The organism is Streptomyces sp. SGAir0957, from assembly GCF_043523415.1.
This window is the reverse complement of record NZ_CP027293.1, coordinates 1,601,022-1,716,364: the sequence shown is the minus strand read 5'-3', so window position 1 is coordinate 1,716,364 and position 115,343 is coordinate 1,601,022. Positions and strand designations below refer to the sequence as shown.

Annotated in this window: 92 protein-coding genes, 1 tRNA gene, 2 pseudogenes and 1 riboswitch (2 of these 96 cut by a window edge); of the genes and pseudogenes, 65 read left to right on the top strand and 30 right to left on the bottom strand. The window is 70.2% G+C overall.

The window, feature by feature from the left end; translation table 11 throughout:
• Positions 1-1,458 carry the 3' portion of an ABC-F family ATP-binding cassette domain-containing protein gene (locus C1N81_RS12870; RefSeq protein ID WP_394428931.1) on the top strand. 180 nt of this gene lie to the left of the window's left edge, so 1,458 of the gene's 1,638 nt are visible here — the last part of the coding sequence; its start codon lies off the left edge, out of view; its stop codon occupies positions 1,456-1,458.
• Between the two features lie 99 nt (positions 1,459-1,557).
• On the opposite strand, the gene C1N81_RS12865 is transcribed toward C1N81_RS12870, so the two are convergent.
• Entirely contained in the window at positions 1,558-3,912 is a 2,355-nt protein-coding gene (locus C1N81_RS12865) for a Tex family protein (RefSeq protein WP_394428930.1), read from the bottom strand.
• 169 nt (positions 3,913-4,081) lie between these two features.
• A complete protein-coding gene (locus tag C1N81_RS12860) occupies positions 4,082-4,951 on the bottom strand; it encodes an SCO6745 family protein (RefSeq protein WP_394428929.1) in 870 nt (289 codons plus the stop codon).
• A 107-nt stretch (positions 4,952-5,058) separates the two neighbouring features.
• On the opposite strand from C1N81_RS12860, the gene C1N81_RS12855 reads away from it, so the two are divergent.
• Together C1N81_RS12855 and C1N81_RS12850 are read left to right on the top strand one after the other, a co-directional pair.
• Complete coding sequence (locus C1N81_RS12855; protein ID WP_394428928.1) at positions 5,059-6,060, top strand: GlxA family transcriptional regulator; 1,002 nt, start codon at positions 5,059-5,061, stop codon at positions 6,058-6,060.
• Between the two features lie 29 nt (positions 6,061-6,089).
• On the top strand, positions 6,090-6,725 hold the full coding sequence (locus tag C1N81_RS12850) for a DJ-1/PfpI family protein (protein ID WP_394428927.1): 636 nt from the start codon (positions 6,090-6,092) through the stop codon (positions 6,723-6,725).
• On the opposite strand, the gene C1N81_RS12845 is transcribed toward C1N81_RS12850, so the two are convergent.
• Positions 6,712-7,503: an enoyl-CoA hydratase/isomerase family protein gene (locus C1N81_RS12845; protein ID WP_394428926.1), complete on the bottom strand. Its 792-nt coding sequence runs from the start codon at positions 7,501-7,503 to the stop codon at positions 6,712-6,714. The genes C1N81_RS12850 and C1N81_RS12845 overlap by 14 nt on opposite strands.
• A gap of 209 nt (positions 7,504-7,712) precedes the next feature.
• Between C1N81_RS12845 and C1N81_RS12840 the strand changes: the two genes are divergently transcribed.
• A complete protein-coding gene (locus C1N81_RS12840; protein ID WP_394428925.1) occupies positions 7,713-8,258 on the top strand; it encodes an ATP-binding protein in 546 nt (181 codons plus the stop codon).
• Between the two features lie 3 nt (positions 8,259-8,261).
• On the opposite strand, the gene idi is transcribed toward C1N81_RS12840, so the two are convergent.
• The 3 genes from idi to galE form a co-directional block, all read right to left on the bottom strand.
• A complete protein-coding gene (gene idi / locus C1N81_RS12835) occupies positions 8,262-8,855 on the bottom strand; it encodes an isopentenyl-diphosphate Delta-isomerase (RefSeq protein ID WP_394428924.1) in 594 nt (197 codons plus the stop codon).
• A 177-nt stretch (positions 8,856-9,032) separates the two neighbouring features.
• On the bottom strand, positions 9,033-9,968 hold the full coding sequence (locus C1N81_RS12830) for a cation diffusion facilitator family transporter (RefSeq protein WP_394428923.1): 936 nt from the start codon (positions 9,966-9,968) through the stop codon (positions 9,033-9,035).
• Between the two features lie 190 nt (positions 9,969-10,158).
• Positions 10,159-11,151 carry a UDP-glucose 4-epimerase GalE gene (gene galE / locus C1N81_RS12825; protein WP_394428922.1) on the bottom strand — a complete coding sequence of 331 codons (993 nt, stop codon included), beginning with the start codon at positions 11,149-11,151 and terminating at the stop codon, positions 10,159-10,161.
• A 258-nt stretch (positions 11,152-11,409) separates the two neighbouring features.
• On the opposite strand from galE, the gene C1N81_RS12820 reads away from it, so the two are divergent.
• From C1N81_RS12820 to C1N81_RS12725, 20 genes are all read left to right on the top strand, one after another.
• A complete protein-coding gene (locus C1N81_RS12820; RefSeq protein ID WP_394437908.1) occupies positions 11,410-13,182 on the top strand; it encodes a DUF5941 domain-containing protein in 1,773 nt (590 codons plus the stop codon).
• Positions 13,179-13,931 carry a phosphocholine cytidylyltransferase family protein gene (locus C1N81_RS12815; RefSeq protein WP_394428921.1) on the top strand — a complete coding sequence of 251 codons (753 nt, stop codon included), beginning with the start codon at positions 13,179-13,181 and terminating at the stop codon, positions 13,929-13,931. Before C1N81_RS12820 ends, C1N81_RS12815 begins: the two co-directional genes overlap by 4 nt.
• Positions 13,919-14,986, top strand: a complete 1,068-nt coding sequence (locus tag C1N81_RS12810; protein ID WP_394428920.1) for an iron-containing alcohol dehydrogenase family protein — start codon at positions 13,919-13,921, stop codon at positions 14,984-14,986. Before C1N81_RS12815 ends, C1N81_RS12810 begins: the two co-directional genes overlap by 13 nt.
• Entirely contained in the window at positions 14,964-15,743 is a 780-nt protein-coding gene (locus C1N81_RS12805; protein ID WP_394428919.1) for a CDP-alcohol phosphatidyltransferase family protein, read from the top strand. The genes C1N81_RS12810 and C1N81_RS12805 overlap by 23 nt, the downstream gene beginning before the upstream one ends.
• Before the next feature lie 53 nt (positions 15,744-15,796).
• Positions 15,797-16,642 carry a glycosyltransferase family 2 protein gene (locus C1N81_RS12800; protein WP_394437906.1) on the top strand — a complete coding sequence of 282 codons (846 nt, stop codon included), beginning with the start codon at positions 15,797-15,799 and terminating at the stop codon, positions 16,640-16,642.
• Between the two features lie 93 nt (positions 16,643-16,735).
• Positions 16,736-17,671, top strand: a complete 936-nt coding sequence (locus C1N81_RS12795) for an ABC transporter permease (RefSeq protein WP_394428918.1) — start codon at positions 16,736-16,738, stop codon at positions 17,669-17,671.
• Positions 17,664-18,449: an ABC transporter ATP-binding protein gene (locus C1N81_RS12790; RefSeq protein ID WP_394428917.1), complete on the top strand. Its 786-nt coding sequence runs from the start codon at positions 17,664-17,666 to the stop codon at positions 18,447-18,449. The genes C1N81_RS12795 and C1N81_RS12790 overlap by 8 nt, the downstream gene beginning before the upstream one ends.
• 362 nt (positions 18,450-18,811) lie before the next feature.
• Entirely contained in the window at positions 18,812-19,723 is a 912-nt protein-coding gene (gene hpnC / locus C1N81_RS12785) for a squalene synthase HpnC (RefSeq protein ID WP_394428916.1), read from the top strand.
• A complete protein-coding gene (gene hpnD / locus C1N81_RS12780) occupies positions 19,720-20,670 on the top strand; it encodes a presqualene diphosphate synthase HpnD (protein ID WP_394428915.1) in 951 nt (316 codons plus the stop codon). Before hpnC ends, hpnD begins: the two co-directional genes overlap by 4 nt.
• Positions 20,670-20,840 carry a DUF6380 family protein gene (locus tag C1N81_RS12775; RefSeq protein ID WP_394428914.1) on the top strand — a complete coding sequence of 57 codons (171 nt, stop codon included), beginning with the start codon at positions 20,670-20,672 and terminating at the stop codon, positions 20,838-20,840. Before hpnD ends, C1N81_RS12775 begins: the two co-directional genes overlap by 1 nt.
• Positions 20,837-22,270, top strand: coding sequence for a hydroxysqualene dehydroxylase HpnE (gene hpnE / locus C1N81_RS12770; RefSeq protein ID WP_394428913.1), 1,434 nt, complete (start codon positions 20,837-20,839; stop codon positions 22,268-22,270). Before C1N81_RS12775 ends, hpnE begins: the two co-directional genes overlap by 4 nt.
• Before the next feature lie 77 nt (positions 22,271-22,347).
• Complete coding sequence (locus C1N81_RS12765) at positions 22,348-23,406, top strand: polyprenyl synthetase family protein (protein ID WP_394437903.1); 1,059 nt, start codon at positions 22,348-22,350, stop codon at positions 23,404-23,406.
• Positions 23,407-23,508: 102 nt separating this feature from the next.
• The gene (gene shc, locus C1N81_RS12760) at positions 23,509-25,521 is read left to right on the top strand and encodes a squalene--hopene cyclase (protein ID WP_394428912.1); all 2,013 of its coding nucleotides are present in this window, start codon (positions 23,509-23,511) and stop codon (positions 25,519-25,521) included.
• Positions 25,518-26,168 (top strand): phosphorylase family protein, encoded by a 651-nt coding sequence (locus tag C1N81_RS12755; RefSeq protein WP_394428911.1) that lies wholly within the window; start codon positions 25,518-25,520, stop codon positions 26,166-26,168. Before shc ends, C1N81_RS12755 begins: the two co-directional genes overlap by 4 nt.
• A gap of 5 nt (positions 26,169-26,173) precedes the next feature.
• Positions 26,174-27,196 (top strand): adenosyl-hopene transferase HpnH, encoded by a 1,023-nt coding sequence (gene hpnH / locus C1N81_RS12750; RefSeq protein WP_394428910.1) that lies wholly within the window; start codon positions 26,174-26,176, stop codon positions 27,194-27,196.
• Positions 27,197-27,203: 7 nt separating this feature from the next.
• Positions 27,204-28,370, top strand: coding sequence for a flavodoxin-dependent (E)-4-hydroxy-3-methylbut-2-enyl-diphosphate synthase (ispG, locus tag C1N81_RS12745; protein WP_394428909.1), 1,167 nt, complete (start codon positions 27,204-27,206; stop codon positions 28,368-28,370).
• A gap of 34 nt (positions 28,371-28,404) precedes the next feature.
• Complete coding sequence (dxs, locus tag C1N81_RS12740) at positions 28,405-30,318, top strand: 1-deoxy-D-xylulose-5-phosphate synthase (RefSeq protein WP_394428908.1); 1,914 nt, start codon at positions 28,405-28,407, stop codon at positions 30,316-30,318.
• Positions 30,315-31,700, top strand: coding sequence for an aspartate aminotransferase family protein (locus C1N81_RS12735; protein ID WP_394428907.1), 1,386 nt, complete (start codon positions 30,315-30,317; stop codon positions 31,698-31,700). The genes dxs and C1N81_RS12735 overlap by 4 nt, the downstream gene beginning before the upstream one ends.
• A gap of 78 nt (positions 31,701-31,778) precedes the next feature.
• Complete coding sequence (locus tag C1N81_RS12730; RefSeq protein WP_394428906.1) at positions 31,779-32,405, top strand: helix-turn-helix domain-containing protein; 627 nt, start codon at positions 31,779-31,781, stop codon at positions 32,403-32,405.
• A gap of 1 nt (position 32,406) precedes the next feature.
• Positions 32,407-32,538, top strand: a complete 132-nt coding sequence (locus C1N81_RS12725; protein ID WP_394428905.1) for a DUF6126 family protein — start codon at positions 32,407-32,409, stop codon at positions 32,536-32,538.
• Positions 32,539-32,568: 30 nt separating this feature from the next.
• Here the strand turns inward: C1N81_RS12725 and C1N81_RS12720 are convergent, their stop codons facing one another.
• Positions 32,569-33,366 (bottom strand): tyrosine-protein phosphatase, encoded by a 798-nt coding sequence (locus C1N81_RS12720; RefSeq protein WP_394428904.1) that lies wholly within the window; start codon positions 33,364-33,366, stop codon positions 32,569-32,571.
• 301 nt (positions 33,367-33,667) lie between these two features.
• A riboswitch (cyclic di-AMP (ydaO/yuaA leader) is annotated at positions 33,668-33,870 on the top strand.
• Between the two features lie 4 nt (positions 33,871-33,874).
• Between C1N81_RS12720 and C1N81_RS12715 the strand changes: the two genes are divergently transcribed.
• From C1N81_RS12715 to C1N81_RS12635, 17 genes are all read left to right on the top strand, one after another.
• On the top strand, positions 33,875-34,630 hold the full coding sequence (locus C1N81_RS12715; RefSeq protein WP_394428903.1) for a M23 family metallopeptidase: 756 nt from the start codon (positions 33,875-33,877) through the stop codon (positions 34,628-34,630).
• A gap of 177 nt (positions 34,631-34,807) precedes the next feature.
• The gene (locus C1N81_RS12710; protein ID WP_394437901.1) at positions 34,808-35,626 is read left to right on the top strand and encodes an SGNH/GDSL hydrolase family protein; all 819 of its coding nucleotides are present in this window, start codon (positions 34,808-34,810) and stop codon (positions 35,624-35,626) included.
• A gap of 55 nt (positions 35,627-35,681) precedes the next feature.
• Positions 35,682-36,866, top strand: a complete 1,185-nt coding sequence (locus tag C1N81_RS12705) for an MBL fold metallo-hydrolase (RefSeq protein ID WP_394428902.1) — start codon at positions 35,682-35,684, stop codon at positions 36,864-36,866.
• A gap of 256 nt (positions 36,867-37,122) precedes the next feature.
• The gene (locus tag C1N81_RS12700; protein ID WP_394428901.1) at positions 37,123-39,000 is read left to right on the top strand and encodes an ATP-binding protein; all 1,878 of its coding nucleotides are present in this window, start codon (positions 37,123-37,125) and stop codon (positions 38,998-39,000) included.
• Between the two features lie 87 nt (positions 39,001-39,087).
• Positions 39,088-39,522, top strand: coding sequence for a roadblock/LC7 domain-containing protein (locus C1N81_RS12695; protein ID WP_394428900.1), 435 nt, complete (start codon positions 39,088-39,090; stop codon positions 39,520-39,522).
• A gap of 2 nt (positions 39,523-39,524) precedes the next feature.
• Entirely contained in the window at positions 39,525-39,896 is a 372-nt protein-coding gene (locus C1N81_RS12690; RefSeq protein WP_394428899.1) for a DUF742 domain-containing protein, read from the top strand.
• Complete coding sequence (locus tag C1N81_RS12685) at positions 39,874-40,461, top strand: GTP-binding protein (RefSeq protein ID WP_394428898.1); 588 nt, start codon at positions 39,874-39,876, stop codon at positions 40,459-40,461. Before C1N81_RS12690 ends, C1N81_RS12685 begins: the two co-directional genes overlap by 23 nt.
• A gap of 25 nt (positions 40,462-40,486) precedes the next feature.
• Complete coding sequence (locus C1N81_RS12680; RefSeq protein WP_394428897.1) at positions 40,487-41,074, top strand: GAF domain-containing protein; 588 nt, start codon at positions 40,487-40,489, stop codon at positions 41,072-41,074.
• A gap of 216 nt (positions 41,075-41,290) precedes the next feature.
• Positions 41,291-42,319, top strand: coding sequence for an L-threonine 3-dehydrogenase (gene tdh / locus C1N81_RS12675; protein WP_394428896.1), 1,029 nt, complete (start codon positions 41,291-41,293; stop codon positions 42,317-42,319).
• 44 nt (positions 42,320-42,363) lie between these two features.
• Positions 42,364-43,560: a glycine C-acetyltransferase gene (locus C1N81_RS12670; RefSeq protein ID WP_394428895.1), complete on the top strand. Its 1,197-nt coding sequence runs from the start codon at positions 42,364-42,366 to the stop codon at positions 43,558-43,560.
• 80 nt (positions 43,561-43,640) lie between these two features.
• Positions 43,641-44,552, top strand: coding sequence for a LysR family transcriptional regulator (locus tag C1N81_RS12665; RefSeq protein ID WP_394428894.1), 912 nt, complete (start codon positions 43,641-43,643; stop codon positions 44,550-44,552).
• 128 nt (positions 44,553-44,680) lie between these two features.
• Positions 44,681-45,301, top strand: coding sequence for a helix-turn-helix domain-containing protein (locus C1N81_RS12660; RefSeq protein ID WP_394428893.1), 621 nt, complete (start codon positions 44,681-44,683; stop codon positions 45,299-45,301).
• Complete coding sequence (locus tag C1N81_RS12655) at positions 45,298-46,035, top strand: GNAT family N-acetyltransferase (RefSeq protein WP_394428892.1); 738 nt, start codon at positions 45,298-45,300, stop codon at positions 46,033-46,035. Before C1N81_RS12660 ends, C1N81_RS12655 begins: the two co-directional genes overlap by 4 nt.
• Positions 46,036-46,184: 149 nt before the next feature.
• The gene (locus C1N81_RS12650; protein ID WP_394428891.1) at positions 46,185-47,135 is read left to right on the top strand and encodes an alpha/beta fold hydrolase; all 951 of its coding nucleotides are present in this window, start codon (positions 46,185-46,187) and stop codon (positions 47,133-47,135) included.
• Between the two features lie 115 nt (positions 47,136-47,250).
• Positions 47,251-47,610 carry an MmcQ/YjbR family DNA-binding protein gene (locus C1N81_RS12645; RefSeq protein ID WP_394428890.1) on the top strand — a complete coding sequence of 120 codons (360 nt, stop codon included), beginning with the start codon at positions 47,251-47,253 and terminating at the stop codon, positions 47,608-47,610.
• Between the two features lie 284 nt (positions 47,611-47,894).
• A complete protein-coding gene (locus C1N81_RS12640) occupies positions 47,895-49,157 on the top strand; it encodes an MFS transporter (RefSeq protein WP_394428889.1) in 1,263 nt (420 codons plus the stop codon).
• 116 nt (positions 49,158-49,273) lie between these two features.
• A tRNA-Pro gene (locus C1N81_RS12635) sits at positions 49,274-49,347 on the top strand.
• 317 nt (positions 49,348-49,664) lie between these two features.
• On the opposite strand, the gene C1N81_RS12630 is transcribed toward C1N81_RS12635, so the two are convergent.
• Complete coding sequence (locus C1N81_RS12630; protein WP_394428888.1) at positions 49,665-50,126, bottom strand: integrase core domain-containing protein; 462 nt, start codon at positions 50,124-50,126, stop codon at positions 49,665-49,667.
• A gap of 34 nt (positions 50,127-50,160) precedes the next feature.
• Here C1N81_RS12630 and C1N81_RS12625 point away from each other — a divergent pair, with 34 nt between their 5' ends.
• Complete coding sequence (locus tag C1N81_RS12625; RefSeq protein WP_394428887.1) at positions 50,161-50,286, top strand: hypothetical protein; 126 nt, start codon at positions 50,161-50,163, stop codon at positions 50,284-50,286.
• A 453-nt stretch (positions 50,287-50,739) separates the two neighbouring features.
• On the opposite strand, the gene C1N81_RS12620 is transcribed toward C1N81_RS12625, so the two are convergent.
• From C1N81_RS12620 to C1N81_RS12600, 5 genes are all read right to left on the bottom strand, one after another.
• Positions 50,740-51,321 (bottom strand): SUKH-4 family immunity protein, encoded by a 582-nt coding sequence (locus C1N81_RS12620; protein WP_394428886.1) that lies wholly within the window; start codon positions 51,319-51,321, stop codon positions 50,740-50,742.
• 9 nt (positions 51,322-51,330) lie between these two features.
• Entirely contained in the window at positions 51,331-53,031 is a 1,701-nt protein-coding gene (locus C1N81_RS12615) for a nucleic acid/nucleotide deaminase domain-containing protein (protein ID WP_394428885.1), read from the bottom strand.
• A gap of 127 nt (positions 53,032-53,158) precedes the next feature.
• Positions 53,159-54,775 (bottom strand): hypothetical protein, encoded by a 1,617-nt coding sequence (locus C1N81_RS12610; protein ID WP_394428884.1) that lies wholly within the window; start codon positions 54,773-54,775, stop codon positions 53,159-53,161.
• Positions 54,776-54,840: 65 nt separating this feature from the next.
• Entirely contained in the window at positions 54,841-55,719 is an 879-nt protein-coding gene (locus C1N81_RS12605) for a nucleic acid/nucleotide deaminase domain-containing protein (RefSeq protein ID WP_394428883.1), read from the bottom strand.
• Between the two features lie 95 nt (positions 55,720-55,814).
• Complete coding sequence (locus C1N81_RS12600; protein ID WP_394428882.1) at positions 55,815-57,800, bottom strand: N-6 DNA methylase; 1,986 nt, start codon at positions 57,798-57,800, stop codon at positions 55,815-55,817.
• 139 nt (positions 57,801-57,939) lie between these two features.
• Between C1N81_RS12600 and C1N81_RS12595 the strand changes: the two genes are divergently transcribed.
• From C1N81_RS12595 to C1N81_RS12580, 4 genes are all read left to right on the top strand, one after another.
• Positions 57,940-58,881: a serine/threonine-protein kinase gene (locus C1N81_RS12595; RefSeq protein WP_394428881.1), complete on the top strand. Its 942-nt coding sequence runs from the start codon at positions 57,940-57,942 to the stop codon at positions 58,879-58,881.
• Positions 58,882-58,981: 100 nt separating this feature from the next.
• Entirely contained in the window at positions 58,982-60,265 is a 1,284-nt protein-coding gene (locus C1N81_RS12590; protein WP_394428880.1) for a serine/threonine-protein kinase, read from the top strand.
• Between the two features lie 146 nt (positions 60,266-60,411).
• Positions 60,412-63,648: a DISARM system SNF2-like helicase DrmD gene (drmD, locus tag C1N81_RS12585; RefSeq protein ID WP_394428879.1), complete on the top strand. Its 3,237-nt coding sequence runs from the start codon at positions 60,412-60,414 to the stop codon at positions 63,646-63,648.
• On the top strand, positions 63,645-67,976 hold the full coding sequence (locus tag C1N81_RS12580) for an Eco57I restriction-modification methylase domain-containing protein (RefSeq protein WP_394428878.1): 4,332 nt from the start codon (positions 63,645-63,647) through the stop codon (positions 67,974-67,976). The genes drmD and C1N81_RS12580 overlap by 4 nt, the downstream gene beginning before the upstream one ends.
• 85 nt (positions 67,977-68,061) lie before the next feature.
• Here C1N81_RS12580 and C1N81_RS12575 read toward each other — a convergent pair whose 3' ends face one another.
• Together C1N81_RS12575 and C1N81_RS12570 are read right to left on the bottom strand one after the other, a co-directional pair.
• Positions 68,062-68,268 carry a DUF397 domain-containing protein gene (locus C1N81_RS12575; RefSeq protein WP_394428877.1) on the bottom strand — a complete coding sequence of 69 codons (207 nt, stop codon included), beginning with the start codon at positions 68,266-68,268 and terminating at the stop codon, positions 68,062-68,064.
• Positions 68,265-69,131 (bottom strand): helix-turn-helix domain-containing protein, encoded by an 867-nt coding sequence (locus C1N81_RS12570; protein ID WP_394428876.1) that lies wholly within the window; start codon positions 69,129-69,131, stop codon positions 68,265-68,267. Before C1N81_RS12570 ends, C1N81_RS12575 begins: the two co-directional genes overlap by 4 nt.
• Before the next feature lie 221 nt (positions 69,132-69,352).
• Here C1N81_RS12570 and C1N81_RS12565 point away from each other — a divergent pair, with 221 nt between their 5' ends.
• Positions 69,353-69,820 carry an ATP-binding protein gene (locus C1N81_RS12565; protein ID WP_394428875.1) on the top strand — a complete coding sequence of 156 codons (468 nt, stop codon included), beginning with the start codon at positions 69,353-69,355 and terminating at the stop codon, positions 69,818-69,820.
• A 97-nt stretch (positions 69,821-69,917) separates the two neighbouring features.
• Here the strand turns inward: C1N81_RS12565 and C1N81_RS12560 are convergent, their stop codons facing one another.
• Positions 69,918-70,286 (bottom strand): hypothetical protein, encoded by a 369-nt coding sequence (locus tag C1N81_RS12560; protein WP_394428874.1) that lies wholly within the window; start codon positions 70,284-70,286, stop codon positions 69,918-69,920.
• A gap of 177 nt (positions 70,287-70,463) precedes the next feature.
• On the opposite strand from C1N81_RS12560, the gene C1N81_RS12555 reads away from it, so the two are divergent.
• Complete coding sequence (locus tag C1N81_RS12555; RefSeq protein WP_394428873.1) at positions 70,464-72,140, top strand: competence protein CoiA family protein; 1,677 nt, start codon at positions 70,464-70,466, stop codon at positions 72,138-72,140.
• Between the two features lie 165 nt (positions 72,141-72,305).
• Positions 72,306-72,698, top strand: a complete 393-nt coding sequence (locus C1N81_RS12550) for a hypothetical protein (RefSeq protein ID WP_394428872.1) — start codon at positions 72,306-72,308, stop codon at positions 72,696-72,698.
• 4 nt (positions 72,699-72,702) lie between these two features.
• Here C1N81_RS12550 and C1N81_RS12545 read toward each other — a convergent pair whose 3' ends face one another.
• Positions 72,703-73,941, bottom strand: coding sequence for an IS256 family transposase (locus C1N81_RS12545; RefSeq protein ID WP_394428871.1), 1,239 nt, complete (start codon positions 73,939-73,941; stop codon positions 72,703-72,705).
• A gap of 49 nt (positions 73,942-73,990) precedes the next feature.
• Between C1N81_RS12545 and C1N81_RS12540 the strand changes: the two genes are divergently transcribed.
• Positions 73,991-74,833, top strand: coding sequence for a hypothetical protein (locus C1N81_RS12540; protein WP_394428870.1), 843 nt, complete (start codon positions 73,991-73,993; stop codon positions 74,831-74,833).
• 83 nt (positions 74,834-74,916) lie between these two features.
• Here the strand turns inward: C1N81_RS12540 and C1N81_RS12535 are convergent, their stop codons facing one another.
• Positions 74,917-76,230: a hypothetical protein gene (locus C1N81_RS12535; RefSeq protein ID WP_394428869.1), complete on the bottom strand. Its 1,314-nt coding sequence runs from the start codon at positions 76,228-76,230 to the stop codon at positions 74,917-74,919.
• Positions 76,231-76,583: 353 nt separating this feature from the next.
• Here C1N81_RS12535 and C1N81_RS12530 point away from each other — a divergent pair, with 353 nt between their 5' ends.
• From C1N81_RS12530 to C1N81_RS12520, 3 genes are all read left to right on the top strand, one after another.
• Positions 76,584-77,288 (top strand): hypothetical protein, encoded by a 705-nt coding sequence (locus tag C1N81_RS12530; RefSeq protein ID WP_394428868.1) that lies wholly within the window; start codon positions 76,584-76,586, stop codon positions 77,286-77,288.
• Between the two features lie 157 nt (positions 77,289-77,445).
• Positions 77,446-78,213, top strand: coding sequence for a DUF3761 domain-containing protein (locus C1N81_RS12525; RefSeq protein WP_394428867.1), 768 nt, complete (start codon positions 77,446-77,448; stop codon positions 78,211-78,213).
• 120 nt (positions 78,214-78,333) lie between these two features.
• Positions 78,334-78,663 (top strand): deoxyxylulose-5-phosphate synthase, encoded by a 330-nt coding sequence (locus tag C1N81_RS12520; RefSeq protein ID WP_394428866.1) that lies wholly within the window; start codon positions 78,334-78,336, stop codon positions 78,661-78,663.
• Between the two features lie 82 nt (positions 78,664-78,745).
• Here the strand turns inward: C1N81_RS12520 and C1N81_RS12515 are convergent, their stop codons facing one another.
• Positions 78,746-81,292, bottom strand: a complete 2,547-nt coding sequence (locus C1N81_RS12515; RefSeq protein WP_394428865.1) for a GmrSD restriction endonuclease domain-containing protein — start codon at positions 81,290-81,292, stop codon at positions 78,746-78,748.
• A gap of 528 nt (positions 81,293-81,820) precedes the next feature.
• On the opposite strand from C1N81_RS12515, the gene C1N81_RS12510 reads away from it, so the two are divergent.
• The gene (locus tag C1N81_RS12510; protein WP_394437899.1) at positions 81,821-87,652 is read left to right on the top strand and encodes an AAA domain-containing protein; all 5,832 of its coding nucleotides are present in this window, start codon (positions 81,821-81,823) and stop codon (positions 87,650-87,652) included.
• A gap of 90 nt (positions 87,653-87,742) precedes the next feature.
• Here C1N81_RS12510 and C1N81_RS12505 read toward each other — a convergent pair whose 3' ends face one another.
• A complete protein-coding gene (locus tag C1N81_RS12505) occupies positions 87,743-89,914 on the bottom strand; it encodes a UvrD-helicase domain-containing protein (RefSeq protein ID WP_394428864.1) in 2,172 nt (723 codons plus the stop codon).
• Positions 89,915-90,101: 187 nt separating this feature from the next.
• Between C1N81_RS12505 and drmA the strand changes: the two genes are divergently transcribed.
• From drmA to C1N81_RS12480, 5 genes are all read left to right on the top strand, one after another.
• Entirely contained in the window at positions 90,102-93,938 is a 3,837-nt protein-coding gene (gene drmA / locus C1N81_RS12500; protein ID WP_394428863.1) for a DISARM system helicase DrmA, read from the top strand.
• Positions 93,935-95,827 carry a DrmB family protein gene (drmB, locus tag C1N81_RS12495; RefSeq protein WP_394428862.1) on the top strand — a complete coding sequence of 631 codons (1,893 nt, stop codon included), beginning with the start codon at positions 93,935-93,937 and terminating at the stop codon, positions 95,825-95,827. Before drmA ends, drmB begins: the two co-directional genes overlap by 4 nt.
• Positions 95,824-96,588, top strand: a complete 765-nt coding sequence (gene drmC, locus C1N81_RS12490) for a DISARM system phospholipase D-like protein DrmC (RefSeq protein ID WP_394428861.1) — start codon at positions 95,824-95,826, stop codon at positions 96,586-96,588. Before drmB ends, drmC begins: the two co-directional genes overlap by 4 nt.
• Before the next feature lie 276 nt (positions 96,589-96,864).
• Positions 96,865-98,430 (top strand): TIGR02677 family protein, encoded by a 1,566-nt coding sequence (locus tag C1N81_RS12485; RefSeq protein WP_394428860.1) that lies wholly within the window; start codon positions 96,865-96,867, stop codon positions 98,428-98,430.
• Positions 98,427-99,047: a DUF2398 family protein gene (locus C1N81_RS12480; protein WP_394428859.1), complete on the top strand. Its 621-nt coding sequence runs from the start codon at positions 98,427-98,429 to the stop codon at positions 99,045-99,047. The genes C1N81_RS12485 and C1N81_RS12480 overlap by 4 nt, the downstream gene beginning before the upstream one ends.
• Here the strand turns inward: C1N81_RS12480 and C1N81_RS12475 are convergent.
• The 3 genes and pseudogenes from C1N81_RS12475 to C1N81_RS12465 all read right to left on the bottom strand — a co-directional run.
• A pseudogene (locus tag C1N81_RS12475) lies at positions 98,983-99,116 on the bottom strand (TetR family transcriptional regulator); the annotation flags it as partial. The gene C1N81_RS12480 and the pseudogene C1N81_RS12475 overlap by 65 nt on opposite strands.
• A gap of 90 nt (positions 99,117-99,206) precedes the next feature.
• Positions 99,207-99,398: a hypothetical protein gene (locus C1N81_RS12470; protein WP_394428858.1), complete on the bottom strand. Its 192-nt coding sequence runs from the start codon at positions 99,396-99,398 to the stop codon at positions 99,207-99,209.
• Positions 99,399-99,447: 49 nt separating this feature from the next.
• Complete coding sequence (locus C1N81_RS12465; RefSeq protein ID WP_394428857.1) at positions 99,448-102,531, bottom strand: AfsR/SARP family transcriptional regulator; 3,084 nt, start codon at positions 102,529-102,531, stop codon at positions 99,448-99,450.
• A gap of 409 nt (positions 102,532-102,940) precedes the next feature.
• Here C1N81_RS12465 and C1N81_RS12460 point away from each other — a divergent pair, with 409 nt between their 5' ends.
• Positions 102,941-104,854, top strand: coding sequence for an ATP-binding protein (locus C1N81_RS12460; protein WP_394428856.1), 1,914 nt, complete (start codon positions 102,941-102,943; stop codon positions 104,852-104,854).
• On the opposite strand, the gene C1N81_RS12455 is transcribed toward C1N81_RS12460, so the two are convergent.
• Both C1N81_RS12455 and C1N81_RS12450 read right to left on the bottom strand, forming a co-directional pair.
• Positions 104,844-105,320, bottom strand: coding sequence for a hypothetical protein (locus tag C1N81_RS12455; RefSeq protein WP_394428855.1), 477 nt, complete (start codon positions 105,318-105,320; stop codon positions 104,844-104,846). The two genes, C1N81_RS12460 and C1N81_RS12455, sit on opposite strands and share 11 nt — an antisense overlap.
• Positions 105,317-106,540, bottom strand: coding sequence for a hypothetical protein (locus C1N81_RS12450; RefSeq protein WP_394428854.1), 1,224 nt, complete (start codon positions 106,538-106,540; stop codon positions 105,317-105,319). Before C1N81_RS12450 ends, C1N81_RS12455 begins: the two co-directional genes overlap by 4 nt.
• 250 nt (positions 106,541-106,790) lie before the next feature.
• Between C1N81_RS12450 and C1N81_RS12445 the strand changes: the two genes are divergently transcribed.
• Entirely contained in the window at positions 106,791-107,825 is a 1,035-nt protein-coding gene (locus C1N81_RS12445) for a beta family protein (RefSeq protein ID WP_394428853.1), read from the top strand.
• 82 nt (positions 107,826-107,907) lie between these two features.
• On the opposite strand, the pseudogene C1N81_RS12440 reads toward C1N81_RS12445, so the two are convergent.
• Positions 107,908-108,084, bottom strand: a pseudogene (locus tag C1N81_RS12440) (sigma factor); the annotation flags it as partial.
• A gap of 140 nt (positions 108,085-108,224) precedes the next feature.
• On the opposite strand from C1N81_RS12440, the gene C1N81_RS12435 reads away from it, so the two are divergent.
• The 3 genes from C1N81_RS12435 (at position 108,225) to C1N81_RS12425 (ending at position 109,303) form a co-directional block, all read left to right on the top strand.
• Complete coding sequence (locus C1N81_RS12435; RefSeq protein ID WP_394428852.1) at positions 108,225-108,485, top strand: hypothetical protein; 261 nt, start codon at positions 108,225-108,227, stop codon at positions 108,483-108,485.
• Positions 108,416-108,742, top strand: a complete 327-nt coding sequence (locus C1N81_RS12430; protein WP_394428851.1) for an SDR family oxidoreductase — start codon at positions 108,416-108,418, stop codon at positions 108,740-108,742. The genes C1N81_RS12435 and C1N81_RS12430 overlap by 70 nt, the downstream gene beginning before the upstream one ends.
• Before the next feature lie 111 nt (positions 108,743-108,853).
• A complete protein-coding gene (locus C1N81_RS12425) occupies positions 108,854-109,303 on the top strand; it encodes a hypothetical protein (protein WP_394428850.1) in 450 nt (149 codons plus the stop codon).
• A gap of 767 nt (positions 109,304-110,070) precedes the next feature.
• Here C1N81_RS12425 and C1N81_RS12420 read toward each other — a convergent pair.
• Positions 110,071-110,214 (bottom strand): restriction endonuclease fold toxin, encoded by a 144-nt coding sequence (locus C1N81_RS12420; RefSeq protein ID WP_394437897.1) that lies wholly within the window; start codon positions 110,212-110,214, stop codon positions 110,071-110,073.
• 91 nt (positions 110,215-110,305) lie between these two features.
• Between C1N81_RS12420 and C1N81_RS12415 the strand changes: the two genes are divergently transcribed.
• Positions 110,306-110,701 (top strand): Imm7 family immunity protein, encoded by a 396-nt coding sequence (locus C1N81_RS12415; protein ID WP_394428849.1) that lies wholly within the window; start codon positions 110,306-110,308, stop codon positions 110,699-110,701.
• 731 nt (positions 110,702-111,432) lie between these two features.
• Here the strand turns inward: C1N81_RS12415 and C1N81_RS12410 are convergent.
• The 3 genes from C1N81_RS12410 to C1N81_RS12400 form a co-directional block, all read right to left on the bottom strand.
• Positions 111,433-113,295: an ABC transporter ATP-binding protein gene (locus C1N81_RS12410; protein ID WP_394428848.1), complete on the bottom strand. Its 1,863-nt coding sequence runs from the start codon at positions 113,293-113,295 to the stop codon at positions 111,433-111,435.
• Positions 113,296-113,879: 584 nt separating this feature from the next.
• Positions 113,880-114,359, bottom strand: coding sequence for an NUDIX domain-containing protein (locus C1N81_RS12405; RefSeq protein ID WP_394428847.1), 480 nt, complete (start codon positions 114,357-114,359; stop codon positions 113,880-113,882).
• A gap of 263 nt (positions 114,360-114,622) precedes the next feature.
• Positions 114,623-115,343: the final stretch of a caspase, EACC1-associated type gene (locus C1N81_RS12400; RefSeq protein WP_394428846.1), read on the bottom strand. The gene runs 3,710 nt beyond the window's last position; only the last 721 of its 4,431 coding nucleotides appear in the window; its start codon lies beyond the right edge, outside the window — the gene reads right to left on this strand; the stop codon is at positions 114,623-114,625.

Sequence of the window (115,343 nt, the reverse complement as noted above, 5' to 3'; positions counted from 1 at the left end):
CTGCGCCTGTCCCCGCCGACCGCGACCGTCGGCCACCTGCCGCAGGAGCCGGAGCGCAGGCCAGGCGAGACCGTCCGGCAGTTCCTCGCCCGGCGCACCGGCGTCGACGAGGCCCAGCGCACCATGGACGAGGCCACCCAGGCCCTCGTCGCCGAGGCCCCCGGCGCCGACGACGCGTACGCCACCAGCCTGGAGCGCTGGCTGAACCTCGGCGGCGCCGACCTCGACGAGCGCGCCGAGGAGGTCGCCGGGCAGCTCGGCCTGACCGTGGGCCTCGACCAGCCGATGACGTCGCTCTCCGGCGGCCAGGCGGCCCGCGCGGGCCTCGCCTCCCTCCTCCTCTCCCGCTACGACGTCTTCCTCCTGGACGAGCCGACCAACGACCTCGACCTCGCGGGCCTGGAGCGCCTGGAGACGTTCGTGCGCGGCCTGCGCGCGGGCACCGTCGTCGTCAGCCACGACCGCGAGTTCCTCACCCGTACCGTCACCAAGGTCCTGGAGCTCGACCTCGCCCAGCAGCAGATCAACCTCTACGGCGGCGGCTACGACGCCTACCTGGAGGAGCGCGACGTCGCCCGGCGCCACGCCCGCGAGGAGTTCGAGGAGTACGCCGACAAGCGCTCCGCGCTCGAAGGCCGCGCCCAGATGCAGCGCTCCTGGATGGACAAGGGCGTCAAGAACGCGCGGCGCAAGGCGACCGACAACGACAAGATCGGCCGCAAGTTCCGCAGCGAGGCGAGCGAGAAACAGGCCGCCAAGGCGCGGCAGACGCAGCGCATGATCGAGCGCCTCGACGTGGTCGACGAGCCCCGCAAGGAGTGGGAGCTGCGTATGGAGATCGCGGCGGCCCCGCGCTCCGGATCGGTCGTCGCCTCGCTCAGGGACGCCGAACTGCGGCGCGGCGACTTCCACTTCGGCCCGGTGACGCTCCAGGTCGACTGGGCCGACCGCATCGCGATCACCGGCGTCAACGGCTCGGGCAAGTCGACCCTGCTCGGCGCCCTCCTCGGCCGCATCCCGCTCGACTCGGGGCACGCGACGCTCGGCTCCGGCGTCGTGGTCGGCGAGGTCGACCAGGCCCGCGCCCTGTTCCACGGCCCGGAGTCGCTCCTGGACGCGTTCTGCGCGGCCGTCCCCGAGACGGAACCGGCCGAGGTCCGCACGCTGCTCGCCAAGTTCGGCCTGAAGGCGGACCACGTCCTGCGCCCGGCCGCGACCCTCTCACCCGGCGAACGCACCCGCGCGGCCCTCGCCCTCCTCCAGGGCAAGGGCGTCAACCTCCTGGTCCTGGACGAGCCGACCAACCACCTCGACCTGCCCGCCATCGAGCAGCTGGAGTCCGCCCTGGACTCGTACAAGGGCACGCTGCTCCTGGTGACGCACGACCGCAGAATGCTCAACGCGGTTCACACGACGAGGCGCATCGAGGTCGACGCAGGAAAAGTGACGACTCTCTAGTCGACGCGGGAAGGTTCCAGCCCCCCAGGGGCGCGGGGAACTGCGCGACCAGCCACGAACCGGCGCACAGTTCCCCACTTCCCGTCACTACGACGGCGCTCAGGCCAGGCCGGCCTTGCGCAGCGCATCCAACATCGCCGAGTTGGCGGGTGCGGGAGCGGGCCGCCCCTTGCCCCCACCCTGACCGCCGGAGGCACCCCGGTTCTGCCGGGACTTCTGCTGCGGCGGCCGCTGCCGCGCCCCGCGCTCACCCCGCTCCGCGCCGGACACCTTCTCATCGTCCAGACGCAGCGTCAGCGAGATCCGCTTGCGCGGCACGTCGACGTCCAGCACCTTCACCTTGACGATGTCCCCGGGCTTCACGACGTCGCGCGGGTCCTTCACGAACGTACGGGACAGGGCCGACACGTGCGCGAGCCCGTCCTGGTGGACGCCGATGTCGATGAACGCCCCGAACGCGGCGACGTTCGTCACGACACCCTCCAGGATCATCCCGGACTCCAGGTCGCCGATCTTCTCGACGCCCTCCTTGAAGGTGGCCGTCTTGAAGGCGGGCCGCGGGTCGCGCCCCGGCTTCTCCAGCTCCTTCAGGATGTCCGTCACGGTCGGAAGCCCGAACGTGTCGTCCACGTAGTCCGCCGGCCTGAGCGAGCGCAGCGTCCCCGCGTCGCCGATCAGCGACCCGACCTGGCCGCCCGTCGACTTCGCCATGCGCCGCACCAGCGGGTACGCCTCCGGGTGCACGGCCGAGGAGTCCAGCGGGTCGTCGCCCCCGCGGATGCGCAGGAAGCCCGCGCACTGCTCGTACGCCTTCGGGCCGAGCCGGGCGACGTCCTTGAGGCCCTTGCGGTTGGAGAACGGGCCGTTGGCGTCGCGGTGCGCCACGATGTTCTCCGCGAGGCCCGCGCCGATGCCGGACACGCGCGCGAGCAGCGGGGCGGAGGCGGTGTTGACGTCCACCCCGACCCCGTTCACACAGTCCTCGACCACCGCGTCCAGGGAGCGCGAGAGCTTCACCTCGGACAGGTCGTGCTGGTACTGGCCGACGCCGATCGACTTGGGGTCGATCTTCACCAGCTCGGCGAGCGGGTCCTGGAGGCGCCGGGCGATGGAGACGGCGCCGCGCAGCGACACGTCCATGTCGGGCAGCTCCTGCGACGCGAACGCCGACGCCGAGTACACCGAGGCGCCGGCCTCGCTCACCATCACCTTGGTGAGCTGCAACTCCGGGTGCTTGGTGATGAGTTCACCGGCGAGCTTGTCGGTCTCGCGGGACGCCGTGCCGTTGCCGATCGCGATCAGGTCGACCGCGTGCTCCTTGGAGAGCCGCGCGAGCTTGGCGATCGCCTCGTCCCAGCGGTTGGCCGGGACGTGCGGGTGGATGACGTCGGTCGCCACGACCTTGCCCGTCGCGTCGACGACGGCGACCTTCACGCCCGTACGGAAACCGGGATCGAGGCCCAGCGTCGCACGCGTGCCCGCGGGGGCGGCGAGCAGCAGGTCGCGCAGGTTCGCCGCGAAGACCTTGACGGCCTCGTCCTCGGCGGCCGTCCGCAGGCGCAGGCGCAGGTCGATGCCGAGGTGCACCAGGATGCGGGTGCGCCAGGCCCAGCGGACCGTGTCCGCGAGCCACTTGTCGGCGGGGCGCCCCTGATTCCGGATGCCGAACCGGCCGGCGATGATCGGCTCGTAGGAGGACGGGCCCTCCTCGACGGGCCCCTCGGGCTCCAGGACGAGTTCGAGCACGTCCTCCTTCTCGCCGCGCAGCATCGCGAGGACGCGGTGCGAGGGCAGCTCCTTGAAGGGTTCGGCGAAGTCGAAGTAGTCGGCGAACTTGGCGCCCGCCTCCTCCTTGCCGGACTTCACCTTCGCGGCGAGGCGCCCGCGCGTCCACATGCGCTCGCGCAGCTCGCCGATGAGGTCGGCGTCCTCGGAGAACCGCTCGGTGAGGATCGCGCGGGCGCCGTCGAGCGCGGCCTGCGGATCGGCGACGCCCTTGTCGGCGTCGACGAACGCCGCGGCGGCGGCGAGGGGCTCCACCGACGGGTCGTCGAACAGCCCGTCCGCCAGCGGTTCGAGGCCCGCCTCGCGCGCGATCTGCGCCTTCGTGCGCCGCTTCGGCTTGAACGGCAGGTAGATGTCCTCCAGGCGCGCCTTGGTGTCGGCGGCCCGGATCCGCGCCTCAAGGTCCTCGGTGAGCTTGCCCTGCTCGCGCACGGACTCCAGGATCGACGCGCGCCGCTCCTCCAGCTCGCGCAGGTACCGCAGGCGCTCCTCCAGGGTGCGCAGCTGGGCGTCGTCGAGGGACTCCGTCGCCTCCTTGCGGTAGCGGGCGATGAAGGGCACCGTCGAGCCGCCGTCAAGGAGCTCGACGGCGGCCTTCACCTGCCGCTCCCGTACGCCGAGTTCCTCGGCAATCCTGCCTTCGATGGACCCAACAGTGGGTGTCGCCACGATCCCGTACCGCCTATGTCGACTGAGGTTGCGCGGCAATTGTGGCAGGTGACGCCGGAAACGGGGGATCAAGGGCGGGCCCGGCGCGCTTCCGAGCCGTCGCTCGGGCGGTCCTGCCGATCAGGCGGTCCCGCGCTCAGGCGGTCTTGCCGATCAGGCGGTCCCGCGCTCAGGCGGTCTTGCCGATCAGGTCGGCCGGGAACGCCCCGTTGGTGAACGCCGCACCGGCGAACACGGTGGCGAGCTCGGTCAGGCGTGCCACGCCCTCCTCGCCGAGGTGCGCGTACGGGGCCCGGTCGAGGGCGTCCGTGCGCGCCTCCAGGGCCTTGCGCAGCTCCGCGCCCTCCTCGGTGAGCGTCAGCTCCTCGTCCTGGGTGAGCAGACCCCGCGCGCGCAGCCGCTCGGCGCCCTGGGCGAACTCCTCCGGGGTCCAGCCGCGCGTGGCGAGGATCCACTTCGGCGCCATGCCCTTGCCGGTCGCGACATGGCTGACAAGGGCTTCCACCGGGTCGAGCTCGGCGGCGATCAGCGCGGCGAGGTGCCCGTCGCCTCGGTACTCGCGCAGCAGCGCCGTCGCGTGCCACAACGCGAGGTGCGGCTCCTCGGGAACCGGCAGGTCGGCGTGGGCGGCGTACAGGGGGCGGGCGTGCCGTGTGCAGGCCTCGGCGGCGCGCAGGGCGAGCGTCGCGGCCTCGGCCATCTCGGGGGAGGCGACCGCCTCGTCACCGAGCAGGCGGCGCAGGGTGGAGTCGACGGCACGCGCGCGTGCGGCGAGGACCGTCTCGGGGGACGCGACCTGCCAGACGGCGGGCACGTGCCGGGCGACGAGTTCGTGCTTGAAGTTGTAGAAGGTGGAGGTCACCGTTCCGGCGCCGACGGCCCCCATGGCGGCGGAGCGGGCCGCGAAGTAGGCGGCGCTGCGGTCCTCGATGCCTTCCTTGGCCAGCTCCGTGTTCAGATCGGGCGAGAAGTAGAGCGTCGAGTGCAGCGAGTTCAGCATGTTGTGGCAGCGGCGGGCGGCGCGCGGGTCAGGGCTCATGCCCACATGTTACCGACCGGTTGGTACGCGGTGGGAATCCCGTGGGCCGCCGATGGCAGGAAAGGAGGGCTATTCGTCATTGTGGCCATGCGCGCGGGCGCCGAAGAATGAGGGACATGCCACCGACCGAGCCGCCGCCACCCCGCACCGGGCACACCGTGCTCGTGCTCCTCTACGACGCCGTGCAGAGCCTGGACGTCACGGGTCCCGTGGAGGTCTTCGCGGGTGCCACGCTCGCCCTCGGGCCCGACACCGCCGGATACCGCGTCCGCACGGCCTCGCTCGACGGCGCCCCCGTCCGCACGTCGAGCGGGCTGACCCTGGTCCCCGACCACGCCCTCGCCGACGCCCCGCGCCCGGACACGCTCCTGGTCCCCGGCGGACAGGGCACGCGCCGCCCCGATCCCCGTCTGATCGAGTGGCTGCGGGCGCACGCGCCGGACGCCGAACGCATCGTCTCCGTGTGTACGGGCGCGCTTCTCCTCGCCCGCGCGGGCCTGCTCGACGGCCGCAGGGCCACGACGCACTGGGCCTCCTGCGACCTCCTCGCCCGCGACCACCCCGAGGTCGACGTCGACCCGGACCCCATCTACGTACGCGACGGGAACGTGGCCACCTCGGCGGGTGTCACCGCGGGCATCGACCTCGCCCTCGCGCTCGTCGAGGAGGACCACGGCCGGGACGCCGCGCTGACCGTCGCCCGCCACCTGGTGGTGTTCCTGCGCCGCCCGGGCAATCAGGCCCAGTTCAGTGCCCAGCTCGCCGCCCAGACGGCCCGCCGGGACCCCCTGCGGGAGGTCCAGCGCTGGATCACCGAGCACCCGGGGGCCGACCTGTCCGTCGAGTCGATGGCGGCCCGCGCCCGCCTCTCGCCCCGCCACTTCGCCCGCGCCTTCCGCACGGAGACGGGCCTCACGCCCGGCCGCTACGTGGAACGCGTCCGCGTCGAACACGCCCGCCGCCTCCTGGAGGACACCTCCGACGGTGTCGAGGAGGTCGCCCGCGCCAGCGGCTACCGCACGCCCGAGGCCATGCGCCGCGCCTTCCTCAAGACCCTGGGCACACCGCCGGCGGAGTACCGCCGCCGCTTCCACGCCCCCGCCCGCTGACCCGTACCGCCCACTCCGAGAGGAACACCGTGCAGATCGCCGTAGTCCTGTACGACCGGTTCACCGCGCTCGACGCCGTCGGGCCCTACGAGACGCTCGGCCGCCTCCCGGACGCGGAGCTGGTCTTCGTCGCCGAGGAGAGCGGGCCCGTCCGCAGCGACACGGGCGCCCTCGCCCTCGTCGCGGACAGGACGCTCGCCCAGGTGCCGCACCCCGACATCGTCGTCGTCCCCGGCGGCCCCGGGCAGAGCGACCAGATGGCGAACGGGCCCCTCCTCGACTGGCTGCGCGCCGCCGACGCGACCAGCGCCTGGACGACCTCGGTCTGCACCGGCTCCCTGCTGCTCGCCGCGGCGGGCCTGCTCAAGGGGCGGCGCGCCACCTCGCACTGGCTGGCGCTCGACGCCCTGGCGGAGTTCGGCGCGCGGCCGACCGGCGAGCGCGTCGTCATCGAGGGCAAGTACGTGACCGCCGCCGGGGTGTCGTCCGGCATCGACATGGGCCTGACCCTGCTCGGCAGGATCGCGGGCGACGACCACGCGCAGGCCGTGCAGCTGCTGACCGAGTACGACCCGCAGCCGCCCTACGACGCGGGCGCACCGCACAAGGCGCCCGCGCACCTCGTCGAGGAGTTCCGCACGAAGAGCCGCTTCACCCTGACGTGACGGACGTGACGGACGGGGCCGGCGCACCGGACCCGGCCGGCACCGTCCACGCGAACCGCGGCGCCCTGCGCTCCAGGAACGCGGCGACGCCCTCCGCGGTGTCGCCGCTGCCGCGCGCCTGCCCGGCCCAGTACGCGTCCCGGTCGGTGCGGCCCGCCGCGAACTCCTTGGCCGCGGCCTGGGTGAGCTGCGAGCGCCCGGCGAGCACCTGCGTGAACTCCTCGACGCGCGCGTCAAGCCCGGCCGCGGGCAGGACCTCGTCGAGCAGACCGGTGCGCAGGGCTCGCTCGGTGCCGATCAACTCGCCCGAGAAGAGGAGGTACTTGGCGGTCGCCGGGCCGACGAGCGCGGCCAGGCGCCGGGTCGACGACGCCGGGTAGACGATGCCGAGCTTGGCCGGGGTCACCCCGAACCGGGCGTCCTCGGCGGCGAACCGCAGATCGCACGCGGCCGCCAGCTGGCAGCCGCCGCCCACGCAGAAGCCGCGGATCACCGCGAGGGTCGGCTTGGGGAACGCGGCGAGCGCCTCCTCCGCCGCGCCCGCCAGGTGCTGCGCGGCGCCCGCGCCCGAGGCGAGCGTGGAGATGTCGGCCCCCGCGCAGAAGGTGTCACCGGCGCCGGTCAGGACCAGGACCCGGACGGCGGGGTCCGCCGCGAGAGCGGTGAGCAGCGGCGGCAGGGCGGCCCACATCGGGTCGGTCATCGCGTTCCGCTTGGCGGGGTGGTCGATGACGACGGTGGCGATGCCGTCGGAGACGGTGTGCGTGAGCTGGGCCATGGGCCGGATGCTATCCGGCGCCTCCGCGGGGCGGACACGCACCGTGAACCTCGTACAACAAGCTGAAGAAGTCTCCAAAAGTCGAACAACAGAGACAAGATCAGTCGCTCAACCGACCCGGTGGCACGGCAGCAGCCAAAATGCGCCGATAATCGCCCAGTTCTGGTCAGTTCTCCGGTCCGGACCTGCCCGTTGCCAACACTCGAAGCGTGGTGACAATCGAGCGCAGAGGCGGCGACCGGACGATGAGTGACGACGGGTCGGGGGCCCGCGCACTCCCTCAGGACAGTGACGGAGCACCTCCCGGCTACGCGGCGGGCGGGCCGCTGCCGTACGAGGGGGTCTGGCGGTTCACCGCCCAGGCGGTCGACGCCTCGGTGCCGCAGGCCCGCCGGGCGGTGCGGGAACTGCTCGCGCGCCAGGGCGTGCCCGCGGGCGACGATCTGGTGCACGGGCTCCTTGTGATCGTCTCCGAGCTCGTCACCAACGCGGTGAAGCACGCGGCCCTGCTCTCGCCCATGCTGGCGGTGGAGGTCGCCGTCGGCGCGGAGTGGGTCCGGGTCTCCGTGGAGGACGACCACCCCTACCGCCCGACCGCCCTCGAGGCCACCAGCGGCCAGACCGGCGGGCGCGGCCTGCTGCTCGTCCGGGAGATCACGGCGGAGGCGGGCGGCGTCTGCGACGTCGAGCACACCGCGAACGGGGGCAAGGTGATCTGGGCCGCCCTGCCCCTCAAGCCCGCGCCCCCGCGCTGAGCGCTACCAGCCCGCCGACGGGCCCGTCAGCTCGCGGACGGCGGGGCGCGCCGCGTCGAGCACGGTCATGAACCACGACGAGAACGGGTCGGCGGCGTGCCGCGCGGCCAGCTCCTCCGCGGTCACGAACGCCGTCGCCCCGACCTCCTCCGCGTCGGGGGCGAGCGGTGCCTGCACCATCCCGACGAACAGGTGGTTGAACTCCTGCTCCACCAGGCCCGACTCGGGGTCGGGGTGGTTGTAGCGCACCGTGCCGGCCTCCGCCATCAGCGACGGCGAGACGCCCAGCTCCTCGAAGGTGCGCCGGGCGGCCGCGGCGAACGGGGCCTCGCCCGGGTACGGGTGCCCGCAGCAGGTGTTCGACCAGACGCCGGGGGAGTGGTACTTGCCGAGCGCCCGCTGCTGGAGCAGCAGCCGCCCCTGCTCGTCGAAGAGGAACACCGAGAACGCCCGGTGCAACCGGCCGGGGGGCTGGTGTGCCGCCAGCTTCTCCGCGGTGCCGATCGTCCTGCCGTCCTCGTCGACGAGTTCCAGCAAGATCTCTTCTCCGGTGCCGTTCGACGAGCTTTTCGCCGCGGTGGCAGGTGTGGTCGGCATACGCATCCTTCGCTTCGGTCCTCGGGTTCCAAGTCTGCCGTACGCGGCGGACAGTCCCCGACTCCACCACGTCCCGGAAGTCCCGCCCACGGTGCGGCCGGGCGGGACGAGGTCGAACGCGTTATCCGTACGAGGGAGTTCGCCCCGGCCGCGTTGACGTCCGGGCGGCTCGCCCGGTCAGTGGCAGAGCCGCGCCTCGTGCTCCGCGTGCCCGCTGGGCTCCAGCTGGAAGGTGCAGTGCTCGACGTCGAAGTGGTCACCGAGGCAGCCCTGCAGCTCGTGCAGCATCTTCTCGTTGCCGATCGTGCTGAGCACGTCCTGGCTGACGACCACGTGCGCGGAGAGCACCGGCATGCCCGAGGTGATCGTCCACGCGTGCAGGTCGTGGACGTCCTCGACGCCGGGCAACGCCAGGACGTGGCGGCGCACCTGCGCCATGTCGACGCCCTTGGGGGCCGCCTCGAGCAGCACGTTCAACGTCTCGCGCAGCAGCTTCACCGTCCGCGGGACGATCATGAGGCCGATGACGAGGGAGGCGATCGGGTCGGCCGCCTGCCAGCCGGTGGTCAGGATGACGACGGCCGAGATCAGCACCGCGAGCGAGCCGAGCGCGTCGGCCGCCACCTCCAGGAAGGCGCCCCGCACGTTCAGGCTCTCCTGCTGGCCCTTGACGAGCAGGGACAGCGAGATCATGTTCGCGACCAGGCCGATGAGGCCGTAGACGATCGTCAGGCCGCCCGCCGTCTGCGCCGGTTCCATGAAGCGCTGGATCGCCTCGTACAGGACGTAGCCGCCGACGCCGAGCAGGAGCAGGCAGTTGGCGAGCGCGGCGAGGATCTCGGCGCGCGCGTAGCCGAAGGTGCGCTGCTCGCTGGCCGGGCGGCCCGCGAAGTGGATGGCGAGCAGGGCCATCGCGAGGCCGAGCGCGTCCGTCGCCATGTGCGCGGCGTCGGCGATCAGGGCGAGGGAGTCGGCCAGGACACCGCCGACGATCTCCACCACCATCACGGTCAGCGTGATCGACAGCGCGATGCGCAGCCGCCCCTTGTGCGCGGCCGCGGCCGTGCCGGTCGTCGGCCCGTGGCTGTGCCCGTGGTCGTGTCCGGCCCCCATGGAAACCGCCCTCCGTATCGGTCCGCCGCACCGCCCCGGTCATGGGCGGCGATCACAGTGAACTACGGGGACGGGGTGTCCGCAAACACTGCAGTGAACACCGTTGTCATTCGCCCCGGCGCCGCTCTGACCTGCGTAAACGTGGCCGCTGTCGGGGCGGTCGCGGACGCGGGTCAGGGCGGCGCGATCCTCACGCGCCGGACGCCTCCGGGTGGCGCAGGCACCAGCCGGCCCAGGCCGACTCGACCATCTCGCGCACCGGGCGCGTGGCCGTCCAGCCCAGCTCCTTCTCGGCGAGCGCCGAGGAGCCGACCGCGCGCGGCGCGTCCCCCGGGCGGCGCGGCTCGACGACGGCGGGCGTGCGGTCCCCGGAGACGTCCGCGATCATGTCGACCAGCTCGCGCACGGAGACGCCGTGGCCGGTGCCGATGTTGAGGGTGAGGTCGCCGCCCGCGTCCGGCCGCGCCAGCCTGCGGGCCGCCGCGAGGTGCGCCTCGGCGAGGTCGGCGACGTGGATGTAGTCGCGTACGCACGTGCCGTCCGGCGTCGGATAGTCGTCGCCGAAGATCCGCGGGGCCTCGCCCCGGGTCAGCCGGTCGAAGACCATCGGGATCACGTTGTAGACGCCGATGTCGGCGAGGTGCGGCTCGCTCGCGCCCGCCACGTTGAAGTAGCGCAGGCAGACCGTCGCCATCCCGTGCGCGTGCCCGGCCGCCCGCACCAGCCACTCGCCCGCGAGCTTCGTCTCGCCGTACGGGTTCACAGGGGCGCACGGCGTCGACTCGGTGATGAGGTCGGCGGTGGGGATGTCCGGATTGCCGTAGACCGCCGCGGACGAGGAGAAGACGAAGCGGCGCACGCCCGCCTCCGCGACCGTCTCCAGGAGCGTGGCGAGCCCGCCCACGTTGTCCCGGTAGTACGGCTCGGGCCGCTCGACCGACTCGCCGACCTGCTTGTGCGCGGCGAGGTGCACGACCCCGCTCACCCCGTGCTCGGCGCAGGCCCGGCGCACCAGGTCGGCGTCGTAGGCCGACCCCCGCACGAGGGGGATCTCCGCGGGCAGCCGGTCGGGCACCCCCGACACCACGTTGTCCAGGACGACGACGCGCTCCCCGGCGGCCGTCATGGCCCGCGCCACATGTGCCCCGATGTATCCGGCTCCGCCGGTGATCAGCCATGTCATGACGCACCACCCTAAGCGGGACACCGCGGAAGGCGGGTTTGTGGCACGGGGCCTTGATCGTCAATGATGCACGGGCGGCCTGGACCGAGCAGTCCGCGTGGGACAGCGGCCGATCGGGGCGTGAACAGGCGGTGAACGGCCGCTTGGCTCCATCCGATAGCCTCTGCCGACATGCCGCCCGGCCACCCTGGGGCCTTGGGCGCCTCCATCGTGCATGAGCCCGGCGCGCTCGCGTCGGCACCCAAGGAGTGAGTTCGTCTGTCGACCGCCATTGTCACCGGTCAGCCGGTTCCCGGGTCGTCCCTGGAGGGCGATCTGCGGGCACTCGGCTTCGACGTTCGACTCGCCCCGGACCCGGCCGGCGCCGAAGCGGCGCTCGCCGGCGTCCCCGGCGACCAGCGGGTCGCGGTCGTCGACGCGGGCTTCGTGGGCCACGTCCACGCCCTGCGCCTCGGCCTCACCGACCCCCGCTTCACCGCGTCCGCGATCCCCGGCGCCGTCACCGCGAAGCCGGAGAGCCGCCAGGCACTGCGGCACGCGGTCGAGGAGACCGGGGTCGCCCCCGACGCCGTGGCCAAGAGCCTGGAGGCGGCCGGCACCGACGTGCACCGCCCCGAACTCGGTGAACTCGTCGCCGCCGTCCCCGCCGACCCGCAGGCCCGCAACGAGGCCCGGCAGGCCGTCGCCGCCGTCGACGACGAGGCGATCCGGCTGCGTACGGCGGTCAAGGCGCGGGACGGCTTCTTCACCACGTACTGCATCAGCCCCTACTCCCGCTACATCGCGCGCTGGTGCGCGCGGCGCGGTCTCACCCCGAACCAGGTCACCACCGCCTCGCTGCTCGTCGCCCTGATCGCGGCGGGCTGCGCGGCGACCGGCACCAGGCCCGGTTTCGTCGCCGCCGGTGTGCTGCTGCTCTTCTCCTTCGTCCTGGACTGCACCGACGGGCAGCTCGCCCGCTACTCGCTGCAGTACTCGACGCTCGGCGCCTGGCTCGACGCGACCTTCGACCGCGCCAAGGAGTACGCCTACTACGCGGGCCTCGCGCTCGGCGCCGCGAACGCGACCGGCGACGACGTATGGGCCCTGGCGCTCGGCGCGATGGTCCTCCAGACCTGCCGCCATGTCGTCGACTTCTCCTTCAACGAGGCGAACCACGACGCGACCGCCAACACCAGCCCCACCGCCGCCCTCTCCGACAAGCTCGACAGCGTCGGCTGGACGGTCTGGGTGCGCCGGATGATAGTCCTGCCGATCGGCGAACGCTGGGCGCTGATCGCGGTCCTCACAGCGGTGACCACGCCCCGCATCACCTTCGTCGTCCTGCTCGCCGGCTGCGCCCTCGCCGCCTGCTACACCACGGCCGGTCGCGTCCTGCGCTCGCTGACCCGCAAGGCGCGGCGCACCCCGCGCGCCGCCCAGGCCCTCGCCGACCTGGCCGACACCGGTCTCCTCGACGGCGCCACCATCCGCAAGCTGCGCGGCGGGGGCTACGCGGCTCCGCTGCTCGCCGCCGTCGCCGCCGCTCTCCTCGTCAGCGACGTGGCCGTCTCCGACTACGGGAACTGGGACTACTTCGGAGCGGCCTGCGCCTACGCGCTCCTGTCCTCCCTCGCCGTCTCCGGACCGCTCACCGGCCCGCTGGACTGGCTGGTCCCGCCGATCTTCCGCGCCGCCGAGTACGGAACCGTCCTCCTGATCGCCGCCAAGGCGGACGTGCAGGGGGCGCTTCCCGCGGCATTCGGGCTGGTGGCGGCGGTCGCCTACCATCACTACGACACGGTGTACCGCATCCGCGGCGGCACAGGAGCGCCCCCGCGCCGGCTCACGCAGGCCATCGGCGGGCACGACGGCAGGACCCTCCTGGTCACCTTGCTGGCCACGCTGCTCACACCGACAGATTTCACGCTCGCGCTCACGGTGCTCGCCGTGGTCGTGGCACTCGTGGTGCTCGCCGAGAGCATCCGCTTCTGGGTCGCCTCCGCCCGACGTGGGGCGCCCGCCGTACACGATGAAGGAGAACCCGCATGATCGGCCTCGTCCTGGCCGCCGGCGCCGGCAGCCGGCTTCGCCCCTACACCGAGACGCTCCCCAAGGCGCTCGTGCCCGTCGCGGGCGAGGGAACCGAGAACGAGCTCTCCGTCCTCGACCTCACCCTCAAGAACTTCGCCGAGATCGGCCTCGAGGAGGTCGGCATCATCGTCGGCTACCGCAAGGAGGTCGTCGCCGAGCGCAAGGCCGCCCTGGAGGAGAAGTACGGCCTGAAGCTGACGCTCATCGAGAACGACATCGCCGAGAAGTGGAACAACGCCTACTCGCTGTGGTGCGGCCGTGACGCCATCAAGCACTCGGTGATCCTCGCCAACGGCGACACCGTGCACCCCGTCTCCGTGGAGAAGACGCTGCTCGCCGCCCGCGGCGACGGCAAGAAGATCATCCTCGCCCTCGACACGGTCAAGGACCTCGGCGAGGAGGAGATGAAGGTCGTCGTCGACCCCGCCAAGGGCGTCCAGAAGATCACGAAGCTGATGGACCCGGCCGAGGCGACCGGCGAGTACATCGGTGTCACCCTCATCGAGGGCGAGGCCGCCGACGAGCTGGCCGACGCCCTCAAGGCCACCTACGAGCGCGACCCGCAGCTCTACTACGAGGACGGCTACCAGGAGCTCGTCAACCGTGGCTTCAAGGTCGACGTCGCCCCCATCGGCGACGTGAAGTGGGTCGAGATCGACAACCACGACGACCTCGCCAAGGCCCGGGAGATCGCGTGCCAGTACTGACGAGGCTGATTCCCTCGCCGGTCGTCGTCGACATCCGGCCGGGGGCGCTCAACGACCTGGCCGGGGTCCTCGCCGACCAGAGGATCTCGTCGTCCACGGGGCGCCTGGCCATCGCGATCAGCGGTGGCTCGGGCGCAGCCCTGCGCGCCCGCCTGGAGCCCTCGCTGCCCCGCGCCGACTGGTTCGAGGTCGGCGGCGGCACCCTCGACGACGCCGTGCAGCTCGCCGACGACGTCAAGAAGGCCGGCCGCTACGACGCCATCGTCGGCCTCGGCGGCGGCAAGATCATCGACTGCGGGAAGTTCGCCGCGGCGCGCGTGGGCCTGCCGCTGGTCGCCGTCGCGACGAACCTGTCGCACGACGGCCTCTGCTCGCCCGTGGCGACCCTCGACAACGACGCGGGCCGCGGCTCGTACGGCGTGCCGAACCCCATCGCGGTCGTCATCGACCTCGACGTCATCCGGGAGGCGCCCGTCCGTTTCGTGCGCTCCGGCATCGGCGACGCCGTGTCGAACATCTCCGCTATCCGGGACTGGGAGCTGGCCGCGCGCGAGCGCGGCGAGGACATCGACGGCCTCGCGGCCGCCATGGCCCGCCAGGCCGGCGAGGCCGTCCTGCGCCACCCCGGCGGCGTCGGCGACGACGGCTTCCTCCAGGTCCTCGCCGAAGGGCTCGTGCTGACCGGCATCGCCATGTCGATCTCCGGTGACTCGCGGCCCGCCTCCGGCGCCTGCCACGAGATCAACCACGCCTTCGACCTCCTCTACCCCAAGCGCGCCGCCAGCCACGGCGAGCAGTGCGGCCTCGGCGCGGCCTTCGCGATGCACCTGCGCGGTGCCCGCGAGGAGTCCCGCCACATGGCCTCCGTGCTGCGCCGCCACGGCCTGCCCGTGCTGCCCGAGGAGATCGGCTTCACGGTGGAGGAGTTCGTCAAGGTCGTGGAGTTCGCTCCGCAGACCCGGCCCGGCCGCTACACGATCCTCGAACACCTCGACCTCACCACCGACCAGATCAGGGACGCATACGCCGACTATGCACAAGCCATCGGTAGCTGAGCTCCGCCCGGTCGTCCACCCCGCCGGGGTGAAGGACCGACGCAGCGGCGAGCACTGGGGCGGACGGCTCTACATGCGCGAGATCTCGCTGCGCATAGACCGCCACCTGGTGAACACCAAGGTCACGCCCAACCAGTTGACCTACCTGATGACCGTCTGCGGCGTCCTCGCGGCCCCCGCCCTGCTCGTGCCGGGCATCTGGGGCGCCGTCCTCGCCGTCGTCGCGGTCCAGCTGTACCTGCTGCTCGACTGCGTCGACGGCGAGATCGCCCGCTGGCGCAAGCAGTACTCGCTGACCGGCGTCTGGATGGACCGGGTCGGCGCGTACCTCACCGACGCCGCCGTCCTCGTCGGCTTCGGCCTGCGCGCCGCCGACCTGTTCGGCACGGGCCGGATCGACTGGCTGTGGGCCTTCCTCGGCACGCTCGCCGCGCTCGGCGCCATCCTCATCAAGGCCGAGACCGACCTCGTCGCCGTGGCCCGCGCGCAGAGCGGCAAGGAGCAGGTCAAGGAGGCCGCCTCCGAGATCCGCGCCTCCGGCATGGCGCTCGCCCGCCGGGCCGCGTCCGCGCTCAAGTTCCACCGGCTCATCCTCGGCATCGAGGCGAGCCTGCTGATCCTGGTCCTCGCGATCGTGGACCAGATCCGGGGCGACCTGTTCTTCACCCGCCTCGGCGTGGCCGTCCTCGCGGGCATCGCGCTCCTGCAGACGCTGCTGCACCTCGTGTCCATCCTCGCGTCGAGCAGGCTGAAGTGAGCACCCCCAAGCGGCAGGCAGGGCCCGCCAGGGTCGGCGCGGTGATCATCACCATGGGCAACCGCCCCGCCGAGCTGCGCGCCCTCCTCGACTCGGTCGCCAAGCAGGACGGCGACCCGGTCGAGGTGGTCGTGGTCGGCAACGGCTCACCGGTCCCGGACGTCCCCGCGGGCGTACGGACCGTGGAGCTGCCCGAGAACCTCGGCATCCCGGGCGGGCGCAACGTCGGCATCGAGGCGTTCGGCCCCTCCGGGTCCGACGTCGACATCCTGCTCTTCCTCGACGACGACGGCCTCCTGCCGCTGACCGACACGGCCGAGCTGTGCCGCGAGGCGTTCGCCGCCGACCCGAAGCTCGGCATCATCAGCTTCCGCATCGCCGACCCGGACACCGGCGAGACCCAGCGCCGCCACGTGCCCAGGCTGCGCGCCGCCGACCCGATGCGCTCCTCGCGGGTGACCACGTTCCTGGGCGGTGCCAACGCCGTGCGTACGCGGGTGATCGCGGAGGTCGGCCCGCTGCCCGAGTCCTTCTTCTACGCCCACGAGGAGACCGACCTCGCGTGGCGGGCCCTCGACGCGGGCTGGATGATCGACTACCGCGCCGACATGGTCCTGAACCACCCGACCACGGCGCCCTCCCGGCACGCGGTCTACCACCGCATGGTGGCCCGCAACCGCGTCTGGCTCGCCCGCCGCAACCTGCCCGCGCCCCTGGTCCCCGTGTACCTCGGCGTGTGGCTGCTCCTCACCCTCGTCCGCCGCCCCTCGGGCCCCGCCCTCAAGGCGTGGTTCGGCGGGTTCAAGGAGGGCTGGACGTCGCCCTGCGGCCCCAGGCGTCCCATGAAGTGGCGTACGGTGTGGCGGCTGACCCGACTGGGCCGGCCACCTGTCATCTGACAAGCTCGAGTCTGAGAGCATGCGGCGCAACGCGGGCCGCAGCTCTTCCCCCCGCCCGACCAGGCTGTGCTTTTGAAGACGAAAGTTCCCCTTGTGAGTGAGACAACGCATGACGAGCCGGTCGCGGTGACCGCGGCCCCGTCGCCCGACGACGGGCTCTCCCCGGCCGAGCTCGCCGCCAAGTACGGCTTGTCCGTCAGCGGAGCCCGCCCCGGCCTGTTCGAGTACGTACGACAGCTGTGGAGCAGGCGCCACTTCATCATCGCCTTCTCCCAGGCGAAGCTCACCGCCCAGTACAGCCAGGCCAAGCTCGGCCAGGTCTGGCAGGTGGCGACGCCGCTCCTGAACGCCGCGGTCTACTTCTTCATCTTCGGCCTGCTGCTCGGCGCCCGGAAGGGCATCCCGCACGACATCTACGTGCCCTTCCTAGTGACCGGCGTCTTCGTCTTCACCTTCACGCAGAGCTCGGTCATGGCCGGTGTACGGGCGATCTCCGGGAACCTGGGCCTGGTGCGGGCGCTGCACTTCCCGCGGGCGTCGCTGCCGATCTCGTTCGCGCTGCAACAGCTCCAGCAGCTGCTCTTCTCGATGATCGTGCTCGTCCTCGTCATGGTGGGCTTCGGGATCTACCCGTCCCTGTCCTGGCTGCTCGTGCTGCCCGCCCTTGTCCTGCAGTTCGTCTTCAACACCGGCCTCGCGCTGATCTTCGCCAGGGCCGGCAGCAAGACGCCCGACCTGGCGCAGCTGATGCCCTTCGTCATGCGGACCTGGATGTACGCCTCCGGCGTCATGTTCAGCATCCCCGCGATGCTCGCGGACAAGGACGCGCCCGGCTGGCTCGCCGACGTCCTGCAGTGGAACCCCGCCTCGCTCTACATGGACCTGATCAGGTTCGCCATGATCGACGGCTACGGGACCGAGTACCTGCCCCCGCACGTGTGGCCCTTCGCGGCCGGCTGGGCGGTCGTGATCGGGGTCGTGGGCTTCATCTACTTCTGGAAGTCGGAGGAGCGGTACGGCCGTGGCTGAACTCGACAAGGCGACCGGGGCCCGGGTGCCCACGGTCATCGCGGACGACCTGCACATCGTGTACCGGGTCAACGGCACCAGGACCGGCAAGGGCAGCGCCACCTCGGCGCTGAGCCGCATACTCAAGCGCGGCGACGAGCGGGGCGTGCGCAAGGTGCACGCCGTGCGCGGCGTCTCCTTCACCTCCTACCGGGGCGAGGCCGTCGGCCTCATCGGCTCCAACGGCTCGGGCAAGTCGACGCTGCTGCGCGCCATCGCGGGTCTGCTCCCCGCCGAGCAGGGCAAGGTCTACACCGACGGCCAGCCCTCGCTGCTCGGCGTGAACGCGGCCCTGATGAACGACCTGACGGGCGAGCGCAACGTCATCCTCGGCGGCCTGGCGATGGGCATGTCCCGCGAGGAGATCAAGGAGCGCTACCAGTCGATCGTCGACTTCTCGGGGATCAACGAGAAGGGCGACTTCATCACCCTGCCGATGCGCACCTACTCCTCCGGCATGGCGGCCCGGCTGCGCTTCTCGATCGCCGCCGCCAAGGACCACGACGTCCTGATGATCGACGAGGCCCTGGCCACCGGTGACCGCTCCTTCCAGAAGCGCTCCGAGGCGCGCATCCGCGAGCTGCGCAAGCACGCGGGCACCGTCTTCCTGGTCAGCCACAACAACAAGTCCATCCGCGACACCTGCGACCGGGTCCTCTGGCTGGAGCGCGGAGAGCTGCGTATGGACGGTCCGACGGCGGAGGTACTGAAGGAGTACGAGAAGTTCACGGGCAGGTAACCGCCCGCCTTCCCGGCCGCGTCATAGGAGGCCCCACCGGATCCGTCCGGGCGGGGCCTCTGATATGTCTGTAACTACCAATTAATTGGTCATGACGGCGTCGATCTCGGTCAACGATCGGTCAACTTCCTTGGCTGCAAGGAATCTTGACGTCCATCGGTGTGTTGTTGTGAGGTGCGGAACACCCCGCCGTGGCGGCCATCGTTGTACAACGTAAGCTGTACCGGGTCTTATTGGGCGGCGTGTCCGAAATAGGATGTATTAGGTCCGCAGTGTAGAACGGGAGACGTGACGGCAATGGCTACGGAAACTCTCCAGGTCCACGAGGCTTTCGCCGTCGTTCCGGAGACGGACCGCGCCCGGTGAGCGCACCCTCCCGTGTGCGCCCGGAGGCCCCGAAGAGCCCGGCGAGCGCCACCCTCGACAAGGCGGCCCACGAGAACTTCCCGGTGGCCCCGTTCTTCCTGCCGCGCGCCTGGCGCGACGACCTGATGGCGGTCTACGGATTCGCACGCCTGGTCGACGACATCGGCGACGGCGACCTCGCCCCGGGCGGCGCGGACGCCCGTCTGCTCGGCGTGTCACCCGAACGGGCGGACGACCGCCTGGAGATGCTCGACGCCTTCGAGGCCGACCTGCACCGGGTCTTCGACGCGACGCCCCGCCACCCGCTCCTGGCCGCGCTCCAGCCCACCGTCCGGCGCCGCTCGCTCACCCCCGAGCCGTTCGTCCGGCTCATCCAGGCCAACCGCCAGGACCAGCTCGTCAGCCGGTACGAGACCTACGACGACCTGGTCGCGTACTGCGAACTGTCGGCCAACCCGGTCGGCCGCCTCGTCCTCGCCCTCACCGGCACCGCGACCCCCGAGCGCATCCGCCGCTCGGACGCGGTCTGCACCGGCCTGCAGATCGTCGAACATCTGCAGGACGTCGCCGAGGACCTGGGGCGCGACCGCATCTACCTCCCCGCCGAAGACATGAAAAAGTTCCACGTCCAGGAGTCGGATCTCGCCGCCGCGACCACGGGCGCATCGGTGCGCGCGCTGGTCGCGTTCGAAGCGGAACGCGCCCTCCGGCTCCTGAATGAAGGCACCCCCCTGGTGGGTAGCGTCCACGGCAGACTGAAGCTGCTGCTGGCCGGGTTCGTGGGTGGGGGGAAGGCGGCGGTCCACGCGATCACCGCCGTTTCGTACGACGTCCTAACCGGACCGCCCAAGCCCACCAAGCTCCAGCTGCTGCGCGAGGTGGGAGCGACTCTGCGAGGAGAGGGGTGAGCAAAGCCGTGGAGTCTGACCAGCACGTGTCGGCACCGGTGCTCGCCGCATACAGCTACTGCGAGACCGTCACAGGGCAGCAGGCCCGCAACTTCGCCTATGGCATCCGGCTGCTCCCGGCCGCCAAGCGGCGCGCCATGTCGGCGGTGTACGCGTTCTCGCGCCGCGTCGACGACATCGGCGACGGCGCGCTCGCGCCCGACGTCAAGGCGTTGCGCCTGGAGGAGACCCGGACGCTGCTCGGCCGGGTCCGTGACGGCAAGGTCGAGGAGGACGACACCGATCCGGTGGCCGTCGCGCTCGCGCACGCCGCGCAGCGCTTCCCGATCCCGCTCGGCGGGCTCGACGAGCTGATCGACGGCGTCCTGATGGACCTGCGCGGCGAGACCTACGAGACCTGGGACGACCTGAAGGTGTACTGCCGGTGCGTCGCCGGCGCCATCGGCCGGGTCTCCCTCGGCGTCTTCGGCACCGAACCCGGGGCGCGCGAGGCCGACCGGGCGCCCGAGTACGCCGACACGCTCGGGCTCGCGCTCCAGCTGACCAACATCCTCCGGGACCTGCGCGAGGACGCCGCCGACGGCCGCACCTACCTGCCCGCGGAGGACCTGGCCAAGTTCGGCTGCTCCGCCGGGTTCAACGGGCCGCTGCCGCCCGCCGGTTCGGACTTCACCGGGCTCGTGCACTTCGAGGTCCGCCGGGCCCGCGCGCTCTTCGCCGAGGGGTACCGGCTCCTGCCGATGCTCGACCGGCGCTCCGGGGCCTGCGTCGCCGCCATGGCCGGGATCTACCGGCGCCTGCTCGACCGCATCGAGCGGGAACCCGAGGCCGTCCTTCGCGGCCGCGTCTCCCTGCCCGGGCACGAGAAGGCGTACGTCGCCGTGCGCGGCCTGTCGGGGCTCGACGCGCGCACCGTCTCCCGCGCCTCGTCCAGGAGGCGCGTCTGATGGGCATTGCGGTGTCCTTCGTCGGCTCCGCGGCCAAGTGGCGGGCAACCCTCCACCACGGCGCGGCGTCCCTGCATGCAACGGCCTGCCCGGCGTTCGCCACACCCGTCGACCCCCGCCGCACCCTGGCCGTACGCACCATCGACAGCATCGAGGGAGAGCGCGCATGAGCAGCGCCGACACGGCACCGGAAGCGCGCGACGCGGACCCGGCCGGGCCCCGACGCGGGCCCGCCGCGGTGGTGATCGGCGGCGGGCTCGCAGGGGTCACCGCCGCGCTCTCGCTCGCCGACGGCGGCATGGACGTCACGCTCCTCGAAGGGCGGCCCCGCCTCGGCGGCCTCGCCTTCTCCTTCAAGCGCGGCGACCTCACCGTCGACAACGGCCAGCACGTGTACCTGCGCTGCTGCACCGCCTACCGCTGGTTCCTCGACCGCATCTCCGCCACGTCACTCGCGCCCCTGCAGGAACGTCTCGACGTGCCGGTGCTCGACGCCGAAACGAACCGGCTCGGCCGCCTGCGCCGCACCGCGCTGCCCGTACCGCTCCACCTGGCCAGGAGCCTCGCGCTGTACCCGCACCTGTCCCTGGCCGAGCGCGCGAGTGTCGGCCGCGCGGCCCTCGCCCTCAAGAGCCTGGACCCCGCCGACCCCGCGCTCGACGAGCAGGACTTCGGCTCCTGGCTGGCCCGGCACGGTCAGTCGCCGCGCGCGATCGAGGCGCTGTGGGACCTCATCGGGGTGGCCACCCTGAACGCGGTCGCGGGGGAGTCCTCCCTCGGCCTGGCCGCGATGGTGTTCAAGACCGGGCTGCTCTCCGATCCGGGCGCCGCCGACATCGGCTGGGCCCGCGTGCCCCTCGGGGAACTCCACGACACCCTGGCCCGCAAGGCGCTCGACTCCGCGGGAGTCCGTACCGCACTCCGTACACGCGCCACCTCCATCTCCCGTACGGAGAACGGCCGTTGGCGCGTGGAGGTTCCCGAAGGACCGGACGGATCCGGCCAGACTCTCACCGCCGACACCGTCGTACTCGCCGTACCGCAGCGCGAGGCGCATGACCTGCTGCCCGAGGGCGCGCTCGACGACGCCGGACGGCTGTTGAAGATCGGCACCGCGCCCATCCTCAACCTGCACGTCGTCTACGACCGCAAGGTCCTCAAACAGCCCTTCTTCACCGCGCTCGGCTCCCCGGTCCAGTGGGTCTTCGACCGCACGGACGCCTCCGGGGTGACCGAGGGGCAGTATCTGGCCGTCTCCCAGTCGGCCGCGCAGGACGACATCGACGAGCCCGTCGCCGTGCTGCGCGAGCGTTACCTGCCCGAGCTGGAGCGGCTGCTGCCCGCCGCGCGCGGCGCCAAGGTGCACGACTTCTTCGTCACCCGGGAGCGGACGGCCACCTTCGCGCCGACCCCCGGCGTCGGCGCCCTGCGGCCCCCGGCCCGCACCAATGCCCCCGGCCTCTACCTGGCCGGCGCGTGGACCGCCACCGGGTGGCCCGCGACCATGGAGGGCGCCGTCCGCAGCGGAGCCGGCGCCGCCGACGCGGCCCTCGCCGCGCTGGACCGCCCCCGCGGCCATCTGTTCCGGGAGGCGGCGTGAGCATCGACCCCGCCCCGGCAGCACCTGCCCCGGCGACAACGCCGACATCGGTTAACCAAGGAGAAACTGTGCCACCTGTGCCCTCGGCCAATACGGCTGCCGACGCGGTGGACGTGACCGCCCTTCTGGAGCGCGGCCGCACCCTGGCCGGTCCGGTGCTCAAGAAGGCCGTGGGCCGCCTCGCGCCGCCCATGGACACCGTCGCCGCCTACCACTTCGGCTGGATCGACGCGGCCGGCAACCCCGCGGACGGTGACGGCGGCAAGGCCGTGCGCCCCGCGCTCGCCGTGCTCTCCGCGCAGGCCGCGGGCGCCGCTCCCGAGGTCGGCGTGCCCGGCGCGGTGGCCGTCGAGCTCGTGCACAACTTCTCGCTGCTGCACGACGACCTCATGGACGGCGACGAGCAGCGCCGCCACCGCGACACCGTGTGGAAGGTGCACGGGCCCGCCCAGGCCATCCTGGTCGGCGACGCCCTGTTCGCCCTGGCCAACGAGGTGCTCCTGGAGCTGGCCTCCGTCGACGCGGGCCGCGCCACACGCCGCCTCACCACCGCCAGCCGCGCCCTCATCGACGGCCAGGCGCAGGACATCTCCTACGAGCACCGCGAGCGCGTCACCGTCGAGGAGTGCCTGGAGATGGAGGGCAACAAGACGGGCGCCCTGCTCGCCTGCGCCTCCTCCATCGGCGCCGTCCTCGGCGGCGCGAACGACAAGGACGCCGACGCCCTGGAGAAGTACGGCTACCACCTGGGCCTCGCCTTCCAGGCCGTCGACGACCTGCTCGGCATCTGGGGCGACCCGGAGTCCACCGGCAAGCAGACCTGGAGCGACCTGCGCCAGCGCAAGAAGTCGCTGCCGGTCGTCGCCGCGCTCGCCGCGGGCGGCCCGGCCTCCGAGCGGCTCGGCGAACTCCTCGCCGCCGACGCCAAGAACAGCGACTTCGACACCTTCTCCGAGGCGGAGTTCGCCGCCCGCGCCGCCCTCATCGAGGAGGCCGGCGGGCGCGAGTGGACCACCGAGGAGGCGCGGCGCCAGCACACCGTCGCCCTCGAAGCCCTGGACACCGTCCAGATGCCCGACCAGGTGCGCGCCCAGTTCGCGGCGCTCGCCGACTTCGTCGTCGTACGAAAGAGATGATCATTATCGGCCGCATATGACTCGCGTCGCCGGCCGGTGTCCCTCCAGGGCATCGGCCGACGGTTACCCAGCAGAGAAGAACCACTGCACGAAGGGATAGCCATGACAGCGACGACCGACGGAAGCACCGGAGCCGTAGCTCCCGCAGCGACCTCGGCCACCACTGCCCACCTGACCGACACCACCCCCGAGGCGACCGGGGCACGAAACGCCGCCGACCGAGCCATACAGCGCGCCACGGACTTCCTGCTCGCCCGGCAGGACGCCCAGGGCTGGTGGAAGGGCGACCTCGAGACCAACGTGACGATGGACGCCGAGGACCTGCTGCTTCGCCAGTTCATCGGGGTCCGCGACAAGGCCACCACCGACGCCGCCGCCCTCTTCATCCGTGGGGAGCAGCGCGAGGACGGCACCTGGGCCACCTTCTACGGCGGACCCGGCGACCTCTCCGCCACCATCGAGGCGTACGTGGCCCTGCGCCTCGCCGGGGACGCCCCCGACGCCCCGCACATGGCGCGCGCCTCCGCGTGGGTCCGCGAGCGCGGGGGGATCGCCGCGAGCCGCGTCTTCACCCGGATCTGGCTCGCCCTGTTCGGCTGGTGGAAGTGGGACGACCTCCCCGAACTGCCGCCGGAGCTCATCTACTTCCCGAAGTGGATGCCGCTCAACATCTACGACTTCGGATGCTGGGCGCGGCAGACCATCGTGCCGCTCACCATCGTGTCCGCGAAGCGCCCGGTGCGGCCCGCGCCGTTCCCCCTCGACGAGCTGCACACCGACCCGGACGACCCGAACCCCGCCAAGCGGCTTGCCCCGGTGGCGAGTTGGGACGGCGCGTTCCAGCGGCTCGACAAGATCATGCACGGCTACCGCAAGGTCGCCCTCAAGCGGCTGCGCACGTCCGCGATCAACACCGCGGCCCGCTGGATCATCGAGCGGCAGGAGAACGACGGCTGCTGGGGCGGGATCCAGCCGCCCGCCGTCTACTCCGTGATCGCCCTGCACCTGCTCGGCTACGACCTCGAACACCCGGTGCTGAAGGCCGGGTTGGCCTCCCTCGACCGGTTCGCCGTGTGGCGCGAGGACGGGGCCCGCATGATCGAGGCGTGTCAGTCCCCGGTGTGGGACACGTGCCTCGCCACCATCGCGCTCGCCGACGCCGGGCTGCCCGCCGACCACCCGAGCCTCGTCAAGGCCGCGACCTGGATGCTGGACGAGCAGATCGACCGGCCCGGCGACTGGTCCGTGCGCCGGCCCCATCTGGAGTCGGGCGGCTGGGCGTTCGAGTTCGAGAACGACAACTACCCCGACATCGACGACACCGCCGAGGTCGTCCTCGCCCTGCGCCGGGTGGACCACCCCGACAAGGCGCGGGTCGAGAAGGCCGTCAGGCGCGGTGTGCGCTGGAGCGTCGGGATGCAGTCGAGGAACGGGGCGTGGGCCGCCTTCGACGTCGACAACACCAGCCCGTTCCCCAACCGGCTCCCGTTCTGCGACTTCGGCGAGGTCATCGATCCGCCGTCGGCCGACGTCACCGGGCACGTCGTCGAGATGCTCGCCGTCGAGGGCGAGAGCGACGACCCGCGCACCCGGCGCGGCATCGACTGGCTCCTCGCCGAACAGGAGGCGAACGGCGCCTGGTTCGGCCGCTGGGGCGTCAACTACGTGTACGGCACCGGGTCGGTGGTCCCCGCGCTCACCGCGGCCGGGCTGCCCACCACGCACCCCGCGATCCGCCGCGCCGTCACCTGGCTGGAATCCGTCCAGAACGACGACGGCGGCTGGGGCGAGGACCTGCGCTCCTACCGCTACGAGGACTGGAAGGGCCGCGGCACCTCCACCGCCTCGCAGACCGCCTGGGCGCTCCTCGCGCTGCTCGCGGCGGGGGAGCGGGACTCCAGGGCCGTCGAGCGGGGCGTCGCCTTCCTCACCTCCACCCAGACCGAGGACGGCACCTGGGACGAGCCGCACTTCACCGGCACCGGCTTCCCCTGGGACTTCTCGATCAACTACCACCTGTACCGGCACGTCTTCCCGCTGACGGCGCTCGGCCGGTACGTCCACGGTGAGCCGTTCGCCGACCGGACCGCGGGCGCGGTCAAGGGGAGCGGATGACCAGGGACACCGGGGCAACGCCGCTGCTCGTCGCCTGCGCGCTCGGCATCGAGCGCGTCGCCCTGCGCACCGGCGGCCGCCGCGGGGCCGATACGCCCATGACCCTGCTCCGCACCGGCATGGGCCCCAAGGCCGCCGAACGGTCCATGACCCGCGCCCTGGAGGGCGACGCGCTGCGCGACGCCGCCGTGGTCGCCACCGGCTTCTGTGCCGGGCTCGCGCCCGGCATGCACCCCGGTGACCTGGTCGTGGCCGACGAGACCCGCGACGCGCACGGGCGGACCCTGTGCGTGGCCCCGGATCTCCTGGTGAAAGAGCTGGTCAAAGCGGTGCCGGGGCGGACGGTGCACACCGGCCCGCTGCTCGGCTCCGACCACGTGATCCGCGGTCACGAGCGGGGCGCCCTGCTCGCCACCGGCGCGATCGCCGTCGACATGGAGTCCGCGGCGACGCTGCGCGCGGCCACGGCGGCGACCGGATGCGACGGACGTCCGGTTGCGGCCGTCCGGGTGGTCGTCGACGCTCCAGAACATGAACTTGTCCGGATCGGCACGCTGCGCGGTGGTCTGTCGGCCTTCCGTGTGCTTCGTTCCGTCCTTCCTGCTTTTTTCGAATGGCACCGTTCTTTGCTGCTCCCTCGGAGGTGAGCCAGATGGCCATGCCGCTCCGCCAGTCCATCAAGGTTGCGACGTATCTCGCTGAACAGAAGATCCGCAGGCGGGACAAGTTCCCGCTGATTGTCGAACTGGAGCCGCTCTACGCCTGCAACCTCGCGTGCGAGGGGTGCGGAAAGATCCAGCACCCGGCGGGTGTGCTGAAACAGCGCATGCCCGTGGCCCAGGCCGTGGGCGCCGTCCTGGAGTCCGGTGCGCCGATGGTGTCCATCGCCGGCGGCGAGCCGCTGATGCACCCGCAGATCGACGAGATCGTGCGCCAGCTGGTGGCCAAGAAGAAGTACGTCTTCCTGTGCACCAACGCGATGCTGCTGCGCAAGAAGATGGACAAGTTCACGCCGTCGCCGTTCTTCGCGTTCACCGTGCACATCGACGGCATGCGCGAGCGCCACGACGAGTCGGTCGCCAAGGAAGGCGTCTTCGACGAGGCGGTCGAGGCGATCAAGGAGGCCAAGAAGCGCGGCTTCCGGGTCACCACGAACTCGACCTTCTTCAACAACGACACCCCGCAGAACATCATCGAGGTGATGAACTACCTCAACGACGACCTCGCCGTCGACGAGATGATGATCTCGCCCGCCTACGCCTACGAGAAGGCCCCCGACCAGGAGCACTTCCTCGGCGTCACGCAGACCCGCGAGCTGTTCAAGAAGGCGTTCGCGGGCGGCAACCGGCGGCGCTGGCGGCTCAACCACTCGCCCCTGTTCCTCGACTTCCTGGAGGGCAAGGTCGACTTCCCCTGCACGGCGTGGGCGATCCCGAACTACTCCCTGTTCGGCTGGCAGAAGCCCTGCTACCTGATGAGCGACGGCTACGTGCCGACGTACCGGGAGCTGATCGAGAAGACCGACTGGGAGGCGTACGGGCGCGGCAAGGACCCGCGCTGCGCCAACTGCATGGCGCACTGCGGCTACGAGCCGACGGCCGTCCTCGCCACCATGGGCTCCCTGAAGGAGTCCCTGCGGGCGATGACCGAGACCGTCGCAGGGAACCGGGGCTGACGACGCCATGAGTTCCGGAGAGCCTGTCTCACTGGGCCTCCCCGAGGTACCGGTCCGGCCCCTGGCCGAGCGGCGCGTGAGCCGCCGGATCCAGGTCGGACCGGTGGCCGTGGGAGGCGGCGCGCCGGTGTCCGTGCAGTCGATGACGACGACGCGGACCTCGGACATCGGGGCCACGCTCCAGCAGATCGCCGAGCTGACCGCGTCCGGCTGTCAGATCGTGCGGGTCGCGTGCCCCACGCAGGACGACGCGGACGCGCTCGCGACGATCGCGCGGAAGTCGCAGATCCCCGTGATCGCGGACATCCACTTCCAGCCGAAGTACGTGTTCGCGGCCATCGACGCGGGGTGCGCGGCGGTGCGCGTGAACCCCGGCAACATCAAGAAGTTCGACGACCAGGTCAAGCAGATCGCGCGGGCCGCCTCCGACGCGGGCACGCCGATCCGGATCGGGGTCAACGCGGGCTCGCTCGACGCGCGGCTCCTCACGAAGTACGGCAGGGCGACCCCGGAGGCGCTCGTGGAGTCGGCGCTGTGGGAGGCGTCCCTCTTCGAGGAGCACGGCTTCGGCGACATCAAGATCTCGGTGAAGCACAACGACCCCGTGGTCATGGTCAACGCCTACCGGCAGCTCGCCGCCGCCTGCGACTACCCGCTGCACCTCGGTGTGACGGAGGCGGGCCCGGCGTTCCAGGGCACGATCAAGTCGGCTGTCGCGTTCGGGGCGTTGCTCTCCGAGGGCATCGGTGACACCATCCGCGTCTCGCTGTCCGCGCCGCCCGCCGAGGAGGTGAAGGTCGGCATCCAGATCCTGGAATCGCTCGGCCTGCGGCAGCGGCGCCTGGAGATCGTCTCCTGCCCGTCGTGCGGACGGGCGCAGGTCGACGTGTACAAGCTGGCCGACGAGGTCACCGCAGGGCTCGACGGCATGGAGGTGCCGCTGCGCGTCGCCGTCATGGGGTGCGTGGTGAACGGCCCCGGGGAGGCCCGCGAGGCGGATCTCGGCGTCGCCTCCGGCAACGGCAAGGGGCAGATCTTCGTCAAGGGCGAGGTCGTCAAGGTCGTGCCCGAGTCGAAGATCGTGGAGACGCTGATCGAAGAGGCGATGAAGATCGCCGAGCAGATGGAGCGGGACGGCGTCGCGTCGGGTACGCCCGGCGTCACCGTGAGCTGAATCCGTGCATTCGGAACGGGAAGGGGGCTCGAACGTGACGATTCTGGAAACCATCCGGGGGCCGCGCGACCTGAAGGCGCTGAGCGAGGAGGAGCTCGGCGAACTGGCGACGGAGATCAGGGAGTTCCTGGTCCACGCGGTCGCCAGGACCGGCGGCCACCTCGGACCCAACCTGGGCGTGGTGGAGCTGACCATCGCCCTGCACCGGGTCTTCGAGTCGCCCGTCGACAAGCTGGTCTGGGACACCGGCCACCAGAGCTACGTGCACAAACTCCTGACAGGCCGCCAGGACTTCTCCAAGCTGCGCGGAAAGGGCGGCCTCTCCGGCTATCCCTCGCGCGAGGAGTCCGAGCACGACATCGTCGAGAACAGTCACGCCTCCACCGCGCTCGGCTGGGCCGACGGCCTGGCCAAGGCGCGCCAGGTGCAGGGGGAGCGCGGCCACGTCGTCGCCGTCATCGGCGACGGCGCCCTCACCGGCGGCATGGCCTGGGAGGCGCTGAACAACATCGCGGCCGCCAAGGACCGCCCGCTGATCATCGTCGTCAACGACAACGAACGCTCCTACGCGCCCACGATCGGCGGCCTCGCCAACCACCTGGCCACCCTGCGCACCACCGACGGCTACGAGAAGGTCCTGGCCTGGGGCAAGGACGTCCTCCTGCGCACCCCGGTGGTCGGGCCCACGGTGTACGAGTCGCTGCACGGCGCGAAGAAGGGGTTCAAGGACGCGTTCGCGCCGCAGGGCATGTTCGAGGACCTCGGCCTGAAGTACGTGGGGCCGATCGACGGGCACGACGTGGGGGCGATGGAGTCCGCGCTGCGCCGTGCCAAGCGCTTCCACGGGCCTGTCCTCGTGCACTGCCTGACCGAGAAGGGGCGCGGTTACGAGCCCGCGCTCGCCGACGAGGCCGACCGCTTCCACACCGTCGGCGTCATGGACCCCCTGACCTGCGAACCGCTCGCCCCGTCCAACGGCCCGTCGTGGACCTCGGTCTTCGGCGAGGAGATCGCGAAGATCGGCAGGGAGCGCGAGGACGTCGTCGCGATCACCGCCGCCATGCTGCACCCGGTGGGCCTGACGAAGTTCGCGGAGGAGTTCCCCGGCCGCGTCTGGGACGTCGGGATCGCCGAACAGCACGCCGCCGTCTCCGCCGCCGGGCTCGCGACCGGCGGCCTGCACCCGGTGGTCGCCGTCTACGCGACCTTCCTCAACCGCGCCTTCGACCAGCTCCTCATGGACGTCGCCCTGCACCGCTGCGGCGTCACCTTCGTCCTCGACCGGGCCGGCGTGACCGGCGTCGACGGCGCCTCGCACAACGGCATGTGGGATATGTCCGTGCTCCAGGTCGTCCCCGGGCTGCGGATCGCCGCGCCGCGCGACGCCGACCAGCTCCGCGCGCAACTGCGCGAAGCGGTCGCCGTCGACGACGCCCCGACCCTGCTGCGCTTCCCCAAGGAGTCCGTCGGCGCGCCGATCCCGGCCGCCGACCGGTTCGGCGGCATCGACGTCCTGCACCGGGCCGAGCACGCGCGCGTACTGCTCGTCTCCGTCGGCGTCATGGCCCCGGTCTGCCTCCGCGCCGCCGAACTCCTCGAAGCGCGCGGCATCCCCTGCACCGTCGTCGACCCGCGCTGGGTCAAACCCGTCGACCCGGACCTCGCGCCGCTCGCCGCCGCGCACGACCTCGTCGCCGTCGTCGAGGACAACTCCCGCGCGGCGGGCGTCGGTTCGGCCGTCGCGCTCGCGCTCGGCGACGCCGACATCGACGTGCCCGTACGGAGGTTCGGCATACCCGAGCAGTTCCTGGGCCACGCGAAACGGGGCGAGGTGCTCGCCGACATCGGCCTGACGCCCGTGGAGATCGCCGGGCGGATCAGTACGAGCCTGAAAGCCAGCAAAGACATCGGCGCGTCCGAGAAGGTCGGCAAGGAGAACCACGTATGACCAAGGAGTTCGACCTCGGCAAGCTCCTCGCCGAGCGCGGCGGCGAACGGTACGAGCTGCACACCAGGCACCTCAACCACCAGCTGCCGAAGATGCTCCACACCATCGGCTTCGACAAGGTCTACGAGCGGGCCGAGGGCGCGCACTTCTGGGACGCGGACGGCAACGACTACCTGGACATGCTCGCCGGGTTCGGCGTCATGGGCCTCGGCCGCCACCACCCGGTCGTGCGCAAGGCGCTGCACGACGTCCTCGACGCCTCGCTCGCCGACCTCACCCGCTTCGACTGCCAGCCGCTGCCCGGCCTGCTCGCCGAGAAGCTGCTCACCCACAGCCCGCACCTGGACCGCGTCTTCTTCGGCAACAGCGGCACCGAGGCGGTCGAGACCGCGCTCAAGTTCGCCCGCTACGCCACCGGCAAGCCCCGCGTCCTGTACTGCGCGCACGCCTTCCACGGCCTGACCACGGGCTCGCTCTCGGTCAACGGCGAGGACGGCTTCCGCGACGGATTCGCCCCGCTGCTGCCCGACACGGCCGTACCCCTCGGCGATCTCGACGCGCTGGCCAAAGAGCTGAGGAAGGGCGACGTCGCCGGGCTCATCGTCGAGCCGATCCAGGGCAAGGGCGTGCACGAGGCGCCGCCCGGCTATCTGCGCGCCGCGCAGGAGCTGCTCCACAAGCACAAGGCACTGCTCATCGCCGACGAGGTGCAGACGGGGCTCGGCCGCACCGGCGACTTCTACGCCTACCAGCACGAGGACGGCGTCGAACCCGACCTCGTCTGCGTGGCCAAGGCGCTCTCCGGCGGCTACGTGCCCGTCGGCGCGACCATCGGCAAGGACTGGATCTTCAAGAAGGTCTACTCGTCCATGGACCGCGTCCTCGTCCACTCGGCGAGCTTCGGCGCCAACGCGCAGGCCATGGCCGCCGGGCTCGCCGTCCTCTCCGTCATGGAGGACGAGGAGACGGTCGCCCACGCGCGCGTGATGGGCGAACTGCTCGCCTCGCGCCTCACCGCGCTGATCGACCGGTACGAGCTGCTGAGCGACGTCCGCGGGCGCGGCCTCATGATCGGCATCGAGTTCGGGCGGCCCAAGTCGCTCAAGCTGCGCAGCCGCTGGGCCATGCTCCAGGCCGCCCGCAAGGGCCTGTTCGCGCAGATGGTCGTCGTGCCGCTGCTCCAGAAGCACCGCATCCTCACGCAGGTCTCCGGCGACCACCTGGAGGTCATCAAGCTGATCCCGCCGCTGGTGATCGACGAGGCCGACGTCGACCGCTTCGTCGAGGCGTTCACGGCCGTGATGGACGACGCGCACAGCGGCGGCGGGCTGATGTGGGACTTCGGCCGGACGCTGATCAAGCAGGCGGTCGCCAACCGGTGACCCTGCGGTTCGTCCTCGCGGTTTGTCTCTGAGGCAATAAATTTGCCTCTCGGGCAGGGCTCTGGCGTAATCAAGGATATGAGCCCTGCCCTGCCGGAGGAGGCTCCGGCCCCCGCCGAGCTGCCCGCCGTAGCGCCCCAGCTGCGCGCCCTGCGCCGCCGCGCCTCCCTCACCCTGGAGGCCGCCGCCCGCTCGGCCGGGCTCTCACCGGCCCATCTGTCCCGCCTGGAGACGGGGCAGCGTCAGCCATCACTGCCGATGCTGCTCGCGCTCGCCCGTATCTACGGTACGACGGTCTCCGAACTCCTCGGCGAGACCCCGGCCGACCGCGACGCCGTCGTCCGCGCCGACGCCATGGAGGCGACCGAGGCCGGCGGCTGGACCTACTTCCAGGCCGGCTCCCCGGGCCGCGGCATGCAGGCCCTGCGGGTCCACGTGCCCTACGGATCGCAGGGCGACATCGTCCGCGTCCACCCCGGCGAGGAGTGGCTCTACGCCCTCGAAGGCCGGATCCAGCTGCGCCTCGGCGACACGTCCTACCGGCTCGAACCCGGCGACAGCGCCCACTTCGACTCGCTCACCCCGCACCGGATCGCCGCCGCGGACCGGGGCGGGGCCGAGCTGCTCTTCGTCCACACCCTGTTGCAGAGCCCCACCGCCGCGCTGTGCCTCGGCCCGGCGGCCGGCCCGACCCGAGAGGTCTGACATGAGTGAGAACCGGAACATCGAGGACAAGCTGCCCCGCGGCATCTGGGTGCGGGTCCTCGTCTACGTCTTCGCCGGGCACGCCCTGGCCGCCTTCATCTACATGCTGTTCACGCTGGGCGCGAACCAGTAGGGGCCGCCGCCCGGTCCCGGAGACGGGCTCTCAGTCGAGGAGGCGCTCGCGCAGCCGGTCGCGGTCGGCCGCGGCGAACCCGAGCCCTTCCTCGAAGTAGCGGTCCGTGGTGCCCCAGGTCTCCTCGATGGTCTCGAACGCCGCGCGCAGATAGTCCGCGCGGGCGTCGAAGAGCGGGCTGAGCAGCTCCATGACCTCGGGGGAGTAGGTGTCGGCGGTGGTGCCGCTGCGCCGCACCTTGTAGCGGCGGTGCTTCGCGTTCGACTCCAGGTAGTCCGCCTCGATGGCGTCCCGCTCCACGCCGACGGCGAGCAGCGTCACCGCGATCGACAGGCCCGCCCGGTCCTTGCCCGCCGCGCAGTGCATGAGTGCGGGCACGCTGTCCTCGGCGAGCGCGTGCAGGACGCGGCTGTGCTCGGCGGTGCGCTCGGAGATGATCGCCCGGTACGACGTGATCATGCGGTTCGCCGCGCGGCCCTCGGAGAGGAGGGAGCGCAGCTGCTCTATGTCCCCGTCGCGCACCATCCGCCAGAACTCCGCGCCGTCCGCCGGGTCGGTCAGCGGCAGGTTCACATTGCGCACGCCGGGCAGTTCCACGTCGGCGCCGTCGAGGCGCTGGTCCGCGGCGTTGCGGAAGTCGAAGACCGTGTGCAGGCCGAGCCCGGCGAGGAACGCGGCGTCCTCGGCGGTGGCATGTGCGAGGTGGCCGCTGCGGTAGAGCACGCCCGGGCGTACGCGCCGCCCGTCCACGGTCGGAAGGCCGCCCACGTCACGGAAGTTGCGCACTCCGGTCAGCTCGGGCTCGGTGGACGGGGCGTGCTGCGTCACGGGGGCTCCTCCCGGGTCGGATCGCCCGCGTTGCTCGTGTCAGCGGGCGCGCGTCCGACGATACGACACGCCCTTCGCGGGGCCCCCTGGCCGGGAGGGTGAGCAGCCTCATAACCGTGACCGTCCGTGGCGATCACCCGGCTTTGCATTCTCCGGAATTCCCAAGCGGCGCAACGGCGGAAAAGGTCGGCCATTGACGCTGGGTGACACGCAAAGCCCCCGGACGATCAAGAAAGCGGGCCCTTCGGTGAATTCGCTGTTTGTCGCCGCCTTTGCCACTGCATTACGGTCACCATTCACTCCGGACGGAACGCCTAATCCTGCCGCCGCCCGGATTCCCGTACAACGACCCGTGACGGCAGGAGCGGGGGACCCACAGGCACAACGCCGCCAGGGATATCCCTCATGCGGCTAGGGGTGAAGTCGTGTCCCGCTACGGCGGGCGCGGCCGGGCAGCTCCAGCCCGAACCCGACAGCTCACCTCGTAGGCGACGGAGAGGAAAACGGCATGCCCGCTCAGGGAAAGCACCGTCGCTCGAAGACCCAGCGCATCACCCGCGCCGCCGCCGTCGTCTCGGCCGGCGGGGCCGCGCTCGCCCTGCCGCTGATCGGCGCCACCGGCGCCCACGCGGCGTCCGGCGACACCACCGCGCAGACCTACACGGTCAAGTCCGGTGACACGCTCTCGAAGATCGCCGCCGCGCAGAAGGTCGACGGCGGCTGGAAGAAGCTCTACGAGGCGAACAAGAAGGTCGTCGGCTCGGACGCGAACCGCATCAAGCCCGGCATGAAGCTCACGCTGGACGGCGCCGGGCAGAAGGCCTCCACCACCGCCGCCACGAGCACGACCGCCAACAGCTCCGGCTGGGTCAAGCCCGTCGACGGCTCCACCGGCACGGCCTACCACGCCTCCGGCTCGATGTGGTCCAGCGGCTACCACACCGGCACCGACTTCGTCGTGCCCACCGGCACCGCCATCAAGGCCGTCGGCCCGGGCACCGTCGTCTCCGCCGGCTGGGACGGCGCGTACGGCAACGAGGTCGTCATCCAGCACGCCGACGGCCGATACTCGCAGTACGCCCACATGTCGTCCCTCGGCGTCTCCGCCGGCCAGAGCGTGACCGGCGGCCAGCAGATCGGCCTGTCCGGCTCGACCGGCAACGTCACCGGGCCGCACCTGCACTTCGAGATCCGTACGTCCCCGAACTACGGCTCCGACGTGGACCCGCTGGCGTACCTGCGCGGGCACGGCGTCGGCATCTGACACCCCCTGCGAGACCGCTCACATCCGGCGCCCGGGTTATTCCCCGGGCGCCGAGTGTGTTTTCTCACCCCTCGTCAACCCCTGGTTACGATCGCGTAGGTCACATCCGAAGGTGAAAGATGTGTGGTCGTGGCAAACGAATCGAGAGCACTCAGCGGCGGAACGGTCAGCGCGACGATCAGCGGAACGGTCGGCGCGACGATCGGCGGAACGATTCGGTCCTTCGCGGCCGTGGGGGACAGCTTCACCGAGGGCGTCGGTGACCCCGGCCCCGACGGGAGCTTCGTCGGCTGGGCGGACCGGCTCGCCGTCCTCCTCGACGACCGCGTCCCCGAGGACACCTTCCAGTACGCGAACCTCGCCGTGCGCGGCAAACTCCTCGACCAGATCGTCGCGGACCAGATCCCGAAGGCCGTCGAGCTCGCCCCCGACCTCGTCACCCTCGTCGCGGGCGGCAACGACATCATCCGGCCGGGCACCGACCCCGACGACGTCGCCGAGCGGTTCGAGAAGGCCGTGGTCCGGCTGTCCGAGGCCGCCGGGACCGTCATGGTCGCCACCGGCTTCGACACCCGTGACGTGGCCGTCCTCAAGCACCTGCGCGGCAAGATCGCCACGTACAACATGCACGTGCGCGCCATCGCCGACCGCCACGGCTGCCCCGTCCTCGACCTGTGGTCCCTGAAGTCCGTCCAGGACCGCAGGGCCTGGGACGAGGACCGCCTCCACCTCTCCGCCGAGGGCCACACCCGCGTCGCCCTGCGCGCCGCCCAGGCGCTCGGCCTCGACGTGCCCGCCGACCCGGAGCAGGCGTGGCCGCTGCTCCCGCCGCGCGGCACGTTCGCGGTGCGGCGCGACGACATCCACTGGGCGCGCGAGTTCCTCGTGCCGTGGATCGGGCGCAGGCTGCGCGGGGAGTCCTCCGGGGACCGGGTGACGGCCAAGGGCTTCGTGGACCCGCACCTCATCAAGGCGCATCTGGAGTCCGCCTCCTGACCTCCGTGCCCTCGGCACATAATGGAACGACCCTGATCGATCAACGGGAGGCGCTGTGCCACGTTCCCTGACTCCCGGGCTGCGCTCGCTGCAGCCCGCAAGCTTCGGCGCCGAGGCCACGGGAGCGCGCCTGGCGCGGATCCGCAGGTCGCCGAATTTCGCCGACGGGCAGTTCCAGAACCCGGAGGGCACACGGACCCGGCCCGACGGTTCGATGCTCGACTTCGCGAAGGTCTACTTCCAGAAGGAGGAGCGGGCCAGGCGCGCCCCGACGGGCACCGTCCCCGTCCACGCCACCACCCTCGCCGACCTGGCGAAGCCCTCCGCGAGCGGCCTGCGCGTGACCTGGATGGGCCACTCCAGCGTCCTGGTGGAGATCGACGGCGTACGGGTGCTCTTCGACCCGGTGTGGGGCGAGCGCTGCTCCCCGTTCCCCTTCGCCGGGCCCAAGCGGCTGCACCCGGCGCCGCTGCCCCTCCAGGCGCTCGGCCCGGTCGACGCGGTCGTCATCTCGCACGACCACTACGACCACCTCGACATGCCCTCCATCAAGGCGCTCGCGGGGACGGACACCGTCTTCGCCGTGCCGCTCGGCGTCGGCGCGCACCTGGAGCACTGGGGTGTCCCGGCGGACCGGCTGCGCGAGCTGGACTGGCACGAGTCGACGCAGGTCGGCGACGTGACCCTGACGGCCACGCCCGCCCGCCACTTCTGCGGCCGCGGCCTGCGCAACCCGCAGCACACCCTGTGGGCCTCCTGGGTCGCGGCCGGGCCGGAGCACCAGGTCTTCCACAGCGGTGACACCGGCTACTTCCAGGGCTTCAAGGACATCGGCGCGGCCCACGGCCCGTTCGACGTGACGATGATCCAGGTCGGCGCCTACGCGGAGTTCTGGCCCGACATCCACATGACCCCCGAGGAGGGCCTGCGCGCCCACCTCGACCTCCAGGGTGGGCGGCCGCACGGCGTGCTCATGCCGATCCACTGGGGCACGTTCAACCTGGCGCCGCACGCGTGGGCCGAGCCCGGCGAGTGGTCCATGGACGTCGCCGAGGACGCCGGGCAGGCGCTCGCCACCCCGCGGCCGGGCGAACCGTTCGAGCCCGGCGGGACGCTGCCGACCGACGCGTGGTGGCGCGGCGTGTCCGAGCCCGTCGCCCGGCACTGGAGCCGCGCGGCGGCGAAGCCGAAGGAGGACGGTCCGGCCCCCGCCGAACTGGACCTCGCGGGCGACCGCTGACCAACCCCCTCGTTGAACGCCCCGGCCGTCCCTGACGGCCGGGGCGTTGTCCTTCCCGTCCCCGTCGGCATATTCGTTCTGCCGTGCGAACGCTCATACCAGAGCGGGACCTCGGCCGCCGGAGTTTGGCAACTGCCCACCGCACGTGTGGCGTTGCCGACTACCGTGAGTGCTCGCCGCGCGACGCCCGGTCGATCTTTCCTGCCGCCGCTCCGGCCTGCCCAGACCCCGAGGGAACCGAGGACGAGGACCCCGTATGTCTCAGCTCCGCCAGCCTGCCGCCCGAGCGGAACGTCGCGAAGGCGGCCGGCACGGCAGGCCGGCGGGGCGGGCCGCGCCCCGCCCCGCCGAGACCCACATACGGCCCCAGCTGCTGCGTCTCGCCGTCCTGCCGCCCCTCGCGGTGGCGCTCGCCGCGAGCGCGGCCGTCCTCTTCGCCGTCCGCTCCAGCGGGGTGCGGCCCGGCCTCGCCCTGTGGGCGGTGCTCGGCGGAGCCTGCGTCGTCACGGTCGCGGGCATCGCCATCGCGGCCTTCGCCGCCGAGCGCGCCGCCGCCACCGTCCGCGACCGGATCCTCGTGCTGCGCCGCACCACCGCCCGCGGCCAGAGCGAACTGCGCACCCTCGTCGAACAGTTGCGCAAGGGGGAGGGGCCGCCGCCGCGCCGCCCCGTCAAGACGCCGCCCGCCGGAGCCGACGACATCGAGCAGCTCTCCGCCGACCTGGCCCGCGCCCAGGACGTCGCCGTCACCGCCGTCGTCCAGGCCACCCAGCTCTCCAGCCAGGCGGGCAGCCAGCAGAAGGTCGAGGTCTTCGTGAACCTCGCCCGCCGCCTGCAGTCCCTGGTGCACCGCGAGATCTCCATCCTCGACGACCTGGAGAACGACGTCGAGGACCCCGACCTGCTCAAGGGCCTCTTCCACGTCGACCACCTCGCCACCCGCATCCGGCGCCACGCCGAGAACCTCGCCGTGCTCGGCGGCGCCGTCTCCCGCCGCCAGTGGAGCCACCCCGTCTCCATGACGGAGGTGATGCGCTCCGCCATCGCCGAGGTCGAGCAGTACTCCCGGGTCAAACTCGTGCCGCCGATCGACGGCACCCTGCGCGGGCACGCCGTAGCCGACTGCATCCACCTGCTCGCCGAACTCGTCGAGAACGCGACGGTGTTCTCCGCCCCGCACACCCAGGTCCTGCTCCGCGCCAACCTCGTCACCTCCGGACTCGCCATCGAGGTCGAGGACCGGGGGCTCGGTATGCCGCTCACCGAACAGAACAAGATGAACGCGCTGCTCGCCGACCCCGACCAGGTCAACGTGTCGAGCCTGCTCCAGGACGGCCGCATCGGCCTCTTCGTGGTCTCGCAGCTCGCCCGGCGCCACGGCATCACCGTACGGCTGCAGTCCAACATCTACGGGGGAGTGCAGGCCGTCCTCGTGCTGCCGCAGGGGCTGCTCGGCATGGACCAGGAGGAACAGACGCCCCACGTGCGCCGGGCCGCCGCAGCCGCGACCGCCGACAGCGTGCTCCCGGCCGGGGCCGCGCCCTCCGGTACGCTCGCGCCCTCCGGCATGGTCCCGGCCGCGCCGCCCTCGCACGGGCCCGCCACGCACGGGGCGCCGCCCTCCCACGCGCCCGCCACGTCGGCGCCGCACGGGAACGTCACGGCCATGCCGCACCACGCGCCGCCCGCGCCGCGGCCCCACCCGGAACGCTCCGAACACCCGCACCCGCCCCAGCAGTTGCCGCCCGCCCCACCCGGCGCGGCCCCCCTGCCGCAGCGCCACGCGGGCGGCCCGCGCGCCACCCCCGCCGACGCCGTGCCCGGCATCCGCCCCGAGGAGCGGCAGACCGTGGCCGAGCACTCGACGGCGCTGCCCGCCCCGGGCACCGGTCCGGTGCGCGGCACCATCGAGCGCCCCCGGCTGCCCAGGCGCAGAGCCCAGGAACACCTGGCCCCGCAGTTGCGCGGCGGCCCGGCACCGCGCCAGGACGACGAGGCGCCGGCCGGGCACGACCCCGGGCTCATGGCCGCGTTCCAGCGGGGGATCACCCTCGCGGAGAAGGCGGAACCCCGCGAGCCGCCACGGCCGGGCACCGGGGCCGACGGGAACACCGGGGACGGTGGCGCCGGATGACCGACGCGCGGGCGGCCCCGCCGGGCAGCCCCGTCCGCCCCCACGACCAGCACCACACCGAGCAGTCCACCAAGGAGTCGATCCCCCATGGCGAGCGATGTGCCGACGGGTCATGTGTCCGATCTCGACTGGCTGATGAGCGGCCTCGTCCAGCGCGTTCCCCACACCAACAGCGCCGTGCTCCTCTCCTCCGACGGCCTCGTCAAGTCCGTCCACGGACTCGACGCCGACAGCGCCGACCACATGGCGGCCCTCGCCTCGGGGCTCTACTCGCTCGGCCGCAGCGCCGGAGTGCGCTTCGGTGACGGCGGCGACGTACGGCAGGTGGTGGTCGAACTCGACTCGACCCTCCTGTTCGTGTCGACCGCCGGGTCCGGCACCTGCCTCGCGGTGCTCGCGGGCCGCGAGGCCGACGCCGCCGTCCTCGGCTACGAGATGGCCATGCTCGTCAAGAGCGTGCGCCCCTACCTCGTGACCGCGCCCCGCCAGCCCGCGGCCGAGCCCACGGCGATGAGGAATTGAGGGTGACGGCCCCGCAGGACGGGCCCTGGCTCGACGGTGCGGCAGGCCGCCTCGTACGCCCGTACACCGTCAGCGACGGGCGCACCAGGCCGAGCACCTCGATGGACCTCCTGTCCCTGGTCATGGCCACCGGGGCGACCCCCCTCGGCTACCTGGGGCCCGAGCACAGCCAGGCGCTCGACCTGTGCGCGCACCCCACCTCCGTCGCGGAGATCGCCGGCCACCTCGGCCTCCCCGCGGCCGTCACCAAGGTCGTCCTCTCCGACCTCGTCGACTGCGGTGCGCTCACCACCAAACCCCCCACGTTCCACGACAACCCCACTGACCGGTCCCTACTGGAGGCAGTGCTCGATGGACTACGACGACAGCTCTGACCCCTTCCCCACCGCACTGAAGATCTTGGTCGCGGGCGGCTTCGGGGTCGGCAAGACGACTTTCGTCGGCGCGGTCAGCGAGATCGCTCCGCTCAGCACCGAAGAGCTGCTCACCACCGTCAGCGCCGCGACCGACAACCTCGACGGCATCGAGAACAAGGTCGAGACGACCGTCGCCATGGACTTCGGCCGCATCACCCTCGACCCCGAACACGTCCTGTACCTCTTCGGCACCCCGGGACAGGAACGGTTCTGGTTCATGTGGGACGAGCTGTCCGAGGGCGCCCTCGGCGCGGTCATCCTCGCCGACACCCGCCGCCTTGAGGACTGCTTCGCCGCCGTCGACTTCTTCGAGGAGCGCGGCATGGGCTTCATCGTCGCGGTCAACGAGTTCGACGGCGGCTACCGCTACGAACCCGAAGAGGTACGGGCCGCCATCGACCTCGACCCCGGGGTGCCCGTCGTCCGCTGCGACGCGCGCATCTCCAGCTCCGGCATCCAGACGCTGCTCACCCTGGTCCGCCATCTCCTCGCCCACGCCGCGCCCGCGGGGGCCCGCACGTGAGGTGCGCGGAGCGGGGAGCGGCCGCATGACCTATGACGCGACCCGGCGCCTCCTGCTGACCCCGGTCGACCGGGAGGGCGCCGAGCGGTCGGTCCTCCTGCGCCGCCTCGATCTGGGGCTGCGCCCCGAACCGTACTTCGACGCGTTCGCGGACCGGCTCGCCGGCGTGACCGGGGCGCCGTACGCGATGGTCAACTTCATCGACGAGAACCGCCAGTTCTTCGCGGGCCTGCACACACCCGACGGCGTCCGGCGCGGCGGCCAACTCGGCGCGGCGGCGGCCGAGTCCACCGCCGCGGGATCGGGCCGCTACATGGCGCGGGACCACGGGTACTGCCCGCACGTCGTGGTGCGGCGCAAGGCGCTCGTCCTGGAGGACGTCTGCGACTACCCGAGGTTCGCGGGCAACCCCGTCGTCGACGAGATAGGCATCCGCTCCTACCTGGGCGCCCCGCTGCTCGACGCCTCCACCGGCCTCGCGCTCGGCACCGTGTGCGTGGTGGACACGGCCCCGCGCGCGTGGGGGAGGGCCGGTCTTACGACGATCAAGGCGCTGGCCGGTGAGTTGATGGAGGTGGTGCGGGGGCGGGGACATCTGCTGGGGCCCGGGTAGGCCGGGAAACGCCGGCGGCCTGTAGGAAAGCGGCCTGTAGGAAAGCTGCGGCGCCGGTTAAGAAAACCTCGATGGACCTGGGGCGGCGCGGTACGCGAGAGTCTGGGGTGACGGTCGGATCGACCGCCGCCCCAGACTTTTTTCGTACCTTCCGCAGGTGGCGGGCGGCTTCGCCGTGCCCGCGTGCGGTACGACGCCACGACAGGAGCCGAGCCGTTGAAGGCACTGGTCAAGGAGAAGGCCGAACCGGGACTACGCTTGATGGACGTGCCGGAGCCGTCCGTCGGCCCCGGCGACGTACTGATCAAGGTCAAGCGGACCGGGATCTGCGGCACCGACCTGCACATCCGCAGCTGGGACGGGTGGGCGCAGTCGGCCGTCAGCGCGCCGCTCGTCCTCGGCCACGAGTTCGTCGGCGAGGTCGTGGAGACCGGCCGTGACGTCGCCGACATCGCGGTCGGCGACACGGTCAGCGGCGAGGGCCACCTCGTGTGCGGCAAGTGCCGCAACTGTCTCGCCGGGCGGCGTCACCTGTGCCGGGCGACGGTCGGCCTCGGGGTCGGCCGCGACGGCGCGTTCGCCGAGTACGTCGCGCTGCCCGCCTCGAACGTGTGGGTGCACCGCGTCCCCGTCGACCTCGACGTCGCCGCGATCTTCGACCCGTTCGGCAACGCCGTGCACACCGCCCTCTCCTTCCCGCTCGTCGGCGAGGACGTCCTGATCACGGGCGCCGGGCCGATCGGCCTGATGGCGGCCGCGGTCGCCAAGCACGCGGGCGCCCGCAACGTCGTGGTCACCGACGTCAGCGAGGAGCGTCTGGAGCTGGCCCGCAAGATCGGTGTCAGCCTCGCCCTGAACGTCGCGGGGTCCACCATCGCCGACGGCCAGCGCACGCTCGGCCTGCGCGAGGGCTTCGACGTCGGCCTGGAGATGTCCGGCAACCCGGTCGCGATGCGCGACATGCTGGCCAACATGACCCACGGCGGCAAGATCGCCATGCTCGGCCTGCCCGCGCAGGAGTTCGCCGTCGACTGGGCCCGGATCGTCACCTCGATGATCACCATCAAGGGCATCTACGGCCGGGAGATGTTCGAGACCTGGTACGCGATGTCGGTCCTCCTCGAAGGCGGCCTCGACCTCGCCCCGGTGATCACCGGACGCTACGCGTACACCGAGTTCGACGCGGCCTTCGACGACGCGGCGAGCGGCCGTGGCGGCAAGGTCATCCTCGACTGGACCGTCTGAACACCCTGACCCGCAGGGATTCCGAGAACGTAAGGACTCACGGCATGTTCGACAACGTACGCGCAGACCTCCAGGCCACCCTCGACGAGATCGTCGCCGCGGGCCTGCACAAGCCCGAGCGGGTCATCGGCACTCCGCAGTCCGCCACCGTCGGCGTGACGGCCGGGGGCCGCCCCGGTGAGGTGCTGAACTTCTGCGCCAACAACTACCTCGGCCTCGCCGACCACCCCGAGGTCATCGCGGCCGGTCACGCCGCGCTCGACCGCTGGGGCTACGGCATGGCCTCCGTCCGCTTCATCTGCGGCACGCAGGAGGTGCACAAGGAGCTGGAGGCGCGGCTGTCCGCGTTCCTCGGCCAGGAGGACACGATCCTCTACTCCTCCTGCTTCGACGCCAACGGCGGCGTCTTCGAGACCCTCCTCGGCGCCGAGGACGCGGTGATCTCCGACGCCCTCAACCACGCCTCGATCATCGACGGCATCCGGCTCAGCAAGGCCAAGCGCTTCCGCTACGCCAACCGCGACATGGCCGACCTCGAAGCCCAGCTCAAGGCGGCCGACGAGGCGGGCGCCCGGCGCAAGCTCATCGTCACCGACGGCGTCTTCTCCATGGACGGCTACGTGGCACCGCTCGCCGACATCTGCGACCTCGCCGAGCGCCACGGCGCCATGGTCATGGTCGACGACTCGCACGCCGTCGGCTTCGTCGGCCCCGGCGGCCGCGGCACGCCCGAGCTGCACGGCGTCATGGACCGCGTCGACATCATCACCGGCACCCTCGGCAAGGCGCTCGGCGGGGCGTCCGGCGGCTATGTCGCGGCCCGCGCCGAGATCGTCGCCCTGCTGCGCCAGCGCTCGCGCCCGTACCTCTTCTCCAACAGCCTCGCCCCCGTCATCGCCGCCGCGTCCCTGAAGGTCCTCGACCTCCTGGAATCCGCCGGTGACCTGCGCGAACGCCTCGCCGCCAACACCAAGCTGTTCCGCAGCAGGATGACGGCGGAGGGCTTCGACATCCTGCCCGGCGACCACGCGATCGCCCCCGTCATGATCGGCGACGCGGCGGTGGCGGCCCGGATGGCCGAGCTGCTCCTGGAGCGCGGCGTCTACGTCATCGGCTTCTCGTACCCGGTCGTGCCGCAGGGCCAGGCCCGTATCCGCGTCCAGCTCTCGGCGGCGCACTCGACGGAGGACGTGAACCGGGCGGTCGACGCGTTCGTGGCGGCACGGGCGGAGCTGGGCTGAGTCCCTGGGCGCAGTGGGCCGGGTCCGGGCTTCGGTTCGCCCGGTCACGGGGGCTCTGACCAGTTTGGGATAATCAGGGCATGATCGAAGCGCGGCGGCTGCACATCCTGCGAGCGGTGGCCGACCACCGCACGGTGACGGCGGCTGCCGCCGCGCTGTACCTCACCCCGTCAGCCGTCTCCCAGCAGCTCACCGCCCTCGAACAGGAGACGGGGCACAAGCTGGTCGAGCGCGGCGCGCGCGGCGTCCGGCTCACCTCCGCGGGCGAGATCCTGCTCACGCACACCAACGCGGTCCTCGCCCAGCTGGAGCGCGCCGAGGCGGAGCTGGCCGCCTACAGCGCGGGGGAGGCGGGCACGGTGACGCTCGCCTCCTTCGCGACGGGGATCGGCCTGGTCGTCGGCCCGGCCCTGGCCCGCCTCGCGCACTCCGCGCCCGGCATCCGCGTCCGCGTCCAGGACGCCGAAGGCGACGCGAGCCTGCCGATGCTGCTCGACCGCCGGATCGATGTGGCGGTCGCCGTCGAGTACCGGGGCGCCCCCGGAGCCGACGACGACCGGATCACGCGGGTGCCCCTGTACGCGGAGCCCTTCGACGCGGTGCTCCCGGTCGCCCACCGCCTCGCCGACCCCGACCGCGTCCCGCTCGTCCCGGTCGCCGAACTGGCGAAGGACACCTGGATCGGCCCCTACCCCGGCAACCCCTGCCACGACGTGGTCGTCCTGGCCTGCGAACACGCCGGATTCTCCCCGCAGTTCGAGCACTCGTCCGACGACTTCCGCGCGGTCGTCGCCCTCGCTTCGGCGGGCGCGGGCGTGGCCCTCGTCCCGCGCTCGGCGCTGGTCGGCATGGACCTCAGTGAGGTGGTCGTCCGCCCGATCGAGGGGGTGGCGCCCACGCGGAAGGTGTTCGCGGCGGTGCGGCACGGGGCGGAGGCGCATCCGCTGATCAGGCCGGTGCTGGGGGCGCTGGGGGAGGCGGCGGGGGGCTGAGGGGAGGCGGCGGGGGCTGAGAGGACGGAGTGACCTGTGGGCGTTCGGTCCGTCAGATGCCCGCCGGGCGTGGTCGAGTCGGGTCTTCCTCATGGTCAACGTTTCATATCTGGGATACCGTGCCGAATGTGAGACGTGAGAGAGCGGTGATCTCGGATGGCGCATCTTCCCCTCCGTCCGGACTGGAGGAGGCGGACCCCGTCGACACACGGCTTGGCGCCCGCCTCGCCGAACTCCGGGCCGAACACGGCTGGTCGCTCGGCGAGTTGGCGGACCGCAGCGGGGTGAGCCGCTCCACCCTGTCCCGCGCCGAACGCGCCGAGATCAGCCCGACCGCCGCCCTCCTCAACCGCCTCTGCGCCGTGTACGGCCGCACCATGTCGCAGTTGCTCAGCGAGGTCGAATCGGCCCCCGCGCAGGTGATCCGCGCCGCCGAGCAGCCCGTGTGGCGTGACGACGCGAGCGGCTTCGTCCGCCGCTCGGTCTCCCCGCCGCTGGCCGGCCTGCGCGCGGAACTGGTCGAAGGCCATCTGGAGCCGTACGCCGACATCGCCTACGACCGCCCGCCCGTCCCCGGCCTGGAACAACACGTATGGGTCCTGGACGGCCGCCTCGACCTGACGGTGCAGGGCACGACGCACACCCTCACCACGGGGGACTGCCTGCGCTTCCGGGTGTGGGGCCCGACACACTTCCACTGCCCGGGGCCGGAAGGCGTGCGGTACGGACTGGTGGTGGTGCGCCCATGACCGCGACGCCGCCCACCCCGCCTGTCCCGCCCGCTCCGTCTGGCCCGCCCGCTCCGTCTGGCCCGCCCACTCCGTCTGGCCCGCCCACTCCGCCCGCTCCGTCTGACCCGCCCGCTCCGCCCGCTCCGTCCGGCCCGGAGATCGTCCGGCTGGAGGCCGCCCGGTTCGCGTCGTACGCGGAGGACCTGGGCGCACTGCTGGCCGACACGGTGAACGGAGGCAGCTCCCTCGGCTTCTTCGGCGGACTGACCCCGAGCGCGGCCACCGCCTGGTGGCGCGACCGCACGCCCGCCGTCGAGCGAGGCGACCTGACGGTGTGGGCCGCCCTGGACGAGACCACGGGCCGCTGCGTCGGCACGATCTCCCTCGCCCGCAGCGACAAGGCCACCGGCCGCCACCGGGCCGAGATCACCAAGCTCATGGTGCACGACTCGGCGCGCGGCAGAGGACTGGCCCGCGCACTCCTCGCCGCCGTGGAGGAGACGGCCGCCGAGGAGGACATCTTCCTGCTCGTCCTCGACACGGAGACGGGCAGCCCGGCCGAGGCGCTCTACCGCGGGGCGGGCTGGACACAGGCGGGCGTCATCCCCGACTACGCGGCCGACCCGGCGGGGACGCTGCGCCCGACCACGGTCTTCTACAAGCACCCAAGACAGCCGATCCAGCCCGATACGGCTGGTCGAACGGCTGGTCGAACGGCGGGTCGGCGGGATGGGCGGGCCGGGACCGGGTGAGGATCCGGGCGGGCGTGGAACCCGTGTGTACGGGAAACGTACGCGTCATCGGCGAACGATGAGCCGTGGCAGTCACCTCTGACCCGCGCCCGTGACGGTGCCCCGCAACCAACGACCCGCATCAGTGATCAGTGAGCAGGAGCCGCCCTATGACCGACCCCGCGTACACGACCAGCGCACTGAGCACCGGCGACGGCGCGACCGTGGCCACGTACACCTGGCTGCCCGAGGGGGCCAGGCCGCGCGCGTTCGTGCAGATCGCGCACGGCGCCGCAGAGCACGGCCTGCGCTACGACCGTTTCGCCCGCTTTCTGACCGCGCACGGCTACGGCGTCATCGCCTCCGACCACCGCGGCCACGGCGCCACGGCGGCCAGCACGGGCGGTTTCGGCGTGACGGACGACGCCGAACCCGGCACGGTCGACGCGTGGGTCGCGATCGTCGAGGACCTCAAGGCCATCGGCGACCAGGTGCGAGCCCTCAACCCGGACGTCCCCTTCGTCCTGCTCGGCCACAGCCTCGGCTCGCTCCTCGCCCGCGAGTACGCGCAGCGGCACGCGGATGACCTGGTCGGCCTGATCCTCTCCGGCACCTTCCGCTCGCTGCCCGGCGCGGACAACGAGGGCTCGATCGCGGCTTTGGAGGAGGAAGTCGCCCGCGCGGGCCGCGCCGCCCCCTCCTCCTACGTCACCGACCTCTTCGCCTCCTTCAACGACCCGTACCCGCAGCGCACCGGCTTCGAATGGCTGTCGCGGGACGAGGCCGAGGTCGACGCGTACGTGGCCGACGAGCGCTGCGGCTTCCCGTTCGCCACGGGCCTCACCCTCGACTGGGTCCGCGCCGTCCGCCGCATCAACGACCCGGCGAACCTGGCCCGCATCCCCGCCGACCTCCCCATCCACGTGGCGGTGGGCACCGAGGACCCCTGCAACCAGCGCATGACCCTCGTCCACGAACTCCTGGAGGACTTCCGCTACGCCGGCGTCACGGACCTGACCTGGCGCGGCTACGAGGGCGCCCGCCACGAGATCCTGAACGAGACGAACCGGGACGAGGTCCAGGCGGATCTGCTGGGGTGGCTGGACAAGCGGGTGCTGTGAGGGTTGCGGCCAGGCACCCGGCCCGGCCCGGGTGCCTACCGGCTGGCCGCTGCCGCTGCTGATGTAGGTGCTGGTGCGGGCGCTGATGTCAGTGGCCTTGGCTACGGTGCTTTCCATGCCGGACGCCGAGGATGTACGCACCATTGCCCTGTCCCTGCCGGAGACGACGGAGAAGATCGCCTGGTCGATGCCGACCTTCCGGGTAGCGGGGAAGATGTTCATCACGCTGCCCGAGGAGGAGACGTCGATCGCCGTGCGCTGCCCGAAGGCGGAGCGCGACGAGCTGGTCCTGGCGGAGCCGGACAAATTCTGGGTCGCGGAGCACGAGGCGTACTCCGCCTGGGTCCGCGCCCGGCTGGCCGCCCTCGACGACACGGACGAGCTACGAGCCATCCTCACCGACTCCTGGCGCCAGGCGGCCCCGCCCCGACTCCTCGACGCGCACCCGGAGTTGGGCGTGCCGCCCATGGACTGAAACTCCGTAGGGGCGAAGCGGGTGTGCATGACATGATCCGCCCCGAGCGGCGGACACCGCGTGGACGAGGGTGACCGGGGCCGCGAGCGGAGCAGGGGCGGAGGGGCATGGCCGGGGCGGACGCGAGAGACGGCGAGCCGGCAGGGGAGGGCGAGGCGCGGGAACCCGCGGACACCCGGGCCGCGCGAAACCGGTGCGGCCCCGAAGACACCGAGGCCCCGCCCCTCGCGAGAAACCCGAACCCGGCCGTCAACCACACCACCCCACCACTCCGCTCCCGAGGCATGTGGTCACGAGACTTCGGCCTGTTCTTCACGGCGCGGGCCGTGGCCAAACTGGGCGACACGATGCTGCCGGTGGCGCTGGCCGCAGGTCTGTTGCAGTACGGGTACGGCGCGGGCGCGGTCGGCTTGGCGATGGCGGCGTCCGTGGCCTGCTTCGCCGGGCTCGTCGTGTTCGGCGGCGTCTTCGCGGACCGCTTCAGCACGCGTTGGCTGATGATCGGCGCCGACGCGACCCGCCTGGTCACCCAGTCCCTGGCCGCGGCGATGTTCTTCACGGGCCACGTGGTGCTGTGGCAGATATGCGTCATAGGCGCCCTGAACGGCGCGGCCTCGGCACTCTTCCAGCCCGGCGTCGCCAGCACGGTGCCCCGCTTGGCGAACGACGTACAGGCGGCGAACGGAGCGATCCGCGTCGCGGAGTCCGGCTCCCAGCTGGCGGGCCCCGCGGTGGCGGGCCTCCTCGTGGCGTTCGCGTCCCCGGGTCTGGTCTTCGCGGCGCACGCGGCCACGTACGCCTTGAGCGCACTCTGCCTGCTCCTCCTGCGCCTGCCGCAGCCGCCCCCCGACGACGCCTCGGCGCCCCGCGCGGGCTTCCGCGCGGACCTGACCCAGGGCTGGCAGGAGTTCCGTTCGCGGCCATGGCTGTGGGGCGTGATCGCGGTGTGGTGCGTCCTGATGATCGGCGCGTCGGGCCCGGCGGTCCCGCTGGTGGCCACGCAGGTCACGCAGGAGTACGGGCCGCGCGCGTACGGCCTGGTCAACTCGGCACTGGGCGCCGGCACCGTGGTCGGCGGCCTCATCGCGCTGCGCCTGCGCCCCCGCCACATGCTCCGCGCCGGCTCCGTGGCGCTGTTCGGCTTCGCCCTGTTCCCGGCATCGGTCGGCGCGGGCCTCGGCGTGCCGGGAATGATGGCGGGGTGCGCGGTGGCGGGCGCGGGGATGTCGTTCTGGGGCGTGATGTGGGCCACCAGCGTCCAGACCCAGGTCCCCCACGACGTCCTCAACCGCATTCACGCCTACGACGTAGCGGGCTCCCTGGCGATGGCCCCGGTGGGCCAGGCACTCGCGGGCCCGGCGGCGAACACGTTCGGCACCCATCAGGTCCTGCTCACCGGCGGCATAGTGACGGCGGCCTGCGCGACAGCCCTCCTGACGATCCCCCCGATCAGAAACCTCCTCCGAGCGGACACCCGTCCCCTGCACACCTCCCTCCCCACCCCGGCCCCGGCCCCGGCACGCCCGGCGGGTCCGGGGGCCCGCTGACCGGCCCGGCTACCTGCCAGCGCGGGCTCACCCCCAGGGATGCACGACCACAGCCCCGAGTGCGGTATGGTTTCTGTGCACGTTCGGCCAGGGGGAAAGCCCAGGTCAGCGGGTATCGGGACGTGGCGCAGCTTGGTAGCGCACTTGACTGGGGGTCAAGGGGTCGCAGGTTCAAATCCTGTCGTCCCGACTAGTTCGAACGATCGAACGTCGCAGGTGAAGGGCCGTTTTCGAACGGCCCTTTTTCTGTTCCTCCCACGCTCCCAGTGGGAGTGCGGCGAGTGGGAGCGGGCTCTCTCCGTCCCCTTGTCTGTTTGCTCCCACTCGGGCCGATGCGCACATATTCGATTCCTTGCGCGCGTGTTCACATCCGTGCCCGGTTTGTGACCTGTGGCTCCCCGTCATCTGGGTGGGGTTTCGGTTATGCGCTGACGCTCTTGCTGCTGGTAGGGGTTGCTCCCAGTGGGAGTGGGGTCGGGAGCAGTGACAGCATGACTGGGATCCGGGTTATGGGGGCGTGCGAAGTTTTGACCGCAGTTCCGATTTCGGGTGGGTGGTATGCCGGTTCTCGGGAGCGGTTGCTGTGCGATGTGGGGAGGTGCTTAACGCGACCAGGAGTGATTCGGCGTGCTGACGCCCTGCGCGTCGAGAGTGAGATGGTACCTGCGAAGCCGCTTTACGACCCGATCGAATGGCAGTGGGGCCTGTACGTGCCCCTAATCGTGTCCATACAGGTAGATGCTCGATCTGTGGTGAGTTGAGCGGTTGCGGCACAATCCGCAGAGGTGCGGCGGCCTGAAGTGTGCGGTGGGTGCGGTGATGGTCATAATGCTGTTCGTACTCGCGGAGCGCTCGCCCCAGGTGGGCCACGTTCCAGAGCAGGGAGCGGTCGAGGAGTTCACGACGCAGGCTGCGAACCCGGCGTTCCATGATGGAGTTCACGCGTTGCGTGCGGACGGCGGTGAGCACAGTAAGGATCCTGGCTGGAGAGAGGATCTCGTCGATGACGGCGGGGTATGTCGCGTCGCGGACGTGCCTGGGGATGGAGTACGCGGCGCTCGAGTTCTGGCGCACGGTCCGTACGCGGGCCGAGAGTAACGAGTTCTCGTCCGGCGAGGCCAAGCAGTGACGCCCGGGCAGTGACGGGGGAGCGTGGGACGCGAAGTTGTAGCGCGGCGACCCAACAAGTCCTCGGTGATTGCACTTGCGCCAAAGAATCAGGTTCGCTGCCGCCTGGGACGCAGACCGGCGCCACTGCTGGCTCAGATAGCCCAGCGAACGGGACCTTGCGAATCGGGCTGAGTCCAGAAGACCGAGCAGCATCTCGAGGGCGTCGTCCGCTGCTTCCATGGCATGTTCCAGGACTGCCCAGTCGGTCCTTCCCAGCACCGTTGCAGGGTCCCTCATTCCGCGTCGTATCGCTCGGGCTCTGCCTCCGACCGGCGAGGCATCCGGCTGTGCTAGGTGCCCCCTGCCGGCCGTTGAGGTTGCCGACCGTGAGAGCTCGGGTCACCGAAATGAACGGCGATAGGGCCCAGTTCTCAGCAGGCCGGCCGAGCGTGCCAAAGGCGACGATGTGGCGTTACGTGTACATGCCGCCTTGCAAATTGTCGAAGAGCTCGACCCACTCGCTGTACTCGTGAGCGAAGGGGAGGGGATCCACCTCACGGATGCGGGCCATCAGTGCCTCCACCTCCTGCTGGCGGCGGGCGTCAGCGTACTCCGGGTCTTCGTCCCCGGCGTCGTAGGAGCCGATGTAGTCCAGGAACAGGGCCGTCGTCTGCATGAGGGAGGAGATGTCCTGGTGGATGGCGATGGCCTGCATGCCGCCCTCGGTGTACTGGTAGACCGTGCCTGTGCGCGGGTCGAGCGTGACCGCGTTAATCGGGAAATTGCCGATCTTGACGACGGTCTCGACGCCCTCCGGGGCCTTCCAACCCTCGGCGGCCTTGGCCGTGCAGTTCCAGACGAAGTCCGCATCGAACTCCTGGGGCAGGTAGAAGCCGATCTCGTACTCTTCGGCGCTGGGTAGTCCCACGCGGGTGAGAAAGTCCTGCGTCTCGCCGTCGAAGCCGTACTGCCGGGCCGTCGCCTCGGACAGGCGGGTGACATCCTCGACGAGGCTGATGTCTGCCAGCGTGTCATGGTCAACGTTGAAGAGCACTCGCTCGCCTCACTTGCGCTTCCTCGCGGCCTCCATGGCCGCACCGTCCGATTCCGTCATCATTCCGGCACTCAGACCGTGCTGACGATGCCATTCTTTCAGGTTGTCCTTGAAGGCTGTGTGCTCGACGTCCTTTTTGCGGTCCTGTTTGCCGTTCTCGTCGAGTGTCTGGTCATAGCTGTGCGAGTGTGTGACCTCCAGCTCCGAGCCGAAGTGCTCGCCGATCCACTTGTCACACCATGAACTGGCTGCTTGGCAGGGTTCTCGCTCGGTGTAGAGGTCGCCCACACCTGCTGGATTGCCGTCTCTGAGAATCGGATAGCCGATCGTCCGCTCGGAGTGGACGCCTTGGCTGTGCCCGACCAGGATGAACGGGTTGCCGTTGGAGTCCGTGTAGTGCACGGCCGCGTAGTTGCCGTTCGCGTAGTCGCCCTTCGCGTAGCGGGCCAGCTGGGTGGCTTCCGCGAGTGGGTGCGTCTCATCCGGATCCAGCCGCCGGGACTCGACAGCGTTGTCCTCCTCCTTGGTGTCCACCGGATAGGGATTGCTGCCCTTGTCCGTCGAGCGGTAGCGCCACACCTTGCCGTCCCCGCCGACGATGTCCGGCAGATCCGCTTCCTGGCCGGTGACCCTGGTCCGGGTGCCGTCGGCGTGCAGGCGGTCCACGTGGCCGCTGGTGTTGAGCAGGTACATCGGCACGTCCCGCTTGGGGCCGTCGGTCTTGGCGGCGTCCGTCTTGACCTGGTTGGCGCGGTCGCGGACCTCGTGGTCTTTGCCCTTGTGCAGGGCCGAGGCACCCTTCACCCGCTTGGGTATGGATTCCGCGATGTGGTCGCCGATCTTGTTCAGGGCCTTCTCGGCGCCTTTGAGCCCACCGTGCAGGACCGGGTCGAAGACGTTGGTGAAGGGGTCGCGGCCCTTGCTCCGGCCGAAGGCGCCCCGGGCCTTCGACAGGTGTGTGGAGGTCCCTTTGAGGTGCGTGCCGTGACCGGCGACCTTGTCGGCGCCGTCCTCGAACTCGATGTGGTCGATGTAGGTGCGCTTCTTCGAACCGCCCGAGCTGCCGGCGCCGTCGGCCGAGGCGAGCTGCATGCCGCCGTGGCCGCTCTTGCCGCCGCCCGTGTCGGCCGGCATATGGAACGCTCCTTCGGCCAGGTCGAGAACCATGTCCTCGACCATGGATTCGAGCTTGGCGTTGATCGGCTCGGTGATCTTGGCGATGACCTCGTCGACGATCCGGTCCACGGCCTCGTCGATGATCCGCTTCACGACCTGCCGCATCGCCGTGATCTCGGCCGCGCCGATCAGCGCGGACAGGCCGCCGGTGACCACAGCGAGCCCCATGGACACGCCCACGGACCCGGCCATGACCGCGAGTTCGATCTCGGCCTTGGTCTTCATCCCGAAGATGATGTCGGCGAGGACATCGCAGGCGTCCGCGAACAGCCGGGCCAGCTCGGGAAGTTTTTCCAGATGACTGCCCTTGACCTGGGTCCAGTGCTTCTCCATCGAATCGACGGCCCAGCCCTCGGAGGAGGACAGAATGCGCGAGAACGCCTTATGAGCGTCACCGCCGTGCCCTTCGAATTGCTCGGCGAACTCCCGCATGGCGGTTGCCATTTCGCGGTAGTCGTCCTCGTCCACGTTCGGGAAGTTGATCCCGATGAACTCCAGGACCTCGTCCAGCCAGCCCGGAATCGTGTAGCCCATCCCCCGTAGCCCCCTCTGCGCACAGACACGATGCTCGAAAATTTTAACGAGCAGTGCTGGCTGGGACGCAAGGGGTCACTGGCGGCTATGGCGTGACTGTGACATGCCGACTCCCGCTCGACGAGGTCTATACGGCCTGCAGGCAGAGCAGAGCCTCGTCCGTTCCCACGACCAGGCCACCATCGGACAGCAACGCAAGTGCGGATACGGACGCACCGGGCCGGAAGGTCCGCACCGCGGCCGTCTCCAGGAAGCGGTGTTCGACCAGCCCGTCGGACCAGCCGATAGCCAGTGCCAGGCCCACATCGGTATGGCCGACGGCCAGCGAGGTCACCGGCGCGCGACGTGCTGCCACGGCTGTCGGCAGCGGCTCGGCGTCCGTCCGCCAGGCCCGAACGCGCCCGTCCGCGCCGCCGCTGTACAGCAACGGCACGGCGGCATCGGCATGCGCATCTGGGAGGTCCACCACGGCTAGGGCAGTGACGGCGCCTTCGTGCAACGGGACGCTCCGCGGCGACCACCCCCCTTCCTCGGCGAAGAAACCGAGGACCGCCCCCTCGGTATCGCCCACGGCAATCACCGTCTCGCAGCACGCCAACGCGGTGGCCGGCACGCCCTTGAGGCGGTTGCCGACCGCGTCCAGGAGCCGTTCTTCCAACGAGGGCTCAGTGTCCAGGAGCGCGGCGATCCCGGTGGGCTTGGGCGCCGACACACCGCGCTGGACGTGCAGATGGCCATGCACGTCCAGCAACAGCGCGGTTCCATCCGGCCGCACCGCGACAGCGCGTGGCTGCGCCACCGGTTGTGGAAGACGGCCGACCGCAGTGGCATCCGCGCCCTTGAGCAGGCGCACGGTGTCCTGGTGGTCCGCGACCACGAGCGCTCCTGACAGATGCCCGCGGCCCGCGGCCAGCGCTCGAGCGGGCCCCGGCCACGGGGGAGTGAAGTCACCGCGGACACGGCTCCAGCGCACGCGCCAGGCAGCGTCACCGGCGAGAGCGGAAAGTTCCCCTTCCAGCCGGGGATCGGCGTCATCTCCGAGCGCCGCATGCAACACCAAGGCCCGGTCGGTCGGTTCCTGGTCCCGGATCAGCGACGCTCCGGCACGCAGCCAGGCCGCACGTAGGCCGCCATGCGCCTCCCCGGATCGCTCGTAGCGCGCGGTGACGGACCAGGGCTCCGCAGCAGCACAGACGGCAGCCGGGTCGCTCAGATCCACTGCTCCCACTGGGGCGGAGGCCTGCTGCGCCTGGTCGGCGGTTATCGGCTGACGCGCCTGGCTTGCAGCCCACGCGCTGTGCCGCGCCGTGTCCGTCCACTGCGGGTCGTCCAGGTTCATGACGGCCGCGGGGCGCGCCCCCAGCTGCGGTGCGGTATCGCTGCGACACTCCACGATCAGCCGAACCTGATCCAACTCCAGCAACCGCTGAACCAGTTCGGTCACCTCTTTCAAGGAGTCGGCGGCGTGCAGATCCGGCAGCACAATCAATGTGCGGCGCGCATCATCACTCAACGCCGCCACAAGTTCGCCCGGTGTACGGGCTGCGATCGACAACTGTTGCGCCAGCATCAACGACGTCGTCAGCGCTGTCTGACCAGTCAGAGGTACGAAGCCGTGAACGCGCCGGTTCACCGGCGTGCCTGGCCGCGTTCCATGTGCGATCAGCCAGGCCAGTAGTTGTGACTTACCGGTCCCCGCGCCTCCCGTGACCGTGCACAGGCGCGGTGCCTGCGGATCTGCCATCCACGACAGCAACGCAGCACCCGCCGGCTCCCGCCCGGCGGGAGGCCGCTCCCATACCGCGTCGCTCATTCGCTGCCCGCCTGCTCGGCCACATATTTCATCAGGCTCATGAGTCCCTGTTCACGACTTTGTGCATCGGTGCCGTAGTCGAATCGGTGCGTGAACTCCGCTTGTGGTAGGAGGCGTTGCATCCAGACAGCGCAGTAGTGGCCGGGCATCTTGCAAGGCTGAAGGTCGCAGTGCACGCGCAGCACCTGCGCCGGCTCAACCCCCTGAGCCGAAAGCTGTTGCCACACGACTTCCTCGGGGTGAGGACGCCCTACACCGGTGGCCTCCGACACGAGGTGCTTGTTGCCGTTGGCGTCCGTGTACTCGAACGTCGCCATAAAGCCGAAACTCGTGGTGTGGCCGATGTCCTCGACAACCCGCGGCCACCAACTCTCGCGAAACTCGAACGCGACCGGGTCGATCCGGCGAAGCTCGGCATCGAGCTCGCGGAACACGGCTGCCGCCGCGGGCATACTCGTCGACGCGGCAAGTTCCGCCCGGCGGCGGTCCAGCACCGCCAGGGAATGAGAGAAAGACTCGACGCTGGAGCTGACGTACATGTCGGGCTCTTCGTCACCGAGAAACACGGCCTGCAACGCCCCGTCGGGCCGTACGCACACATGCGCCAGCCCGTCCGTCCCCAGACGGAGCCAGTCAGCCGGGTCATTGCCCAGCCCCGAGACGCCATGATGCCCCGCGTACATGCCAAGGGTGGACCCGTCCGTCTCTGCCGCAGCAGTGAAGTACGGGGCGACATGCAGAGGCACGCCCGTGCCCGCCAGCACGCGCAGTGCGTCCTCCGGCAGGCGACCGCTGTGTGCACCGGGCACGCTGAAGCGGCGCATCCCGTCCGGACCGAAGTGAGCGACGGACGGGTCCGGGACGGACTCAGACATCGGGATACCTCTCGCGGTGGGAAACGGTCGGCATAGACCCTAACCGGGTACCGGCCGCCCCAGCGACCGCGTGGCGGGTGCCGACGTCGGGTCCCTCAGGCGAGCAACCCGCCCGCCGCCAGTCGATCGCTCACTCCGCTCACGAGGCCCTTGCCTTGGTCGGCGACCCGAGCCAGGAGCGTCTCCATGGCGCCGAGACGGCGGAAGGTCTCGGCATAGGTCATTTGCTTCTCCAGGGGCAGCTGAAGCACCTGAAGGCGCCGAATGTCGACCCGGGACGAGCTGGATGCGTGGGTGCCTGCCTGACGTCCGTTCGCGGGCGCGCACAGGCAGCCGGCGAGAAAGTCGGCGTGAGACTTCTCGGGATCCACCCGGAGAGCGTAGAGCTGAGGACCCAGGGCCATCGGTGGCCCTGTGTGGACCCACGCCTTGAAGGCCCGCACGACACCCGCGACCACGACGTCTCCGTCCTCGACGACGGCCTGTGCCGCTTCGCGGGGGATCAGTCCGCTGGGGGCACCGTCCGCCAGCAGGTCGGGGATGGAGAGCAGGGGGACTGCGTCGGCGCCGGGCGCGGTGGCGGTGTCCGGCGGCTGCTGGCCGGCGCGCAACGTCAGGACACCCGCTTTGACGAGGTCGCCGACCGTGGTCGTAGGGTGCGGTTCCTCCGCTTCGAAGGACAGCTTGGAGAGGTACCGCAAGTGCCTTTCGAGGTCTGTCAGAGAGGCCGACATCTCGACGCCGACGGCGGCGAGTTCCGTGCCGGAGGGCTCCGCACCAGTGGCAACGTGGCGCCCAGGCGTGACATCCACCTCGTCGTCCAACAGGTCGAGCAGCGGGACGCGTACGGCGCTCTCCGGTAGGTCGTCGTCCGGGCGGTCGAGAAGCTCCACGGCGGACATGACGAACGAGCCGAGGGCATCCCAATCGGGTCCTGGCTCGCGTGCGCCGGGCCGGGCGAAGCGCGTGGCGTCCACCAGGAGCGCGTCCTGGATCGGGGGAGCGGACGTGGCGGAAGCCGGAGCCGCCCGCAGGACCCACAGCTGGAGGGACACGCTGTGCGGCTGTGCGCTGCCGGGCGGGAGGGCGACGACCGCTCGCAGCACCCCGGTCCGCAGCAGGGAGCCGCGAATGCGCCGACCGGCTTTGCGTGAGGCGACGGCGGGCGGGAGCACGACGACGGCCGTGCCCCCCGGGCCGAGGTGGGACAGCACGTGCTGCACCCAGGCCAGCTCCGGCTCCGTCCTCGGCGGAAGTCCGTGTGTCCAGCGCTGGTCGGTGGCGAGTTCCTCGTAGCCCCAGTCGCGCTCGTTGAACGGTGGGTTGCACAGGGCGATGTCGGCACGTCGCCCGGCGAACGGGTTGTCGCGCAGCGCGTCGGCCGTGGCCGTCTCCGTACGGATGTCCCGTCGCTCGGTCACGAAGCCCAGGCGGGCAGCGGCGAGGGCGGCGAGTGCCGGGTCCCGTTCGCACCCCAGCAGGGTCAGGCCCGCCCCTTCGTACTCCTCAGCCGCTGCCGCCTGCAGGTGTCCCGTGCCGCAGGCGGGGTCGAGGACCATGAGGCCGCTGTCGTCCTCACCGAGCCGGAGGGTGAGGGCGATCCGGGCCATCAGCGAGGCCAGCGGGGGTGGCGTGGTGCTGAGCTGCCGCACATGGGTCTCTAGCCAGCGTTGCAGGAGGAACTCGAAGGTCGGGCGAGGGCCTTCGGCGCGCCCCAGCCGTGCCGCTTCACGTGCCAGCTCCACTGCCTCGGAGGAGAGGTCGAAGGCCGACCTCTTGGCGCGGGGAGCGCGCATCAGGCGGGCCGCCTCGGCGACGGCCAGGCCCGACTCCTCCCGGCTGCCCAGTGCCTCGATGCGCGGCCAGAGCAGTTCTAGGCCGCAGACGTCCTTGAGCTTGCCGTTCTCCCTGAGCCATCGCTCGACATCGGACAGGGAGAACTGGGGGCTGACGTCGGTGCCCCCGATGCGGGTGGGGAACGAGTCGTGGCGGCGGCGCCAGTTGCTCACCGCCGCGCGCCCCACGCCCGCGATCCTGGCGATCTCGGCGAGGCTGACGGGTACGGCGTTGGGTGTGCTCATCGAACGGCCTCCGAGGTGCTCGGCCGGCCGAGTTCTCGGCGTCCCAGCGGCCTGCTCCCCGAAAGGCTACTACGCTCTTTGACTGAGTTCACAGGAAGAGTGTGCGCCGACTGTGTGGGGATTGTGGAGGGCAGGGGAAATGCTGGAATTCGCGTCGGGCGTGGTGCTGCGCGATCGATACCAGCTTCGGTCGGTGCTGGGCCGAGGTGTGATGGGGCAGGTGTGGCAGGGATGTGACCTGGATCTGGACCGGCCCGTGGCAGTGAAGACGGTCGCCGCGGAGCTGCTGGCCGTCCCGCAGAGCCGCAAGGAGGCGCTGGCGCGTTTCCAGCGGGAGGCGCGGGCCGCCGCACGCCTCGACCATCCCAACATCACCACGGTCTTCGACGCGTCGATCACGGACGACACCTGCTGCCTGGTCATGGAACTCATCGAGGGCGCCACGCTGGAGCATCTCTTCGATCAGCAGGAGGGTGAGCGGTTCGACGTACCCACGGCGGCAGCCGTCGCCGCGCAGCTGTGTGCCGGGCTGTCCACGGTCCACGCGGCGGGCCTCGTGCACCGCGATCTGAAGACGCAGAACGTCATGGTGCGGCGGGACGGCATCGTCAAGATCCTCGACTTCGGACTGGTGAAGCTGCTGAGCGACACCGACCCGCGCCTCACGATGACGGGCGAGAGCATCGGCAACATCCTTTGCGCGTCGCCCGAACTGCTCGCGGCCCGCGATCCGCTCGACGGACGCAGTGACCTCTACGCCGTGGGCTGCCTGCTGCACCACATGCTCACGGGCAGCGCTCCCTTCGCCACCGACCAACCCGCGCTCCTGGCCTCGTACCACCTGGGCGCGACCCCGCCCCTCGTCTCCGACACGGGCGTCCGCGTTCCCCGTGGTCTCCAGGACCTGCTGACCGCCCTGCTCGCGAAGCGCCCGGAGGACCGGCCCGCCTCCGCCGCCGAGGTGTACGCGGCGCTCGCCCCCTACCTTCCCGCTCCGGCGCCCGAGACGGCCGTCCGCCGGTCCCTGGCCGAGGATCCCCGCAGGCCCTTCGTCGTGCCGCAGGGGCCGAAACCCGTGTGAACAGTGAGAGGATGATCGCGTCGGCCGGAGGCGTTGCGCCACTCCCGGCCGCAGGGGTGGTGACGGGCGCCGCGGGCGCCGGGACTTGGGGGCGGGCGCGATGCGACGAAGCCTTGGACGGTACGAGTTAACGCGTGAGTTGGGCCGGGGCGGTATGGGGGTCGTCTGGGCGGCGTACGACCGTGACCAGGGCAGAGATGTGGCAGTCAAGCTGCTCCCGCCCCGTGGCCTCGCAGCCGAACTCGGCACGCTGGAGCGCCGGTTCCTGCGGGAGGCGCGTCTCACCAGCCGCCTGAAGCACCCCGGTATCCCCACCGTCCACGATCACGGCAGTCATGAGGGCGACCTGTACCTCGTCATGGACCTCGTGCCGGGACGTGCGCTGGACGCCGTCCTCGCGAGTGACGGCCCCCTGCCCGTCGAGCGTGCGGCGGACGTCACGTGGCGCGTAGCCGATGTACTGGCCTACGCCCATGGCGAGGGCGTGGTGCACCGTGACCTCAAGCCGTCCAACTTGATGATCACGCCGGACGGTGAGGTGAAGGTCCTCGACTTCGGTGTCGCCGCCGCCCTGGAACCTCGGCCCGGCGAGACCCGCTTCACCGCAGCCAACGCGACCCCCGGAACCGTCGTCTACATGGCTCCCGAGCAGGCGGTCGGCAAGACCGTGCCCGCGAGCGACCTCTACTCACTCGGCTGCGTCCTGTACGAACTGCTCGCCGGGACACCGCCGTTCACCGACGCGAGCCCCTTCATGCTGTATCACCGGCACGCGAGCGAGCCGGTGCCCCCGCTCACCGAGCGCCGCCCCGAAGTCCCGGACGGCCTGCGCGAGCTCGTAGAGGCGCTGCTGGAGAAGAGACCGGAGGACCGGCCGGCGTCCGCGGAAGAGGTGGCCGCACTGCTCGCGGCCTGGTCCCCGACGCGGACGCAGGTGCGGTCACCGTCCGGCACGAGCGTCCCGACGGCTTTCGCGCACCCGCGCCTCGCGGAGATGGCCGCTTTGCTTCGGGCGGGGCATCCGGCCCAAGCCCTGCGGGAGTACGAGGAGTTCATTGCGGCCCCGGGCCTCGGCCGCGCCGATCGCCTCGCCGCCCGGGTCGGTGCCGCCCTGTGCACCGGCGCACTCGGCCGTAGCCGCGAGGCGCTGGAAGAGCTGAGATCGGTCCTGGCCGAACAGCGCAGCCTGCTCGAACCGGATGACCCCTCTGTGCTGGACACGCGGTACGAGATCGCTGTCCTCCTGGTCCGCACAGGTCAACGGTACCCCGCAGCCGAGCTGTTGCGGCGCCTGGCCGACGACGAGGAAGGGAACCGGCCGGTGAACGACGTCCGGCGCGGACGCAGTCGTTCCCTGCTTGAGCGGCTCAACCGCATGACTTGAGTGGTCGTCAAATCCGTCACCACAAATGGCTTGTGAGCTCTGTTCACAGTCCCAGCTGCGATGTTAATCTCCGTTGGCGTCGTACCGGTGGGGAGACAGGCGACTGTCTACGGGCGGCAGCGGAGTCATCGAGGGGGACAACGCCCATGACGTCAGCAGTTCAGCGCCAGACCGAGTGGGCGAGGGCGGAACGACTCCCCGAGGAGGGCAACCTCGTCGAGGTGCGCGGCCAGTCCTGGGTCGTCGCCCGCGTCGAGCCGTCCCCGGCCGCCGACGGTGACGAGGGGCGCGGACGTGCCACCCTCATCCACCTCCAGTCCGTCGCCGACGGCCGCTTCGGCGACACCCTCTCCGTCATCTGGGAGGTCGAGCCCGGCCGCCGCGTGCTGCCCGCGGGCTCGCTCCCCGACGCCTCGTCCGGCCAGTACGACTCACCGAACCGCCTTGCGGCGTTCCTCGACGCCGTTCGCTGGTCCGCCGTGGCGTCGGCCGACGGCAAGACGCTCCAGGCGCCGTTCCGCTCAGGCGTCGCCGTCGAGCCGTACCAGCTGGAACCGGTCTCGCGCGCCGTCGGCGCCCCCCGCGTCAACCTCCTTCTCGCCGACGACGTGGGCCTCGGCAAGACCATCGAGGCCGGTCTCGTCGTCCAGGAGCTGATGCTGCGCGGCCGGGCCCGGCGCACCATGGTCGTCTGCCCGGCCGGCCTCACGCTCAAGTGGCGTGACGAAATGGCCGAGAAGTTCGGCCTGGAGTTCACCATCGTCGACTCCGAGCACTGCGCCCGCCTGCGCCGCACCCACGGCACGGCCGCCAACCCCTTCCGCGTCCACCCGCTCACCATCGTCTCCCTGCCCTGGCTGCGTGGCCAGAAGGCCCAGCGCCTCCTCGACGAGGTCATCGGTTCCCCCGAGGAGAGCTCCGACGGTGAGCACAAGCGCTTCTTCGACCTGCTCGTCCTCGACGAGGCCCATCACGTCGCGCCCGCCGCGCCCAAGCAGGTCTACGCCGTCGACTCCCAGCAGACCAAGCTGCTCCGGCGCCTCGTCCCGCACTTCGAGCACCGGCTCTTCCTCTCCGCCACCCCGCACAACGGCTATCCCGAGTCGTACACGGCCCTCCTCGAACTCATCGACGACCAGCGCTTCGCCCGCGGCGTCGACCCCGACAAGGAAGCGCTCAGGGACACCGTCGTACGGCGCCTGAAGTCCACCGTCACCAACGCCGACGGCACACCGCGCTTCCGTACCCGCAGGACCCTCGAACTCCCCGTGAAATACACGCCGCAGGAGCGCGAGATCCACCAGCTGCTCGGGTCGTTCGCGGAACAGCGCCGCCAGAAACTCACGCCGAAGGCCCGTGGCGGCCGCCGTGCCGCCGACCTGGTCACCCTGCTCCTGAAGAAACGACTCTTCTCCTCCCCGGCGGCCTTCCTCCACACCGTCCAGGTCTACCTCTCCCACCTGGAGGACACCGGACCGGGCCGTGGCGGACGCTCGGCCGCCGCCGAGGTCCCCGAGTGGCTGGAGGAGTTCGCCGACCTGGTCGCCGACCTCGACGACACCGGCTTGGTCGACGCGGAGGACGATGCCCTCACCCGCTCCACCTCCCTCACCCCCGCCGAGGACGGCCGGGAACTCGACCTGCTTCAGGAGATGGAGCGCTGGGCCCTCACCCATGAGGCCGCCCCCGACTCCAAGGCCGAGGCCTTCATCCGCGCACTCAAGGCCGTATGCCGCCCCGACGGCAAGAAGTGGACGGACGAGCGGGTCGTCGTCTTCACCGAGTACCGCGACACCCAGGAATGGCTCCATGACCTCCTCCAACAGGAGAAGCTGACCGACGGAGGCCGCGTCGAGCGCCTGCACGGCGGCCTGCCCACCGAGGAGCGCGAGCGCATCCGCCTCGGCTTCCAGGCGGACCCCTCCCTCCCCGAGGGCAAGGTCCGCATCCTGCTCGCGACCGACGCCGCCGGCGAGGGCATCGACCTCCAGAACCACTGCCACTGCCTGATCAACTACGACATACCCTTCAACCCCAACAAGCTCGAGCAGCGAATAGGCCGCATCGACCGCTGGGGCCAGAAGCGGGACCCGGAGATAACCCACTTCATCGGCTCCGGATGGCAGGAGGCGCAGGCGGGCTCCTACGAGGCCGACCTCGAGTTCCTCTCCCGCGTGGCCAAGAAGGTCGCGCGCATGGAGCACGACCTCGGCTCCGTCAACGCCGTCCTCGCCGACGCCGTACAGCGCCGCATGACGGGTGACACGGCGCCCGTCGACATCGAGAACGCCAAGCCCCGACCCATCAAGGGCCGCCGCACCGGCGGCGAGGTCGCCCCCGAACAGAACGTCACCGCGCAGACCAGAAGACTCGCCGACCAGTACGAGGACACGGTCGCCGCCCTTGGTCTGACACCTGCGAACGTCAAGCGCGTCGTCGACACGGCCCTGGATCTCGACCACCAGCCCGCCCTCCTGCCCGCGCACGCCGAGGGCTTCGAGCCGGGCGACCTGTTCGACGTACAGCCCCTCTCCGGAAGCTGGGAACGAGCGACGCGCGGCCTCGCCCACAAGCTCCGCGAGGGTGAGCAGCGCCCGCTCACCTTCTCCCCGGCGGTCGCCGCCCACGGCCGTGACGACGTGGTCCTCGCGCACCTCAAGCACCCGCTCGTCGCGCTCTCGACGCGCCTGCTCACCGCCGCCGTCTGGAACGCGGACTCGGTCGGCCTGCACCGCGTCACCGCTGTCGTCTCCGACGACCCGGCGCTCACCACCACCCTGGTCTCCGCCTACGCCCGTTACGTCCTCGTCGGCACCGACGGCACCCGCCTGCACGAGGAAGTCCTGTACGCGGGCGGCTGGTTCGGCGACACGGGCCGCTTCCGCCGCTGGGAGTCGGTCGGCGAACAGGGCAGGGTCCTGTCCCAGGCGCTCACCGACGGCACCGAGGCCGCCCCGCACCTGCGCGGGGAACTCACCGAGGCCTGGCCGCGCCTCCGCGACCCGCTCTACCGGTCCCTCGAGGCCCGCGCCGCCGAACTCGGCCGCCAGCTGGAGAGCCGCCTCGCCGACCGCCGGGCCGAGGAGGAGCGCCGCATCACCGCCACCCTCGACCGCTTCGAGGCCACCCTGCGGACCAAGCTCAAGGAGGAGGGCGACGGCGAGGGCGAACAACTCGCCCTCCTCTCCACCCACGAGCTGACCGGTCACGAACGCCGCCAGTTCGAGGACGACCGCCGCCGCTGGCGGGAACGCCTCGAAGGCCTCCCCGCCGAGCGCGAGCGCGAACTCGCAGCCATCGCCGCCCGATACCGCGAACCCCGCTCGCACCTCTTCCCCGCCGCAGTCGTCTTCGTGATCCCCGCAAAGGAAGCCCGCCGATGAGCCCCCGCCGCCCCATGAGCCGTGGAGTAGCCGCCGCCAAGGCCCAGGCCGCCGACGGCCGCCGGCAGCACCAGGAGTGGCTGGACCTCACCGAGGTCTCCGGCCCCTTCCTGACCATGCCCGTCCTGCTGCGGGCCTGGCCCCAGCTCGACACCCTGGAGAAGGACGAGCGCGCCCGGCTGCGCGCCCGCCACGCCGACTGGCAGACGGACACCGTCGCCGGGCGCGACGAGTGGGTGGCGTACGTCCTGGGCCGCCTGCTGGGCTGGAACGACGCCCTGACGTTACGAGTAGGGGGCTCCGAGCACCACGGCCTGGACCGCCTCACTCTGCGCGTCGCCGAGCACAACACGGAGGTCCGACCCGACTTCGCGCTGGCCGACCCGGGCACCGACCTGGCAACCGAACCCAGCGTCGAGGCTGCCACCAAGCGGGTGCGGCTGCTCGGCATGACGGTCCCGGCCGGCACCGCGCCCACCGCCCGCCCGGGCGGTGGCGGCGACTGGGCGGCGGCCCCCGCCGACCGCCTGGCCCGCCTCCTGCGCCACCACGGCGTACCGCTCGGCCTCGTCACCGACGGCCGCTGGTGGTGCCTGGTATGGGCCCCGGTGGGCGGTGTCACCACGACGGCCGTCTTCGACTCCATAGGCTGGAACGAGGCGGCCGAACGCAATGTGGTCCGCGCGTTCGTCTCCCTGCTGCGCCGCCGCCGCTTCTTCGAGTACGACGAGGCCGAGACGCTGGTCGGCCTGCTCAAGGCGAGCCTCGCAGCGGGCGAGGACGTCACCGAGGCGCTGGGCGTCCAGGTCCGCCAGGCCGTCGAACTCCTCGTGGACGCCATCGGCCGGGCGGACGTACGCGCGATCGAGCACGGGGCGCCGGGCCTGCACGCGTCGGGCGTACCCGCGAGCGAGGTCTACCGCGGCGCGGTGGCGGTCATGATGCGGGTTGTCTTCCTCCTCTTCGCCGAGGAACGAGGTCTGCTCCCGGCGGACAACGAGATCTACGCCCGATCGTACTCGGCCCGTTTCCTGCGCGACGAACTGAAGGCACGGGCGGACGAGGAGGGCGAGACGTCACTGGAGCACACGACGTCGGCATGGCACCGCCTCATAGCCCTCTTCCACGCCGTGCACGGGGGAGTGGACCACTCGGGCTCGGGCTTCCACCTCCCGGCGTACGACGGCTCGATCTTCGACCCGGAGAAGTACCCGTGGCTGGAGCGCACGACCCCGCTCCTGCCGATCGACGACCGCACGGTCCTGCACATGCTCCAGGCGGTGCAGGAGGTCCGCGTCGGCAAGGGCAAGGACCGCGAGGTCCGCACGCTCAGCTTTCGCGCGCTGGACGTCGAGCAGATCGGTTACGTGTACGAGGGCCTGCTCTCCTTCGACGGACGCCGGGCGACCGAGCACATGGTGGGGCTGATCGGCCCCGAGGGCCTGGAACACGAGGTGCCGCTACGGGAGTTGGAGTCACTTGCGGCGAAGGCCGGCGGCTCGTTGAAGACGCTCGCGCAGTCCATCCACGAGAAGTGGAAGGACCCGAAGCCCCCGGCGACGGTGGGCCAGTTGGAGAAGAAGCTGGCCGCGTCGGGCGCGGAGGGCGCGGCGGAGGGCCGCCGCCGTCTGAACGCGGTGACGAAGGACGCTGCGCTGACGGAACGACTGCTGCCCTTCGTCGGCATCCTCCGCGATGATCTGCGAGGCCTACCGACGGTCATCCCGAACGGCGCACTGTACGTCACGGAGTCGTCCCTCAGAAAGAACACGGGCACGCACTACACGCCCCGCTTCCTGGCGGAGGAGGTCGTGCTGCACGCGCTGGAGCCGCTGGTGTACGAGCCGGGGCCGCTCCAGACGGCGGACACGGGGGAGTGGCGGCTGAAGTCCGAAGATGAAATCAAGGCGTTGAAGGTTGCGGATATCGCGATGGGCTCGGCGGCGTTCCTGGTGGCGGCGTGCCGTTACCTAGGTGACCGCCTGCTTGAGGCGAAGGCTGGCAAGTTCACGGTGGACGCTGATGCCCACCGAGTCCGGCACGCCACAGGGGCGGCCATTGCGGCGGACTCCGAGCAAGACCCGGCAGTCATCGAGGCGCGACGCGAGATCATCGAGCACTGCCTCTACGGCGTCGACATCAACCCCATGGCCGTGGAGATGGCCAAGCTGTCGCTGTGGTTGGTGTCGATGGACCCGGGCCGCCCGTTCACGTTCCTGGACGACCGGTTGGTGTGCGGCGACTCGTTGCTGGGTGTGCACAGCATGGAACAGATCCAGGGCGTCCACATGAAACCGACGCAGCAGGCCGACATCCTGGCGGAGCAGGCACGGCAGTTGGTGGACCAACTGACGCACGAACGCCTGGCGATTACCGCGATTAAGGGCGTCGACCTGATGGCTCTCAGGCGAAAGCGGGAGCGCCTTGACGAGGTCAATCGACATTCGCGGCGACTGCGGCTGGTGGGCGACCTCATCGCCGGGGCAGCGATCGCTACGGGCGCTTCAGGGCGGGTGCTCTGGTACGAGGAGGAGGGTGGGGAGCGGGTTCGGGACCTGTTCCCTCGGGCTGCGTTGATCGTGCAACGGATCATGGAGGACGGGGTCGAGGACGACTCCGAGGTGGTACGGGAGGCTCGGGCTACGGCGGAGGAGTGGCTGGGGGCCGAGCTGCCGGAGGGGGCGTTGGAGCGGCGGCCGGTGCATTGGCCGTTGGTGTTTCCGGAGGTGTTCACACTGGGGGGTGGGTTTGATGCGATTGTAGGAAATCCACCTTTTCTGGGTGGGAAGAAAATTACCGGTGCTCTGGGAGAGAACTACAGAGAGTGCATCGTGGAATTCCTCGCTTCTCGCAGGCGCGGAAGTGCTGATCTTGTGGCCTATTTTGAGCTTCGGGCGCACGAGCTGGTGAACGTATCTGGGCAGACTGGATTGATCGCTACGAATACCCTGGCCCAGGGTGATTCGCGTGAAGTCGGCCTGGACCAGATCGTTGCGTCTGGTGTAACGATCCGCAGAGCCGTGAAGAGTGCTCCTTGGCCATCCGCTTCGGCGGTCCTTGAGTACTGCGCCGTATGGACCACTAAAAGTGATATCGGGATGGATGCTTCGGTCGTGCTCGGGCGAGAAGCGGTGTTGAATGGTATCTCAACCTCTCTGAACCCGGCGACTCGAGAATCATCTTGGGCGGAAGTGCTTGATCGAAACGGTGGTCAGTCGTTCATCGGTTCTTACGTTCTAGGCATTGGGTTCACTGTCACGGAAAGTGAGGCGCGGCAGTGGATCGCGGAAGACGAGAGGTACTCTGAAGTTCTCTTTCCGTACCTCAATGGCCAGGATGTCAACGGGCACCCGGAGCACTCGGCTGAGCGCTGGGTGATCAACTTTCATGATTGGTCGGAATTGAAGGCTGCAGAGTATCCGCGGGCTTTCGCTAAGGTCGTGAATGATGTTAAGCCTGAGAGGCAGAAGCGTACAAAGAGTGGAGAGTTTGCCCTACGCAAACCACTTCCGCAGCGTTATTGGCATTATGCGGATAAACGACCCGGGATGGTGAGAGCGCTGGCGTCTCTGGACCGCTGCATCGTGATCACCATCGTCAGCAAGGCTGTTATGCCGGTTATGGTGCCGACGGGGGCTGTGTTTACGCACAGACTAAGCGTATTTGCATCGGACGATATGGCCCTTCTTGCCGTTCTTAGCAGTACGCTGCACTTCTGGTGGACTCTCGACCGCACATCGACGCTGGAGACGAGAATCAACTACAGCCCGACTGACGTCTTCGAAACGCTTTCCCTCCCTAGGCTTTCGAGTCGACTCAGGGATGCGGGGATGCGCTTGGATTCCTATCGTCGGCGTGTGATGATGGCTCGCAGTGTGGGTCTTACTGACACCTACAACCTCGTGCATGATCCTGAATGCAATAGCGAAGACATCGTCGAGTTGCGACGGATTCATGAGGAGATTGACAAAGCTGCCGTTGAGGCATACGGCTGGCATGACCTTCTGGGCGAGTCTGGACCCGTAGACCCGACTCACGAAACGGTCTCCCTTGACCACGGCTTCCATGAGACTGACCAGGGCACCCGCTACACCATCGGCCTCCTTGCCCGAACCGAGATTATCGACCGCCTACGTCAGATGAATCACCAGGCATACGCCGACGAGGTTCACCTCGGGTTGCACAAGGGCGTGACCGAGAAGAAGGCACGGGAGAAGCACCCTGACCTGCCCGCGCCATCGCCCGAAGCCATCCGGAAGCGCAAGGAGCAGCTTGCCGCGCGAGGTGGGTCGGATTTCGGTGAGGGCGCTGAGGGCGCCCTGTTCTGAGCCGTCGGCATGACAACGGGCTCGTTGACGTCACCTCAAGTGACGTCAACGAGCCCGTTGTTCCGCTCTGGAGCCGTACTCGGCCCTACTCCATGCTGAGTGCCACGAACGCTGCCCACTCGTCCCGGCCGACCCGCAGCACCGGCCCGCCATCCATGACCTTCGAGTCCCGTACGTACATGGCGTCCAGGCCGGCGGCCACCTCCACGCAGTTGCCGCCTCCCGAGCCGCTGTAGCTGCTCTTGAACCAGTGCAGCTCGTCCACGTTCTCGGATACCTGCTCCATACTCATGTCTCTCCCACCAACCGTTCGATGAGCCGCGCAGACTCGCCGCCGTTCAGAGCCTGCGATCGCAGCTTGCCATACCGCAGCCCGAGAGCACTGACCTCTGCGGGATGATGGATGACGCACCCGACTTCTTGAGACTCGATGTAGCCGAGCTGCCGGTGCTCCTTGGTCTGCAGCGCCACGAACGAACCGTTCAGACCGGAGTGGAACCCGCTTGCGGCAGGCATGATCTGGACTTCTACGTTCCGCAACGCTCCTACTTGCAGCAGGTGTTGCCATTGTCCACGCAAGACCTCGCTGCCTCCCACTGGATTTCGCAGCGCCTCCTCACCGATGATGAACGACAGCTCCGCGAGCGGCACTCGCGTCAGTAGCTTCTGCCGGCCCAGTCGCGCTTCCGTGTGCTGATCGATGATCTCCTCGCTCAGGGGCGGGCAGTGTCCGGAGAACAGGACTCGCGAGTACGCCTCTGTCTGCAACAACCCAGGGATCAGCAGGGGCTCATAGTCGAACCGGCTCACTGCCTCCGCCTCGATCAGCGCGAAGTTTCTGAAGAACCTTGGCAACTTTGCCCGATCCACCTCCCCCTGAAGCGCCTCCAGCACCCCGCCCGCCTCCAACGCCCGTTCCGCCGCCGCAGTGAACGCCACCTTCGCCGGTCGTCGCCCCTGCTCGACCGACGCGACCTGCTCCAGCGAGTAACCGATTGCCTCCCCAAGTTCCTGCTGGCTCAGCCCGGCCCGCTTCCGCAAGTGCTGCAACAGCACCCCGTACGCCGACCAGGCGCCCGGCAGATCAAATGCCTCGTCCTTGGTCTTTGTGCCCCGCCCAGTCCGCGTCTCCCGTGCGTCCCGTACTGTCCTCACCAGTCCACGCCCTTCCCGCTCCACGCCCCGCCACGGCCTCGCTTGCAACCGGTCCGTGTCCAACGCGGCTTGCGGGAACGGGGACACGCGCCGGACCCGTACAACGCCCGTACAAGCCCCGTACAACCAAGCCCGCAGTCGCCCGCCAACTCCGCACAACAAGGGCGGTGTACGGCCGTCATGCCTGGTTAGCGGGTCGTCCACCCGGTCACGCTGACACCGTGACCCACCAGCGACTCACCAGCGGGACGAAGCCGTCCCTGGCATCCGCGCGCCAATTGACCCTGTGCCTCAGCGGTAGCAGACGTGGTGCCCGCCTCGCCCGCCACCTCGCCGTCCAGCAGTTCACCGAGTGGACGGGCCTCCCGTACGAGTCCGACCCCGCCCGCGCCGTCGCCCTCGTCACCGCCGAGCTGGCTTCGAACGCCGTCCGTCACGGCAGCCTCCCCGGCAGGGACTTCCGTCTGACGCTGCGGCTCCTGGCCTCCGGCTTCCGCGTCGAGGTGACCGACACCCGCCCCGAACGCCTCCCGCCGCCCGTCATCGCCGAGACCGCCACCGACGACGAAACCTCCGGCCGCGGACTGCTCCTCGTCCAGGCATACGCCGACCGTTGGGGACGCACGGTCCACGACGCGTACACGAAGACCGTCTGGGCGGAGGTGCTCCTCAGCGCTACGGGGACGTGATACTCGCCCCTCGTCCGGGACGGGACAAGACGGGCCGGACCAGGTCGGGTCGGGCCGGACCAAGCCGCCGCCGTCCCGCCGACGACAGGAACAACCGTCAGCGACCGGCGTAGTGCTCCGCCAGCCGCTCGATCTCCCGTGTCCACAGCACTACGTCGTCGCCCGGTCGCTTGTACAGTGCGCGCCGGGCCAGTTTGAAGAAGCCGCCGGACGGCCAGCCGGTGTCCTTCAACACCACGAGGGCCGACATGAGGGGAAGCGATCCGTCCGGGCTCTCCCGGACCGAGGCGTCCTCCAGGAGGTACGGCATGGGGCCCTCGTGGGGCGGGACATGATGACCGAGCTGTGCCAGCTCACTGCTCAGATCGCCGTAAGAAATGGGTGCCGCGCCCTGCCGTGCCCGCGAACGCAGGATCTCGATCACGGCGTCCAGCGCCTCTTCGTACTCCAGCGTGCCCTTCTGCATGTGCCCTCCCGGTCTCGGAACCCGACGACCGCCGAACCTATGCCACCGCGCATCTGCTTGCGGTCCGAACGCTGGAAGCGGACATGCCCCTTGTGAACTCAGTGCACGAAACGCATACTGCTGACGATCAGCCGATGCCCGCCCTCCCAGCAGGCGCGCGTAGCTCGGGGGGAGCGTATGAACGGCTTCGACGGCAGACTCGTCCAGACTGCGGTGATCGGCGGCCGGAACTCCGGACGCGCGATCATCCTGCCGACGGACGCGGACGAACTGACCCGCTGGCGACGCCGCCACCCCGCCTACACCTACTGGTGCGGCACCCAGCTCGGTGGATGCGGCAACGAGCTGTCGGACCGCCTGTACCGCGACAAGGTCTGCCACTTCGCCCACCGGCCCCACACCTCCTGTCACCGTACGGCCACCGGTGCGGCCAGCGCGGATCACCTCTTCATCAAGGACGACCTCGCCGCGTGGGCGGGACGTAGCAGGCTGAAGGGACGTACCACCTCGCGCAACCTCGGATCGGGTCCCGGTGACGCCGTCGACTTCCGAACAGGGGCGGCTCGGCAGCATGTGCGGTTCCAGTTCAGCAGACTCGCGCATGCGGAGTGGCACCGAACTCGCCGGCGGCTCGCCGGTGACTCGGTCACCCTCGACTGGGTCTTCGGCCCGGGAGCGGCGCACTCGGAGACCATGGAAGAGCTGTACGACGAGTACGGCTACCTCTACCGCTTCCGCTTCGCGACGCACGGTGCGGTACGGCGCATCCGGCTCAGGGCGGAGGACCCCCGGCGCAGCACCGACTGGGTGCCGCTCGACGCCTGTGCGATGACTCCTGAGGGGCTATGGATCCCTGGAGTGGAGCCGCGACCACGTTCGCGTACCGGTTCAGCCGCTGAGGCGGGAGCCAGGAGCGAGCCGGCGCCCGCGCGGCGGTCCCGCGAGGAGCAAGTGCTCGCGCTGAAGGACGCGCTATTGAGCGCCGCGAGATTGCGGACCCGGCCCACGTGGGAGGCGCTGGCCCGAACCGTCGGCAGCGACCTGCTCGCGCTGTCCCTCCCGGACCGCGTCGGTCTGCTCGACGCCGTGGAACAGACCGGCCGCGAGGGAAGCCCCCTGTTGTCGGCGCTGATCAGGACGGCGGAGGGCGACCCACCGGCCTACGTGGGAGAGGTGGTCGCGGCTGTCGGCTGTGGGTCTCCGGCGACGGCGGCGGTACTCAAACGCTGGTGCCAGCGCGAGGCGGACCGGGCGTTCGCCGTGCACGGCGTACCGGCCCGTATGGCCCCACCGCGGCTGCCGCTCACCCCGGACGGTCACCTCGTCGTGCAGCAGAGCGCGGAACCCGCTCAGCACCAGACCATCGTCCATGTCACGGGTGGGCCGGTTCGACGCTCCGCGGCGGTCCGGCCGACGTCGGACGCACGCGCGATCTCCGGTGTTCCCTTGTATCGCGACACGGAGATTCGGCATGCTCTGCGCGCAGCGCGGCGGGGACGCACGCCGAAGCGCGCCGCCGCTCTCATGGCACGGGCGGCGGAGGCGCTGACGAGGCTGCCGGAACCGCAGCGCACCCAGCTGGTCACGGAGATGGCCACCACCCGCTCCTGGCTTGACAGTTCGACGGACGGGCTCAAGCGCAAGCCGAAGCCGAAACCGAGACAGAGCCCGCGTGCCAAGGCGGCGCCTGACGCCAAGAAGACCGCAGCAGCGAAGCAGTCGACGCGAGCGAAGAAAACGCGGCGGGGCGAGAAGGCGGGCGATCCGTTGCAGGGCGCACGCGGCCTGCCCGGAGTCGGTGACGTCCAGCCGCAGAGGAAGCCGAGGAAGAGGCGGGAAAAGAAGCCGAAGTGAGCGCTGCTTCCGCCATGAGCGCCGCCCTCGGAACCTCTGGTGCGGTCCGCACACAGCCGTGATGCCACCGTCGTCGTCTCCACGTCCGAAACTCGGAACCACCGCGCATGACCCGGGTCAACCCCCCGACCTACCGCACCTGTTCACCTCATACGGAGTTGTTCCATGCCCCGAATCCGCCGTGCCGTCGGCACCGCCCTGCTCGTCGTCGCCGCGCTGGCCGTCGGAGGTTGCGCAAGCGATACCGAAGCTTCCGCCCCGCGCGCTTCCGCCGTCCCGGAGGACGTGACGGAGACGGAGACGACTGTGCCGGACTACGAATCGGTCGACGAGTCGGACTCGGATTCCGAGTCGACGGACGCGGTGGCCGGGGACGACACCTCCATGGAGGACGCCCTGACCGCCGCGGGCATCGGCGACGCTTTGGTCAATCGGCTCGGCGAGGTCGGCGATGCCAACAACTACGGTCTCGGAGAGGGCGTCGAGACCGGTATGGAGGACCGTCGTCGGCTGGCGGTCGTCCAGGTCGACACGATGGTGCCCCTCGTCGTGGTGTAAGCGATCAACTGGCTGGCTTGTTCGGGGTGTCGGGTAGTGCGGGGGCGCTTTCGGGGAGTTCACGGTAGAGCTCGTCCATGCTGCCTTCGGGGAGGTAGCGGCGGGGGAAGGCGATCCATTCGTCGTGCATCTCGAAGAGCACGGCGGTGACCAGCCGCAGCAGGGCGTCGTCGTTGGGGAAGACCTGGACGACGTCGGTCCTGCGCTTGATCTCCCGGTTGATCCGCTCCAGCGGGTTCGTCGACTGGATCTTCTTCCAGTGCCGGGGCGGGAAGTCCGCGAACGCGGTCAGGTCCTCCTTCGCGTCCAGCAGCATGGCCCTGACCTTGGGAAACTGGGTGCCGAGCATGTCGGCGACGGTATCGAGCTGGGTGCGCACGAGGTCGGCGGTGGGCTGGGTGAAGATCGTGCGGATCGTCGCGGCGACCATCTCGCCGGAGTCCCGGTCGATCACGCTGAAGACGTTGCGCAGGAAATGGACACGACAACGCTGCCAGGCGGCACCGAGCATGACCTTGCGGACCGCGGCGACCAGGCCCGAGTGCTGGTCGGTGACGACCAGGCGGACCCCGGACAGGCCACGTTCACGCAGCGAGCGCAGGAACTCTTTCCAGAACGCCTCGCTCTCGCTGTCGCCGACCATCAACCCGAGGACCTCGCGATTGCCGTCCTCGGTGATGCCGGTGGCGACCACGACGGCCCGCGAGACGATCTGGTGGTTGACCCGCGCCTTGCAATAGGTCGCGTCCAGGTAGACGTAGGGGAAGCGGACATGGTCCAGCGGGCGGGTGCGGAACGCGGTCAACGGCTCGTCCAGCGCCGCGCAGATCCGCGAGACTGCCGACTTCGAGATGCCGCTGTCCCCGCCCAGTGCTTTGACCAGGTCATCGACGCTGCGGGTGGAGACGCCGTGCACGTATGCCTCCATGATCACGGCGTAAAGGGCCTGATCGATGCGGCGCCGGCGTTCCAGCAGTGACGGGAAGAAGCTGCCGGTGCGGACCTTGGGGATCTCCAAATCCAGGTCACCGGCCAGCGTGGTCAGCACCTTCTCGCGGTGCCCGTTGCGGAGGTTGGTCCGCGTCGGCGTGTGCTCGTTCCACTCCGCGCCGATGTGAGCGGTCGCTTCGGCCTCGATCAGCTCCTGCACCATCCGCTCGGCGATGGCGCGGATCAGCTCGATTCCATCGGTCGAGCGTAGTGACTCAAGCAGCCGTATCAGCTCAGACTGGGACAGGGCCATCGTGTACTCCTCGTGGTTGAACTGGCTTTTCACCAAGGAGAGTTACGCGGTGGCCCACCCCCTGTTCAGGGAGCGGTACTCACCCGTGGAAGTGCGCCCCGGGCAAACGCCCGCGCACTCCCAGCCGCTGATCCCGTACACCACGACGAGGGACACCATCGTCGACACCTGCCGCAACGTGGCCGTCGGCTACCGGACGTGGAAGGGCATCCGGTACGCGGACGAGGCGAATGGCGCGACCGAGGAACAGGCCGCCGCTATGGCCGACTTCCTGCGGACGGAGTTCTGCCCCCACGTCGCACCGTTCAAGGATGCCCCTCTTCCCGAGCAGACCCTCAAGGCGACGTCCCGGGACGACCTCGGCGGCCGGGGACTCGCCTCGCCGCTGACCTGGTGGGATGGACGCTATCCGCGTGTCTCGTGGTCCAAGGCGTGCGCGGCACAGACAGGGATGCCCGTCGGTGAACCGGTGGCCTACCGTCTGGCGAGGGACGAGGTCGTCTGCGCCACGCTTCCAAGCGCCGCGTCCCTGAAGGGACACCTCATCAATGTGGACGTCGTCTTCTCAGCCCCGGTCGACGAGGACCGGGCGCGGAAGGCCGCGCTCGCCCTGCTCCCGTCCGACGCGTCGCCGACGGACCCAAAGAAGGGCACCAACCCCGACTGGTCCTACCTGGGTGGTGACTGCCTGCACATCGACTTCCGTACGGCGACGATGGAAGGGCTGATGGAGAGGCTGGAGAAGGACGCGGAACCTTGGGCCTCCGCCGTCTACTACTCCGACGGAGCGACCGAGGACGGAGCCGTGGGGGACTACACCGGCAAGGTCAAGCAGATCTCGCTCTCCACAGGTGCCAGTGAGCCCGGCGCGTCGGGCTCACTGGCCTGCTGATCCTCGTGGGGCGGCATCCCGGCGGCTACTGCCCGGGCGGCGACCCCGTACCACTCACTCAGTGAGTGCGAGCGTGCCCGCGTCTATGCGGCCAGCGCGGGGAACACGACCACTGATCCGTCCTTGTCGCGGGCGATGTCGATCGCCACGTCCGTCGGGCGTTTGTCAACCGTGACGCCGTCCGCCAGCTTGCGGATCCGGTATGCCGTGCGCAACAGGCGATCGACTTCACCGGTCGTGAAGACGGGGCGCCGGCCTTGCGGGCGTGCCAGCTCCAGCGTCGACAGGCGTACGAGGACACCGGCGATGTCCGACTCCAGTTTGTCGACGCGCTGTTGGTCGGTCCTGAGCGCGCGGGTGAAGTTCTCGAACAGGTTGCCAGAGTCGGTCTGGGCGTGCTCGACGGCTTGCAGGACGTTGACCCGCCGCTTCAGCGCGATGGCCAAGGTGGCCAGTTCGAGGTGGGCACGGAACTCGCCGCCCTCGTCGTCGACGCCGGGGAACGACTTGGTCAGCGTGGCGATCTCGACGGGCTTGCCGTCGGGCAGCTCATCGAGCGCGCTCTGCCACTTGGCGAGGCGGCGGTCAGCGGCCCTCAGCGCCTTGCCGATGGCGTGCACTGCCGAGTCCAGTCCCAGAGAGACTCCGAGCTTGCCCTGGTCGAGGAGGAGGGCAGTGGCCTTGTCGATGGCGTCGCGGCAGGCGTCGAGGTCGTTGCGCTCTTCCTCGAGCTTCTGCTCCTGCAGTTGCTCCAGCAGCTCTGTGATGTGCTCGATGGCCTGCTGGCGCTGGGAGTCGGCGTGCGCGCTCACCCCCACCGCCACGGCCATGAGCACGAGCGGCGCGGCGACGGTGAGCGCCGCGCTGCCGGCGACCGCGACGCCTGCTGTCGCACCGGCCCCGCCGGCTGCGCCTGCTGCCGCCGCTTTGCTGACCGGCACGAACGTCGCACCGGCCACGATCCTGCGCGACGTCGCATCCACGATCGGGCCTCGGATGGCACCGGCCATCCCCTTCGCTCCCATTGAGCAAACAACGCCCTGACACATCTGGGTGGCGACCTTCGCCGGAACCACCATGCGGTACAGGGCTTCGCCGGCAGCGGTCGCCGTAGCGGCCTCGGAGGAGGTTCGCGCTGACTGGGTGATGAGCTGCGACAGATGCTGCGCCAAGGGGCTCGCGGCGTCGAGCGGGATACCTCGGCCGCGGTCGAGCTTGTCGGGCAGCGGATGCATCTCAAGTGTGGCGATCGGCTCGTCGGCCAGAGCGGCCAGCACGCCGCGCAGTTCCATCAAGCGCTCAGCCGTCATCGGCTCGTCCCCGGCCAGCGCGGGCACCCGGACATCACCGGTCGCCAGCGTCCATACCGGAACGATTCTCTTGCGGTCGTCAGTCATCGTCTCCCCGCCTCCCCTTGCTCTCCCGCAACAGCCTACGGCTGACGTCCGGAGAGGACGGCGTGAACTGGATCGGGAACGTCACGAAACGGGAGCGTCCGGCAGGCGAAGGGAAGCGAGCGGGACCGGCTGCTCATGTCCGCGTGACGCGGTCAAATTGCTTGTGAACTCAGTGCACAGTCTGCATACTGGTCATGTTCGCGTCGCCAGCCACCGGTAGGTCGAGGGCCGATCCGGGCTGCCCATAGCGAAGTCCCATGTACGCACCCATTTGTTGAGTCCCGGTGCGAGCAGTGCCTGTATGCCGCCGCATCGCTGGCTAGGCGCTTGCGATCAGAGAGGAACGAATTCCCATGAGCAAGGCCGATGACGCCAAGAGCCTGATCCAGCGGGTTCTCGACAAGGCGTTGGTTGTCCAGCAGCCGCTGGCGGAGAAGAACGTCGAGCGCCTGCGGCGCGTACATCCCGACGACGGGCCACAGGAGTTGATCCGTCGACTGGACCGTGCTTACCTCGCCGGCATCACCGCATCCGGAGGGGCATCCGGCGCGGCAGGGATCGTGCCCGGTGCCGCGATCCCGACTGCTCTGGCTGATGTCATGCTCTTCACCGAAGCGTCAGTGCTCTACACGTTGTCGTTGGCCGAGGTTCACGGCATGCACCCTGAAGATGTCGAGCGACGCAAGCTGCTGGTCCTGACCGTTCTCCTCGGCGACGGCGCGGTGACGGCTCTGGACAAAGTCGTCGGGCACAGCGGCCCCTACTGGGCGCGGCGGATCGTCAGTGCGATCCCCATGAACGCAATCAACCGGGCCAACAAGTTGCTGGGCCCGCGGTTCATCACCAAGTACGGGACCAAGCAGGGAATCCTGGTGTTGGGCAAGCAAGTACCGCTTGGTGTGGGTGCCGCGCTCGGTGCCGGCGGAAATCATGTCTTCGGGCGACTGACGATCAGGACCGCACGCAAGATCTTCGGACAGCCCCCGTCGAGCTGGGAAGGCCACGACCGCGGGGACGAGGTGCCCGTCGGTCACAGCTCGGGGGATGCGGCTCTGTAGCAGGTGTATGCCGCTTGCCTCGTGAACAACGAAGGTCGAGCGGAACGATCGCAATGCCACTGCAGTCCTTCCGGTTTCGGCTGCGTGCTGGTTCGCGACCGGGGACGAAAACGTGTGCACGCAGGGGAGCGTGCACCAGTGAAAGAGGGGGACTCGTATGGCCCAGAACAGAAGACCCGCGCCTACTCCTGAGGACAAGAAGAACACCAGAGTAGGCTGCGGCATCATTCTGGCCGCTCTGCTGCTCATCGGCGGCTGCGGCGCGTTGATCAACGACGACGGCGGTGATTCGCCCTCCAGCTCGTCCTCGTCCTCGTCCTCCGTGATCGAGGACACGACCGAGACCGTAACGCTCGGCGACTACGTCGGAATGGGCCTTCAGGAGGCGCAGGACGCGGCTCAGGCCGATGGCTTGTACAACTTGGACTCCACCGACGCCACCGGGCAAGGGCGACAGCAGTTCTGGGACCGCAACTGGGAAGTCTGCTCGCAGACACCCGGCGCGGGGGAGTCGGTCAGCGTCGACGAGACGCTCACGTTCGACACGGTGGATGTCAGCGAGGGCGAGAGCTGCGACGACCCGACCGCGGGAGAGGACGAGTCGTCGCATCCGGTCATCGATTACACCGACGACCCTTACGCGGACGGCTCCTCGACCTTGGGGGCCGACAGCGAGGACGACAGTCACTCCGACGATTCAGGCAGCGCCTCCGACAGCTCCGGTCCGGACGACCGCGGCTCCAGCAGTGGCGGTTCCAGCGACGACAGCTCCGGCGGCAGCGGCTCCGACGACTCGCCGCAGGCCCCGGCCGGCGCCTCCGCGCAATGCAACGACGGTAGCTACAGCTACTCCGCGCACCGCCGGGGCACTTGCTCCCACCACGGTGGCGTCGCCGTCTGGCTCAACCCGAACCTCCCCTCGTAGAAAGGCCCGGCGCCAGTGCCCGACCCGCACGCCGGGGCGGGGGCGAAGAGGCGCCGCCCCGGCACTGGGAGCGGACGAAATCATGTCGAGTTCCGAGCCGACGGTCCTTAACCTGGCCCCATGCCATCCGGGAAGACCTCCTTCGTCTGCCTGCCCTGCCGGGCTTCGTACAAGCAGCCCTACGACAGGGACAGGCAGCGGAGCTGCCCCCGCTGCGCGCGGCCACTGATCCACGTGGGTTCTGCCTTCGCTGCACCCCGCCGCCGGGACACCGCGGCCTGGCGGACGCTGTCCGTGCTGCTGAACGCGGGCGTCCGCTTCCACAAAAGCTGCTGTGGCGGACCCGGGTACCGCCCCCGCACCCTGAGCGAGGTCCGCGAGCGCATGACGTACGCACGGCGCAGCGGTGAGCCCTCCGCCAGGGCGCTTGTACGCTACGAAGTGCCGTGACGCTTCCTAACGACGTCAGGTCACCTGGCGCCAGGGCGGCACGATAAGTGAAGCGAACGGAGCTCGGTGAGTTCCGGCGTCCTCACTGCCTCCGCGCCAGATCCAGCGCAGCCGTATGCACGAACCAGTCCAGCACCCCGCAGATCTCGTCAGCATGCTCCGCGAAGGCCCGGGCGGGGAACGACGGGCGGAGTTCCAGCTTGGCCTCGGGCAGGTCGATGCCGTCGATCTTGTTGAGGCGGCGCAGCAGCTCGCGGCGCTGTTCCGTGTCGTCGAAGGGGGTGCGGGTCTTGAGGTACTCGAAGACGACCTCGACCGTTCCGCTCACGGGGTAGATGCCGAAGGGCCACAGCACATGGGGGCGTTCGCTCGTGCCGGCGTCCAGTTTGGGGAAGCAGCTCGTCTCCTCGTTCCGGCCGTAGGTGACATGGCCGCCCTGGGCGCGCCAGTAGTCGAGTGCCGCCTTCACTCCGGCGACGGTCTCCGGTGCGTGTTCCTGCAGCTGCGTACGGAAGCGCTCGGCGGCCGCCGTGTCCTCCTCGGCCGGAAGCGGATCATGTGTGACTTGTTGGGCCACATCCTTGCCCAACAGGGTGGCCAGTTCGGGGGCGGTCAGGCGCTGTGCGCGGTCTGCCCGGCCCGCGGCGTCGAACCTCACTCCCTCGCTCAGCAGCAATTCCTTCGGTGGCTGCCGGTCCACGCCGTCCGGCCAGCGGAAGGAGGGAGATACCTTGCCCTCCGAGGTCAGGACCCGGTAGGCGCCGATGACGGACGAGTTGGAGCCCAGGTAGGTGCCGACGGGCACCGGGTGGCTGCCGATCAGTTCGGCGACATCGCCGTACGACGTCCAGGTACCGCTGGGCATCACAACCAGAGCCGCCCGCAGTTCGGCCCAGCCGGGCCACTCCTCGCCGGTCGGCTTCACACCGCCGATCGGGCCGGGCCACAGTTCTACGGCGCGCTCCGTCAGCCGGTCGGCTCGTGCCAGGATCTCCGCCTTGCCCCAGCGTTCCGCCGAGGCGATCTCCAGGTTCATACGCAGGGCACTGGACTCGAGGATCTGCTGCTTGCGCTGGAAGGGGTGGTTGGAGAGCTTGGAGTTGTCGCCGGTCAGCGTCAGGTTGCCGAGGGTGTGTACCAGCGAGTCGTGCAGTTCCTGCGGTGTCTGGTTCGGCTCTGTCTCGTCAGCGAGCAGTTCGAACCACTGCGGGGCCGGGCGCTGCGGGAGGACGTGCTCGACGCTGAGGGAGGCCTTGGCGAAGTCGACGGGCTCGGTGGAGCGGTAGCTCTCCTCCAGGCGGCGAAGGATGTAGCCGCGCTGCGGAGGGCGGCCGCTCCAGTAGAACGGCTTGCTGCGGACCGCCTCGCGCAGCTCCTCGTCGCTGGGCCACCGTCGGCGTCGGCCGGACAGGAACCGCCGGACCGCCTCGGCCGCCGGGCGGTCGGTCTCCAGCTCCTTCGGGGCCTCCATGAAGATCCGGTTGAGGCCGGTGGTCGGTGTCTGGCAGATGAGACGCCGGACTAAGTACGACTCGACGTACAGCAGGGCCTGCGCCGCGTCCTCGGGCGTGGTGTGTCCGGCGTCCACTTGATCGAGCAGGTGCAGGGCGAGCGGGTAGTGGGTCTGACCACCCCAGGCCGCGAGGCGCTCCAGTACCGCGCGCAGTGCGGGGGAGGAGGCGCGGTGCGGCTCGATGATGTGGAGGAACCGCCTGCCGCGCTCGGCCAGTTGCTCGATCTCGCGCTGCAACGCCTCCTCGTCGTTGGCCAGCGGCTGGAGCCGCTTCTGCTGCTCCCGGTAGATCTCGCTCTGCTTGGTCTTGCTGTGGCCGCGGACGATCAGGTCCAGCCAGACCAGCAGTTCGAGGTTCTTGGGGCCGAGGCTCTGCTGCATGGGAAGCCACAACTCGTCGTAGACGCGCTCGCCACGCTTGGGCAGGAGCATGAACACGTAGTTGCGCAGCAGGTCGCTCTGGCTGAGCCCGACGCCCGTGTTGTTGATCGACTCAAAGATGCGGTAGACGTTGTCACCGGACTCGGCGGTGATCTCCACGATCGAGAGCAGGTCCTTCAGGACGGTCTCGACGGTGCTGATCCAGTTCGCGCCGCCGGTCTCCTGGCCCTCGGCGAGCGCGCCCCGGAAGAAGCGGTAGGCCGCGCCGATGTTGTCGCTCCCGCCGGCCTCGGCCCGGGACTGGACACACGCGATGAACGCCTCGCGGTCGGCTTGGGTGGGAAGCAGGCGGTAGTGGTCGAGGCCCTCCTGGAACTCGTTCACCAGCACCTGACGGTGTGCTCTGGCCACACCGCGCTCGTGCCCCGCGTCCTTGAGGTGGTCGCGCAGGGCGGTGAACGCGAGCATCAGCGTGGTCAGCCGCTGCTGTCCGTCCACGACGAGCCACCGCTGCACACCGCCGGCCTGGATCTGGCCGGGGGCCAGTACCACCGAGCCGAGGAAGTGCGGGGCAACGGTCTCCCCGGCGAGATGCTGGTCGACGAGTTCGCCGATGTCCTCCCAGAGTCGCTTCAGCTGTTCCCTGCCCCAGCTGTACGTGCGCTGGTACAGCGGTACCTGGAACTGCTTCTCCCCTTGGACGAGCTTCAGGAAGGTGATCTCCTGGGCGCGCATGCGCTTCCTTTCCCCCTGATGGTGCGCAGGTATTGCCGGTCTGTCCGTCGGCGTGGTTCCGGGACAGGATGCCTGTCGCGATGAACGCGTCTGCAACAGACGGTAGTTGGTCTTGATGGGCTTCGAAACCTTGTCAAGCCTGCTTGTGTGGCTGCTTGAAGCCCGGTTGTGCAGCGATCCTGTGCATCGTCCCGTTGGGTGACCGGCGCAGGAGCTTGCCGGTCCGGCGTTCCGGCGACTCGGGTGTGATGCACATACGAGAGTGAAGCCAATTGTGAACTTAGTCAACCAACAAGTTTCTGCGCTATCGTGCTTAGTGCTGAGCGTGGGACACGGGCGGACTCCGTGCCGTGTGGCATATGCGATGCTGCTGCTACTCTCGGTTGCGCGTGTGCTCAGTTCACACGCCACGCTGGTGCGCCAGGGGAGGCCGCCGGCGATCGTGCCCGGTATGGCCGGGGCGGGGATTTCACAGGGTGGCCACCATGTGGCCCTCAGCAGCGGGTGGGGTGGCGTGTGAGTCAGCGTATGAGCGATCCGGGCAACGGCGTGCAACCGGTAGGTTCCGTCCATCACTACGGCGACGGGCTGCACGTGCGCGTCGACGAAGTGGTCCCGTACGAGCTGGTCGACCCCGAGGACTCGTACGGGTACCGACAGGGTGACGACCTCGTACGCTGCACTCTCCATCTGAGCAACGGCACCGGCCGCCCCATGGATCTGGAGGGCATAGGTCTCCTGGTGCGCGGCGGACCGTACGGCAAGACGGCCCGTCAGGTGCAGGACTACAAGACCGAAGTCCTCGACGACGAGCTCGAAGGCACCCTGGCCAAGGGCCGGAGGACCGCCGTGACGTGGGCCTACAGCATTCCGGCCGGTAGCGCCGGGGACCTGGACATCGAGGTGCGGTTCCGGGGCGGGCACGAGCGGGAGAGCGTCACCTTCACCACGGGCGTGGCTGCCGCGCCCGACGCCACCGCCGCGACCAGCGTCACGGATCCCCGCGCGGCCCTCGCACAAGCACGGCAAGCCTCGTCCGTTCCGTCCGCTCCGGCCGTGCCGCTCCCGGACCAAGCGGCGCTCTTCGGCGAGCATCAAGACTCCTTGTTCACCTCCACGGAACCCGAGTCCGTGGGTGATCGAGGAGCGGCTCTCGGTGCCGTGCCCGCACAGCCGACCGGCCTGGGGCAGTCGACCGGTCACGGACGACCCCGCACGCCCGCGCGAGAGGACCAGCCGTCCGCCGACGAGACCGACGCCGCGCGCGTCCGCCAGATCTTCCGGTTCCTTGCCGAGGCCGAGGAGTCGAAGGCGCGGCCCGTCCGCACGCTCGACGGCGCCGCCGGCGCCGTGTGGTTCGAGGAACTGCCTCACACCACGGGCGTCCAGGTGATGCTCGATGAGGCGTTGGCCACCGATGATCCGGCGTGGCTGAGCGTCGCACGCCCCGATCGTGAGGAGCCCCCGCACCCCGCGTCGCTGCTCGCCCCCTGGGTGGACGAGTCCCGGATCCGGGACTTCAAGCAGACGCACGCCCCGCACCTGCGCCGACGCATCGAGCCCGACTACCCGGACTGGTCCGAGGGCATCCCGCTGGAGAAGACGTACCACGAGCTGGACGAGCACCCGAAGCGGGAGAAGATCGAGACGCTGTACGCCGGGTGGCAGCAGGAGTGGCTGGCATGGGCGGAGCGACGGCGGGCGATCGACCCCTTGGTCAAGCTCTACGACCGCCTGCACAAGATCCATGAGGACGCCGCGAACCTGGGCGAGGCGTACGAACTCGTCCTCGGACTGGGCCGGCTGACCTGGCAGACCACCAGCGGCCAGCGCGTCGAACGGCACCTGGTAACCCACCGGGCCACCCTCCGACTCGACCCGTCCACGGGTACTCTTACCGCCGCACCCGACCCGACCGGAGTCGGGTGCGAACTCGAAGAAGGCATGCTGGAAGGGGCCCAGCACGTTCCCGGCCCGGTCCGCGAGCAGATCATCGAGGTTCTGGAAGGCGCGTCGGACGTCACCGACCCCGCACACCTGGAAGCCCTCCACACGGCCCTGCGCAGCTGGGTCAACGCCGCCCACAGCGCCGGGAGTTATTCGCCGACGGTGGAGCGGATCACGCCGCGTACCCTCGACGTTCCGCAGGTCGGCCTCACACCGGCCCTTGTGCTGCGGGAACGCGACCGGCGGTCCACGATGGACGCTCTCAAGGCCATCGCCCGACAGGTCGACGCCGGTACACCCCCCACCGAGCTGCTCGCCTACATCGCGGGCCGCGACGGGGCGCTGACCGCCGCCGACCGCGCGGCGGCCGAGGACGACGGCTCGGAGACCGACAGCGGCGAGATGTACTTCGCACTGCCCGCCAACGAGGAGCAGCGCACCATCGCGGAACGGCTGCGCGGCAACCGCCTCGTCGTGGTGCAGGGCCCGCCTGGCACCGGCAAGACGCACACGATCGCCAACCTGGTGACGGACCTCCTCGCACAGGGCAAGCGCGTCCTCATCACCAGCCACACCTCACGTGCCCTGCGCGTACTGCGGGACAAGCTGCCCGAGTCCGTCCGTGACCTGTGCGTGAGCCGCACCGAGGACGGCGCCGCCGCCCAGCGCGAGCTGGAGGCGTCCGTGCAGCGCATCCTCGGCGAGTACGCCGGTTACGACCCGAGCGCCTCCGACCAGGACATCCGCAAGCTCCAGGCGCGGCTCGCCCGGGCACGCTCCGCCCAGCAGGCCATGCTGCGGGATCTCGCCGTCCTGCGGGAGCAGGAGACCCGCCGCTTCGAGGCGGAGATCGGCGACTACAGCGGCAGCCTGCAGGAGATCGCCGAGCGCCTCACCTCCGAGGCGGCGACGTACGACTGGCTCGGTCCGGTCCCGCAGGAGCAGCCCGCGCTGAGTGCCGACGACGCCCTGCGCCTCCTGCACACCACGCGGGCGTTCACCCCGCACCTGCGGGCTCTCGCGGCCGAGGTGCCCGGGTCCTCCGACCTGCCTGACCCGAGAGACTTCGAAGACGCCGTCCTCGTCGTGCACTCCGCCGAAGAAGCACACGCGGCGGTGCGGCAGGACCCGCTGGGCGGCGAGTACGACACGGCGGTACGAGGCCTCGGGGAGGACGAGCGGCAGCGGCTCTCGGCCGCTCTCGACGCCTTTGCCGCCGCCCGCGCCCGTGCCGCTTCGCTCGCCGCGGCGGCGGGGCCGTGGGCGACGGAACTTCTGCGGGAGGTCACCGCGGGGCAGGACTGGCAGGCTCGCAGCCGGCAGGCGGCGGTCACCGACGCCCTCGCGGCCGTGGACGCCTCACTCGCAACCCTGGGCACGGCGATGGTCAGCGGCCTGGAACAGTGCGACCCGGCCACCGCGCTCAGCCAGGCCACCGCACTGCACGACGGGCTCGTCCAAGGGCAGAAGCTGCGCGGACCGCTCGGGATACGTTCCAAGCTGTCCAAGGCCGTCGGCGCCTTCGTGGACTCCGTCCGGGTGGACGGACGGACACCGGAGGACCCCGCCACCGCGGCCGTCGTGCTCGCGCGTGTCCAGCTCGAACTCCGCCTGGCACAGGTCGAGTCCGAGTGGGGGAGCGTTGCCACCCCCTGGCAGGGCCATGGTCCGCGACTCGCCCGCTTGCGGCAGGAGGCCGAGGCTCTCGACGCGCTCCTCTCCGTCACCTCCGCCCGCACCGACGTGCAGGCCGCGGCGGCCACCTCACCGCAGCTCACCGTCGCCACCTGGCACGATCCGGCCGTCGAGAACGCCGTACGAGCCGTGCTGCGAGCGGCCACCACGCTGCGCGCCGCCGAGAAGTCCCGCAGGGCCATCACGGACACCGAGGAACTGCTGCGCGCCTGGAGCGAGCGGCCCGGTGTCTCATCCGCCGTCATGCGTGCGCTCGACGCCGTCCAGGCGCAGAACCCGGACGGCTACCGCGAATTCAGCCAGGAGATGACCGAGGTCCGGGAAGCCGCCCGGCTGCGCGCCGAACAGCACGCCGCGCTTAACCGCGTACAAGAGGTTTTCCCGTCGCTCGCCGAGCGGATCACCCAGTCCCCGGAGGACAACACCTGGGACGCCTGGTTGCCGCTCCTTCCGAAGGCTTGGGCCTGGTCGGCGTGGCGGGACCGCATGGAGCGGCTCACCGACCCGGACGCCGAGCGCACCCTGCGCGCACGGCTGACGGAGGCCGACGACGAGGCGCGCATCATGCTCGCGCGACTCGCCGCCGCCCGGGCCTGGCACCGCTGCCTCGGACTGCTCACCGGCGACCAGTCCCGCGCGCTCAGCGCATACCAGCAGGCCGCGCGCCGTATCAAGGGCAAGTACCAGCACCGCTACCGGCGTGACGCACAGGCCGCCCTGCGCAAGGCGCAGTCGGCCGTACCAGCCTGGATCATGCCGCTCCACGCGGTGGCGGAGACCGTGCCCATGGACCAGCCCGGCATGTTCGACGTCGTCATCGTCGACGAGGCCAGCCAGTCCGGTCTGGAGGCCATGCTGCTGAGCTGGCTCGCCGACCGCATGGTGGTCGTCGGTGACAGCAAGCAGGTCAGCCCCTCCAACGTGGGCCTCAAGCAGGACGAGTACTTCCACCTGAGGGACCGGCTGCTCACCGCCCTCGAACCGGACGTGCGCAGCCTCTTCGGCCCCGAGTCGAGTTTCTTCGACCTGACCGAGGCGCTCTCCGCCGGCCGTGGCACGCTCATGCTCAAGGAGCACTTCCGGTGCATGCCGGAGATCATCTCCTTCTCCAACGAGCTCTGCTACAACAACCGGCTGCAACCGCTGAGGCAGTACGGCGCCGACCGCCTGCCCCCGGTCCGCACCGTCCATGTCGAGGACGGAGAGGCGCTCGGCACCAACACCCGGCTGGTCAACATCGCCGAGGCCGAGGCCCTCGTCGACGCGGTCGTGCGCTGCTGCGCCGATCCCGCCTACGACGGGAAGACCATGAGCGTCATCAGCCTCCGTGCCGCCAAGGGCCACCTGGCGGAACTGGAGAACCTGCTCGCCGAACGGCTCGACTACGAACAACGCGAGGAGCGGCGCATCAGGGTCGGCGACGCGGAGGACTTCCAGGGCGACGAGCGCCATGTCATGTTCGTCTCCTGCGTCAACTCGGCCAGTACCGCCGCCGGGACCGTCCCGGGAGGCTTCACCGGCAAGACGTACGAGCAGCGCATCAACGTCGCCGCCTCGCGCGCCCAGGACCAGCTGTGGCTGTTCCACAGCGCGCGCCCGGAACAGTTCCACGAGAACGACCTGCGGCGGCAGTGGCTCGATCACCTCACCCGGCCCACGGAGGACGACACCGTCGCGGTCGAGGGCGACGTGCTGCCGGACGTACGGCACGAGGCCTTCGACAGCCTCTTCCAGCAGAAGGTGTACCTGGAGCTGGTCGGACGGGGCTACCGGGTACGGCCGGGCTACCGGGTCGGACGGCACGCGATCGACCTGGTCGTCGAGGGCGGGACCCGGCGGCTCGCCGTCGCCTGCGACGGTGACTCCTTCGCCGACGGGGAGGACGCGTCGACGGCGGCTGCCCGCCAGCGCGACCTGGAGCGGGTCGACTGGACCTTCGTCCGCATCCGCGGAAGCCGGTTCCACCTCGACCGCGAACAGGCACTCGCGCCGCTCTGGGCGGAGCTCGACCGGCTGGGCATCGAGCCGCTCCCCGAGAAGCCGAAGGTGCAGGAGGAGCCCATGGCTCCGGGGGAGGAGACGTGGCCGGAGACGGTACGGACCGGCGTTCAGGAGGACGGTCACCCGGGGCACCCGGCCCAGGAGCCAGGCACGAACGTGCGGGCGTATGCCGACGAGGCCGTCCCGACACGGGCGAAGGACCCGGCGTCCGTGTCCACGCCGCACAAGACGCCGGAACCCGCCCGGGCCCGGCACAGCCCGCTGCCCGTGCAGCAGATCCCCGCAGCGGCCTTCCAGCGGCTGGTCCACGAGATCCAGCAACTGCAGCTCGCCATCGACGCACCCGACGAGACACCCGACGGCGTCGACCCGGCCAACCTGGCCTTCCTCCGCAGGACGCAGGCCGACCGGCGGGACCGTCGTACGAAGCGCCTCGCCTTCCTGCGCACGTTCCTCGACTCCACTCATGTCGAAGGCGGAACGGACGCGCCTAAGGTCGTGATCCCCGGGGCCCTGCTGGCCCTCGATCTCGACGGACAGACCGACGACGGCACCCTGTACACGGTCGCCGAACTGCCCACCGACGAGGCGGACATCATCTCGCCGTCGTCCCCGTTGGGCCACGCGCTCATGTGGCAGCCGCCGGGGCGTGAGATCTCGTACGACGCTTCTCAGGGCAGGACCCGCACGGTCGTCGTCCGGGAGATCCGGGTCTGATCCCCGCGGCAGGGAGGAAGCTGCCACGTCCGCCACAAGCCCCGTCGCCCCGGACCGGCTTCCGGTCCGGGGCGACGGGGATCGCGCGTCTCAGCCGACGACGGGGTCCAGCATGCGGCTGCGCTCACCGCTCCACGACAGCGCCAGCGCGTCGCGGGCCCGGGTGCACGCCACGAACAGCAGGCAGTGTTCGGCCAGGAGGTCCGACTGGTGCTGCACGGGGTCGACCTCGACCGGCGTCATGTGCGGGGCGAACGGGAGGACGGCCGCGGTGACGCCGACGACAGCCACGCAGCGGAACTCGAGACCCTTCATGGCGTGCATGGTGGCCACCCGTACGCCCGACGCCTCCGGGCCCGGGTCGTCCTTCACCGCGACCGCCGGAACGCGTTCCCGGCGCAGGCGCGTGATGACCGCGTCGACCATCGTGTTGAACCGGGCGCACACGGCCACCTCGGAGGGCTTGACGCCATCCTCGTCGATCCAGGTCCGCACCTGCTGGACCAGGGCCCGAAGTTCGTCATCCTGACTGGTGTACCCGTGCGCCGTCGGGACGCGGCCGTGCAGCTGGGAGCGGTAGCCGCGCAACGAGTCCCGGCCGCCGTCCTGCTCGTCGTCCTCACCGAGCCGTCCCACACTCTGGCCGTCGAGCAGGGACGCGGACCAGCGCAGGATCTCCTCCGTGCTGCGGTAGTTGAGACGCAACCGGGAGGTACGCCCCCTGACGTTGATGCCGAGTGAGCTCAGCGAGACCCGGGAGTCGTAGATGCGCTGATGAGGGTCGCCGACGAGGAACATGTCGTCGGACTGGGACGCCACGCAGGCGCGCAACACCCGCCATTGGGCCGGGTGGAGGTCCTGCGCCTCGTCCACCACGACATGGCGATAGCGCGGCTCGCCGTCGGCCAGAATGCGCGCGGCCCGGTCGCACAGTTGCGTGTACGTCGCCGAGTCACGCGAGGCGACGTCCGCGGCGAACCGTTCCATCACACGCCACAGCCGGGCCCGCTGCACCCGGCCCACCTGGGTGCCGCGTCCTCGTCGCACGCAGCGCAGGTACTCCTCCGGGGTGCGAAGCCCCTGGGCGAGAACGACATTGCGGAACTCCAGGGACAGGAACTGCTCGGTCCACGGCAGTTCCTCGCGTGCGACGGCCCGCGTCCAGGCGCTCTTCTCCGCGGAGGCCGACAGTGGCTTCGTCGCCCTGCCCCGTGCTTCCCGGACGACGCGGGAGGCGAGCGAGTCCACCGTCGTGACGTCGACCCGCTCAAGGAGGTGGGCGTCGGCGTCGCCGAGCAACAGCGCCAGGTTGTCCCGAAGGGTGGAGGCCATGGCGTTCGTGAAGGTGGTCAGCAGAACGCGGTCCCCGTCACGGCCGGTGCGCAGCAGATGGCGTACGCGGTGCAGGGCGACGACCGTCTTCCCTGTCCCCGGGCCGCCGGTGACCTGAGCGGGCCCGTTGAAGCCCGGGTGGTAGGCGTACCGGCGCTGTGCGGGGTGGAGGAAGATCCGCCAGCGGGTGAAGTCCTCGGTGAGGATGCGCTCCAGCTCGCCGGGTCCTGTCACCTCGACGATGCGGTCGGGCGTATTGAGAATCGCCTCGCTGAGGGTGATCGCCGGCCGTTCCTCCGCCGTACGCACGGTCTGGCCCCGCGAAGCGATCAGCTGCTCCCAGACGTCCTCGGGGGAGTTGCCGTCCGCGAGGAACCACAGCACTTCGTACTGGTCCTCGGGCATCATCGGCGGCGCCATGACCGTCAGATCGTCGGCCGTGACGCAGACCCGGGCCAGACGCAGCACCTGGTCGTCGATGCCGAGGTCGCGCAGCACGGTGTCGGAGTGCTTCTCGAAGAGACGGGCGGGGGTGCTGACCGCCTTCGTCTCGAAGTACGTCTCCATCTGCTCGAGCGCTTCGACGTTGCGTACCTCGAGACCGCCGGTGGCGCCGTTGACCGAATAGGCGCGTTTGCAGGCCCAGTTGATCGCTTCATCGTGGGGGGCGACGCGGAGCAGGGTGAACAGCTCGCTGCCGTCGTCGGGGGAGAGAAGCACACCGCGATAGACCTTCGTGACACGTATGGTGCGGATCCGTGGATCGCGCGCCCGCTCCAGCTTCTCCAGATGTATCCCTTTGCTGGCGTGCAGTTGAGGGACAGTCATGCTTCGGAACCTCTGGATGGTGTCATTGACCTCCTTCTGCACGGGTCTCTGCAGCGATATGAGGTCCGCGACGAAGTCGTCGGAGAGGGCGAGTCGGGGCATGGGGTCCTCGGATCACGTGTGAACGGCGGTCGGGGCAAGCCTAGAGAGGCGGTGCGTCCGGAGCGACCAGCTCGGCGAACTTCTTGTGTGAACTGAGTCAACAATTTATTGTGCTGTCGTACGTTCGACCCTCGATCGCCCGATCACCGTTCGTGCTCCACCGGATCTGTCCGAGAGGACCCACCGCATGCCGGCCAAGCCTGCCCAGGCCGATGTTCCGCATCCACTCGAAGAAGTGCCCCAGACGTTCCGTGCCGGCGACTCGTACACCGTGCGGGACGGGCTCGTCGCCTACATCCGCCGCGATCTGCTGGGCCCCTGGGACGGTGAGATCGAGACCCTGCCGAGCGCCTCCTCCGGGCCGCGCGACCGTTACCTGGTCGGCATGCTCGGGCCGCAGCCGCAGGCAGTCACCAAGGACGACCTCGCCCTCGCGGCAGCTCAGAGCGCGGACGGCGACTCGGGCGACGAGCAGGAGGGCGACGACGCCGCGCCCCAGGACCGGCTCACCCCGCAGGCCGCCGGTCGTATCTGGGCGTCGTCCATGGGCCTGTCGTTCACGGTCCCCGCGTCCGTCGGCACGCTTAGCGCCCATGTCCGCTGGGGGCGCTACACCCAGTCCGAGAAGGCCACCGACCGGGCGACGATGCGTCGAGTCTGGTCCCGCGAGCCGGTCACACGTCCGGTGGACATCGACGTGACCGGCGAGACCGAGAAAGTTCTTCCGCTCGAAGGCGACACCGTCGTCCTCGATGCGCGCGTACGGCAGCACGCCGGGCCGACCGGCGCGGAAGATCTCAGGGTCGTCGAACTGGCCCTGGTGAACAAGCAGCCGGACAGCAGCGAGGCGCGTGACGCCCACTGGCTCTTCCAGACCGAGATCGATGTGACCGCTTTCCCGGACGATCAGGCCGCGGTGTTTCTGCCCGTCGACGATCCGCTCGGGCCCGCAGCCCGCGGCACCGTACCGGAAGACGCAGAGGATCGGCGTCTACGCCTCCTCTACCGGGACAGCCTCAGCCACGCCAAGGGCCGCAACGTCGCCGTGCACGCCCACGTGCGCGACGGAGAGCGCAACGCGCACCGGCTCACCACCAGTTGGCTTCCCGAGTACGACGTCCCCGCCACCACCGCCCCGTCCCTGGCGGAGCAGGAACTGCTCCGCGGGCTCGAACTCGGCATGGACGAACTGGCCGAGATGGCGGTCCCCGCCCGCAGGAACGAACTCGCCACCGCGCTGGCCCCGCTCGCCGACGGATACGCTGCGTGGCTCGAACAACAGCGGCACAAGGCGCGCACGCTCCCGGACGACCTCCGTGAATCCGCGGAGACCGCCATCGAGCAGGCGCTGGAGATCTGCGACCGCGTCACGTTCGGCATCGACCTGATCGTGGCCGACGACACGGCTCTGGAGGCCTTCCGGTTCGCCAATCGAGCCATGGCGCTCCAGCGCCGCAACACCGCCATCGCCACCGCCCGGACCGGCCGCGAGGACGACCGCGACTCCTACCGGGACGCGTACGACGAGGTCCACGCCAGGGGCAAGAAGGCGGCGAGTTGGCGGCCGTTCCAGCTCGCCTTCGTCCTGCTGAACCTCGACTCCCTCACCCGGCCCGGACACCCGCACCGCGGCACCGGCCGCGAAGCCCTCGTCGACCTGCTCTTCTTCCCGACCGGTGGCGGCAAGACCGAGGCGTACCTCGGCCTCGCCGCCTACACCTTCGCGCTGCGACGGCTGCAGGGCACCATCGGTTCGGGGACGGAGGCGCGCAGCGGCGACGCGGGCGTGGGTGTCCTCATGCGCTACACCCTGCGGTTGCTGACCGCCCAGCAGTTCCAGCGGGCCGCCGCCCTGGTCAGCGCCTGCGAGGTGCTGCGCCGTGAGGGGTACGCACGGGACGTCCGCTGGGGTGCCACGCCGTTCCGTATCGGTCTCTGGGTGGGAACCGCGGTTTCGCCGAACTGGTTCGACGAGGCCAAGGAACAGATCGCGGACGCCAAGGAGAGCGCGAGCGACAAGCACGCACGCGTCCTCCAGGTCCTCACCTGCCCCTGGTGCGGCAGCGGACTGACGGCCCGTTCCCACATGGAGTACGACGAGGGACGGCGCCGCGTCGTGCTGTACTGCCCGCGAGGGGAGGGCGAGGACCGCTGCCCGTTCTCTCGCCGGGAATCGCCCGGCGAGGGCATACCCGTCCTCACCGTCGACGAGGAGATCTACCGACTGGCCCCGGCGCTGCTGATCGCCACCGTGGACAAGTTCGCCCAGCTCCCCTGGAACGGGTACGCCGGTCTGCTGTTCGGCCGGGTGACCGAGCTCTGTCCCAGACACGGTTACCGGCACGAGGACCTCGACGCCAAGACGGGCTGCGGAAGCCGGCACAACGCCAAGGGCGACCTGCCCGGCGTCACCGCACAGCCGGTCACCCGGCTCCGTCCCCCGGACCTCATCATCCAGGACGAGCTCCACCTGATATCCGGCGCGCTCGGCACCGTCGTCGGCCTCTTCGAGTCGGCCGTCGACCAACTGTGCACCTGGAGCGTCACCGACGCCGAAGGACTCCGCCACGAAGTGGGGCCGAAGATCGTCGCCTCCACCGCGACCACCAAGCGCGCCGCCGACCAGGTGCTCGGTGTCTTCGGCCGCAAGGTGGCCGTCTTCCCGCCGCAGGTGCTCGACGTCGGCGACACCTTCTTCTCCCGCCAGGTGGAGTTGAGCCGCGAGAACCCCGGCCGACGCTATCTGGGTGTGTGCGCGCACGGCACCCGCCTGAAGGCAGCCGAGATCCGCGTCGCCGAGATCCTGCTCCTGGCAGGGCAACAGCTCTTCGACGACTACGGCAGACCTGCGGACCCGTATATGACGCTGGTCGGCTACTTCAACGCCACCCGTGAACTGGCGGGCATGCGGCGCTACATGGACGACGACATCACCACCCGCGTCCGCTCCAACGGCAGCCGCAGAGGCCAGGACACACTGTCGGACCGCATCGTGAGCCGCGCCGGCATGCTCAGCGTCCAGGAACTGACCTCGCGCATCTCCTCGGCCGACATCGGCGCCGCCCTCAAGCGTCTGGAGACCGAGTTCGACTCCGAGCGCGACACCTCCGAGCGGCGCCGTTCCTTCCTGCGCGAGTACGCGGTCGCCGCGAAGGAGAAGCGCGTTCCCCGCGCCGCCATGACGCCGACCGCGAAACAGGCCGTCGATGTCGTCCTGGCCACCTCCATGCTGCAAGTCGGCGTCGACGTCTCCCGCTTCGGCCTCATGCTGGTGGTCGGACAGCCCAAGAACACCGCCGAGTACATCCAGGCATCGTCCCGCGTCGGCCGTGACGCCGAGCGCCCCGGCCTCGTCGTCACCCTCTACAACTGGTCACGCCCGCGCGACCTCGCCCACTACGAGGACTTCGAGCACTACCACGCCACGTTCTACCGCCGGGTCGAAGCACTTTCCGTCACCCCGTTCACCCGTCGCGCCCTCGACCGCGGCGTGACAGCCACCTATGTCGCCGCGCTGCGACAGGCGGCCCATGACACCTCCCGCAACCTGGACGCTTCCCGGGTCGACCTCGACGGACCAGTCGCCCAGGAAGTCGAGCGCCGACTCCTGGAAAGAGCCGAACGGGTGGGAGGCGACCGGCCCCGCCAGTATGTGAGCGAACGCCTGGACCGGCTCAAGGACGAATGGCGGCGCAAACGGGACGACAGCACCGCGTCTCTCGGTTACCGCAAGGAGAAGCACAAGAAGACGGTCGTCGACGGGCTCCTGCACAGGGCGGACGGTTCCCGGTGGACCGAACTGACCGTCGGCATGTCGATGCGTGAGACGGAGAACGAGATCAACCTGCTGTTCCCCGGCGGCGGTGCGTTCCTGGAGGAGTCGTCAGGGAGCGGACCGGACTGGAACTTCGGCGCGACCGGCCCCGACGCCGGTGCCGACCCCGAACTGACGGCCATCGTGGACAGCGACGAATACGGAACCACCGACGCCGGCCCGGCCAGGAGCGGAAAGGGACAGCGATGAGCGTCAACGGCAATCGCAGGGTCGGCGCCGTCCGCCCCAGCCACCTCATGTTCACCGCCGGCATCGGCTCCCTGGTCGACCTGCCGAACTTCTCGGTCCTCATCAAGGGACTCGAATCCTGGAGCTACGGGGGCATCACCGGCTACGACATCGATGAACCCCGGTTGCGCGCCGCCGTGAACAGGTCCCTCCAGCGCTACGGGCGCGGACAGATCGAGCAGCTGCGGGCGGCTCCCTGGCTGGAGGGCGGCGACACCGACCCCAAGGGCTGGGCCGCACAGGGCGTCGGGGTACCTGTCACACCCTTCCCCCAGTGGCTGCGCTGCACCGCCTGCAACGTCCTGGCAGCCGTGGATTCGAATGAGTTCACCTTCCTCAACTCCAACCCCCGGACTCCGCACGAGGCGAAGTTCGTCCACGACTGCAAGAAGGGCAAGCCTCTCGCCGTGGCGGCCCGCTTCACTCTCGTCTGCACCGTCGGCCACCTCGACGAGTTCCCGTACACGCCATATGTCCACCACGGGCAGAGCTGCACCAAAGCGGAGCGCCCCAAACTGCGGATGAAGGACCATGGCGGCAACCAGGCCGCCAACGTGACCATCGAATGCGTCGCGTGCGGCGAGAAGCGCAACATCCGCGAGGCGATGGGCGAGCGGGGCCGCCGTCACCTTCCGAGGTGCCGCGGACGCCACCCGCACCTGGGCACGTACGCGGCTAATGGCTGCGACCAGGCCCCGGTCCTCATGGTGGCGGGCGCGTCCAACCAGTGGTTCCCGCTCACGCTCAGCGCCCTGGCCCTGCCCAAGGGACAGGGCGGTGACATCGAAAAACTCCTCGAGGACCACTGGCCCGATCTACAGGTCATCGCGGAACGCGGCCAGTACGACTTCATGGCGAGCATCCCGAAGTTCGGCTTCCTCAAGGAGTTCGACGCCGACGCGGTCGTCGCCGCCATCGCAGCTCGCAAGGAAGGGTCGGCCGCGCCGGCCCCTTCGGCCCCCGACGTCCAGGCCGACCTCTTCGGGCCCGAGTGGGACGCGCTCTCCGGCCCCGTCCCCACGCCCAGCGACGACTTCGCCCTGAGACAGGTGCCCGTACCACCCACGCTCGGGGAACTGTTCGCCGACATCCGCCAGGTCGAGCGGCTGCGCGAAGCACGTGCTCTGATCGGGTTCACCCGGCTCGACGCCCCCGATCCCGAATCACCCGAGATCGCCACTCGTGTGGACCTGTCCCGCGGCGCGCAGACCTGGGTACCGGCCAGCGAGGTCCGCGGCGAGGGCATCTTCCTGCGGGTGCGGGACGACCTCATGGCCGACTGGGCTGCCCGAGTGGAGAAGTCACCACAGATGGAGGCGCACAGGGAAGCCTTCGCCCGGTTCCGCGTGAACCGGAGGTCGGACCGCAAGACCAGCGACTTCGACCCCTACTACGGCTGGCCCGGAGCACGGTACATCGCCTTGCACACACTCTCCCACCTGCTCATTCGCACGATCGCCCTGGAATGCGGTTACAACTCGGCGTCGCTCGCCGAGCGCATCTACGCGGGGGACGAGCAGGACCCGAGAACGGGCATCCTCATCTACACCGCCGTCCCGGACTCCGAAGGCACCCTCGGGGGCCTGGTGTCCCTGGCCGAGGAGCGCGAATTCGAACGCATCCTCCGCCGTTGCCTGGTGGACGCCGGCCACTGCTCGGCCGACCCGCTGTGCTCGGAGCGCCTGCCGCGCGACCCGGCGGACTACCTCCACGGAGCCGCCTGCCATGTCTGCCTCTTCGTGTCGGAGACCACGTGCGAGCGGGGCAACCGGTTCCTGGACCGCCGCTTCCTCGTACCGCTCTCGGGAGACAAGGACCAGGTACTGATACCGGTCGGTCTGCTGCCGTGAGCAGGCCACAGTTCGAGGCCGCGGCCGAGGCCGCGGTCGCCGTCCTCGGCCTCTCGCGCAGCAAGGACCTCGCCGGCCTGCTGGCACAGCGCCGCCGAAGGGAGAGGGTCCTGGCCGAACTGGCGACACCCGCGGTCGGCGAGGCCGTCGTGGAACTGTACGACGCCCTGGAGGCGGAGGAGGTGTCCTTCACCGAGGCCGCCGCCTACGTACGTGGCTACGTTGCCGCCACGCTGCGTGCCCGGGACGAGGTCCAGGTCCGTACGGTGTGGAGTGGTCCCGCCACACCGGCCGTACCGGTCCGGGCCACCGCCCAGGTGCTCATCGACGTCATCGCAGAGGCACAGGACGAATTGCTGGCCATGACGTACGCGGCCCGCCCGTATCCGGCATTGACACGAGCTCTCACCGAGGCCGTCGGCCGAGGTGTGACGACGCACATGGTGGTCGAAACGCTGGCAGGGGCGGGCGGTCTCCTCTCGGGCCGGGAACCGGCCGACGCGTTCGCGTCGGTACCCGGCCTGCGACTCTGGCACTGGGTACGAGGCCCCTCCGCGCCCGCGTACTCACGTCAGCATGCCAAGCTCGCGGTGGCGGACCGGCGGGTGCTGTTCCTGGGCAGCGCCAATCTGACCGAGTCGGCTGTGCGCCGCAATATCGAGGCGGGGGTGCTGGTTCGAGGCGGCGAAGCCCCGCGGCGCGCGGCGGAGCACATGGTGGAACTGCAACGCGCAGGGGTGCTCCGACCTCTTGGGTCTTGAGCAGCACCGGTAGATGCCGGCCGGGCTGAGCTGTCCAGGATGGGTGTCCAGCTCCGGACTCGAGCGGGGGCTGCCAACGGCCTCCGGAATCTAGTACCTGCCAGTGCAGGCCGCGCACCGGGCGCGCGGGCGTCCGAGTGCCGCGTCGACGAGATGGTGGCGCTGGTCCGAGCAGCGATCCCGGTGGAGGGTGAGGCGACGAGTCGCTCCGTGTCGTCGCCCGCAGTACGTGAAACCGCCCCTGGAGGCGGCGTTGATCAGGAAGAATGAACCGCGATGACATTCTCGGACAGCGGCCGGGACGCGCCTGACCCCACGTCCCTCTCGCCCTTTACGCCCTTCACCCACCTGACCGTTCCGCACTCCGCTCTCTACCGGGACATCATGGCGGAATTCCTCGCGGCCAAGGAGCGGTTCGCTGTGCATCTGCGGCCCGAGGACGTGTACGCGGCGCTTTCGCCGGAGCGGCGGCCCGGCGACGCCGAGGCTGTCGGCAAGGCGCTGGACGCGCTGGTCGGGTGGGGGAACCTGCGGGCCGACCCGGACACCGCACGGGTCACGGCGGTCGCGGACTTCTATCGCAAGCGCTTCATCTATCAGCTCACCAAGGCGGGTGAGGCCGCCGAGGAGGCGCTCTCCGTGTACGGGGACGCGCTCGGGCGGCGTGGTGCGCTGCAGGCTGTGGCGCTGCACGACATCGTCACGCAGTTGCGGGCGCTGCTGGTCCTCGCGGCCGAGGACGTGCCGGACCCGGCCAAGGTGCATCTCGCGCTCGATGCGTTGAGCAGCCGGTTCGCCGCACTCGCGGAAAATGCGCGCGCGTTCATGGGGTCGTTGCAGCGCACCATTGATCTGCACGACATCGAGGTCGACGACTTCCTCACCTACAAGGACCGGCTGATCCAGTATCTGGAGCGGTTCATCCAGGACCTGATCACTTTGGGCGGACGCATCGCCCGGCTGATCACCGAACTCGATGAGTGCGTGGAGCCGTTGCTGCGCATCGCCGCCGCACGCGAGGCCGCCGACGCCTCGCCCGGTGAGGCGGAATATGCGGAGAAAGCTGCCCTTGAGCAGTGGCGCGGGCGCTGGTCGGGGCTTGGGGCCTGGTTCCGTTCCGGGGAGGGCCGCGAGGCGCAGGCGCGGCTGTTGCGCGGTCGGGCTCTCGGTGCCATTCCTCAACTGCTGGCTGTAGTACGGGTGTTGAATGACCGGCGCAGTGGGCGGTCGGATCGATCCGCTGATTTTCGGACGCTGGCCCGTTGGTTCGCCGAAGCGGACGGCGACGATGAGCGGCATCGCTTGTGGCGCGTCGCCTTCGGACTGTATCCGGCCCGGCACCTGACCATCGACGCCGATACGCTCGCCGTGCGCGACGCCACCCCGGTGCCACCCGCCACCCCCTGGGCGGACGCCGCACCCTTGCGGATCAGCCCGCAGTTGCGGCGCACCGGAAGTTACGAGCGGCGCGGCAAACCCCGCCGCGTCGCGGACCGGTCGGCCGGGCGCCGCCGGCTCGCGGAGATCGCGGCGCGCCAGAGCGCTGAGATCTCGGCGGCCCGCGAGCGGCTCGTCACCGACGGGGAGACACGTCTGTCGGAGCTCGGGGAACTCGACCCGGTGGCGTTCGGACTGTTTCTGCAACTGCTCGGTGACGCCCTCGCGACCTGGCGGCCCGGGACGACACGGACCGTCGCCACCAGCAACGACGGCTCAATGGAGATCAGGCTCGCGCTGCTGCCCGGCGACACCCTCGCAGAGGTCCGTACCTCGCACGGCACCCTGCGAGGCCCCGACCACCGCGTGCGGATCGTCGACCTGACGGAGGTGCGCGGACGATGAGCACACCACTTGCTGAAGTACTCGACGGGCAGCGCGACGCGGAACTGCGCCGTGCCGCCCGCGCCCTGCTCAAGCGGCCCCTGCTCCTTGCCCACGGCGGGTACGCGGACGACTTCCGGTTGGTGCGCCGCCACGCCACCGAGCTGCGCGAGTGGTTCGAGCGGAACACGGGCTGGGGGCTCCAGGTCGACGCGGAGTCCGCCCGGCTGCGCAAGACGCCGGGACGACTGGACGACGCCAGTCACCCGGCCCGCGAGACCAATCGTGCACAGGCTCCCTTCACCCGTCGCGACGTCCGGGCCCGGCGCCATGACTCTGGTCGGGACAGCTACCCCACCCCGACAGGAGGTCCGCATCCCGTCGTTCCCCGCGTCGGCTATTCGGCGTGCTCGTGGCCACCGCCGCAGCGTTCACCTTCTTCTCCTCGGCCACGGCGGCAGACGCCACCGACACCGGAGCCGCCGCACCGGCCGCGACCGAGCGGTCCGCCGCGCAGCCGCTGTCCACCAGCACGCCGGTCGTCTTCGTCCACGGCTACACCGGCAGCGCCGCCAACACTAGATGGCGGCCCGCGGGTTCGGCCGGTGCCCCACCGGTCTTGGCCAGCAGCTCTGTGACGGTCTCCAGAAACCACTGACGTGCTTCAGTACCGCACAAAGCACGGGGTGTTCGCGGTCGGGGTACTGCATACTCTTCAGTTGCCCGCTCGCCCGCGGGGAAAAGTCTCTCAGGCAGGGTGGCGGACTGCCCGCCACCCCGGCTCCTCGGCTGCCCCGTTACACGGGCGCCTTCATCAGTATGCAGCCGTTGGTTCCGATGCGCGGAGCCGACGTGAGATCGGCAGCCGAGGCGCTTGAAGCGCTCACGCCAAGAAGGGCCAAGGTGGCGATGGTAGCGGCCCTCATGGTTTGGCGTTTGATGGTGCGCACGTCGTAGTACTGCCTTCCGGTTCCGATGATCGCGGACATCGGCAGCCTATGCTACGAGTGGATCACTCCACAAACATCAACTCGCTTGCTAGCAATGGTAGTTGAAAGTCGCTTGCAGGCTGGTCAGGGCCTTGATCGCCTCTGCCTTCTCATCCGCGTTGTGCGTGCGCTCTGCAACCGAGATGGCCGCCCGCAGGCACTCGTCCGCCGCGGTCGGCCGCCCCGCGTCGAGATGGGCCTCGCCCAGACGGCGCAGGGCCCGCGCCTCTTGGTAGGCCGCGCCGATCGGGCGGGCGATGTCGAGGGCGGCGAGGAGATGTCGTACGGCTGCTTCCGGTTCCCCGCTCCTGCGGTGAGATTCGCCGATGCCTATCAGCGTGTCCGCCTGACTCCTCAGGTCTCCGATCGCGCGGAATTCGCGGAGCGAGTCCCGGTAGAACGGAAGCGCGGTATCCGTTTCGCCCAACTCGGTGAAGGCATCGGCGAGGCTGCACCGAACCGTGGCGCGGTCGTAGCGATTCCCCGCGTGTTCCAGCAGGGCGAGCGCTTTCTCGAATGAATGGCGAGCCGACTCCGGTTCGCCGGTACGCAAGTAGAGATCGCCGATGTTGTTGAGCGATTTGCCCATCGCCGCCTGGTCCCCGGCCTCTGTGAATCCAGCGAGCGATCTTCGGAAGTGCTCCGCGGCACGCTCGTGTTCTCCGAGGAACAAGAGGGTCACCGCGATGTTGTTGTGCTGCCGCGCGCCGGCCAGAGGATCGCCCGATACGGCGACGATCGCGAACGCTTTCTGAAAAAGGACGAGTGCGGCCTGATTTTTGCCGAGATGCCAGTTCAGCGCGCCAAGCGTCCGAAGTGACTCGGCCTCGGCCGCCGAGTCGGAGATCTCCCGGGCTATGCGCAGGGCGCGTTCACCTGTCTCGGCGGCTTGGGGGTAGCACGCGGTGCTCGTGTGCGCCGCGCTGAGATGAAACAGCACGCGGCACAGCGCTGCCCGGTCGCCGGAGCGCGTCCAGTGGGAGTCAGCCGCTTGGAGGATGGTCCGGGCCTCGCTCCAGTGGCACTGTTCGATGAGGAAACCGGCCATGGAGTAGGCGAGGTGGGCGGCGGCCTCTGTGTCGCCGTCGAGGCGGGCCTGGTGCTCCACAGAGAGAAGGTTCACGCGTTCGGCGGTCAGCCAGGCCACAGCCGCCTCGACGTCGGGCCAGTCGGGCAGGGTTTCCGGAGAGCAGTCCCGGGGTGGGCCGAGCTGGATGCGGTGAGGATGGGCGAGCCTGTCGGCGTGGTCGGCGGCGATCGAGTAGAAGTCCGTCAGGCGACGAAGGACCTCGGTGCGCTCCGCGTCGGTGTCTTCCGTGCGGCACCTGTCGCGGCCGTACTCGCGCAGCAGATCGTGGTACTGGTAGCGGTCCGGGGTCGGCTCCCGCAGGAGATGGCAGGCGAGCAGCGACTCCAGCATCATCTCCGCTGCCGGCGGTGTGAGGCCGAGAGCGGCGGCGGCCGACTCCCGGGTGATGTCCGCTCCGGGGCACAGGCTGAGTCTGCGGAAGGCGGTGCGCTGCTGCTCTGTCAGGGTTCGATAGGTCAGGTCGAATGCCCTGATAACGACTTCTTGTTCGGCGTCCCTGATCTCACCGAGCCGGCGTCCAGTGCGGGCCAGGCGCTCGGTGAGCGTGCTGGGTGTCCACGAGGGGTGCGTGTGGAATCGGCTCGCCACCAGTTCGATCGCGAGCGGCAGATTGCCGCACAGGCGGACGATGCGGGCGACTTCCTGAGTGTCCTGAGTGCGCTCCTCACCCGCGAAGGTGCGGAACAGAGCGATGGCGTCGTCGGTCGGCAGCACGTCGAGCGCGATGTGCCGGGCATGCGGCAGACCGGTGAGATGGCGACGGCTGGTGATGATCGTCAGCGAGGGCGAGCCCCCAGGCAGCAGGGGACGTACTTGATCGGCGCTGACGGCGTCGTCGAGGACGATGACGGCGCGGCGCTCGGCGAGCAGGGTTCGCCACAGTGAGGTACGGCCCTCCAGCTCTACGGGAATGGCCTCGGCGGCCACGCCGAGCAGGCGCAGGAGCGTGGCCAGGGCCGCCCCGGGATCAAGGGGGCCACCCACGGGTGAGTGGCCGCGTAGATCCAGGTACAGCTGCGCGTCCGGAAACTGCTGGGCGAGCCGATGTGCTCCGTGTACCGCCACGGCGGTTTTGCCGACCCCGGCCATGCCGCTGAACGCACTGACGGAGCGCAGGCTGACCACGGCGCAGCTCTCCGGCGCGGCATCGACCGCCGCGCTGAGCGCTCGCAACTCGGTCCGACGGCCGATCAGCGGCAGCTGATGCGGCAGATTCCGCGGCGGATACGCAGCGGGAGTGCGAGGGGACGACGACGGCGCCGGTGCCGTGCCGCCGGTCAGCTCGGCGACCGGTCGGCGCTCGAGGATTCCCCGGTGTATGCGATTCAGCTCGGCGCCTGGTCCGGAGCCGTACTGCGTGTTCAGCAGTCGGCGGGTCTCCTGATGGACCCGCAGCGCCTCGGTGTAGCGGTCGTTGCCGTAGTACGCCAGCATCAACTGGCCGGCCAGGGTCTCGTCCCCCGGATGCCGGTCGACCAGAGCGGACAGCTCGGCGCTCGCCTCCGAGAAGCGGCCGAGCCTCAGCAGGGCGGCAGTACGGGACACGGTGGCGCCGAGCCGGTTTTCCGCCATCGTCCTGCGCATGGTCTCGGCCCACAGCCCGGGTAACCCTGAGAGCGCCTCGCCCCGCCACAACCGTTCGGCGCGCTCGAGGAAGAGGACCGTCCGCGCGTCGTCTCCTTTCGACGTGACGGCGCCGGCTTGCGCGACGAGGTGCTGGAACCGGTGCCAGTCGACGGCCTCGCGGGAGACCTCCAACGTGTAGGTGTGCGCCCGTCCGGCGATGCGAGCCGCCTGCGGTGCGGATGGCTCGGCGAGCCTGAGGCGCCGGCGAAGCCGCGAGACATAGGAATGCACATTCTCGCGGGCGTGCGGCGGCGGCTCCTCGTCCCAGAGCCGCTCGGTAAGACTGCCCATGGAGATTGGACGGCCCGCGTCCACAGCCAGAGCGGTCAGCAGAATTCGCTCTTTGTCCGAGCCCAGTTCCACCCGTTGATCGTCTACCCGGAGACATACCGGGCCCAGTACCTGAAATTCCAACATGATCTCCCGTTGGTTCGCCATTTCCAACGAGCAGGGGCACATGGGCTGTCATGGACTGTTGAGCATGACAGCAAACTGTGGGTCTTTCCAGGCGCGGCAACGGGCTGACCGAAACTGGACGAGCGCCGGCAACGGGGCATCCGCTCTGGGTAGGCCCCAGTCGTCAGACAGCCGGGGAACACAGGCGGGAACAGGGGGCCGGGGCGGAATGAGCGGAACGTGGGAGGACGGCCGCGCGAGAGCGTCAGGCAACATGATCGGGGGCCTGGCCCGTTTGTACGGCCCCACGGTTCAGGCGCGCGATATTCACGGCGGCATTCACATCCAGTCCCCAGAGGCGCCGCCCACTCCGCGCCAACTTCTGCCCGTACCAGCTCACTTCACGGATCGCATTCAGGAACTCGCCGCTTTGGACCGACTGCTCGACACCGACGGGAACGCCATGGAGCGGCGGCCGTTGATCGCCGTCACCGGCCCGGCCGGCGTCGGCAAGACCACCCTGGTCTCCCGCTGGCTGCGAGGGCGGGCATCCGACTTCCGGGACGGGCAGCTGTATGCCGAACTTCGTGGGCATACGCTCGCCGGGCCGGCTCAGCCGGGCGAGATCTTGGCGCGTTTCCTGCGGGCCTTCGGCGTCCGCGCCGTACCCACCGACCTCGCGGAGCAGGCGTCGCTGTGGCGGTCCGTCACCGCTGATCTGCGGGTATCCGTCATGCTGGACAACGCGTTCACCGCGGCACAGATCCGGCCGTTGTTACCGAGCGGCCCGGGCGGACTCGTCGTGGTGACGAGCCGGCGCCGGCTGACGGGGCTGCGCATGGACGGAGCGCAGTTCCACACCGTACGGCCCCTCGGCCCGGCCGCCGGGGTCGAACTCTTCGTTCGTGCCGCGGGCGAGGACCGCGTAGCGGGTGAACTGCCCGAGGTCCGCCGGGTCGTCTCCCTGTGCGACGGGCTTCCGCTGGCGGTCTGCCTCGCCTCCGCCCGGCTGGCCGCGCGGCCAGGCCAGCCGGTGTCCGCGCTGGCCGACGCACTCACACCGGACAGCGGCCGACTGGCCGCGCTGGAAATCGAGGGGGAAGCCACCGTGCGAATGGCTCTGGACGCGTCGTATGCCGTACTCGGTCCGGATGCCGCGGGTATGTACCGGGCCCTCGGGCTTTTGCCGCTCCCTGCTTTCGACTCGTACACGGCGGCCGCATCCTGCGCGCAGCCGCTGGACTGGGCGGCACGCCGTCTGGAGGAACTCGTGGAGGCCAACCTGCTGGAGAACATCGGGCCGGACACCTTTCGCCTCCACGACCTGGTGCGGGTCCACGCACGAGAGCGGGCGAACATTACGGAGACCGAAGAGACCCGCGACCGCGTGCTGCGCCGCACTGCCGATCGATACTTGCAGTCCGCCAGCGAGGCTCAGCGCCGCATCACCCCGCACCAGTTCACCTTGCCACGTACCTACGCCTGTCCGTCTCCGCTCCCGCCGCCCTTCGACGACGACCGCACCGCCCTGGCCTGGCTCGACGCCCAACGCACGAACCTGATGGCCGTACTCCGCCTGGCGGTCGAGCGCGGATGGAACACCACGGCATGGCAGCTCACGGACGCCATGTGGCCGTTGTTCCTCCGGCTGCGCCACTACGACCTGTGGATAGAGGCGCACCGTATCGGCTTGGAGGCGGCCCGCGCCGACGAGAATCGTGAGGCCGAGCGGCAGATGCTCAACTCCGGTGCCATCGGCTTGAGCGCCGCCGGTCTGACCGCGGAGGCCGCCCAGTGGTACACCACGTCCCTCACGGCGGCCCGTACCGCGGGTGACCGGAGAGACGAAGGTCAGGCATTGCTCGGTCTGGGCGGCTGCGGCATCGACCAGGGCCGCCTCGCGGAGGCCGGTCGGCACCTGCGTCAGGCCGTCGCGATCTGGCAGGAGTGCGGTTATGCCAGAGGTGTCGCCCTCACCCGTATCCTGCTCGGCGAGATCGCTCTCGCGGAGCACGACCCGCGGCGAGCCGGCGCGTACTTCTCCCAAGCCCGGGAGGGCCTCTTGACCGTGGCCGACCTGCACGACGCCGCTCGTGCCCGCGCGTTCCTGGGGCGAGCACATGCGCTGGCCGGTGACCCCGGCACGGGCACGGGCCACATGAACGAGGCTCTCGCGGTGTTCACCGCCTCCGGTGCCGCCCACTGGCAGGCCCGCACCCTGGAGATGCTCGGTGACACCGCGAGAGAACGGGGCGAGGACGCGGCCGCCGAGGAGTTCCACGCCCGGGCCCTCGCCTTGTACGAGGTGACCAGTCCGGCCGACGCGCGTCGGCTCAGGGTCTAGAACCACACCTCAGCACACGTAGGTCCGTGATGTCGCGCAGTGTGCGGCCGGCGGCGAGCCAGCCATGGAGGCACGAAGCCACCAAGGGTTGGTTTGCCGCCACTTGGCGGGCCGACAGCACGTTCGTCCCGTCGCTCACGGCCCAGCCGCCGCCGACCAACGGCACGGCGGCCACCCGGCACGACGGATGAGCCGCCACCATGTCCGTCAGCCGGCCCACTGCCTCGGCCGGTGGGCGGGGGTACCGGCCATGCAGGACATCGGCACACTCCACCCATTGCGGATCGGCGCACACGTCGGAGTCGACGGCGAAATGCTCGTCGGCGCCGGGGCAGGCAGGGCCGACCCGAGCCAGCACGTCATGGATGCGTCTGCCCGTATGGATCCGGACCACGAAGCCGCCCCTTGGTGGGCACCGAGGCGCGGGCGAGCAGACCGAGACGAAGCGCTTCGCGTCGTGCTTCACGTCGACACCTGCCGTCGGTCCGGCGCCCAGGCGTCCAGCGCCGGCGGCCTGGGCAGCGGGACGGTCTCCGGCTCATGAGCCGGTTGGCCGAGGCCGAGCACGCGGTACATGAGCCGGCGCATGTTCCGGTTGAAACGGCCGGGTTCCGATGTGATGCGGGAGACGATCGCCGCGTACTCCGCGTGGCTGTACTCGTCCGCCGCGTAACGAAGTTGACCGGCCAGGGAGTGGGTCAGTGACAGCGCCGGTGCCGTCGCGGCGAGCGCGGCGGCAGGGGAGGCAGGGTTGATCTCGCGCTCGGGCGAACTGGCGAGCAGAATCGGTGCCCCGGTCAACGTCCCGTACAGTGTGACCGAGCCATGGTCACCGATGATCCAGTCCGCCGCGATCAACACGCTGCGCCAGTCCGCCTCGGGCGGCACGAGTGTGATGCCCATACGGACACATCGGGCGAGCCACGCTCTCACCTGCCAGGAGCCGTGCCCCGACCAGACGTTGGGATGCACGAGGAGGACGGTCCGGAAGAGTCCGGCGGGCAATTCGGCCATAAGTCTGGGCAGCAGTGCCTCGAACCTTCCGAAGGAGGAGGACGGGCCCCAGGTCGACGCGACGACCACCAGCTTCTCACCGTGCGCCAGGCCGAGCGCCCGGCGGTACTCGGCGCGCAAGGTCAGGCTCGCCGCGATGCGGTCGTGCGCCGGATCGCCGACCACATGAGCCAGCGGCGTCACCTCGGGGCAGAGCCGTTCCAGCTCGTCCAGTTCGGCATGGTGCGGCACGACCACGGCCGCGGGCAGACGGCCGCCGGGCATGAGGTCCTGCCTGCGCAGTCCCGCGATCCCCGGATGCTCCGCCTTCACCAGACGCTTCAGATACCCGGCCCCGTGCGGCAGCGTGATCAGCGGAGCGGAGATCCTCTCCACACCGCGCGGTCCGGCTGCCAGAGCCAGGTCGAAGGACATCGCCAGCGCCTCGTCCCAGGGCAGCACAGCGCCGCCCAGCCCTTGGAGGAAGCGGGGGACCTCGTCGCCGAACACGTGCGGAGGCGCGGTGAATACCACTTGGAGCCTGAAATCGGCCTCCAGTAGGGACAGAACGTCAGCCAGCCGCTTCCCGTAGGTGAGAGTGTGCACGATGGCCAGCACTGTCTTGCGCTGGGCCAAGGTCGACCACTCGCGTTCGTCGTCCGCCGGATCAACTTTCTTGCCCAATGCCGACATGGCAAGTCACCCCCGTTGTCTCGAGGCCCGAAGTGGGCCAGTCCGCGGGAACGTCTGCCCTTGAGGGGTGGACAGAAGGCTTGCCCGAGCCTTGCGGAAACCTTGCAGAGTGCCTGCCGACCGGGTGCCTCGGCATCGACACCCTCGACGACACGTCGACCGGTGGCCGATTCGCGCCCTTTCCGCTATTCGCCAATGGTTTCACCCTGAAGCAAAGTGCCGTACACGGACAGCGCCGAGGGGGAACGCCATGTCCGTACCGCTGTATGTCCCGGTGCTGCCGACACGACAGCACGCGACCGCCGCCTACCGCGCGTTGACGCCGGACGTGCAGCGCCGAGTCGCTCCGTTGTGGACGCTGCCTCCGCGGCCCGGCATGTTGCCGAAACCCCTGGCCGAGGCGATCGCGAAGGACGTCGGCCACGTGACCGCGGCGCAGGGCGGCGGGCGGGCCTGGCTGGACGCGCCGTTCGCCGACGAGGCCCAAGCCGCGGTGCTGGCCAGGACCCTGCCGCCCGAGTGGTGGGACCACCGCAATTTGCGGCCGGTCACCGGTCCCGGCCACCCCGCCGAACAGCAGGCCCTCGCCCTCGCCGTTGCCCGCAGGAGCCGGAGCGGACTCGGTGTCCGCGTACGCCTTCCCGGCGAGTGGAAGGATCGCGCGGCCGCGGACCTCGACGCACTGCTCGACCGGCTTCCCGACGGCCTGTCCGCCGATCTCTTCCTCGACCTCGGCGCCGTGCTGTCCGACCGCCCCGATGCGGCCAAAGAGGCGCTGCGCGCCCTGGATGTGCTGGTCCCGCTCGCTCCATGGCGCGCTGTAGTCGTGATGTCGGGCGGCTTCCCCGACCCGCCCGACGACTTCCTGGAGGGACATCCGGTTGAGGAGCCCCGTGCGGACTGGGAGGTATGGGACGAGATACGGCACAGCGAGCGCCCGTACCTTGCCGGCCTGCATCACGGCGACTACGGCATCCACCCCGCCACGTACGTCGCCCAGACTCCGACCTCACGCGAAGGAGGCCCGTCCTGGGGCATCCTGCGCTACACGAGCCCCCGCTCCTATCACCTGGTTAAAGTCCCGCTCGGCAAGCAGCACGACGACGCCAACCGGGAGGCCGCCCGCTGCCTCACCCGTCTCGCGGAGTTCCGGGGGGTGGGCGCGAGCGCGGGGGAGCGATGGCTGCACGACCGGGCCCGGGGCGTGGTCACCACGGGCAATCACGCGGTCTGGAATCGGGTGGGAAATGTGCAGCACATGACGTTCGTGCGGAACTCGCTGTGATCGCCCGGTACGTGAGTGGGGCGATCTGCTCGCCTGCGCACTGACCACGCCGGCCAAGGCGGGCTGCCGTACCAGCATCCCGGCCGACGTTCACCATCTTGCGGACATCGGCCGCGGACGCGCGCAGCCAGGTCTCCTGCACGGCGTCGTCGGCCTCCGCCAACGAGCCGAGCATGCGGTGGGCGACCGCGCGCAGGTGCGGGCGGTGGGCCTCGAACTCCGCGGCCCCGAGACCCGTTCCAGGATTCTTCTCGTCCATCTGTCACTTCCCCCACGGCGGCGTGTCAGAGCAGCAGGACCGAACGCGCTCGCCACACCACGACGATCAACCGAGGCAGACATCATGACTGTTGACGCGACGATCCTGGTCACCGGCGTACGGGAACGCTCGGCCTACACGTGCTGCCGCTGCTGCGCAAGGCGACACCGGAGCACCCGGTGCGCGTGCTGAGCCGCGGCGAGCGGCCGGACGCCGAGGGCGTCTCCTACGTCACCGGCGAACTGATGACCGGCGAAGGCGTCGCGGCCGCGGTGGCCGAGGTCGAGGTCGACAGCGTTCTCACCTCGCCGGTGGCGCCAAGGGCGATGACGTGGTCGCCGCGCACATGGTCGCGGCGGCCCGCGACGCCGGGGTCCGGCATCTCGTGCACATCTCGGTGATCGGCGCGGACCGGATGCTGGTGGCCTGGTTCGCGACGCAGCGGGCGGCGGAGGGGGCGATCACCGATTCGGGGATCCCGTGGACGATGCTGCGGGCCGCCCAGTTTCACGACCTGGTGCACCAGATGGTCGCCAAGATGGCCAAGCTGCCCTTCGTCCCGGCGCCCGGGATGCGCCTCGAACCGGGCGACGTCCGCGGTGCGTGCCGCGCACGGGGCCGCACCTGGGAGTCGTTCCTGAGCGAGCGCGCCGCCTGAGACGCGCGCCACGTCGTTCGGCGGGACAGGGCGCGATGTTCGGTGGGACTGGGCGCGAGCGGTGCCGTCCGCCGCTACGGTGACCTTCCGAACTGCTTCGAAGGGGGTGCCATGGAAGCGGAGTTGATGGCGCTGGCCGCCTCGGGGGCCACGGCGGTCGTGCAGCAGATGGCGATGGATTCCTGGGGAAACGTACGGGGCCGCATCGTCGCCTTCTTCCGTCGCGGCGGCGCGGCAGAGGCCGAGGTGGAACGTCAACTGGATTATTCGAGAGAGGAGTTGACGGCCGCGGCGCAGGCGGGGGACGAACAGGTCGCCGCCGATGTCGAGGCCGAGTGGCGCACCCGCCTGCGACGCAGGCTGCTCGCCGACCCGGCCGCCGCGGCGGAACTGCGGGCGGTCCTGAACGAACTCCCGTACCCCGCGGGGCGTGAAGTGGTTGACGTCCACAACACGATCAGCGGCGGGGTGCAGCAAGGGCCGGTGATCCAGGCCGGATCGGTGGGTTCGCTCAACCTCGGAGCGCGGCCCGCGCCTCCCGCGCCGCCGACGCGGCCCTGAAGCCCTGAAGCCCTGAGGCCCGCGCGTCGCGGGTGAGACGCGTTGTTCGCCGCGGCGGCCGGTGGCTACCCTCGGGGGGTGCGGTGGCGCCCACCGCCTCTGTGCTTGCGGAGGGCACGGACCCGGCGCCGGCGACCGCGGGCCCCACGGCGGACTCGGGCGCTGCGACCGCGTCCGCACCCGTTACACCAGCTGCGATGACATCGGCGGAGATCGGCCGGGTCGCCGCTGGAGCCGGGAACGGTGCGCTGTCCGGCGCGTCGCCGGCATCGGGTCTGTCGACGGGGCTGCCCGGGAGTGAGGAACAGACGGTGGTGGCGGCCTGGCCGACAGGAAGTGCGGCAGTCTCCGGGCCCGCGGCCGACTGGGACAAGGCGCAGCGGCTGGCCGTTGCCCTCAACGGAACCGTTCAAGGCCTTGCCGAGTACGTACTGCTCGCGCTCGGCGCGACGGAGTTGGCCGCTGTGCTCGGCCCGGACGCGGCCGAGGCCGTACGACGCGCAGCATACGAGCGCGGCACGCTGAACCGACGGGCGATCAAGGCGTTGGAGGTCCTTCGGTACGCCTTCGGCATCGTGCGGAAGGCGGGCCTGCGCCCCGAGGACTTCCTCGGTCTGCCGGCCGTCTCGCTGGACGGCAGGACAGTGGAATTACTCCTACGACGCTGCCGGAAGGCTCTATGCCGTGACTTTGTTGGCGATCTCGTGGGAGTCGAGGTCGGCCCGGGCCACCGCACCCGGCTTGCCGCCGGGCACCTTACACGGCCCTCACCCCCTGGCTCGGTCCTCGACCACCATGGCACCGAACCAAGCAGTCCGGTCGAAGTGGAAGTACGGGGTGCGACCGGACTCTATCGCCCGTTCGAACGTCGCTTTGGCCTGGTAGGGCGAACCGACCCCGGAGGTTCTCAACAAGCTCAAAGACTACGGCCGGCGCTACGGCATCGAGCCCGTCATCGACATCAGCCCCTTGTGACGGGCCGGAACGAATCGAAAGAGGGTCATGTACGAGTTTCACGGCTGGTTCGGCATCGCGGAGTCACCGGAGGAGGCCGACACCGGAACTCTGGACGAGGGCCTCGCCGCACTGCGAACGAGGATCGAGGCGATCGACTGGTCCACGGGAGAGGCCGCCCTGCGCGCCTACAACGGGGAGTGGTTCGTGCGTGTGGACGGGCTGGCCAATCGCAGGCGCGACGAGGCCGAAGAACTTGACACTCTGGTCGCCTTCATTGCAGAGCGCTTCCCCGGTGCATGGGGCCTTTTGTACGAGCGCTCGGACGACCTTTCAGCGCCGCCGGGGCCGGGCGCATTCAGGGTGCGGGTGCTGGCTCGCGGCGAGGTGACAATGCGACTTGACCCGTTTCTGTCACCCACCCGGCCGCTCATCGAGGACTGACTGTGGCGGTGTGACGTGGAGTGGCACTGAGGTCGGCGGGAGCCGCAGACGGCGTGCAGCAGACGCGGCGTTCCGCAGGCTGTGCCGTGTGTCGGGTGGACGTCGGCGACGGGCCCCCACGTTCGCCGGAACTCACGCGGAAGGACGACCGCACCGCTAGGGGCGAGGGGTCGCTGGTTCACATACTGTCGTCCCGACAAGTTTGAACTATCGAACGTCGCAGTTGGAGGGCTATTTTCGAGCAGCCCTTTTCTGTTGTCCGGCCGCTTCCGGGGGGCGGGGGAGCGGGAGCGGGAACCCACTGTCCCCTTGTCTGTGTGCTCTCGCTCGGGGCGATGCGCGGCCCGAACTGTCGACGGTGCAGCCAGCCGCGAAGGTGCCGACGGTATAGCCCCTGTCCCCTGTCCCCGTTTCTGTCCGCTGTCCGCTTTCCGCTGTCCGCGTGGAGTTTGCCGGGCAGTGGCGCCCGGGCCCGTAGCGGGAGCGGGTGTGCGGGATGCCGCGCATCAGCGGGAGCAGGGCCTGGATGTCGCGGAGGTGGGCGCTGGAGACAGTTCGAAGATCGCTGTGCAGGACAGGGATTGCACGCTGGCTCCGTGATAGGCCACCAGCGTTACGCAGAAAGGGAGTTCGTACCCAGTACTCCAGCGGCAGGCAGGCAGGCAGGAAGGTAGGCACGACCGTACGGGTGCGTGCACGCTGGTCGGAGTCTGACGCCCGCACTGCGTCGCTCACGCGGGGGCCTCGTGCTTGTCGCCGTCCGGCTCGGAGGTGATCTGGTAGGACAGCAGTTGCTGGAACCGGCCGGGCCGTTTGGAGAGCTGGGCGTAGGTGCCCTCCTGGACGATGCGGCCTTCGTCGAGGACGACGATGCGGTCGGCGACGGCCACGTTGGTGATGCGGTGGGTCACCAGCAGCACCGTCCGGTCCTGGGCGAGTGCGCGCAGGCGCTTGAAGATGCGGTACTCGGCGCGGGGATCGAGGTTTGCCGTCGGCTCGTCGAGGACCAGTAGTCCGGCTTGCCGGAAGAACGCCCTGGCCAGGGCGATGCGTTGCCATTGGCCGCCGCTGAGTTCCTTGCCGTTGAGCCACTCGCGGGCCAGGAGGGTGTCCAGGCCGTCGCCGAGCTTGTCGACGACCTCGTCGGCGTCGGCCGCCTCGCACGCCTCGTGGACCGCCGCGTCGCCGCCTGCGGTGGGCTGTCCCTGGGTCACGTTCTCGCGCACGGTCAGCGGCCAGTGCGCGTAGTCCTGCGGCACCAGGGCGACCTGCTTCCACAGCGCCTGCGGGTCGCAGTCACCGGTGGGGACGCCGTCCCAGAGCACCTGTCCGGCGGTGGGCAGGTAGAGACCGCTGACCAGCTTCGACAGAGTCGACTTGCCCGAGCCGTTGAAGCCCACCAGCGCGGTGACCTCACCGCGCCGCAAGGTGAGGCAGACGTCGGACAGCGCGTCGCCGTCCTGTCCCGCGTAGCGGTGCGTGAGCGACTTGACCTCGATCACTGAGGGAGCTGTGGGCCGGTGCGGCCCCCTGCGCATGCGAAAGCCTCCGGCCTTCTCGAGGAAGCCGGTCCAGTCGTCCATGTACAGCCCGGTCCGCACGGCGCGGGCGCCGACGGCCACCAGACCGCGGACCGACATGCCGACCGTCTGGAGCGCGAAAACCGCCGTGCCCGCGTGTCCGACGGTGATGCGGCCGGTCGCGAGCAGCCACACGACCGCAGCCCACACCACCGTCGAGCCCAGGCCGCCGCAGACCGCGCCGATCAGGGACATGCGGGCCCCTTGGTCGGCCGCGGCCCGGTCCTCGCGGTTGATCCGGGCGACGGTGTGCCGGTACCGGCCGGACAGGAAGTCGGCCATGGTGCCGGCGCGGATCTGGTCGGCGGCGTCCTTGGTGTAGATGTGCCAGCGCAGGACGGACAGCATCCGGTTGTCGCCGTTGCTGCGGAGGTTGGCCAGGTACCGGACGCGCGCGGCGCTGACCTGGGCCAGGGCCTGCGGCAGGCTGGCCGCGACGAGGAGGGGCAGCAGGACCCAGTGCACACCGGCCAGGACGATCGCCCCGGCGAGGAAGGCGGCGGCCGAGGCGATCAGGTCCTGGCCCTCGTTGATCAGGTCGCCGGTGACCTGGGCGCCGCGGTCCGCGGCTTCGCGGTCGCGGTTGAAGTCGGGGTCGTCGTAGGCGGACAGCTCGACCTCGGCGCAGCCGGTGAGCAGCATCAGCTCGGCCTCGCGGGCCATCAGCGGGCCCACCCGGGAGGACAGCCAGTTGACGGTGATGCCAAGGAGCGCCCGCACGGCGGCGGCTCCGGCCAGCAGGGCGATGGAGGGCCACGCCGCGAGGAGCCGGGCGTAGACGTCTCCGTCGCGCAGGAGGGCCGTCAAGGTGCCGGAGATGGCGACCAGCCCCAGGGCCTGCGTCACGCCGGTGATCGTCTGGCACAGCAGGAGGCCGGCGGTGGCGCGTCGGTCGACGCGCCAGGCGAGGCTCAGGGAGCGGCGTACCAGCTGCGGCAGTCGTCGGGCCATGTCCCGCATCCGGATCGAGCGACCGGCCGCTTCCCGGCTTCCGGTCAGGTCGACGTAGCGCATCTGGGAGTCGGAAGCGGGCGAGGAGGGGGAGGCGTCTCGCGGTTGCGACGCGGTGGTGCCGGCCGCTGTGGCCGTGCGGGGTCGCGGAACGTCATCGCCTGGGGCGTGCGTCGGTTCGCTCATGCCGTCCGCTCCGCATGCGGGCGTGCTGTGCGGCGGAGGCCGCCCCCGCTGTATGTCGCCGGTAGGGGCTGGTGCCCGCTCCGCGACAGCTGGTGGGTGAGGGTGCTGACCGGCGTCATGGCATGGCTCCGTCGGGGAGGAGGTGCAGGGTTCCTGATCTTCTCGGTGCGCAACTGCCTCTGCGTCTGCGCGCGTTGCGGTGGCGATGATGCCGGGGTCAACGACCCGGCAGCCCGCTTCGAACACGCGTGTTTCGGACGCGGCGAGTTCCGTACGGGAACAGGGAACGACTCCGTTACCGGTGCATGCATCCTTGGGGCGCACAGGTCTCGCCGAGGAAGGGCTTGGCCGAAACGCCGCAGCCGATACGTATGTGGCTGACGGGGTTGGCGGCCGCGGCCGGGCCGCTCAACTTCCATGCCGCTCAACTTCGATGCCGCGGTGCCAGTCTCCGCCGGAGGTCAGCGCTTCGGAGCCTGCGAGAAGTTCGCCCTGGTCTCCGCGATCAGACGGTGATGGCTCTCCAGCAGACCGTCGGGCAACTCGTGGACCGCGAACCATCCGGCCTCGAGGATCTCGAAAGGGTCGATGCGCAGGGTTCCACCGGTGAGGCGGGCCTCGTAGGCCACCTCGAGACGCAGCTTGAAGCCACTGTTCAGTCGCACCAGGCGGCCGACGGCCACGTCGAGGCCGGTCTCTTCGCGTACCTCCCGTACGACTGTGTCGCCGAACTCCTCGCCCTTGACCGCGAAGCCGGTGGGGAGCCCCCACGGATGGCTCTTCGACCACATGCGGTGCCGGAGCAGCAGCACGCGCTGCCGCTCGTCACGCACGATGCCCGTGACACCGACCATGAATGTGGCATGGCTCAGCCACAGCACGCGCCACTTGAGGCTCCCGCGCAGTCCGTGCCAGATCCATGCGGTGAACCGCGAGAACACGCTCCGTCTCCCTCCGGGCCGAGAACATCGAGGCCGTGCACACCGGCGTCCGCTTCCGCCGCGGTCGCCGGGGAACGGTGGGGACGAGCGGCGGTACCGGGTGCGTCACCACAACTCCTGATTGTGCCGCAGCCGCCGCACCGCGCCGCCCCACCGCCGCACCGCGCCGCCCCACCGCCGCGCCGCCCCACCGCCGCACCGCGCCGCCGCGCCGCCGCGCCGCCGCGCCGCCGCGCCGCCGCGCCGCCGCGCGGCCCCAGGCGTCAGGTGCAGACGTACGGCAGCGGCTCGCCCGGCGCGTACTTCGTCCAGTCCTCCTGCGTGATCGGCCCGGCTTCCGCGCACAGCGTCCGGTAGGGGTCGGTCCATTGATCAATGCGCCACAGCTGCGCGGTGCCGGAGTTCTGCACTGTCGCAAGTGTGTGGCCGTCCGGGCTGACCGCCATGTCCCACACCTGTCCGGACGTGGTGACGGGGATGGGGAGGCCGACCTCGTGGCGCGTCCTCGGGTTCCAGAACCGGACGGTCTGGCCTCCCGAGACAGTGACAAGGAGGGATCCGTCCGGGCTGAAGGCCACCGCGTCGACCTGGCGGTCCGACTTCGGTACGGGCATGGTGAGAGGGCGGCCGGTCTGCCGCTGTGTGGACGGGTTCCACAGGCGCACCGTGCCGTCCTCGCCCGCGGTGGCCAGGGCGCGTCCGTCCGCCGTGAAGGCGAGATCATGTGCGTCGTGCGCGGAGGCCCCGCTGCCGTGCCGGATGTCCGCGCCGACCTGTCGCCGCGTGGCCGTGTTCCACAGCCGCACCACGCCGTCCGCGCCCGCGGTGGCGAGGACCGTGCCGTCCGGGCTGAACGCCAGGTCGTGCACCGCGCTGTACCTCGGCGTCTCGGCGGAGAACGGGTTCGCGACGATCGGGCGGCCGATCTGTTCGCGGGTCCTGGAGTCCCAGAGGCGGACCGTGCCGTCCCCGTTCCCGGTGGCC

Bases quoted from the DNA above. Each gene is read 5' to 3' on its own strand.
- C1N81_RS12555 (WP_394428873.1), top strand. From the start codon at position 70,464: ATGAACGGCTTCGACGGCAGACTCGTCCAGACTGCGGTGATCGGCGGC.
- C1N81_RS12410 (WP_394428848.1), bottom strand. From the start codon at position 113,295: ATGCGCTACGTCGACCTGACCGGAAGCCGGGAAGCGGCCGGTCGCTCG.
- C1N81_RS12725 (WP_394428905.1), top strand. From the start codon at position 32,407: ATGAGTGAGAACCGGAACATCGAGGACAAGCTGCCCCGCGGCATCTGG.
- C1N81_RS12515 (WP_394428865.1), bottom strand. From the start codon at position 81,292: ATGCGCGCCCAGGAGATCACCTTCCTGAAGCTCGTCCAAGGGGAGAAG.
- C1N81_RS12615 (WP_394428885.1), bottom strand. From the start codon at position 53,031: ATGGGCTACACGATTCCGGGCTGGCTGGACGAGGTCCTGGAGTTCATC.
- hpnH (WP_394428910.1), top strand. From the start codon at position 26,174: ATGGCCATGCCGCTCCGCCAGTCCATCAAGGTTGCGACGTATCTCGCT.
- C1N81_RS12445 (WP_394428853.1), top strand. From the start codon at position 106,791: ATGTCCGTACCGCTGTATGTCCCGGTGCTGCCGACACGACAGCACGCG.
- C1N81_RS12425 (WP_394428850.1), top strand. From the start codon at position 108,854: ATGGAAGCGGAGTTGATGGCGCTGGCCGCCTCGGGGGCCACGGCGGTC.
- C1N81_RS12480 (WP_394428859.1), top strand. From the start codon at position 98,427: ATGAGCACACCACTTGCTGAAGTACTCGACGGGCAGCGCGACGCGGAA.
- shc (WP_394428912.1), top strand. From the start codon at position 23,509: ATGACAGCGACGACCGACGGAAGCACCGGAGCCGTAGCTCCCGCAGCG.
- C1N81_RS12730 (WP_394428906.1), top strand. From the start codon at position 31,779: ATGAGCCCTGCCCTGCCGGAGGAGGCTCCGGCCCCCGCCGAGCTGCCC.
- C1N81_RS12545 (WP_394428871.1), bottom strand. From the start codon at position 73,941: ATGGCCCTGTCCCAGTCTGAGCTGATACGGCTGCTTGAGTCACTACGC.
- C1N81_RS12525 (WP_394428867.1), top strand. From the start codon at position 77,446: ATGGCCCAGAACAGAAGACCCGCGCCTACTCCTGAGGACAAGAAGAAC.
- C1N81_RS12815 (WP_394428921.1), top strand. From the start codon at position 13,179: ATGATCGGCCTCGTCCTGGCCGCCGGCGCCGGCAGCCGGCTTCGCCCC.
- C1N81_RS12560 (WP_394428874.1), bottom strand. From the start codon at position 70,286: ATGCAGAAGGGCACGCTGGAGTACGAAGAGGCGCTGGACGCCGTGATC.
- C1N81_RS12830 (WP_394428923.1), bottom strand. From the start codon at position 9,968: ATGGGGGCCGGACACGACCACGGGCACAGCCACGGGCCGACGACCGGC.
- C1N81_RS12450 (WP_394428854.1), bottom strand. From the start codon at position 106,540: ATGTCGGCATTGGGCAAGAAAGTTGATCCGGCGGACGACGAACGCGAG.
- C1N81_RS12510 (WP_394437899.1), top strand. From the start codon at position 81,821: ATGAGCGATCCGGGCAACGGCGTGCAACCGGTAGGTTCCGTCCATCAC.
- C1N81_RS12520 (WP_394428866.1), top strand. From the start codon at position 78,334: ATGCCATCCGGGAAGACCTCCTTCGTCTGCCTGCCCTGCCGGGCTTCG.
- C1N81_RS12855 (WP_394428928.1), top strand. From the start codon at position 5,059: ATGAGGGACATGCCACCGACCGAGCCGCCGCCACCCCGCACCGGGCAC.
- C1N81_RS12470 (WP_394428858.1), bottom strand. From the start codon at position 99,398: ATGTCCGCGATCATCGGAACCGGAAGGCAGTACTACGACGTGCGCACC.
- C1N81_RS12665 (WP_394428894.1), top strand. From the start codon at position 43,641: ATGATCGAAGCGCGGCGGCTGCACATCCTGCGAGCGGTGGCCGACCAC.
- C1N81_RS12775 (WP_394428914.1), top strand. From the start codon at position 20,670: ATGGGCATTGCGGTGTCCTTCGTCGGCTCCGCGGCCAAGTGGCGGGCA.
- C1N81_RS12715 (WP_394428903.1), top strand. From the start codon at position 33,875: ATGCCCGCTCAGGGAAAGCACCGTCGCTCGAAGACCCAGCGCATCACC.
- C1N81_RS12580 (WP_394428878.1), top strand. From the start codon at position 63,645: ATGAGCCCCCGCCGCCCCATGAGCCGTGGAGTAGCCGCCGCCAAGGCC.
- drmA (WP_394428863.1), top strand. From the start codon at position 90,102: ATGCCGGCCAAGCCTGCCCAGGCCGATGTTCCGCATCCACTCGAAGAA.
- C1N81_RS12530 (WP_394428868.1), top strand. From the start codon at position 76,584: ATGAGCAAGGCCGATGACGCCAAGAGCCTGATCCAGCGGGTTCTCGAC.
- C1N81_RS12610 (WP_394428884.1), bottom strand. From the start codon at position 54,775: ATGGCAGATCCGCAGGCACCGCGCCTGTGCACGGTCACGGGAGGCGCG.
- ispG (WP_394428909.1), top strand. From the start codon at position 27,204: ATGAGTTCCGGAGAGCCTGTCTCACTGGGCCTCCCCGAGGTACCGGTC.
- C1N81_RS12650 (WP_394428891.1), top strand. From the start codon at position 46,185: ATGACCGACCCCGCGTACACGACCAGCGCACTGAGCACCGGCGACGGC.
- C1N81_RS12605 (WP_394428883.1), bottom strand. From the start codon at position 55,719: ATGTCTGAGTCCGTCCCGGACCCGTCCGTCGCTCACTTCGGTCCGGAC.
- C1N81_RS12590 (WP_394428880.1), top strand. From the start codon at position 58,982: ATGCGACGAAGCCTTGGACGGTACGAGTTAACGCGTGAGTTGGGCCGG.
- hpnE (WP_394428913.1), top strand. From the start codon at position 20,837: ATGAGCAGCGCCGACACGGCACCGGAAGCGCGCGACGCGGACCCGGCC.
- C1N81_RS12465 (WP_394428857.1), bottom strand. From the start codon at position 102,531: ATGTTGGAATTTCAGGTACTGGGCCCGGTATGTCTCCGGGTAGACGAT.
- C1N81_RS12670 (WP_394428895.1), top strand. From the start codon at position 42,364: ATGTTCGACAACGTACGCGCAGACCTCCAGGCCACCCTCGACGAGATC.
- drmD (WP_394428879.1), top strand. From the start codon at position 60,412: ATGACGTCAGCAGTTCAGCGCCAGACCGAGTGGGCGAGGGCGGAACGA.
- C1N81_RS12535 (WP_394428869.1), bottom strand. From the start codon at position 76,230: ATGACTGACGACCGCAAGAGAATCGTTCCGGTATGGACGCTGGCGACC.
- C1N81_RS12655 (WP_394428892.1), top strand. From the start codon at position 45,298: ATGACCGCGACGCCGCCCACCCCGCCTGTCCCGCCCGCTCCGTCTGGC.
- idi (WP_394428924.1), bottom strand. From the start codon at position 8,855: ATGCCGACCACACCTGCCACCGCGGCGAAAAGCTCGTCGAACGGCACC.
- C1N81_RS12595 (WP_394428881.1), top strand. From the start codon at position 57,940: ATGCTGGAATTCGCGTCGGGCGTGGTGCTGCGCGATCGATACCAGCTT.
- C1N81_RS12735 (WP_394428907.1), top strand. From the start codon at position 30,315: ATGACCAAGGAGTTCGACCTCGGCAAGCTCCTCGCCGAGCGCGGCGGC.
- C1N81_RS12685 (WP_394428898.1), top strand. From the start codon at position 39,874: ATGGACTACGACGACAGCTCTGACCCCTTCCCCACCGCACTGAAGATC.
- C1N81_RS12550 (WP_394428872.1), top strand. From the start codon at position 72,306: ATGCCCCGAATCCGCCGTGCCGTCGGCACCGCCCTGCTCGTCGTCGCC.
- C1N81_RS12645 (WP_394428890.1), top strand. From the start codon at position 47,251: ATGCCGGACGCCGAGGATGTACGCACCATTGCCCTGTCCCTGCCGGAG.
- C1N81_RS12805 (WP_394428919.1), top strand. From the start codon at position 14,964: ATGCACAAGCCATCGGTAGCTGAGCTCCGCCCGGTCGTCCACCCCGCC.
- C1N81_RS12600 (WP_394428882.1), bottom strand. From the start codon at position 57,800: ATGAGCACACCCAACGCCGTACCCGTCAGCCTCGCCGAGATCGCCAGG.
- C1N81_RS12640 (WP_394428889.1), top strand. From the start codon at position 47,895: ATGTGGTCACGAGACTTCGGCCTGTTCTTCACGGCGCGGGCCGTGGCC.
- C1N81_RS12485 (WP_394428860.1), top strand. From the start codon at position 96,865: ATGACATTCTCGGACAGCGGCCGGGACGCGCCTGACCCCACGTCCCTC.
- C1N81_RS12860 (WP_394428929.1), bottom strand. From the start codon at position 4,951: ATGAGCCCTGACCCGCGCGCCGCCCGCCGCTGCCACAACATGCTGAAC.
- galE (WP_394428922.1), bottom strand. From the start codon at position 11,151: ATGACATGGCTGATCACCGGCGGAGCCGGATACATCGGGGCACATGTG.
- C1N81_RS12845 (WP_394428926.1), bottom strand. From the start codon at position 7,503: ATGGCCCAGCTCACGCACACCGTCTCCGACGGCATCGCCACCGTCGTC.
- C1N81_RS12625 (WP_394428887.1), top strand. From the start codon at position 50,161: ATGACGGCGGGGTATGTCGCGTCGCGGACGTGCCTGGGGATGGAGTAC.
- C1N81_RS12505 (WP_394428864.1), bottom strand. From the start codon at position 89,914: ATGCCCCGACTCGCCCTCTCCGACGACTTCGTCGCGGACCTCATATCG.
- C1N81_RS12415 (WP_394428849.1), top strand. From the start codon at position 110,306: ATGTACGAGTTTCACGGCTGGTTCGGCATCGCGGAGTCACCGGAGGAG.
- drmB (WP_394428862.1), top strand. From the start codon at position 93,935: ATGAGCGTCAACGGCAATCGCAGGGTCGGCGCCGTCCGCCCCAGCCAC.
- C1N81_RS12680 (WP_394428897.1), top strand. From the start codon at position 40,487: ATGACCTATGACGCGACCCGGCGCCTCCTGCTGACCCCGGTCGACCGG.
- C1N81_RS12700 (WP_394428901.1), top strand. From the start codon at position 37,123: ATGTCTCAGCTCCGCCAGCCTGCCGCCCGAGCGGAACGTCGCGAAGGC.
- C1N81_RS12695 (WP_394428900.1), top strand. From the start codon at position 39,088: ATGGCGAGCGATGTGCCGACGGGTCATGTGTCCGATCTCGACTGGCTG.
- C1N81_RS12800 (WP_394437906.1), top strand. From the start codon at position 15,797: ATGGGCAACCGCCCCGCCGAGCTGCGCGCCCTCCTCGACTCGGTCGCC.
- C1N81_RS12755 (WP_394428911.1), top strand. From the start codon at position 25,518: ATGACCAGGGACACCGGGGCAACGCCGCTGCTCGTCGCCTGCGCGCTC.
- C1N81_RS12575 (WP_394428877.1), bottom strand. From the start codon at position 68,268: ATGAGTATGGAGCAGGTATCCGAGAACGTGGACGAGCTGCACTGGTTC.